Annotated in this window: 105 protein-coding genes and 3 pseudogenes (1 of these 108 only partly in view); 54 read left to right on the top strand and 54 right to left on the bottom strand. The window is 42.5% G+C overall.

What is annotated here, in order from left to right; all coding sequences use genetic code 11:
• The 3 genes in view from EXT47_RS22860 to EXT47_RS22850 are tightly spaced (at most 33 nt apart) and all read left to right on the top strand, a layout consistent with a single transcriptional unit that may run on beyond the window.
• Positions 1–2571 carry the 3' portion of a hypothetical protein gene (locus tag EXT47_RS22860; RefSeq protein ID WP_130127673.1) on the top strand. Its footprint begins 1338 nt before the window's first position, so the window shows 2571 of its 3909 coding nt (coding positions 1339–3909); the start codon falls outside the window, past its left edge; it ends in the stop codon at positions 2569–2571.
• A 13-nt stretch (positions 2572–2584) separates the two neighbouring features.
• The gene (locus EXT47_RS22855) at positions 2585–3526 is read left to right on the top strand and encodes a hypothetical protein (RefSeq protein ID WP_039496614.1); all 942 of its coding nucleotides are present in this window, start codon (positions 2585–2587) and stop codon (positions 3524–3526) included.
• Between the two features lie 33 nt (positions 3527–3559).
• The gene (locus EXT47_RS22850; protein ID WP_130127672.1) at positions 3560–4162 is read left to right on the top strand and encodes a hypothetical protein; all 603 of its coding nucleotides are present in this window, start codon (positions 3560–3562) and stop codon (positions 4160–4162) included.
• Positions 4163–4238: 76 nt separating this feature from the next.
• Here the strand turns inward: EXT47_RS22850 and EXT47_RS22845 are convergent, their stop codons facing one another.
• The 3 genes from EXT47_RS22845 to EXT47_RS22835 form a co-directional block, all read right to left on the bottom strand.
• The gene (locus EXT47_RS22845; RefSeq protein WP_130127671.1) at positions 4239–5645 is read right to left on the bottom strand and encodes a hypothetical protein; all 1407 of its coding nucleotides are present in this window, start codon (positions 5643–5645) and stop codon (positions 4239–4241) included.
• 139 nt (positions 5646–5784) lie between these two features.
• Entirely contained in the window at positions 5785–7044 is a 1260-nt protein-coding gene (locus EXT47_RS22840; protein WP_130127670.1) for a metallophosphoesterase, read from the bottom strand.
• Positions 7045–7208: 164 nt separating this feature from the next.
• Positions 7209–9998, bottom strand: a complete 2790-nt coding sequence (locus EXT47_RS22835; protein ID WP_130127669.1) for a TonB-dependent receptor — start codon at positions 9996–9998, stop codon at positions 7209–7211.
• Positions 9999–10347: 349 nt separating this feature from the next.
• On the opposite strand from EXT47_RS22835, the gene EXT47_RS22830 reads away from it, so the two are divergent.
• Positions 10348–11256 (top strand): GGDEF domain-containing protein, encoded by a 909-nt coding sequence (locus EXT47_RS22830; protein ID WP_039496606.1) that lies wholly within the window; start codon positions 10348–10350, stop codon positions 11254–11256.
• A complete protein-coding gene (locus EXT47_RS22825; RefSeq protein ID WP_039496603.1) occupies positions 11256–12248 on the top strand; it encodes an AraC family transcriptional regulator in 993 nt (330 codons plus the stop codon). Before EXT47_RS22830 ends, EXT47_RS22825 begins: the two co-directional genes overlap by 1 nt.
• A 21-nt stretch (positions 12249–12269) precedes the next feature.
• Here the strand turns inward: EXT47_RS22825 and EXT47_RS24155 are convergent.
• Positions 12270–12485 (bottom strand): annotated as a pseudogene (locus EXT47_RS24155) (hypothetical protein).
• A 159-nt stretch (positions 12486–12644) separates the two neighbouring features.
• Here EXT47_RS24155 and EXT47_RS22815 point away from each other — a divergent pair.
• The 15 genes from EXT47_RS22815 (at position 12645) to EXT47_RS22750 (ending at position 25540) form a co-directional block, all read left to right on the top strand.
• A complete protein-coding gene (locus EXT47_RS22815) occupies positions 12645–13094 on the top strand; it encodes a hypothetical protein (protein WP_130127668.1) in 450 nt (149 codons plus the stop codon).
• Between the two features lie 85 nt (positions 13095–13179).
• Complete coding sequence (locus EXT47_RS22810; RefSeq protein WP_039496600.1) at positions 13180–14010, top strand: DUF692 domain-containing protein; 831 nt, start codon at positions 13180–13182, stop codon at positions 14008–14010.
• Positions 14003–14788, top strand: coding sequence for a DNA-binding domain-containing protein (locus EXT47_RS22805; protein WP_039496599.1), 786 nt, complete (start codon positions 14003–14005; stop codon positions 14786–14788). The genes EXT47_RS22810 and EXT47_RS22805 overlap by 8 nt, the downstream gene beginning before the upstream one ends.
• Complete coding sequence (locus EXT47_RS22800) at positions 14766–14948, top strand: hypothetical protein (RefSeq protein ID WP_130127667.1); 183 nt, start codon at positions 14766–14768, stop codon at positions 14946–14948. Before EXT47_RS22805 ends, EXT47_RS22800 begins: the two co-directional genes overlap by 23 nt.
• 409 nt (positions 14949–15357) lie before the next feature.
• On the top strand, positions 15358–17223 hold the full coding sequence (locus tag EXT47_RS22795; protein ID WP_130127666.1) for a S8 family serine peptidase: 1866 nt from the start codon (positions 15358–15360) through the stop codon (positions 17221–17223).
• A 93-nt stretch (positions 17224–17316) separates the two neighbouring features.
• On the top strand, positions 17317–18159 hold the full coding sequence (locus EXT47_RS22790) for a helix-turn-helix transcriptional regulator (RefSeq protein ID WP_039496593.1): 843 nt from the start codon (positions 17317–17319) through the stop codon (positions 18157–18159).
• 65 nt (positions 18160–18224) lie between these two features.
• Positions 18225–20330, top strand: coding sequence for a TonB-dependent siderophore receptor (locus EXT47_RS22785; protein WP_130127665.1), 2106 nt, complete (start codon positions 18225–18227; stop codon positions 20328–20330).
• A gap of 161 nt (positions 20331–20491) precedes the next feature.
• On the top strand, positions 20492–21625 hold the full coding sequence (locus EXT47_RS22780; RefSeq protein WP_130127664.1) for a PepSY domain-containing protein: 1134 nt from the start codon (positions 20492–20494) through the stop codon (positions 21623–21625).
• A 63-nt stretch (positions 21626–21688) separates the two neighbouring features.
• Positions 21689–22405 carry an aspartate/glutamate racemase family protein gene (locus tag EXT47_RS22775; protein WP_039496589.1) on the top strand — a complete coding sequence of 239 codons (717 nt, stop codon included), beginning with the start codon at positions 21689–21691 and terminating at the stop codon, positions 22403–22405.
• Positions 22406–22515: 110 nt separating this feature from the next.
• The gene (locus tag EXT47_RS22770) at positions 22516–22740 is read left to right on the top strand and encodes a DUF4177 domain-containing protein (protein ID WP_010369821.1); all 225 of its coding nucleotides are present in this window, start codon (positions 22516–22518) and stop codon (positions 22738–22740) included.
• A complete protein-coding gene (yidD, locus tag EXT47_RS22765) occupies positions 22733–22957 on the top strand; it encodes a membrane protein insertion efficiency factor YidD (protein WP_083229856.1) in 225 nt (74 codons plus the stop codon). Before EXT47_RS22770 ends, yidD begins: the two co-directional genes overlap by 8 nt.
• A 19-nt stretch (positions 22958–22976) precedes the next feature.
• The gene (locus tag EXT47_RS22760) at positions 22977–23363 is read left to right on the top strand and encodes a TM2 domain-containing protein (protein ID WP_130127663.1); all 387 of its coding nucleotides are present in this window, start codon (positions 22977–22979) and stop codon (positions 23361–23363) included.
• On the top strand, positions 23326–24099 hold the full coding sequence (locus tag EXT47_RS22755) for a M48 family metallopeptidase (RefSeq protein ID WP_039496587.1): 774 nt from the start codon (positions 23326–23328) through the stop codon (positions 24097–24099). Before EXT47_RS22760 ends, EXT47_RS22755 begins: the two co-directional genes overlap by 38 nt.
• A gap of 391 nt (positions 24100–24490) precedes the next feature.
• Positions 24491–24709 (top strand): hypothetical protein, encoded by a 219-nt coding sequence (locus EXT47_RS24150; RefSeq protein ID WP_052258334.1) that lies wholly within the window; start codon positions 24491–24493, stop codon positions 24707–24709.
• 9 nt (positions 24710–24718) lie between these two features.
• Entirely contained in the window at positions 24719–25540 is an 822-nt protein-coding gene (locus EXT47_RS22750; protein ID WP_276319749.1) for an IS110 family transposase, read from the top strand.
• Between the two features lie 635 nt (positions 25541–26175).
• Here the strand turns inward: EXT47_RS22750 and EXT47_RS22745 are convergent.
• The 4 genes from EXT47_RS22745 to EXT47_RS22730 form a co-directional block, all read right to left on the bottom strand.
• Positions 26176–28164 carry a spermidine synthase gene (locus tag EXT47_RS22745; RefSeq protein WP_052258330.1) on the bottom strand — a complete coding sequence of 663 codons (1989 nt, stop codon included), beginning with the start codon at positions 28162–28164 and terminating at the stop codon, positions 26176–26178.
• Positions 28165–28379: 215 nt separating this feature from the next.
• On the bottom strand, positions 28380–28844 hold the full coding sequence (locus tag EXT47_RS22740; RefSeq protein ID WP_130127662.1) for a hypothetical protein: 465 nt from the start codon (positions 28842–28844) through the stop codon (positions 28380–28382).
• A gap of 237 nt (positions 28845–29081) precedes the next feature.
• Complete coding sequence (locus EXT47_RS22735) at positions 29082–29402, bottom strand: hypothetical protein (protein ID WP_130127661.1); 321 nt, start codon at positions 29400–29402, stop codon at positions 29082–29084.
• A 9-nt stretch (positions 29403–29411) separates the two neighbouring features.
• Positions 29412–29633, bottom strand: a complete 222-nt coding sequence (locus EXT47_RS22730) for a hypothetical protein (protein ID WP_130127660.1) — start codon at positions 29631–29633, stop codon at positions 29412–29414.
• 411 nt (positions 29634–30044) lie between these two features.
• Here EXT47_RS22730 and EXT47_RS22725 point away from each other — a divergent pair, with 411 nt between their 5' ends.
• Positions 30045–30776 carry a thioesterase II family protein gene (locus EXT47_RS22725; RefSeq protein ID WP_130127659.1) on the top strand — a complete coding sequence of 244 codons (732 nt, stop codon included), beginning with the start codon at positions 30045–30047 and terminating at the stop codon, positions 30774–30776.
• A gap of 152 nt (positions 30777–30928) precedes the next feature.
• Here EXT47_RS22725 and EXT47_RS24145 read toward each other — a convergent pair.
• Positions 30929–31080, bottom strand: a pseudogene (locus tag EXT47_RS24145) (IS5/IS1182 family transposase); the annotation flags it as partial.
• 902 nt (positions 31081–31982) lie between these two features.
• Here EXT47_RS24145 and EXT47_RS22715 point away from each other — a divergent pair.
• The gene (locus tag EXT47_RS22715) at positions 31983–32738 is read left to right on the top strand and encodes a hypothetical protein (protein WP_130127658.1); all 756 of its coding nucleotides are present in this window, start codon (positions 31983–31985) and stop codon (positions 32736–32738) included.
• 157 nt (positions 32739–32895) lie between these two features.
• On the opposite strand, the gene rsgA is transcribed toward EXT47_RS22715, so the two are convergent.
• The 3 genes from rsgA to EXT47_RS22700 all read right to left on the bottom strand — a co-directional run bounded on the left by rsgA (position 32896) and on the right by EXT47_RS22700 (position 36359).
• Positions 32896–33939, bottom strand: coding sequence for a ribosome small subunit-dependent GTPase A (gene rsgA, locus EXT47_RS22710; protein WP_130127657.1), 1044 nt, complete (start codon positions 33937–33939; stop codon positions 32896–32898).
• Between the two features lie 391 nt (positions 33940–34330).
• Positions 34331–35485, bottom strand: coding sequence for an iron-containing alcohol dehydrogenase (locus EXT47_RS22705; RefSeq protein ID WP_069020363.1), 1155 nt, complete (start codon positions 35483–35485; stop codon positions 34331–34333).
• 10 nt (positions 35486–35495) lie between these two features.
• Positions 35496–36359, bottom strand: coding sequence for a type 1 glutamine amidotransferase domain-containing protein (locus EXT47_RS22700; protein ID WP_130127656.1), 864 nt, complete (start codon positions 36357–36359; stop codon positions 35496–35498).
• Between the two features lie 110 nt (positions 36360–36469).
• Here EXT47_RS22700 and EXT47_RS22695 point away from each other — a divergent pair, with 110 nt between their 5' ends.
• Both EXT47_RS22695 and EXT47_RS22690 read left to right on the top strand, forming a co-directional pair.
• On the top strand, positions 36470–37369 hold the full coding sequence (locus EXT47_RS22695; RefSeq protein ID WP_010369842.1) for a LysR family transcriptional regulator: 900 nt from the start codon (positions 36470–36472) through the stop codon (positions 37367–37369).
• An 88-nt stretch (positions 37370–37457) separates the two neighbouring features.
• Positions 37458–37691 (top strand): hypothetical protein, encoded by a 234-nt coding sequence (locus EXT47_RS22690; protein WP_010369844.1) that lies wholly within the window; start codon positions 37458–37460, stop codon positions 37689–37691.
• A 165-nt stretch (positions 37692–37856) separates the two neighbouring features.
• Here the strand turns inward: EXT47_RS22690 and EXT47_RS22685 are convergent, their stop codons facing one another.
• Positions 37857–38348 (bottom strand): hypothetical protein, encoded by a 492-nt coding sequence (locus tag EXT47_RS22685; protein ID WP_130127655.1) that lies wholly within the window; start codon positions 38346–38348, stop codon positions 37857–37859.
• A 231-nt stretch (positions 38349–38579) separates the two neighbouring features.
• Here EXT47_RS22685 and EXT47_RS23910 point away from each other — a divergent pair, with 231 nt between their 5' ends.
• Both EXT47_RS23910 and EXT47_RS24140 read left to right on the top strand, forming a co-directional pair.
• Complete coding sequence (locus EXT47_RS23910) at positions 38580–38735, top strand: hypothetical protein (RefSeq protein WP_017217632.1); 156 nt, start codon at positions 38580–38582, stop codon at positions 38733–38735.
• A gap of 167 nt (positions 38736–38902) precedes the next feature.
• Entirely contained in the window at positions 38903–39310 is a 408-nt protein-coding gene (locus tag EXT47_RS24140) for a Fic family protein (RefSeq protein ID WP_306419084.1), read from the top strand.
• Positions 39311–39381: 71 nt separating this feature from the next.
• Here EXT47_RS24140 and EXT47_RS22675 read toward each other — a convergent pair whose 3' ends face one another.
• The 8 genes and pseudogenes from EXT47_RS22675 to EXT47_RS22645 form a co-directional block, all read right to left on the bottom strand.
• Positions 39382–40260 (bottom strand): helix-turn-helix domain-containing protein, encoded by an 879-nt coding sequence (locus tag EXT47_RS22675; protein WP_130127654.1) that lies wholly within the window; start codon positions 40258–40260, stop codon positions 39382–39384.
• Between the two features lie 44 nt (positions 40261–40304).
• Positions 40305–41168 (bottom strand): helix-turn-helix domain-containing protein, encoded by an 864-nt coding sequence (locus tag EXT47_RS22670; RefSeq protein ID WP_130127653.1) that lies wholly within the window; start codon positions 41166–41168, stop codon positions 40305–40307.
• A gap of 40 nt (positions 41169–41208) precedes the next feature.
• The gene (locus EXT47_RS22665) at positions 41209–42072 is read right to left on the bottom strand and encodes a helix-turn-helix domain-containing protein (RefSeq protein ID WP_130127652.1); all 864 of its coding nucleotides are present in this window, start codon (positions 42070–42072) and stop codon (positions 41209–41211) included.
• 46 nt (positions 42073–42118) lie between these two features.
• Complete coding sequence (locus EXT47_RS22660) at positions 42119–42982, bottom strand: helix-turn-helix domain-containing protein (protein ID WP_130127651.1); 864 nt, start codon at positions 42980–42982, stop codon at positions 42119–42121.
• A 257-nt stretch (positions 42983–43239) separates the two neighbouring features.
• On the bottom strand, positions 43240–43866 hold the full coding sequence (locus tag EXT47_RS22655; protein ID WP_130127650.1) for a hypothetical protein: 627 nt from the start codon (positions 43864–43866) through the stop codon (positions 43240–43242).
• Positions 43863–44030: a hypothetical protein gene (locus tag EXT47_RS23905; protein ID WP_165383836.1), complete on the bottom strand. Its 168-nt coding sequence runs from the start codon at positions 44028–44030 to the stop codon at positions 43863–43865. The genes EXT47_RS22655 and EXT47_RS23905 overlap by 4 nt, the downstream gene beginning before the upstream one ends.
• Before the next feature lie 156 nt (positions 44031–44186).
• A pseudogene (locus EXT47_RS22650) lies at positions 44187–44453 on the bottom strand (helix-turn-helix domain-containing protein); the annotation flags it as partial.
• Between the two features lie 271 nt (positions 44454–44724).
• Positions 44725–45600, bottom strand: a complete 876-nt coding sequence (locus tag EXT47_RS22645; RefSeq protein ID WP_130127648.1) for a helix-turn-helix domain-containing protein — start codon at positions 45598–45600, stop codon at positions 44725–44727.
• Positions 45601–45990: 390 nt separating this feature from the next.
• Between EXT47_RS22645 and EXT47_RS22640 the strand changes: the two genes are divergently transcribed.
• The 4 genes from EXT47_RS22640 (at position 45991) to corA (ending at position 49008) form a co-directional block, all read left to right on the top strand.
• On the top strand, positions 45991–46851 hold the full coding sequence (locus EXT47_RS22640; protein ID WP_045988333.1) for an alpha/beta fold hydrolase: 861 nt from the start codon (positions 45991–45993) through the stop codon (positions 46849–46851).
• A gap of 3 nt (positions 46852–46854) precedes the next feature.
• Positions 46855–47478: a TetR/AcrR family transcriptional regulator gene (locus tag EXT47_RS22635; RefSeq protein ID WP_029215706.1), complete on the top strand. Its 624-nt coding sequence runs from the start codon at positions 46855–46857 to the stop codon at positions 47476–47478.
• Positions 47475–47966 carry a GNAT family N-acetyltransferase gene (locus tag EXT47_RS22630; RefSeq protein ID WP_130127647.1) on the top strand — a complete coding sequence of 164 codons (492 nt, stop codon included), beginning with the start codon at positions 47475–47477 and terminating at the stop codon, positions 47964–47966. Before EXT47_RS22635 ends, EXT47_RS22630 begins: the two co-directional genes overlap by 4 nt.
• 85 nt (positions 47967–48051) lie before the next feature.
• Positions 48052–49008, top strand: a complete 957-nt coding sequence (gene corA, locus EXT47_RS22625) for a magnesium/cobalt transporter CorA (protein ID WP_045988330.1) — start codon at positions 48052–48054, stop codon at positions 49006–49008.
• A 12-nt stretch (positions 49009–49020) separates the two neighbouring features.
• Here corA and EXT47_RS22620 read toward each other — a convergent pair whose 3' ends face one another.
• Complete coding sequence (locus EXT47_RS22620) at positions 49021–49473, bottom strand: GNAT family N-acetyltransferase (protein ID WP_130127646.1); 453 nt, start codon at positions 49471–49473, stop codon at positions 49021–49023.
• Positions 49474–49570: 97 nt separating this feature from the next.
• Positions 49571–50923, bottom strand: coding sequence for a hypothetical protein (locus EXT47_RS22615; RefSeq protein WP_130127645.1), 1353 nt, complete (start codon positions 50921–50923; stop codon positions 49571–49573).
• 248 nt (positions 50924–51171) lie between these two features.
• Between EXT47_RS22615 and EXT47_RS22610 the strand changes: the two genes are divergently transcribed.
• Positions 51172–51366, top strand: coding sequence for a hypothetical protein (locus EXT47_RS22610; protein WP_223193647.1), 195 nt, complete (start codon positions 51172–51174; stop codon positions 51364–51366).
• A gap of 45 nt (positions 51367–51411) precedes the next feature.
• Here the strand turns inward: EXT47_RS22610 and EXT47_RS22605 are convergent, their stop codons facing one another.
• Positions 51412–51570 carry a YqaE/Pmp3 family membrane protein gene (locus EXT47_RS22605; protein WP_010369885.1) on the bottom strand — a complete coding sequence of 53 codons (159 nt, stop codon included), beginning with the start codon at positions 51568–51570 and terminating at the stop codon, positions 51412–51414.
• Between the two features lie 102 nt (positions 51571–51672).
• Here EXT47_RS22605 and EXT47_RS22600 point away from each other — a divergent pair, with 102 nt between their 5' ends.
• A complete protein-coding gene (locus EXT47_RS22600; protein ID WP_010369887.1) occupies positions 51673–52113 on the top strand; it encodes an MgtC/SapB family protein in 441 nt (146 codons plus the stop codon).
• Positions 52114–52115: 2 nt separating this feature from the next.
• Here EXT47_RS22600 and EXT47_RS22595 read toward each other — a convergent pair whose 3' ends face one another.
• The 3 genes from EXT47_RS22595 to EXT47_RS22585 form a co-directional block, all read right to left on the bottom strand.
• Positions 52116–52352: a hypothetical protein gene (locus EXT47_RS22595; protein WP_039496542.1), complete on the bottom strand. Its 237-nt coding sequence runs from the start codon at positions 52350–52352 to the stop codon at positions 52116–52118.
• Positions 52353–52504: 152 nt separating this feature from the next.
• Complete coding sequence (locus tag EXT47_RS22590; RefSeq protein WP_039496541.1) at positions 52505–54211, bottom strand: alkaline phosphatase D family protein; 1707 nt, start codon at positions 54209–54211, stop codon at positions 52505–52507.
• Between the two features lie 168 nt (positions 54212–54379).
• The gene (locus EXT47_RS22585; RefSeq protein WP_039496539.1) at positions 54380–55282 is read right to left on the bottom strand and encodes a LysR substrate-binding domain-containing protein; all 903 of its coding nucleotides are present in this window, start codon (positions 55280–55282) and stop codon (positions 54380–54382) included.
• Between the two features lie 486 nt (positions 55283–55768).
• Here EXT47_RS22585 and EXT47_RS22575 point away from each other — a divergent pair, with 486 nt between their 5' ends.
• A complete protein-coding gene (locus EXT47_RS22575; RefSeq protein ID WP_039496535.1) occupies positions 55769–58357 on the top strand; it encodes a M1 family metallopeptidase in 2589 nt (862 codons plus the stop codon).
• 63 nt (positions 58358–58420) lie between these two features.
• Positions 58421–59167, top strand: coding sequence for an alpha/beta hydrolase (locus EXT47_RS22570; RefSeq protein WP_039496534.1), 747 nt, complete (start codon positions 58421–58423; stop codon positions 59165–59167).
• A 73-nt stretch (positions 59168–59240) separates the two neighbouring features.
• On the opposite strand, the gene EXT47_RS22565 is transcribed toward EXT47_RS22570, so the two are convergent.
• The 3 genes from EXT47_RS22565 to EXT47_RS22550 form a co-directional block, all read right to left on the bottom strand.
• Positions 59241–59723, bottom strand: coding sequence for a hypothetical protein (locus tag EXT47_RS22565; protein WP_039496532.1), 483 nt, complete (start codon positions 59721–59723; stop codon positions 59241–59243).
• Between the two features lie 63 nt (positions 59724–59786).
• Positions 59787–59984: a hypothetical protein gene (locus EXT47_RS24265; RefSeq protein WP_010369908.1), complete on the bottom strand. Its 198-nt coding sequence runs from the start codon at positions 59982–59984 to the stop codon at positions 59787–59789.
• 178 nt (positions 59985–60162) lie between these two features.
• Positions 60163–62928, bottom strand: a complete 2766-nt coding sequence (locus EXT47_RS22550; protein ID WP_130127643.1) for a methyl-accepting chemotaxis protein — start codon at positions 62926–62928, stop codon at positions 60163–60165.
• 229 nt (positions 62929–63157) lie between these two features.
• Here EXT47_RS22550 and EXT47_RS22545 point away from each other — a divergent pair, with 229 nt between their 5' ends.
• From EXT47_RS22545 to EXT47_RS22530, 4 genes are all read left to right on the top strand, one after another.
• Positions 63158–64270: a sensor histidine kinase gene (locus EXT47_RS22545; RefSeq protein WP_039496529.1), complete on the top strand. Its 1113-nt coding sequence runs from the start codon at positions 63158–63160 to the stop codon at positions 64268–64270.
• Positions 64263–64889 carry a response regulator transcription factor gene (locus tag EXT47_RS22540; protein WP_039496527.1) on the top strand — a complete coding sequence of 209 codons (627 nt, stop codon included), beginning with the start codon at positions 64263–64265 and terminating at the stop codon, positions 64887–64889. Before EXT47_RS22545 ends, EXT47_RS22540 begins: the two co-directional genes overlap by 8 nt.
• A gap of 39 nt (positions 64890–64928) precedes the next feature.
• Positions 64929–65834: a histone deacetylase gene (locus EXT47_RS22535; protein ID WP_130127642.1), complete on the top strand. Its 906-nt coding sequence runs from the start codon at positions 64929–64931 to the stop codon at positions 65832–65834.
• Positions 65835–66070: 236 nt separating this feature from the next.
• Positions 66071–66652 carry a hypothetical protein gene (locus EXT47_RS22530; protein WP_130127641.1) on the top strand — a complete coding sequence of 194 codons (582 nt, stop codon included), beginning with the start codon at positions 66071–66073 and terminating at the stop codon, positions 66650–66652.
• A 51-nt stretch (positions 66653–66703) separates the two neighbouring features.
• Here EXT47_RS22530 and EXT47_RS22525 read toward each other — a convergent pair whose 3' ends face one another.
• Positions 66704–67429 carry an ABC transporter substrate-binding protein gene (locus tag EXT47_RS22525; protein ID WP_130127640.1) on the bottom strand — a complete coding sequence of 242 codons (726 nt, stop codon included), beginning with the start codon at positions 67427–67429 and terminating at the stop codon, positions 66704–66706.
• A gap of 89 nt (positions 67430–67518) precedes the next feature.
• On the opposite strand from EXT47_RS22525, the gene EXT47_RS22520 reads away from it, so the two are divergent.
• Positions 67519–68397 (top strand): tetratricopeptide repeat protein, encoded by an 879-nt coding sequence (locus EXT47_RS22520; RefSeq protein WP_010369934.1) that lies wholly within the window; start codon positions 67519–67521, stop codon positions 68395–68397.
• Here the strand turns inward: EXT47_RS22520 and EXT47_RS22515 are convergent.
• The 5 genes from EXT47_RS22515 to EXT47_RS22495 all read right to left on the bottom strand — a co-directional run bounded on the left by EXT47_RS22515 (position 68375) and on the right by EXT47_RS22495 (position 73174).
• Positions 68375–69337, bottom strand: a complete 963-nt coding sequence (locus tag EXT47_RS22515; RefSeq protein ID WP_240701658.1) for a hypothetical protein — start codon at positions 69335–69337, stop codon at positions 68375–68377. The genes EXT47_RS22520 and EXT47_RS22515 overlap by 23 nt on opposite strands.
• Positions 69282–70022 carry a ferredoxin--NADP reductase gene (locus EXT47_RS22510; RefSeq protein WP_039496519.1) on the bottom strand — a complete coding sequence of 247 codons (741 nt, stop codon included), beginning with the start codon at positions 70020–70022 and terminating at the stop codon, positions 69282–69284. The genes EXT47_RS22515 and EXT47_RS22510 overlap by 56 nt, the downstream gene beginning before the upstream one ends.
• Before the next feature lie 69 nt (positions 70023–70091).
• Entirely contained in the window at positions 70092–71057 is a 966-nt protein-coding gene (locus EXT47_RS22505; protein WP_130127639.1) for a hypothetical protein, read from the bottom strand.
• 189 nt (positions 71058–71246) lie between these two features.
• Positions 71247–71948, bottom strand: a complete 702-nt coding sequence (gene deoD / locus EXT47_RS22500) for a purine-nucleoside phosphorylase (protein ID WP_010369942.1) — start codon at positions 71946–71948, stop codon at positions 71247–71249.
• Between the two features lie 14 nt (positions 71949–71962).
• Complete coding sequence (locus EXT47_RS22495) at positions 71963–73174, bottom strand: phosphopentomutase (protein WP_039496515.1); 1212 nt, start codon at positions 73172–73174, stop codon at positions 71963–71965.
• Positions 73175–73482: 308 nt separating this feature from the next.
• Between EXT47_RS22495 and udk the strand changes: the two genes are divergently transcribed.
• Together udk and EXT47_RS22485 are read left to right on the top strand one after the other, a co-directional pair.
• The gene (udk, locus tag EXT47_RS22490; RefSeq protein WP_010603723.1) at positions 73483–74112 is read left to right on the top strand and encodes a uridine kinase; all 630 of its coding nucleotides are present in this window, start codon (positions 73483–73485) and stop codon (positions 74110–74112) included.
• 12 nt (positions 74113–74124) lie between these two features.
• Complete coding sequence (locus EXT47_RS22485) at positions 74125–75348, top strand: NupC/NupG family nucleoside CNT transporter (RefSeq protein WP_010369948.1); 1224 nt, start codon at positions 74125–74127, stop codon at positions 75346–75348.
• 171 nt (positions 75349–75519) lie between these two features.
• On the opposite strand, the gene EXT47_RS22480 is transcribed toward EXT47_RS22485, so the two are convergent.
• Positions 75520–76404: a DMT family transporter gene (locus tag EXT47_RS22480; protein WP_130127638.1), complete on the bottom strand. Its 885-nt coding sequence runs from the start codon at positions 76402–76404 to the stop codon at positions 75520–75522.
• A 140-nt stretch (positions 76405–76544) separates the two neighbouring features.
• Here EXT47_RS22480 and EXT47_RS22475 point away from each other — a divergent pair, with 140 nt between their 5' ends.
• Together EXT47_RS22475 and EXT47_RS22470 are read left to right on the top strand one after the other, a co-directional pair.
• On the top strand, positions 76545–77534 hold the full coding sequence (locus EXT47_RS22475; RefSeq protein ID WP_130127637.1) for a WD40 repeat domain-containing protein: 990 nt from the start codon (positions 76545–76547) through the stop codon (positions 77532–77534).
• 386 nt (positions 77535–77920) lie between these two features.
• Positions 77921–78343, top strand: a complete 423-nt coding sequence (locus EXT47_RS22470; protein ID WP_226899064.1) for a hypothetical protein — start codon at positions 77921–77923, stop codon at positions 78341–78343.
• 67 nt (positions 78344–78410) lie between these two features.
• Here EXT47_RS22470 and EXT47_RS22465 read toward each other — a convergent pair whose 3' ends face one another.
• The 3 genes from EXT47_RS22465 to EXT47_RS22455 form a co-directional block, all read right to left on the bottom strand.
• On the bottom strand, positions 78411–78662 hold the full coding sequence (locus EXT47_RS22465) for a DUF2999 family protein (protein WP_039496508.1): 252 nt from the start codon (positions 78660–78662) through the stop codon (positions 78411–78413).
• An 8-nt stretch (positions 78663–78670) separates the two neighbouring features.
• A complete protein-coding gene (locus EXT47_RS22460; RefSeq protein WP_240701657.1) occupies positions 78671–79870 on the bottom strand; it encodes an RsmB/NOP family class I SAM-dependent RNA methyltransferase in 1200 nt (399 codons plus the stop codon).
• Between the two features lie 335 nt (positions 79871–80205).
• Positions 80206–81645, bottom strand: a complete 1440-nt coding sequence (locus EXT47_RS22455) for a chitinase (RefSeq protein ID WP_084204324.1) — start codon at positions 81643–81645, stop codon at positions 80206–80208.
• 214 nt (positions 81646–81859) lie between these two features.
• Here EXT47_RS22455 and EXT47_RS22450 point away from each other — a divergent pair, with 214 nt between their 5' ends.
• Together EXT47_RS22450 and EXT47_RS22445 are read left to right on the top strand one after the other, a co-directional pair.
• The gene (locus tag EXT47_RS22450; RefSeq protein WP_130127636.1) at positions 81860–82417 is read left to right on the top strand and encodes a GNAT family N-acetyltransferase; all 558 of its coding nucleotides are present in this window, start codon (positions 81860–81862) and stop codon (positions 82415–82417) included.
• A 1-nt stretch (position 82418) separates the two neighbouring features.
• Positions 82419–83753, top strand: coding sequence for an FAD-binding oxidoreductase (locus EXT47_RS22445; RefSeq protein ID WP_039496505.1), 1335 nt, complete (start codon positions 82419–82421; stop codon positions 83751–83753).
• 42 nt (positions 83754–83795) lie between these two features.
• Here EXT47_RS22445 and EXT47_RS24130 read toward each other — a convergent pair whose 3' ends face one another.
• From EXT47_RS24130 to EXT47_RS22390, 10 genes are all read right to left on the bottom strand, one after another.
• Entirely contained in the window at positions 83796–84482 is a 687-nt protein-coding gene (locus EXT47_RS24130; RefSeq protein ID WP_240701656.1) for a porin, read from the bottom strand.
• Positions 84483–84965: 483 nt separating this feature from the next.
• Positions 84966–85652 (bottom strand): porin, encoded by a 687-nt coding sequence (locus EXT47_RS22430; protein WP_130127635.1) that lies wholly within the window; start codon positions 85650–85652, stop codon positions 84966–84968.
• Between the two features lie 246 nt (positions 85653–85898).
• Positions 85899–86597 carry a hypothetical protein gene (locus EXT47_RS22425; RefSeq protein ID WP_240701655.1) on the bottom strand — a complete coding sequence of 233 codons (699 nt, stop codon included), beginning with the start codon at positions 86595–86597 and terminating at the stop codon, positions 85899–85901.
• A gap of 156 nt (positions 86598–86753) precedes the next feature.
• Positions 86754–87737 (bottom strand): HD domain-containing phosphohydrolase, encoded by a 984-nt coding sequence (locus EXT47_RS22420; RefSeq protein ID WP_045989692.1) that lies wholly within the window; start codon positions 87735–87737, stop codon positions 86754–86756.
• Positions 87737–91015 (bottom strand): MHYT domain-containing protein, encoded by a 3279-nt coding sequence (locus EXT47_RS22415; RefSeq protein ID WP_130127634.1) that lies wholly within the window; start codon positions 91013–91015, stop codon positions 87737–87739. Before EXT47_RS22415 ends, EXT47_RS22420 begins: the two co-directional genes overlap by 1 nt.
• Before the next feature lie 178 nt (positions 91016–91193).
• A complete protein-coding gene (locus EXT47_RS22410) occupies positions 91194–92261 on the bottom strand; it encodes a lipocalin-like domain-containing protein (protein ID WP_130127633.1) in 1068 nt (355 codons plus the stop codon).
• Positions 92251–94704 (bottom strand): ABC transporter permease, encoded by a 2454-nt coding sequence (locus tag EXT47_RS22405; RefSeq protein ID WP_240701654.1) that lies wholly within the window; start codon positions 94702–94704, stop codon positions 92251–92253. Before EXT47_RS22405 ends, EXT47_RS22410 begins: the two co-directional genes overlap by 11 nt.
• A 4-nt stretch (positions 94705–94708) precedes the next feature.
• Positions 94709–95365 carry an ABC transporter ATP-binding protein gene (locus EXT47_RS22400; protein WP_130127631.1) on the bottom strand — a complete coding sequence of 219 codons (657 nt, stop codon included), beginning with the start codon at positions 95363–95365 and terminating at the stop codon, positions 94709–94711.
• A gap of 108 nt (positions 95366–95473) precedes the next feature.
• Complete coding sequence (locus tag EXT47_RS22395; RefSeq protein ID WP_069021301.1) at positions 95474–96166, bottom strand: SDR family oxidoreductase; 693 nt, start codon at positions 96164–96166, stop codon at positions 95474–95476.
• Positions 96167–96308: 142 nt separating this feature from the next.
• Positions 96309–96695 carry an STAS/SEC14 domain-containing protein gene (locus EXT47_RS22390; protein WP_130127630.1) on the bottom strand — a complete coding sequence of 129 codons (387 nt, stop codon included), beginning with the start codon at positions 96693–96695 and terminating at the stop codon, positions 96309–96311.
• A gap of 170 nt (positions 96696–96865) precedes the next feature.
• On the opposite strand from EXT47_RS22390, the gene EXT47_RS22385 reads away from it, so the two are divergent.
• The 6 genes from EXT47_RS22385 (at position 96866) to EXT47_RS22360 (ending at position 107595) form a co-directional block, all read left to right on the top strand.
• Positions 96866–97669, top strand: a complete 804-nt coding sequence (locus EXT47_RS22385; protein WP_039496487.1) for a putative porin — start codon at positions 96866–96868, stop codon at positions 97667–97669.
• A gap of 144 nt (positions 97670–97813) precedes the next feature.
• On the top strand, positions 97814–101065 hold the full coding sequence (locus tag EXT47_RS22380; protein WP_205991274.1) for a S41 family peptidase: 3252 nt from the start codon (positions 97814–97816) through the stop codon (positions 101063–101065).
• Between the two features lie 298 nt (positions 101066–101363).
• On the top strand, positions 101364–103691 hold the full coding sequence (locus EXT47_RS22375; RefSeq protein ID WP_039496486.1) for a ferritin-like domain-containing protein: 2328 nt from the start codon (positions 101364–101366) through the stop codon (positions 103689–103691).
• Positions 103692–103704: 13 nt separating this feature from the next.
• Positions 103705–104655, top strand: a complete 951-nt coding sequence (locus tag EXT47_RS22370; protein ID WP_130127628.1) for a DUF692 domain-containing protein — start codon at positions 103705–103707, stop codon at positions 104653–104655.
• Positions 104655–105515, top strand: coding sequence for a DNA-binding domain-containing protein (locus EXT47_RS22365; RefSeq protein WP_130127627.1), 861 nt, complete (start codon positions 104655–104657; stop codon positions 105513–105515). Before EXT47_RS22370 ends, EXT47_RS22365 begins: the two co-directional genes overlap by 1 nt.
• A gap of 127 nt (positions 105516–105642) precedes the next feature.
• Complete coding sequence (locus EXT47_RS22360; RefSeq protein WP_130127626.1) at positions 105643–107595, top strand: winged helix-turn-helix domain-containing protein; 1953 nt, start codon at positions 105643–105645, stop codon at positions 107593–107595.
• A 51-nt stretch (positions 107596–107646) separates the two neighbouring features.
• Here EXT47_RS22360 and EXT47_RS22355 read toward each other — a convergent pair whose 3' ends face one another.
• The 4 genes from EXT47_RS22355 to EXT47_RS22340 form a co-directional block, all read right to left on the bottom strand.
• On the bottom strand, positions 107647–108756 hold the full coding sequence (locus EXT47_RS22355) for an alpha/beta hydrolase-fold protein (protein WP_039496480.1): 1110 nt from the start codon (positions 108754–108756) through the stop codon (positions 107647–107649).
• A gap of 203 nt (positions 108757–108959) precedes the next feature.
• On the bottom strand, positions 108960–109361 hold the full coding sequence (locus EXT47_RS22350) for a hypothetical protein (RefSeq protein ID WP_039496478.1): 402 nt from the start codon (positions 109359–109361) through the stop codon (positions 108960–108962).
• A 154-nt stretch (positions 109362–109515) separates the two neighbouring features.
• Positions 109516–111420 (bottom strand): S9 family peptidase, encoded by a 1905-nt coding sequence (locus tag EXT47_RS22345; protein ID WP_130127625.1) that lies wholly within the window; start codon positions 111418–111420, stop codon positions 109516–109518.
• Positions 111421–111541: 121 nt separating this feature from the next.
• Complete coding sequence (locus tag EXT47_RS22340; protein ID WP_130127624.1) at positions 111542–112333, bottom strand: AraC family transcriptional regulator; 792 nt, start codon at positions 112331–112333, stop codon at positions 111542–111544.
• Positions 112334–112431: 98 nt separating this feature from the next.
• On the opposite strand from EXT47_RS22340, the gene EXT47_RS22335 reads away from it, so the two are divergent.
• The 3 genes from EXT47_RS22335 (at position 112432) to EXT47_RS22325 (ending at position 115303) form a co-directional block, all read left to right on the top strand.
• Positions 112432–113148: a type 1 glutamine amidotransferase gene (locus EXT47_RS22335; RefSeq protein ID WP_130127623.1), complete on the top strand. Its 717-nt coding sequence runs from the start codon at positions 112432–112434 to the stop codon at positions 113146–113148.
• A 305-nt stretch (positions 113149–113453) separates the two neighbouring features.
• Positions 113454–113945, top strand: coding sequence for a hypothetical protein (locus EXT47_RS22330; protein ID WP_130127622.1), 492 nt, complete (start codon positions 113454–113456; stop codon positions 113943–113945).
• Positions 113946–114595: 650 nt separating this feature from the next.
• Entirely contained in the window at positions 114596–115303 is a 708-nt protein-coding gene (locus EXT47_RS22325) for an AraC family transcriptional regulator (RefSeq protein WP_039496473.1), read from the top strand.
• The last annotated feature ends 40 nt before the right edge of the window (positions 115304–115343 follow it).

The following is a 115343-nucleotide window of genomic DNA, read 5'->3' as shown; positions in this document are numbered from 1 at the left end:
CACCTTAATACGGACAAAGAGTTCTGGCATGAGTTAAGTTCAGGCTATCAGGGGCAAGATTTTATCCTGCAATGTCTGGGTCAACACCCAACAAAACCAGCTAAGCAAATCACCCAATTTTTGTTTCCAAAGCCTACAGGCGACAAACTACACGACTACGAAAAAGCGGAATATGATCGCTTTGCATTGCCTTTAACTAGCGCCAAAATACAAAAGATCCATGATCAAGAAGCCGTTTTGCCACAAGAAGAGAGTGAGCAAATGGGGCGCCGCCTCTCCCAAGTGATTATGGGCTTAGCAGGCAGTTTATTCGAAATTCCAGAGGCCGCTTATAATCTCTCTACACATTCGGGGACGCTTGGGGAACAAAAGGCCCAAACTCGTGAGGCAATGGATGCAACACAACATGAGATAGCGCAGTCAGAGCAAGCCCTTACCGACGCTGAAAGAGAAAAAGCAAAAGCATTTAAAGAGTTACAAGAAAAGCGTGCTGAATATGAGTATAAGAAAAGTGTGCTTGAAAACTTAACAGAGCAAGAACATGGAATGAGCAGAGCGCAGCTTGATCAACAATTAGAACTGGAGCGTGCGCGTCTAAGAGAGTTAGAGGCTAAATTTGCTAAAGCAAAAGTCGCCGTCAGTCGTTCTAGAAAACAGGTCAACTCTTTTGTGAAGGTAAACAATGCTTGGAAGAAATATCCGTTTGCAAAACTCATTGATGCAAAAGCAGACGTGTTGCAACCTTTGATGCGCTTGGTCGATATCTCGGCACCTGGGTACCTAGTTGAAGTGGAAATGAGAGTGCAAGATTACCTCAACGGGAATTTTCCTGAAGGGTATATGCCACTTGATCCTCAGTCTCGAAAATTGGCTGCAGAAAAGCAAATTAAAGAACTCAACCAAATTATTCGCGGCAGTAATAAACGCAAAATAGACGTTGGATATAGAGGCTCTAAGCTCAAACTATCGTTAGAAGACGTACTAAATTTAAACAAACGACTTGAATTTCTAACCCAGTCTCTCAATCAAGCGGAAACCATCACAACGATTGAAAGCAAAAACAAATCCATTGCATATTTGATAAAAATTACTGGTGCTGATGTCTCAGCCAAGTCAGCAGAATCAACAGCCCAAGCGATATACGATGCGGCAGTAGAAGAGGCAAAACAGTATGCAACAGAGCTAGATAATCAACATTCAGCACTTAAGAAGTTGTCTGATAGGCTCGCAAACCTACAAAAATGGCAAAATGCGGCAGTTACAGAGTCTGTATCAGGGCAGTCATTAAAGGGAGGAATGGCGGGTATACTCGGTATTGTATATATCTTTGAAATTGCTAATTTTCGACAAGCATTTTTGAATTGGGATATGAGTGGAGATAGAAAACTCGTTGACTTCATGGGTAGTATTGCCGATTTGGCAGCGATTCATTTCTCTACTCTCTCAATGATCACAGAGATGAAAGTTGGATTACCTAGCTTGCGCCAATATCAAGAATTTCAACAGTACAAAATGACAAAAGGAAATCTTGATGCTATCCGTAAATTCGGCCCTGAGTTTGCAAAAAAAGCAAACATCATGGCATGGACAGCTAGATTAAACCTCCTAGCATCTGCATATAGTGCCGGATTGTCGGGCTTTGATGCCTATTACGCGTTTAAGCGCGGCGATTCTGGTGGCGCTGCGGGCCTCAGCATTGCTACCGCAGGTTTTGTTGCGCTAGCAGTTGAAACCGCGCCAACCATACTTGCCACGATCACCAGAGGCATTATTTTAAACCCCATGAGTAAACTGGGCTATGTAGGACTCATTCTGGTGTTACTTGGATATGGTATTTATTATCTATTACGCGACGAACCGCTGGAAGCTTGGGTTAAAGCTTGTCCTTGGGGCAGTGATGCATATGGTGGTGGCGAGCGTGATTGGATTGGTGACAACCCCTATTACTGCTGGAAGACAAATCCCGAATATGCACTTCATAGTCTCTATGATCAGTTATTTTCTCCAAAAATAATTAGTGATGTATCAGTTGTACAATTACACACACCTTCTCGGATATATGACAAAGTAACATCCAAAGGCAAGTTCCAAGTCGCAAAGTTCAATGTGCAAATACCAGGTCATATTCCAGAGTCAGAGCTTGGTTATTTAGACATTCAACTGGACATTCGCCCACTATTAGCGGGAAAACCTTGGAGCTCGTTAATTGCTGTCGCACCCACGGGGCAAGCTCAAACAGCATTAGATTATTTTTGGCAAAATGCCAATATTATCATTAATCCTAGTTTAACGGGTTTAATTATTGAGTTTGAAGAAAGTGCACTTTATCCCTATTTTGATAAATTTAATCATTCTAAAATTCAAATCAGAATGCGGTGTCGAAAATATCCTAGAGGCAAAGGAGCAACAATATACTCAGGTTCATCTCAAGAGTTAAGGTTACCTGCGTCAGAAAGAGACGAAGAAGGAAAGATAGAAAAGCCAGATCTTTGGGCTGAGCAAGTCATTAACGTCGAAATCGAAGATTATGGCATGAGCCCTGCTGGCGTGTTGCAGCGACTCCTAAATTAACTAAAGGCTACCCATGAGAGACAAGTTAAAATCCAATCAATCAGTTCTTACTTTTATAGCAATTTTGGTAAAAAAAATTGTTGAAAAGGTGATGGAAACTGAGGGTAAAAAGGAGACGCAAACGTTAACACCTTCGGTGCCTGTAGATAAAGTAGTGCATGATCGACCAATAGAAGAAACACCGCTGCTAAAAATAGAGGACTCGATACCACGAGACTTTAACATTAGTAAAGGCATGCAAAAAGTGGCTGTAAATAGTAAAGCAGACTTTGTCTTGCAAGATAATGACTTGCTCTCATCGAACCAACGTATCGCATTAGGCGGAGCTGACTTTGCGCGAGTAGGGAAACTTGCGAATGTCGTTTTTGCTTATATGGCCTCAATATTTGCGCTTGTTTGTCTCCCCGTATACTTGAAAGAATCTGAGCCTCATATCCTTTACCTTATGATTGGGTTAGTGGTGTTTGCAAGCTTCGTTTTTTACCGAGTTCATAGAATTAAACACCATACATCTGAAGTGCTACGGGTCGACTTCTTCCGAAATACCGGCCTTGTCACATTTCCCATTGGCAATAATGAAGGGAGCTTCTCGTTAACACTTGATGAAGTTGAACTGTATATTGTAAAGGTCTCCTCGGGTAAAGGCGTGAGGCATAACTTGGCGTTTTTAGCCCCACTGCGATACCCAAAAACACTTAAGCGCCAAACACTTTATTCAACCGATTGGGAGCCAAAGGATATGGACAGCAGCGTGCAGCTATGGAGTGAAATCCACCGTTTTATGGATACCACTCAGCCCATACCAAGTTCGTTTTATAAAGGTTGGCAAGAAACGATAGAAAGCCCCTATCTTGACCACCAAGACCATATTCAAATATTAGGTGAAGATTTAATAAAACAAGCCCCCTTTTATGACCTAAAAAATAACCGTCCGTTAGATAAAGTGTTTTGGTAATACTCGAATTAATCTCTATAACAAGGAGTTTTTGTGACAATAAAAAAGTTATTTAAGAAATGCGTTGAGCATATTCTAGATGAAGGAACGCCTACTCGTGCAATCAGTGATGTGAGTGTGCAAAATCAACAACCCAAATATGGTCAAGCTCATCAACAACAGCCGCAACAAGTAATACGGAATGGTCAGCAAGTTACGATGACAAGATCTCAAGTTTCAACAAAGCGAGAGCCCAACCCAGTCGCTGAATTTTTGATTAAAGCCATTGTTATTTTGATAGGCATCTTTGCAGTTGGTGCTTTATGTTTCGATGCATATTATTTAAATAAACGAGGCGACAATGCAGCTGTCGGCTTAATGATGGCAGCCGTTGGTGTGATGTATGGGTATCACTTTATTATGGCAAAGCTTAGCGATTACACTCAGCTTATAAAGACATCCCGTTTTGTAGGATGGGGCTTAAATGTAGCAGGTACGTTTTATAGCCTATTTATCTTTGCTGATTTGCTGTCTGACTTTCGCGGGCACTCAGAGGATCAAGTAGCCCTTATCATGGCGTTCATCAATATCGTTTTTATAGGACTTTTGTTCTTTCTAATGCAAAAGATAAAGCAACCCATAAAGCAAATTGATTAAACTCCTTGAAGTAATAAGCCACCGCTAAAATCGGTGGCTTACTATTTTGAGCCTTTGCGTACTCAGGAAACCTGATTTACTGACTCTTTTGCATTAATTTCAAATAGTTATTGTAAATATGGCTTACTTGCATCGTTGATTTACCTGCACTTATACCATGGCAGCTGAAACAGTTAGCTGGTTTAATTTGTGGCTCGCTGCCAGTGACATCGCTGAAAGTTTGGGTATAAGTTTCCATAGTAATATTGGCAACCGCCAATGAGCCGCGTAACGCCTCGTTGGCTCCCTTACCCACGATATTGCCACTAATGCCATTTGCAAAATCGTAATCTTGCGTGCTCAGCCAGATTGATCCGGCGTAAAAGTAGTTACTCCAAACTGGATTCTTTTGTTCCAGTTTTACATTCACTAAGCTATTTAGTTCAGTAATATTATTGAAGTTAGTTTCATCTTGGGCTTGTTGTGTCTGACTCCCCACCAGCTCAGGATTATTACCTGCTATATATGGATTGCCGTTTGGCACGCCGTACTGATATAAACGAAACGTGTTGGTCGTCGTTTCAGAAGCTGGATACGTTAAATGTGCATTTTGCACCTCAGTTCCGCCCTGATAAAATAGCAGATCGTGACTATTACTCACTACTTTATCTTGCTGTAAGTAAGCCGTGCTTTTCTTAAACTTTCCCTCAGAGCTGTAGTAATCTGGTGCACTCAATTTATGCTCGAACGTCGCCCAAATAAACTCTGGGTGATTTTCAACCACACCGACAACATGCATGCCAACGAGTGCTACTTCTCCCGTACCGCTATATTTATTGTCTTTTTGGTAAACCGCTTTACGAATATAAAAATGCTCAGCTAAATCAAGCTTTGGATAGACTTGCTGCAGCGCTTTGACATCCATCCAAGCAACCTTTAACTCAACCGACCCCACAGCAAATTCAGCTTTGCTATCTGCTTTAGGGTGGGAGGTTGCTGACTTCATATAAGTATCGTTAACGTGGATCGAATAATGTACGGGCGTCCCACCAAACTTGCTGTAAATAACACCATCTGATCCTGCTTGATTTATATCTTCAAGGATCAACACATTTGCGGGGCGAAGTCCGGTTGGATTTAATAAATCATTCCAAGGGGCAAAATAAGGTTTTAGCGCATTATCAACCTGCCAAAACCCAGAACCAAACATCAACAAGCCACCAGGAGCACGCTTGTCAGGCTGCGTTAAATAAAGAAACTTATTCCACGACCACTGATGAAAATCGCAGTTTGTCGAGAGATCTTTACCATCTTTAAATGCAAACGGACTATTTGCACCTTCAGGAGGGTTTGGCACAGGGCTGCCAAACCAATCGTTATTCGGTTTACAAGAAGTATCGTTCGAGTAAGCAAGCGCACTTGGCGCAGCCAGTGTACTTGTAGCAAGCAATAATGACATTCCAAGTAGTTGGAGTTTAGTGCGTGTAATTGATGACGGTAGCATGATGCTTTCCTTAAGATGTAAAACTCCTGTTAAATCTAGTTCATCAAAACGGAAGTTATCAATTACACAGCATTACATTTAATTTGTATTTCACCCTTTTTAAATACTTAAAACCGCATGTTTATCGCCTGCTGATCCGTTACTTACTGCGGTGAGCGAAGCTAAAGCTTTGCTCTGGCACCAGCTGACCGCTTAAATCGTTTGGTGTTGAGTAAAACGACACATTGAGCATGTCTTTTTGGTTGTCTAATTCGATATGCGCAAAGCCCCAAGTAAAAGCTTTATTCCAGACTAGGTCGTACTCTGGATAACGCTTTTCTTGATAGTTAGCAAGCGGTGTATGCGTGCCACGCATTTTTGATGCGGCGCCGCTGATAATAAGTGGTAACTTAGGCTTTGTGTTTCCGGGGAGTACACGCGAACAGTCGTCCGTTAACAGTTCCAAATCATGCTCATGGCCTGCGATATATGCATCTGCATATTCACATAGTTCGGGTAAGATTAAGCGGCGTAGCACATGAGCTTCATCGTACTTGGTGCCACCAATCGACCAAAGTACATGGTGTCCATATACAATTTTCCATTTTGCGGTTGAGTTTTTAAGCCCATTTGCAAGCCAAGCCAATTGCCTGTGATCTTCCCCATTGACAGGTTGCTCATGTTTTTCAATGTCTTCAACTTCGGCTTGACCACTGGCCAGTGCACTTGCCAGTCCCTGTTCACTACCATCCGATTTTAGTGGAATTTCGTAATAATGCTGGCCAGAGAGTAGCATATTGGTATCAAGCACAAAAAACTCAACATTATTGTCTTTCTCACCAAAGGTGTAGCTGTAATAACCTTTGCCATCCATATGAAAATTAGCTTGCTTAGCCATCCACTCGGTCTGTAATTTCACACCGCGACGAGACGTCTTCCAATCGTGGTTGCCTAACGCTGAATACACAACCAACTCTGGGTTTTGAATAAGGAGTGGCTTTAGCGGTCCTAAAATCAAGTCATCCATACGCTTTTGGTCGTCTTTGCCATCGTTAGCCGCCGCACCGTCAGGATAGATATTATCACCAAGCTGAATAGCAAAGTCGCATGGCTTTTTCTCACACAAAGAGGCCATTGCCTGCCCGACTACTAATGCGCCGGTTTCTTCCGTTGCGGTTTCGGTCCCCGGATAAACATAAATAGGCGCGTGATTAAACTCCTCAATTGGACGATGCTCTTCTAACCAATCCGCCTTTTCAGCAGCAATAAACTCGGCCTTATTTTTAGGCGATTTAATGTGCTTTGTTTTTGGATAATCTGGGTGATAGCCGCCATCACCAAAGGCCAGAAAGTTAATATTTTCCGCGGCCTGCGCTGCGCCACTAAGCGTGAATAGTAAAGCTATTGATGTTATTTTCATTGTTACTGACACAATGTTACCACTGCATCCTCCTACATATAAATAAGATGGGTGTCCTGCTAATACCTAAGACCCTAGCTCGATACGGTGGGTGTCCTTTTAATACATCCTTCCTTTCAATACATCTTTTTGCTTTTACAAGGACACCCACCTCTACTTCTCTCTTAGAAAGACGTTACCGTTACTCCAAGCTCAAATGAACGCCCATAGGTTTCGTATTGGTAGTTGTAACGAGTGTCGCCTTGATAAATGCTCATCGGCTCATCGGTTAAATTGATCGCGTTGAAATACAGCTGAGTTTGCTCGGTATAAAAGTACTTCATGCTTAAATCGAGTTGCAGATGGTCGTCTTGGAAAACGCGCTGCTTGTTCTCTTCAAACAAAAAGCTTTTGCTCTTGTACGACGCACTCAACCTTGCGCTTATTTGGCTATTTTCATAACCAAACATTAGGTTGCCCACGGTGTCGGATTGGTTTGGTAGATTGTCATCAGCATCAATAAATGTACCATTAGCTGAGAGCATCAAACCATTTTTAAAGTTCTTCGTGTACGCAAGTTCTACCCCTGTTAGTTCAGCGGCGCCGCCATTAACACTTTGAATAACTTCTTTATAGCCTTGCCACTGACCGTTATCTTGCACCTCGGCTTTGGCAATAAAATTATCGACGTTTTTGTGAAAAACGCCTGCGGATAACACGCCAATTGCGCCGGGGTAATATTCTACCGAGAAGTCATAGTTTGTTGACTTGTATGGGTCTAAGTCTGGGTTTCCAACTTCGGCTTTACGCTCAATTTCAACTTCGCCATCATCTTCTGTGGTCTCTGTTTCTATGATTTGAAATGCTGCTGCATCTTCAAAGCTTGGACGCGCAAGAGTTTGTGTATAGGCAAAACGAGTGATCAGTTTATCGCTGATTTCATAGCGTAATGTTAAGTTTGGTAATAAATGGTCGTAGCTATCTTCAACTTGCCATTGGTTGATCTCGACGCGTTCAACGTCATTCACTTCATCATTAATGAGTTCAACACGATTACCACTCGTTGCATAATCTGTGTCTTCGTATCTAAAGCCCGCAATAACATTGAGTTTATCAATGTCGACCGTCAGCATGGCATAGAGCGCGGTGACGGTTTCTTCACTGGTGTATGAGCGACCTTGTGTTTCAATGTCAGTTTCAAGCTGGTTTAGCTCAAGGGCACTGCGATTACTGTAGAAGTAGTCGCGGATCTGGCCGCGACTTAAACCCGGACCAAAGGCCCCAAGCTCATACTCAGGCTCATTGGCGGCAAAGTCTTTCGCCGTTAGGTCATCAAAGCCGCCGTCATATAGCTTGGCATCAACGCGGTTAAACTTTTCACGGTCGGCATATTTACCACCAAATTTAATTTGCGCATTGTGACCAAGTAAAGTGAAGTCTTTAGTTAAGTCCAGTCTAAAGCTGGTATTTTCATCTTCACTTAGGTTGTTCTCCCAGACAATTTCATCGATTTCAAAATTGCTAAGCTGCTGGGAAGCTTCATCCGCTGCAAGCGTGGGTGTCTTACCATCCAGTACATACCCTAGCGCAAAATCTTCTCCAGCAAATGAGGTATCCAATCGATTTGGCTCGCTTTCATCTGATTTCGAGTAGCCAATGCTGTATTCAATAAACCAATCCTGCACTAAGTTTTCGCCGCCCAAAACCACAGATAAAATGCTTTGCTCTTCATATCTGTCTTTGGTATCTCTATCCATTTCTGCACCTGAGAAATAGGCCGCATTTTGGCTTAGCTCATCGGCAAATACATCGCCTTTGTCAAACTTGTACTCATTGCGTTGACGAAATTCATCGTCAGAAAACTTGCTGTAGAGCGTGCGTAAGTAGTATTTGTTAAACCCTTTGTGATGGACATCAAGATTCAGTGCCGCCCCTAAACGCTCTCGCGTAATACGATAGTGGCGCTGCTCCATTTCCTCAGCACCAAAGAAGCTCACTTCTTCTCCTGAGTTCACATCGTCCATTTCTAGTTCCATCCAGCCGCCATCGGTTTCCATATTATGAGAACCAAACTCACGCTCAAACCAAGATACCGCCGTTGCAACCCCAACTTCCACCTCTTTGCCTGCGGCATAAATATCGGTGAAGCTAAACGACGCTTTTGGGCTGGTCTCGCTCACCTGTTCATTGTGTGACGCTTGTAACGTCACGCTGTAGCTCTGCCCTTCTCGGTCAAAAGCACTGAGGCTTTTTACTTCGATGCTACCGCCCACCGCTGATGCGTCCATATCCGGTGTGACCGTTTTGCTCACCTCTAGGCTTTGCACTAACTCACTTGGGATGACATCCATCGCCACCGAGCGCACGCCGGCTTCAGGAGAAGGTACATTTGCACCATTGATGGTGACGTTGTTTAGATTTGGGTCGATCCCACGAATTGCCACAAAACGGCCTTCACCTTGATCTCGTTGAATAGAAAGTCCAGGCAGACGTTGCAGTGCTTCTGCTGCGTTTTGATCCGGCAACTGACCGATGGAATCCGCGCTGACGATAGACTTAAGTGACAGGGCATTTTTTTGTCGGTTTAGTGCACCTGCTTGTCCGGCTCTTTGCCCTACAACAATAATATCGTCCATTTGGCCCGAGTGAGAACCAAGCTGTACTTGAACATCGGTGACTTGGTTATCAATAATTGTGATGCTTTTAGTCACTGTTTCAGCGCCAAGATAACTTATCTCAAGCGTATAATTACCCGCAGGGAGGTTGATTGCGGTAAAGCGGCCATCGCGCTCAGAGATAAGGGTTCTGTCTAGTTCTTTGATCACCACTTTAGCCCCTTGAAAGTGGCTCTTTTGTGATACGGAACTAACTTGCCCTGATAGGGTGTTAGCATTTGCAGCTGAGCTTAACGTCAGTCCAGCACAGATCATCGCAACGGCAGAAAGCGTAAAGCTTGTCGGTAGATTTTTTTTCATTATTTGCTCGCACAGGTTGAGTAGAATTTTAGCGCCCCGCTAAAACGTCGCGGCTACCCTAGTGCGAAAACGTGACGCTTTTATTTCACTAGAGTGCGCTGCTGCCTTTAACAAGGCGTTTATGCCGGCCGAACTCGTGAATTTGAGCCGATATGACCCCCAGCCCTTAGGATTTTGGCAACGATATTTAACCTGAACTCTGAATACCAATCGGTTTGCTAGCTGCTGTTACGCAAAAATGTTGCGGTTTTTGTCATAAAAACATCGCCTTTACTGAGCTAAATTGACCCTATCAGCACCAAGCGCAAATTTTTACTATATCGCTCTACATTTTGACTAGACAACAAACATGAAACTTCAGCCTTTTTTACTTCATCAATCGCGGTGGTTGCTACTAGTGCTACTCACACTAGTTGCCATTACCATCACGGCCTATACCTCAATACTGCGACCACTGTCGGACATCAATTGGCTCGATAGCCTTGGTGAAGGTGGCCTCACGCTGATGACACTGATTTGGATTGCGGTGACCTTGCTCACTCGACCAAAAGGGCTCGTCACTAACCTACTGTTTGCAGGGTTGAGTGCCATGTATGTTTCTATGCTGTGGGATTTTTTGGATGAGATGGTGGTATTCACGCCCCATTATTTAACCAGTTTTGAGGCGATCCCAGCTTGCTTTGGCATGGTGCTGATGAGTATTTCAGCCTATTACTGGTATAAAGAACAAAGCATATTCAATCAAACCCTAATGAAAAAAGAGCGTTTTTATCGTGACCACAGCATGACCGACTTTGTCACCGGCCTCTACAGCGTAGAGTATATGCAAAATCAAGTTCGCCACGAACAATCTCGCCTTGCCAATGGCAATAGCCCATTTTGCTTAACGCTATTCGATATATGTGATTTTGCCGCTTATTCTCGCCAGCATGGTATGCAAAAAAGTAATCAGTTACTGCGCGATATTGCCGATATGCTCTCTTTGAGCATGCGAGAGAGTGATCTGCTATGTCGTTTTGCGGCAGATAAATTTGTGGTCGTTCACCCACAAACCAACCATGTTCAAGCCCAAGCTTTTGCTAACCGTGCGGCCGAATTTATCGCCCGCCATGCCAACTATGATGACGGTGAAAACCAGCCGCAATATAGTGCTGTGAGATGGAGCTGTATCGAAGTTGATGACAAACACTGTGAATTTGAACCTCTGATAGCAGCGCTTGTGAACGAGCTGAATCAGACCAAGGTAGCTGCGGCTTAATGTCCTACTTTGAGTGCCAAACAAAACAACTTGCGAGTCGCTATTTTGCACTTCCTATAGTGGAGTTAGCTTCCCAGCGCGGTGTACATGCAGACGTCATTTTGAAAGGCAGTAAATTGTTTTATACCGATCTGCACGCTAATCCAACCCGCATTAGTTATGAGCAGTTTGAAACAATAGTAAGCAACCTTATCAGTCAGACAAGCTGTCAGGAAGTCAGTTTTATTTACGGCCAATACCTACTTAATACGCTGATCAGTCACCATGCCGAGCTGCTATTTAATTGCCACAACATACAGCAATTACTCAAAGTTCTACTGCTTAAAGGTTTGGATATATTGCCTTTTTACCACATTAGAAAACTCCAGACAGAAACAAGCTGCCATTTACTGTTTTCACCCGCCATTGCAGAAGGTAAGCCTGCGGTCACGCGATTTTTATGCGAAGCAATGGCAAGTCTTTGTTGTGGCTACCTTAAGTGGCGCAGCCCAGAAACCACATTAACATTGCAGTTTCCGTATACAAAGCCAAAACAAGTCGCGCAATACCTGAGCCATATACACCTAGCTTACAGCTTTGATCACAGTGATTTTGCCGTTGTAATGAGTAACCAAGCTTTAGCTCAGCAGCAAATTGGCACTTTTCCTTATTTAGTGGCTCGGCAGTTAAAGGCCTTACCCCCACCACAGCGTGGATTTCTCGCCCAATTGCATCGCTTACAATTAAAATATCCTAAATATCATAGTGAGCAAATCGCCGAAATAATGGGCATGAGCGCTGCAACTTTTAAACGCAAACTCAAGCTACATCAGACTACTTTTATTAACGAAAAAGACAGACTGCATCGTCAACAAGCCATGTTTTACGTGGCTGAGCAAGGCTATTCCAATGAACAAGTTGCAACCGCTTTACAGTTTAGCGACATCACTAATTTTCGCCGTGCATTTAAACGCTGGACGGGATTAACGCCTTCCTATTTTCGTAAGATTTAACTTTATCCCCCATTTTTTCTTCTACACTGAAATGGATCTTGCGGTTACTAGGTCTTTTATAACGTGACTGCGTTTCGATAATCCCAGGGGCTGCTTACCTTTGCTGTTTGATTTTCGTTCTCCTGAGTGAGTTTTGATCGCGGCGCTCGACTTGCCGCATAGTGGGCTAAGCTAAAGTTGAGCAACAAAGAACGAAGCACACTCAGGTGAACCCGAAGGGCAGCGCTTGATTGGCATTTCTACTGTGTTATCGCCAGACTTACATAGAACAACTATGCTACGCTGGCTCTGCCTTGTATAAATGGCAATCAAACTGCTGCAAAAACAAACTTGAAAGATAAGCAGCCCCTTGGCCGAAGCTAAGCACGTTAATAGATAACAAAGAGGATTAAAAACATGAAAGCATTAACGGGCGCTGCAATGGCGATGATGGTAGCGGGTTTGGTCGGTTGTAATAGCACAGAGAACAATTCTACAAGCGTACAAGCTGCGACAGCTGAAACAGATTTAGTGCATTGTTATGATGTCAATGTTTGTGGTGGACATAACGATTGTAAAACAGCGAGTAATGCCTGCTCAGGACAAGCTTCTTGCAAAGGCACTGGCTTTGTTGCCATTCCGAGCAAAGCGTGTAGTGATGTCGGTGGCAATCAAAAAGACGCTTGGGTTGGCAGTGTCGCAAAGGCCGACCTTGTGCACTGCCACGATGTCAACGTTTGCGGAGGCCATAACGATTGTAAAACCGCCAGTAATGCTTGTGCGGGACACGCTTCTTGCAAAGGGACTGGATTTGTCAGCATGCCAGCAAAGGCCTGTGCTGACATTGGTGGCAAAGCAGAAAGCTAATAAGCTTTAACCTCGGCGCGTGTTTATCTATCAAGCTTATTATTGCAATAGACAAACACGCACAATGCATTAAAAGAGCGCAATTATGTCAGTACCCTTTCTGGGCTTTGGTCTTGGCCTACGCACGTGTTATTTTGACGCTATTATCGACACTCAGCCACAAGTAGATTGGTTTGAGATTATCTCTGAGAATTACTTTGTCGACGGCGGCAAGCCTTGGTATTACCTCTCGCAGATTAAAGAGCACTACCCCATTGTGATGCACGGAGTATCGATGTCAATAGGCAGTACTTCGCCCCTAGATATGAATTACCTTGCGCAGCTTAAACGCACCATCGCACGGGTTGAACCCGAATGGGTGTCAGATCACCTCTGCTTTAGCAGCTTAGGCGAATTTAATAGCCATGATTTATTGCCACTTCCCTACACTGAAGAAGCGCTGATACATCTCACCGCAAGAATCAATCAAGTACAAGATTACCTTGAGCGTCCAATGATCTTTGAAAATGTCTCAAGTTATTTAAACTACAAACAATCTGAGCTGACAGAGTGGGCGTTTTTGAGCGAATTACACCAGCGTACCGGATGCCAGTTATTGCTCGACATCAACAATGTATATGTAAGCTCGCGCAATCACCAATTCGATCCAATAACTTACCTAAACGCCATACCAACACAAGCAGTCGCGCAAATCCACCTGGCCGGCCATAGCGATTTTGGGACCCATATTGTTGATACGCACGACCAACCAATTTGCGAAGAGGTATGGAGTTTATATCGACAATATACTCAAAACAGATCCCCCATTAACACCATGATTGAGCGTGATGATAACTTTCCTGAGCTCGCGGGATTGTTACAAGAGCTGAACTTGGCCAAAGGAATAGCCCCTAGCAGTTGGAGAACATATGGCTGATCTCGCCGCGCTGCAGCACGCCTTTATTGCAATGCTAAAAGGCGATAACAGCCAATTAATGGCTGAAATTGAATATCAAAGTGGCCTGAATGTCGCGCAACGTGCGCAAATATACACTAACGCTTATCACATCAGATTAAAAAAAGTGTTAGAACAAGATCACGAAATGCTTGGCTTTTATTTGGGTGATGCCCTGTTTGATGAGATGTTTTCGGGCTATCTAGAGCACTTTCCTTCACGTTCGACCTCATTGCGCCAGTTTGGCGACGCGCTTCCTGAATATTTAAGTCAATTTGAGCCATTTAAGCTCTACCCTATTCTCACTGAAATCGCACAATTTGAACGTACATTACTCAGTGCATTTGACGCAGAAGATGCGCCTCAATTGGGACTTGTGCACCTACAAAAAATTGCAGCAGCACAATTTCCAAACTTGCAGTTTACTTTTCACCCCAGCGTTCACTTATTGGGATTTACACATAATGCGGTTGACTGCTGGCAAGCGTTAAAGAACAGTACAGCGGTCCCTGAAGTATCCACAAAACCAAACTACTGGATACTCGCCAGAGAGCGCGATATGCGCACTGGGTATCACTCGTTAACGGAAGCCGAATTTGCTTGTCTACAAAGCATGAAGAACGCACTGCCGTTTAGTTTTGTCTGTGAATACGCGGCCGAGCAAAGTGATGATTTAGCACAAGGCACAGCAATGGTGATGCAGTTACTGCAAAAAGGGCTTAACTTGGGATGGTTTAGTGGCTTTAAAGTTGCTATATAACCGCGATATTCAACAAAGCGGCATAGAAAATGAGGATCAAAGAGAAGTTAAAGCTGTATCAACCAAGTTTAATAATAAGCATGGTTTTCACTTTGATTGGCTTTGCCCTTGTTTAGAATTTAAAAGTCAAAAACCAAGCTTAAACGTAAAGATAAATTAACAAAAATCACATACCTTATACTCATTTGGAATTTTTCCAGCCTATTTATTCCTCTTACCCTGTCGCGTTACCCCTCTCTAAAATCAAAATTAACCAACTGTATTTATTGATAATATATAAAGAACAAGCATAAACTTCTCGCTTATTTGGTCAGCTAACCTATGCATTAAAAAACACATTGTAAATTTTTTTTGTATTTTTTGTTTATTTTTTAAGCTTTACTTCTATCCTAGTGTAACCAGTCGAAATTATGTGCAATTTTTATTTAGCTGGCGTTGTTCATTATCTCAAAACAAACGCAATCAAGCGTTGAACTTTGGTGAATAACGCGTCTACAGCAGCTAGATAAGTTCATAACCTTGAGATTGGTAAACACAATTAAACAAAACAACATGCAAGGAACAACAAAATGCGTAAATTAAGTGCTATTAGTTTTGCAGTATTAGCGGGTTTGACTTCAGTCAACGCACAAGCCGCTAAAATACTTAGCGTAGAGTCAAACAAAGCAATCGATGATCAGTATATTGTGGTGTTCACAACACCTTCTGTTTTAAATGTCAAAGACAGTAAAGCGGTTGCAGCCTTCGCTAATAAGCAAGCTAAAGCGTTACAGAATAAACATAACGTAAGCATTACAAAAGAGTTTGGTGGTGTGCTAAACGGTGTGGTGATTAATGCATCGGCAAAACAACTAAAAGGTCTGCTTAACAACCCAAATATTGACTATATCGAACAAGACCAAGTGGTTACAGTGACCCCTGCTATCACAGCAAGCGGCGACCAAGCTAATCCAACTTGGGGTCTAGATCGCGTCGATCAACGTAATCTACCACTAAACTCAAACTACCATTATGATTTTGATGGTACTGGTGTAACGGCCTATGTTATCGATACGGGTGTTCGCATTAGTCACAATGAATTTGGTAACCGTGCATCACATGGTTATGACTTTGTTGATAATGACAATGATGCAACAGACTGTAACGGTCATGGTACCCATGTTGCAGGCACAATTGGTGGCGGTGAATATGGGGTAGCGAAAAACGTCAATATCGTTGGCGTAAGAGTATTGGGTTGTAACGGCTCGGGTTCATATTCAGGCGTTATCTCTGGTATCGATTGGGTTAAAAACAATGCATCAGGCCCATCCGTTGCTAACATGAGTTTGGGTGGTGGCGTTTCTCAAGCGGTTGATGACGCAGTAAATAACGCAGTTGCCTCAGGCGTTAGCTTTGTTGTCGCGGCGGGTAATGACAATAGCAATGCCTGTAATTACTCACCTGCACGTGCAGCCGATGCAATCACTGTGGGTTCAACTACAAGCAGCGATGCCCGTTCTAGTTTCTCAAACTATGGTAACTGTCTAGACATTTATGCGCCAGGTTCAAGTATTACTTCTGCTTGGTATAACTCAGATACATCAACCAATACCATCAGCGGTACTTCGATGGCCGCACCGCACGTTGCGGGTGCTGTTGCGCTATATTTGGATGAAAACCCAAGTCTAAGCCCGTCACAAATTGATAGCTTGCTGAGCCAACGCTCATCAAAAGGTAAAGTCTCTAACCCACAAAGCGGTTCACCTAACGAGCTACTTTATACACTAGCTGATGGCACTGATCCGGACCCAGATCCAGATCCAATCACAGAGCTGGTTAATGGCCAAAGCGTCAGTGCATCTGGTGCATCTGGTCAGCAAACCTTCTATAAGTTGGTTGTTCCAGCAGGCGCTAGCGCGCTGAACTTCTCACTTGCTGGTGGTACTGGCGATGCCGACCTGTATGTACAGCAAGGCACTCAACCAACGCTAAATAGTTACGCTTGTCGCCCGTATCTGGATGGTAACAATGAATCATGCGATTTCACCAATCCGACTGCAGGTGATTGGTATGTGATGCTAAATGGTTACGCTGCGTATGCAAATGCGACCCTCACAGGTACTTACTCATCTGATCCAGGTGGCTGTGGTAGCAACTGCCTAGAAAACGGCATCCCAGTAAGTGGTCTAGCTGGTGCATCTGGCCAAGAGTTGCAATACACCATTGATGTTCCAGCGAATGTAACCTTGACAGTTGCAAGCTCTGGCGGCTCTGGCGATGCAGACTTGTATGTTCGTAAAGGTGCGGCACCTACGACATCAACCTATGACTGTCGTCCGTTCTTAAATGGTAATAATGAATCTTGTAGTTTAAGTTCAGGCCAAGGTGCAACCTATTACATCAAGTTACGTGGCTACTCTAGCTTCTCAGGTGTAACACTTGTTGCAAGCTACTAATTAGCTTTATTACAAATAAATCTCATTTCGTTTGGGATTTATTGAAAAAACAAGTACAGTGGTGGTTCGTTTGAGCCGCCATTTTTGTTTTTAATGAGTATTGTATTAGATCTCTACAGCCAATTATTACATCAAGGGTTTTATGACCATGTGTCTGACGGTGAACTACACACCGAAGTGCCGCTCATCTGTAGTAGTATCTCGCAAGTAAAGCTCGATGGTATTATTTACCATCGTACTGCGCAAACTGCGGCGATGATGCCTGAAAACTATGGCAGTTTGATCCTTATCACTGAAGGAAATGGTTGGTGGCTGACTGAGCAATCCTTGCAGCGTGCTGATCTAACACAGTTAATTTATCTTGAGGCAAATCAAAAACATGTGTTTCACCTTCCGACACAATACCACGCCGTTAGCTTCAACTTTCCAATCAATTGGCTAGCATCTCGAACCGGCAAGCGGCTTTTGCATGGACAAGCACTGACAATTCCCTCTGGTCTATCAACATTATTCAAAAGCGCCTTAACCGCCACAACGCTAAATTTAACAGCGGCAAAATGGCTTGAAGATGAAATTGTACTGCATCTAAGTACTTGCAAGCCGGCCCAATTGCCAACGTCGCCACTGGCGGAGTTAAAACGGCTCATCTCTACACATGCAAGTGATGAAGCATTTTGTATCGACATGCTATGTGAGCACTCTGGCTGGTCAAAACGTTATATTCACAAACTCTTTGCCGCATCTGATCTGAGTGCCAGTGAATATCTGATCCGCACTAGGCTCACTCACGCTTATTTTGAGTTACTCAATAGTTCCGCATCCTTAAATCAAATTGCTATTGATAGCGGATTTAAAAATCAGGCGCACTTCAGCCGTCGTTTTAAACATTTATTTTCTCTTTCTCCCAAACAAATTTCACAACGAGTGCACTCTTAGACAAAACTGAACCGTGCAAAATATATATAATAAGAATCACTCTCATTATCCATAGTAGTAGAACAATGAAAATTAACACGCTCTATGCTGCAGTGTGCCTCTCACTGCTTTCTCAAACCACCAGTGCCAATGAAAACCAAAAAGATGAGTTAGAAAGAATAGAAGTTCAGGGCAGCCAATATAAAAGTACCGGAACAAAGTCGTCTTTGGCACCTATCAACGCGCCCTTTTCTATTTCTCATATAGATCAAGATACCCTGCAACTACGCCAAGCTGACTCGGTCAATGCTGCGTTACGCTATGTTTCTGGTATCACACCAGAAAGCCGCAGCACGGTCACCATTTTTGATCAATACACTATTCGCGGTTTTGAATCTTATCGAAACTATTACGATGGCCTAGAACTACAATCCAATAACCTTTGGAATTTATATCCTCAAGTTGATGCCTTTGCCACCGACACCATTGAGGTGCTAAAAGGCCCAGCGTCAGTACTTTACGGCTCAGCCCCGCCAGGTGGCATGGTGAATCAAATCGCAAAGCTTGCCAATGGCACTGAGCAAACACAGGTTCGCCTGAGAGTCGGTAGCAGAGCGCTCAAAGAAATCGGCGTTGATCATGGAGGTGTGATCACCGATGAGCTGAGCTATCGTGCCATTGCGCTATCAAGAACAAGTGATGGCCAGCAAAAAACAACTGAAGAAGAACGCACTGTATTTGCACCATCACTGCGCTGGCAACCGAGCCATGATACGGCTTTAACTGCACAGCTTTATTACCAAGACGATCCCAAAGCTATACCGTCCACTCCCTTACATAGCGTTGGTACGCTTACGCGCGCAAGTTACGGTTATCTAGATGCCGATGCATTTGCAGGCGATATCAATTGGTCTAATTTTGATAGAACAACGCTAATGGCAGGGCTAAAGTTGGAACACAATTTGTCCGACAATTGGGCTTTGTTTGCCAACTGGCGTTACACCGATGCAGAAGGCCTGCAGCAAAATACCTATAACCAAAACTTAATTGCAGATAGCGATACCATACTTGCCCGTTCAGCATATAAAACCGATGAAACGCAACATGGCTATGTTTTAGACAATCAATTGTCTACTCACTTTACAGTTGGCGACTCATCACATCACTTGCTCTTAGGTTTTGAATACAAAAGCTTAAGCTCAACCGTAGGGTATTGGGATACACTCGGGACAGGCACACCAAACATCAACCTAGCAGCGCCCAATTATGCAGCATTTGATGTCAGCGCTTTGCCACTTAACTTCTATACCGAAGCGCACGATATTGAACAAAGTAACCGTGCGTTTTACATCCAAGACGAAGTGACAATATCAGCATTGACCCTCTTGGCAGGTCTTAGATACGACAGTTTCACCAGTGATGTTACTGCTGATAAAAACTACGCTGGCACCGAGTGGCAAACGGAATCAAATATTGATGACACCCAACTCACCGGGAGGATTGCCGCACTTTATCAGCTGGATTCTGGTTGGCGACCTTACGTGAGCTATAGTCAGTCATTTGAACCCGTTGCAGGAGAAGATAGCATAACTCAACAAGCCTTCAAGCCAACTGAAGCAGAACAATGGGAACTTGGCGTTAAATATCAATCTCGCGATACACAGCTAACATTTGCGCTCTTCGATCTCACCAAGCAGAACGAAATCATTAACAGCAAAGACTTTGTCACGAAAACTCAAGCCGGTGAAATCCAGTCCAAAGGTATTGAGCTTGAGGCTTCTCACACCTTTAATGAACAAGTTGATGTGCAGTTCAATGCCACGCATCTAGACCAGAAAGTCACTAAAAATGAATTAGACCAAGATTTGGTGGGGAAACGCTTAGTGTGGGTTGCAGATAACACCGCATCGCTTTGGTTGAACTATTATCCAAGCCTGCTAGACGCACTTAAAGTAAGTGTTGGCGCTCGGTATGTTGGCGAGAGTTATGTTGGCAAATACAACTCAGATACCGTGCCATCCTATACCTTATTCGACATCGCCTTTGATTATGAACTCAGCGAGCAAGCCAGGATCACCTTTAGCATTAGTAACCTCAGTGACAAGCGATACGTTGGTGCATGCTATGACGAAAGTAACTGCTGGATGGGGGCTGAGCGCAAAGCCGATGTTGGTCTTCACTATCGCTTTTAGTCATTCATCTTGGAGAGCTTACGGAAGGACATAGACTGAAAGATTTAAACGGACACCCACCTTAGCGCGCCTGCAAGCATTAAGGTGGGTGTCCTTGTTAATTCAGCCTGTAAATTCATCCATTTATTCATTCTCATTTAGCTTTAACTCAAAGGAAAACAATGCGTAAAACACTATTTAAATGGCACAGTGCAATGGCATTAATCGCGATACTGCCACTCGCCGTTATGTCAGTCACAGGTAGCATGTTGGTGTTTAAATTCGAGATAGATAGCCTATTACTTCCAAAGCAAGCGACATTGACTTACCAGAGCCAAGACGTCCAACGTCAGCCCATGAAGGTGCTCGTTAATTATGTCGCAGACACCCATCCAAATTATGAAATTGGTAGCTGGGAAATATTCGATGACGGCTACGAAGCTGATAGAGTCTATTTATTAAAGCATGGCACAGACACGTGGTTTAAAACGTATCTAGATCCTTACGCAGGCAAAATGCTAAGCGAGCCTGTGGGTATTCACAGCGACTTTACCGATTTTATTCTTCACCTACATTACACCTTACTACTTGATGATGTGAGCAAAACCTTTCCACACATGGGTGTCGTTATCGGTTTAGTTGTTGCCATACTTTTTACTTTGCTTGGTGTGTCCGGCTTAGTGATATATCGGCGCTTTTGGCGACGATTCTTTAGCTTTAGACGACAAGCTCCTCGACTCGTCATGATGAGCGACCTGCATAAGGTAATTGGTATTTGGAGTGCGCCGGTATTACTCGCGCTAGGCATTACTGGCGTTTACTTTAATGCAGTGGAGTATTACCACGAGGCTTTTGAGCATCAAGAAGATGAGCACCATATTGTCAGCCACGCAATGTTTAATCACTCATTAGATTTTGATGCCATGATGACCCAAAGCCATCGTGCGGTTGACGGACTTAAACCGACCTACTGGCTATTTCCATTTGAGCCAGAGCAAACCAGCATTACCATTTTTGGCAGCGTGGCCGATGCCAACCCGTTCATTAGTAACTATGCAGCAACGGTTAGCTTTGACGCGCAATCTGGTAAACAAACCTTTGCCTACGATATTCGAACGGCGTCTACTGTAGACCGGGTAATCGACAGTTTTAGAAAGCTTCACTTTGGCCACTTTGCAGGGCTTACCAGTAAAATAATTTGGTGTATTATGGGACTCGCCCCCGTATTACTTGGCTTGACTGGGTTATATTTATGGTGGCAAAGAAAGCGTAAGAAACTCAAGAGTAAGAAAAACCGTCAACTCGCCTTAAGCTGACGGTTCAAGTTTCAACCCAGATCCGTTATTGTCGTTATTATCAGCAAATAACGAGCAATCACTATGAAACAACTTGGGCTAATTGGTGGTATGAGTTGGGAGTCAACACAAAGCTACTACCAGCTTATCAATCAAACCGTTAAAGCAAAGCTTGGCGGACTACACAGTGCTAAGCTTTGCTTGTATAGCGTCGACTTTGCCGAAATTGCTGAGCTTCAAGCAGCTGGTGATTGGCAGAAAATGACCACCATTTTGGCAGGTGCGGCAACTTCGTTGAAACGTGCAGGCTCAGATGCCATTGTGATCTGTACCAACACCATGCATAAAATTTCAGATGAAATTAGCGCAGCGTCAGGCTTACCGGTACTGCATATTGCCGACGCAACCGCGAAGCGACTTAAAGATGACAGCGTAAAACGCATCGCGCTGTTAGGTACGAGATTTACGATGCAGCAAGACTTTTATAAAGCACGATTGCAAGACCTTCACGGCATTGAGGTCATAACACCTAATTGCGACCAACAAACTTTAGTTCACCACATAATTTATGACGAACTATGTCGCGGTGAAGTCAACGCAAGCTCAAGACAAACTTATCTAGACATCATCGATGCACTCTATCAACAAGGGGCTGAAGGGGTAATTTTAGGTTGCACAGAAATAGGTTTGCTCGTTCAACAAGTGCATACTCAAGTCCCTCTTTATGACACAACTAAACTTCATGCTGAAGCCGTTGTAGAGTGGTCACTTGGGGTAACATCTTGCTTTATTCATGAGTAATATCAAACTTTGTTGTAATTAAAAAAATAACAACAAAATCGCTATTGTCGCGATCACTTGGCTACTATAGAATTAAATCTCACTTATTCTAATTAAATCAGGGATGTATTATGACCCAATACGACGAATATAAAGTTATCCATGTAGTTGAAGGTGGCTGCGGCACACTGTTACTTGGCTCAAGTGGATTACCGTTAAAAAAGCTTGAAGCAACTTTAAATATGGAAGCGCAAGATGGCTGGCAACTTGTTTTCCAAGTTATCGAAAACAAACGTTTTATGCTATTTTGGAGCCGCGAAGCCGTGATCTTAACACTTGGTCGTAAACGTGCTTAAACGCTTTGCTCTGTCTGCCATTCGCCGCTATCAAGCGAATGGTGGAGCAAAAGCCCACTTTAATATAAGTTGTAACTTTACGCCGTCATGTTCTGAATATACCTATCAAGCAATCGAAAAATACGGCTTCTTTAAAGGCGTGCGTATCGGTTTTTGTCGGATCAGGCGCTGCAATGATCCAGATTGTATTGAAGTAAAATCAGATCCCCTACCATAACCTAATCCTAGGAGTTTGCATGGACGAAATAGCATTAAGAGAACAAGAAGAAGCGTTGAGAAATCAAGTTACTCAACTAAGTCCAGAAGCGCGCAAGCAGTACTACCAACTAGAAGAACAGCTAGTAAAAGATCCTGATACTTACGCCGTACTCAATTACTTCTTTGCCGCAGGTTTACATCACTTTTATCTGGGTAAAACTGCACGTGGTGCTATTAATCTAACCTTGATGCTAATAGGGCTTGCGCTTATTCTCTTTTATGGCTGGATACTGCTAATTTTAGTGTGCTTAATTGAGCTACCTCAGTTATTTAATAGCCAAAAAATAGTGAGAAAATACAACATCGATGTGATGCGAGAAGTGCTAGATGAGCTCAAAGATACACAGCAGAATCAAACAATCTAAAGAAACGCAGTGGCTTTGGATTATAGCGGCCACGGTAGTGGTCGTTTTATTTAGTGGTTATCAGTTTTATACCAAAGGCGTGCCTTACTTCGCTGAAGAGATCTCAGCCTCACTGCCCAAACAAATCTACCAAATCATCGACGAAGGAAGCCTAAATGAGCTAGATAATTCGGAATTCTCGGAGTCAAAGCTAAGTGAAATCAAACAGCAAGAGACTCGAGCTTTATTTGTCTCGTTGCTTGGCGCCAATGCATCGAGTGAACGTGAATTTAAACTTGAATTTAGGCAGTGGAAAGATAAAGCCAACGCCATGGCACTGGCCAATGGTAGCATTGTGATCACCGATAACATGGTCGAACTGGCATCGACTCAGCAAGAACTTAGCGCAGTGTTACTCCACGAAATTGGCCATGTGGAGCATAATCACGTCATGGAATCCCTTGTGAGCTCGTCTATCGTATTTGTCAGTTTGAGTGTCGTATTGGGTGACATCTCTGCGCTCTCAGATCTTATGATGCAGGGCGCAATGTTAGGTATCAACCAAAATTACTCTCAACAAGCTGAGCTTGAGGCTGATTTGTACGCGCACAACAAGCTAATGACGCTGTATGGTAATAATGATGCGATGATCTCTATATTCGAAAAACTCGCCAAGGAAAGCGACGAACAGCATAGTTGGTTAAGCACACACCCAAGCTTTGAGCAACGGATAGAGCGAATAAAGCAAAGTCTCTAACATTGACTGTGTTTATTCTCTCTGGCTCTGGCTGCAATGAACGTGCACTCGCTTTGCCCACGTGTTTAGCTACAGAAAAACGGAGTTTTTCGCCCCCTAATTAAGACTCCTCACAATGTATCTCGCCACAGAGCTGTTGCAGCACTAATAAGTTAGCCAAAGGCTAACATTGCCAATATGACGCCTCTATGTATAAAACAGCTCAAATGTCTTGTTGCGAATATCAGCTTCTACCCCAACTCTATTATCCACAATCGCAATTTAAAAATACGCTGTATATTCATGAGCATACAGCGTGAATGGTAAATGCTGTTTTAGGCTTAGCATGCTGTATTACGTTACTAAGTAACCTGATGTAATGGTCTCCTCCCACACTCGGCATCGGTGCGCCATGATTGAATTGCAAACAATCAAAATGGGAGAAGACCAAATGCAAATTACAACAATCAGTATCGATATCGCAAAAAATATTTTTCATTTTATTGGATGTAACCTATCCAATAAGATTGTAGTAAAGAAAGCTATTAAACGTCGTCAACTACTGACTTATTTGGCAAAAATGCCAAATTGTAAATTAGTCATGGAAGCGTGTGGAACCTCTAATTATTAAGGGCGTGAAATTAGCCAATTAGGTTTTCAAGTTGAACTCATACCACCACAACACGTGAAGCCATTTTTGACGGAGAATAAAAATGATTACAACGATGCGTATGCAAATTTAATTGCATCACAGCAGGCACATATTCACTCAGTTCCAGTGAAAACATTAGAGCAGCAAGATAGTCAAACAATCCATAAAGTGAGAGAGCTTGCAATTGGTCAACGAACAGCACTGAGTAATCAAATTCGAGGTTTGCTACTTGAGTACGGCATTGCCATTACTAAAGGTATCGAAAATGTTCGCAAAGAAGTGGCTGCTTTGTTAGGTGAGGAGCGAGTATTGACCGCGAGCTTTAAACAAGTGCTTAGCCAACTCTATAAACTCCTACAAGTGCTTGATGAAAGTATTGAAACGTACAATCAACAGATAAAAGAGCAAGTTAAAAACAATGAGATATGCGTCAATTTACAGAGTATTCCGGGCATAGGGCCAATAGTTGCAAGTCGTTACTTTAACGAAGTGGGTAATGGTAGTGGTTATACAAAAGGGCGAGATGTTTCAGCCTCATTAGGGCTCGTGCCCAAGCAACGTAGTACGGGTGGAAAATCAGTTTTGCTCGGGATAAGTAAGCGTGGTAATCGATATTTGAGGTGTTTACTTATTCAAGGGGCGAAATCGGTTGTATCGAGAGCAAAGTATAAAACAGACCAACTGAGTCTTTGGATAAATCGACTTGTACAAACGCGAGGGCATAATAAAGCCTGTGTCGCTTATGCGAATAAAATGGCTAGAGTGGCCTGGGCAATTACAGTATCAAAAGAGGCATATCAAGCAAGATAAGTAGATTTCTTTCACCGAATTGCGAAAGTGACTGAAGTAGACGACATAACAGGTCAAACCGGCATATTGAAAACCTGTCGAGCTCAGGGGTAGCTAAATACCGATAACCTGATTAGGACAATATGCGCGATTTACATCTAGGTCAGAGTTTCAAATAGAACTCATTAACAGACCGTATATATGACAGCAATCCTGTCCCTGTTATTTACTAAAGAAACCTTGCAATAAGGGAGGAGACCATATTTGAGCTCAATTTCTTTGCCGCTATCAAACTTAAACGTAGTGAAAATATAGGCCAATGCGATACCGAGCATAATCAGCAGCAGAAGCACAAACCTTTTTAAAACAGACCCCATAAATTCCCCTGAGAAAAATAACTCTCCCGAACTTCACCTGCATTCTCCCCTAATTATTGCTAGGACAAGGCTTACCAGGTATCGTTTTGGCGTTGGCATCACGATAGTGTATGCGACTTGTTGAACATAAGTCAGATACAACCAGCGTTTACCTACTAGTACTACATTTAAGGACAGCTTAGAGCTGCGCCAGACATGGCCAGTTCCAAACTGCACAAATATCCGATTAAAAAAACCTCTCTGTTTCAGGCGCCACCCTTTTATGATGGCGCCCCGCTTTCATAGCTTGATCACCGAAAGGAGGCTGGAATGGTTATCGCTCCATTGGATCACATTCTGACTCACTTCCCGCAGCGGCACACTCCTACTCACCACTTGAGGATCAGCCAAATAGCGCATATTACTAGTGAATATCACCCACTCAGCTTGATCTGTATCGGTCGCGGAGTCTGATGTTTTAAAGTACCGAGACTGCAAGCCACTTTGCGCTTCGATACCAGACATAATCGCTCTCAGATCTAGGTAACTGTTGGAAATGTGGAACACCAGCACCCCATCAGCCGCCAAGTGCTGCTCATACAAGGCGAGCGCTTCTCTGGTTAACAAGTGCTGAGGAATAGAGTCACTTGAAAACGCATCCACAATCAACATGTCAAACCCTTGAGCACCATTTTGCTGGTAATCATTAGCTAAGCTCACCCGCGCATCACCGGAGCGCACATCTATAGTTGCCGCCGAGGTTGTCAGGTAGTTAAAGTATCTTTTAGCAACATACTCAACATCCGGATTGATCTCATAAAATACAAACTCATCCTGTGCTTGCCCATAGTATGCTAATGCCCCCACACCCAGACCGATAATGCCCACTTTATTACCTGAGCCATTATTAGCCATCAGGTTGAGCATAATACCTACCCCTGTTTCCGGGCGATAGTAACTTAATGGCATAGGCTTACCTTGATGAGCCAATGCTTGTGCCCCATGCGACGTGTAGCCATCGATTAGCCTGCGTTGTGGATTATCGATATTCACAATATCCTTCACCTGTATAATACCGAAAAAATTACGAGATTCGTAAACATTATATTTATTAAACTGACTTTGCATCAGGTAAAACAAACTGACAAACACCAAGCAACCTACAACATTTAGGTAGACCAATTTGCGCTCTACTTTCCCTTGCTGTTTTTGCCATTCCATTGCAATGGACAACACAAAGACCAAGCATATACCAACAATGTACTCATAGTACTGAGTAAACAATTCAGTGGCTAGAATGGACGCAAATACACTACCTGCACATCCGCCAGCAGCCAGTATCAGGTAAAACAGGGTCATGTCTTCGTTGCCTGGTTTAGATTTGGCTATTTCACCATGGCAGATAATACAAGCAACAAACAACACAACGAGATACAGGCAGATTTGTTCAGTGATCGCAAACTGCGAGCCAATAGAGAATAAAAACAGTGCCACCAAGGATACAACAGAAAACATAAGGTTCCAGTACCACTTAAGATACACTCTCTCATCGAAGAAACACAATATATATGTCAGTAAATATAACGCCAGCGGTAAAGTCCATAAGAAAGGGATCGGTGGGACATTGATCGTCAGGTTGTTGGTCGTCGATACAAGCAGAATAACACCTGTCGCAGAGAGTAAAAACCACTTAATACATCTGGTGATATTTACCCCTGATGCCAGCTTAGATTGCGCTGTTTGAACTGGCTGAGTGGCTTTCTTGTCCGTATTGCGATAGACCTGATAAAGGCAGTAAAAATTGAACAAAGAAAATGCGATATATAAACCTGACCACATCCAGACCTGCATAGACAGCGCCAAGTTATATTCGATGATCAATGGATAGCAAAACAGTGCCATCATGGCTGCAACGTTCGAAACTGAATACAGCCGATAGACCTGGACGCTTTTTACCGAATGACTAAGCCAATACTGAAGCAGTGGCGAAGTGGCCGACAGCACAAAATACGGCGCACCTATTCCCAGCAACAGTAAAGTGAAGATATCAAAAAACGGCTGTGTTGAAATTTCCGTCGTCGCAATTGACTCCAGACTAAGCGGCATCAGTGCCATTCCGACAACCAGCAACACACTGTGCACCGCGAGCTGCTGATAGACAGTTTTCAGCTTACTAATACAAAATGAATAAAGATAACCAACCAATAATAAGCTCTGATAAAAAAGCATACAGGCAGTCCACACCGCACTCCCCCCACCAAAATACGGTAATATGATTTTTGCGACCATGGGCTGGATCCCAAATAGCAAAAATGAGCTTAAAAATATTGTTGTTATAAAAAAATACTTCATGCCTTAAACTATTGATTGTTAAATTTTATTTATAATACTATAGATGGCATGCTTTAACACTGCATATTCCAGCTCATAATTCAGACACATCAAGTACCTAGCAAAACGCATGCTAATGTCAATTTAGATGCATCTTTATATCTGAACGTTTGTTATTCTAATTTCAGGCTTACTGCGTCACTAAAATTAGCCAAGGGAGATAATACAAACCGATCCCCAACAGCCGCACCGCCTTTAATCTCGATAAGGCTGTCTGACTGCATACCAAACCGGAGCTTTTGCCAATGCCCGGTGTCATCGACCACTTTGAGCAAATCTTGTTCCGAGTTTGCCCTAACACTTTCAGGTAACTCAATGTAGAGGGCATTTTTGATTGTATCAATTTCAATATTACCATCGACCGTGAGTTCAGGCCTTAGCCCAGGAACATACTGGCCGACCAAGGCCATTTCAATGTTCACTTTGCCATCAATGACCGTCGGATCGCTCCGCTGTACCACAGTGCCTACCTTGCCCGCCAAGGTCTGGATATGACCAGGTGTACCTAAATTGATTCTATCCGCATTAAATTGAGGAACCTGTAACCTTACGACCAGATCGCTGTCAGACCCCATCAAGGCTATTTTTTTCCCCGGCAGATACGCTGCTGCCGATATCCACCGTCAGTTCCTGGAGAATACCCGCAATGCCCGCGGTCACTTGCATTCTATCCAGCATTTGTTTAGCCGTATCATAATTAAGCTGGAATTGCTCTTCAATTTTTTGTTGTAGCTCAATTTGTTTTGCATGAAGATTTTTTAAAAACGCTAGACGGCCGATACTGGTTTCAAGTTGCTTCTCAAGATCGGACAGCTTTAACGTTGTACGCTCAAAATCAATGTCTGAAACAATATTTTTCTTATGTAACTCAAGCTGTGCGTCAGATTGAGTTTTTCCAGCTGAATTTGGTTACGCAAGTTGTGAATCGTCTGCTCTTGCTCGAGTAGCGTGTATTGATCCTGAAGCTTTTTTTCTTCCATGCTCGCTTTATGCTTAACTAGTTCAAACCTCGCTTGATCTACCTTGCGCACCAATTCCGGGTTGTTCATTGCTACGATCACGGTATTGGCTTCAACACGATCACCGGGATAGTAAAATACTTTTTCAACAATCGCTTTGTCATCGCTGCTAATCACGTGCAAATCTCAGGAGCGCAATTTGCCATAACCTGCGACTTCAATTTTCAGCTCTCCTTGCTTTACACTGGAGATCCTCAGTTCTTCTTTCTTGATAACTGGTACAGTTGGAAAGAACATATAGCCAAGCAGTGGTAAGCAAATAACCGCACACAGTAATAAACGCTTTACCTGAATCCCGGATGTGGAACGCTTGTGTCTTTCAATGTTGTCCTTAATATTCAGTTCCATGTAAACCTCACTACGCATTTATACCTAACCGTGTCGTCTGTCCTACAGGCTGCTTTGTACTGATAATGCTGGCGTTCGCCTGTATTACCTTAGCCTAATATCAGTACAAGCTAGTTTGATAAACAAACTCATAAACTTACAGTAGATACTTGCTCTAACATTTTTCGGGCAATTAAAAGTAACACAGCAATTTTTGTTGCAGCAAGTCAACTGAGCTGCGGTAAACAATAAACACGTCTTTTATTTAATCTGTGCTCACTCAGATCAGCAATGAATGAATTTCTTGTCACAGGAGTTGAATCCTCGCGATATTTTTTACATTGGATAAGCAGTTCATAATGAGTGTCAGGCATTGCCTCAATGTATGATTATCAATAAGTCAGCTCTATAAGTTGATTTAAAAATGAATAAATGGATTATAAGACCAGTAAAAAACCCGCAGCCAAAGTTAAGCTGATATGTTTTCCCTATGCAGGCGGAGGTACACACGTATTTATCCCATGGCAGCAGCTGCTGCACCCTCATATAGAACTGTGTATTGTTCAACCTCCAGGCCGAGGATCAAACTTCGAGCTTGCACCGTTCGCAGAGATGACGCAACTGGTTGACGCACTGAAGCCTGAATTAAGCTCTGATTTGAATGGTAATTACGCGGTATTTGACCATAGCTTAGGCAGCAGAGTCGCGCTTGAGGTTGTGCGCCGAGCAATTCACTTAGGTTATCGTAAACCTCAGCACTTTGTTGCACCTGGCAGTCCCGGGGCCAAATTACCTTGCCTAGATAAAGACTCTACCAGCCTGAATAATGCGCCATTCATTCAGGTGATAAAGGAGCTCAATGGTACACCGCCAGAAGTATTGGGTAACATGGAGCTACTCGAGCTTTTCCTGCCGACACTGAGGAGCGATTTTTACCTCGCAGAGCAGCATAAATGCGAACAAAGCAGCCTAATTGCAGAGCACATGACAATACTTTCAGGTAAAAAAGATACTATCACCTCAGCTCAGTTGGACTCATGGCATCAGTTTGCTGTCCACAGTGAGATAGTTCTGTGTGAAGGCGTTCATTTTTTCATCCATTCGCACTCAGAGCAAACGGTACAAGTGATCAACCTAAAGCTACAAAATACAGGTGTGTTATAGCCATGCTAGGATAATCAGAAACTCACGCGTGAGTGAGTTAGTAAGTGGTCGATCCTGAATATTGAGGTTTTGATGCTCAGACTGGCTGAACTATATCAGTAATCAATCCAGACTGAGCATTATCTTTATCGACAGTTCATTGCATGAGCGCAAACCACAAACTGCTCTTTCAATGTTGTCGCGACACTCACTTTAACACCAAACTCATACGGCTTCGCACTTTTTCCCTTAGAGATACATTCAACATCCGGTTCGTGTAGGCTATAGAGTTTGTTTTTACTCGTTTTGTTTGCTTTAACAGCCGATCTGCTTGGCGTAACTTTTTAATAAACTTTGCACTCGGTTGCTCTGTGATTTTTCTCAGAATATCTTTCATGACTCGCCTTAAATAATTCTTCTGCGTTTTGAGTTCCTTTTTCATTCAGGGTGAGAGCATACTTCGTTAACAACCATTAACCGAAGATAAGCTCTGCCCTGTTAACAGCTAAGCCCTAATCACCTTATCTAAATATTCAGTGTCCAACGCGGCGTTGCTTTCATCGTACACTGGTTTTTAAGGCAGTCTCTCTTTTTAATTGATTCAGTTCTACATGATTGAATATTTTGGAATTTCCTATAGTATGGCCCCAATTTATTGCGCAGTTACCTCTCTGAATGAGACGCTAATAACCCAGTGCAATTGATTCTCACCGGCACAATGGCTACACACATGCTTGGCTAACTATTTGCTGATCAATCAGGCCTGAAGTTATAGTGGATGTCGATAAGCTTTGCCATTTTCTGCGCAGCAGTACATAGCTTTCTCTATAATTTCGAATTATGGCTAATTATCCATAAACAGGAGAGATTTAGCTTGAAGAACTTTATACCTACAATATTCAGTACAACCACGTTGCTGTACCAAATAGCTATGTTCGCTACATATTCATTCTGACTATCTTATTCTAACTTCTCTGGTGTTTGAAACACCCTGACAGATGGGGAAGTTACTCAACTCACTACCTTGCAAAACTTGCACGAACGAAGGTTTTTTTTGGTTTCTGCCATAGTCAGAGAACCCTTGTAAATTGAGCTCTGAAGTGTGACTCATAATTCGACTGGGTGCCACTTTGTTTCTTTTTTTCGTACAATTCCATTACATTTTTTAACTTGCAATCTCTGTTTCTAAATTGGAGAATCTGTTTTTAAATGAATCACGGGTAAAAAATGAAACCATCTAAACTTTATCTACTACCTATAACAGTAGCCAGTATCAGCACATTGCTCACGGCCTGCACATCTGAAACAGAATCTGATCTTTTGAAAACAAACGCAATTAGTGCGGATATATCAATAAATTCAAATGGAGAAAGAGCCCGAATCGTGGCCGAGTTAAATGTTGGGGACTCGTTCGGCTCTAATGTAAACTTAAGCGAAGGCGATACACTAAGAGCGATCGTAAATGGTCAGACGATCCAACTGATTAAAGATACTGACATTCTAGATATTGATTACGAGGGCAGATCCTCAGTTGTAACTGGTAACAGCCTATATACTATCCAGTTAAATCGGAAGAAGGAAGAAAATGCTTCTGCGTCAGTTGAGCTTCCTTTAGGCTTTCTGATACTTACCCCCGAAGCAGAGAAAACTTTTCGATATGATGAAGATATTGAAATTCATATTGATGGAATAGACTTAGCGAGTGAGACATCCCTTATCGTTAACTATGCATGCCCGAATAATACGGGCGGGTTAGTGACAGGCTCTTTCTCAACACAATTTGGAAACTCGACAAGCAATACATTCAATGCAAAAAGCGCTAGCCTCATAGATCTAGAGCAGATTGCAACTTCAAAACCATGTGAATTTGACATGGAAGTTCAGAGAGCTAGAACTGGCCGCTTTTCTGGTGCACTTAAAGACAATAGTTTAATTAGAGGTATCCAATCAAGGGTTATTAAAGATCTAGAGTTTACTTTTTAGTTTACATAGCTTTTGAGTAGTCACAGCGTTAAATGCCTCACCCTGTTTCTTCTAAATTTAAATGGTGTCTCTTTAGCCGTACTTTAGCGTAGAAAAACGAAACCAAAGTGGAGCGAGTCCACTTTGGTTTAAGATAAAACAGAACTAGCTAGACTGCTCAGTAGCCCTTTTTTAGTCTTCTAGTATCGCTTTGTACAAAACGATACTTCTTTGCAAGTGCTCTTTCCTTGTCTCTCTTATCTTTTAGGCTGACGTTGTTTCTTTGATGTTCACTTCTTAGTTTTATGAAGTTGTTGAAGCGCCTAACTTCAAGTTCTCCACTCTCTATCGCTTGCTGAACAGCACATCCGGGCTCATTTTGATGCGAGCAATCACTGAAACGACAGGCGCTTTCTAACACTTCAATTTCCGCAAATGTTTTACTGATCCCTTGTTGGCAATCGGCTAGTTGGATCTCCCTCATTCCTGGCGTATCGAGCAGCACTGAGCCATTGTCCATAAAATGCAACGAGCGAGCAGTTGTTGTGTGCCGCCCTTTTGCATCATCTTCACGGATTGAACCGGTGAGCTGCTCTTTACACCCTAACAGCGTGTTCACCAAGCTGGACTTACCCACACCTGATGAACCTACAAATGACAACGTTTTTCCCGTGCTACACCAAGCTTTTAGACACTCAACGGAGCTCGGCTCCAACGCATTTATCGCTTCGACTGTCAAAAATGGGTCCAACTCCTGAACGAGTTGTACTTGCTGTTGCCAACCGTCAACCAAATCCTTCTTAGTCAAAACAACAATTGGCTCCACTTGCGCTTCATTAGCCAGTGCTAAGTAACGTTCGATCCGGTTTAGATTAAAATCCTGATTTAGCGAGCAAACAATAAACAGGCTATCGATATTTGCGGCTATCAATTGCTCCGCGACTTTACTGCCAGCAGCTTTCCTTGAAATAACCGATTTGCGGGATAATAGCCTAATAAATTGATAATTTTCATCCAACAAAACCCAATCACCAACCGTCATACTAGGCAGTGATACATGAGTAGCTAAAGAAATTTGCCGTGATTGCAACTGAATTAAATAATTACTTCTGTGGTGCGCTATCACGCGGCCAAGATTTGATGATTCCAGTTCTGTTAGTGTCAGTTGCTGTTGAAAAAATGCTTGCCAACCAAGCTGTGTTGGCGAATAAGATGTATTCATTATAAAATCTCAAAAATGCAGAAAGACTGCAAAAATCAAGCAGGGTTAATGAATATCATTGACCCCGGAGAAGCCCGTTAGGCATCACACCGGGTAAAAGGAGTAAAAATTTAGAAGAGACGAAAGTTAGCGTCTACTAATCACACCTAGCTACAACTTTTACCGGGTGGCTCAATAAAACAATCATCAAATTCTCCTTAAACTTTTTTGAATACTGCCGTAGATTAGCACTGAAGATAGGCGAGGTAAACCAAGTATTTCACGCAACCAATTTCAATAATAGATTAAAGTTTTGTGTTTAAAGCGATATCAATCACGCAATTTTTGTATGTTATCTGGGCTAAAATAAGAGCAGACGCTGATCCGCCTGCTCTTGTGATTTTAATAAGCTTTACAACGCCAACATCAAAATCTCTTTCGCCTTCGCTAAATCAATATCGCCGTGCTCACCTAGCGCCGTCATGCCGTTCTTTTCTAGATTAGCGATAACTTCTTGTACTGCTTTTTCGTCTAATTGATAATCAGCTAAACGGGTTTGCACCGCCATCGACTCAAAAAAGTCTTGAACTGCTTTTATCGTTTGGTCAATTTGCTGTGCTTCGTCTGCGACTGTAATACCAAATACACGCTCACCAAGTTGCTTGATTTTCTCGGCTTTTTTGTCTCGTTGCACATACATCACCGCAGGTAATACAATCGCAAGCGTTTGCGCGTGGTCAAGGTTATACAATGCCGTTAGCTCATGACCAATCATATGCGTTGACCAATCCTGTGGCACGCCTTGACCAATAAGGCCATTTAGCGCCATAGTTGCAGACCACATAACGTTTGCTCTTACATCATAGTTGTTAGGCTCGCTTAACGCCTTTGGCCCTTCGCTGATAAGCGTTTGTAAAATACCTTCTGCAAATCTGTCTTGCAGTGGCGCATTTACTGGATACGTTAAATACTGCTCAATCACGTGAACAAACGCATCCACTACTCCATTACTCACTTGGCGAGGCGGCAGTGAATAGGTGTATTCTGGGTCGAGTACCGCAAACTGCGGCTGTACCGTCGGTGACGAAAACGCACGCTTTTGCGAAGTTGCCTTTTTAGTAACTACTGAATTGCCGTTACTCTCAGAGCCAGTCGCAGGTAAAGTAAGTACAGCACCAATCGGCAATGGGTTGCTAAAGCTTGCGCCTTTTACCAAAATATCCCAAGGCTCACCGTCAAAATTAAAAGCTGCCGCCACAAACTTTGCGCCGTCAATAACACTGCCGCCGCCAACCGCAAGAATAAAGTTCACATCGTTTTGCTTTGCTGTCGCGACCGCTTGCATTAGTGTTTCATATGTTGGGTTTGGCTCCACACCACCAAATTCCACAACCTCAACACCTGTCAGCGCACTCATTGCTTGGTCGTATACCCCATTGTTTTTAATCGAGCCGCCACCGTACAGTAGCAGCACCTTTGCAGCCTCAGGTAATCGTGAGGTGATTTCACGCATTTGGCCTTTACCAAAAAGAATTTCGGTTTGATTTTTAAATACAAAATTAAGCATGCTCAATTCCTTACTGTTTAATATTCGGTTCTTTCGCTAACATTTCTAGCAGCTTTTCCGCTAGTAGTGTGTCTGAAAACGGGTTTTGTCCTGTAATTAGCTCTCTATCAACAACCACTTTTGGCTGCCATGCATTTGCAAACTGCATTTTTCCTCCAGCCTGAGACATAGCGGCGGCTGGGTAAAAGTTGAGCTTTTCGCCATTTAACGTGCTTTCAAATACTTGTTCTTCTGGGTTCGAAAATATCGTCATTTGATATCCGTCATAAATCCAGTTTTTCGCTTGAACAGGTGACTGTGTTGATAAACTCTTATAATACGCTTTTGGTTCACTTTGTGCCGACAGCAACGTAATTGGGCCGTGGCAAATCGCGGCTGTTGGTTTATTCTCGCGGTTAAAATGGCGCAAAATTTCACCCACCTGCGGATTGTTCGCCAAATCAATTAATGGTGCGTGTCCGCCTGGAATAAATACCGCATCAAACTCGTCTAACCCCGCAGCAAGGATCTCGCTAAAACTTGCGGTATCATTAATATCTGGCAGGTTAGCAATAAATTTTTTGATGCTTTGTAATTTAGTCTCATCACCGCCAAAGTAATCAACCGTCACTGATTTTTGATCAACAGCAGGGGCATTGCCTTTTGGTGTTGCTAATACTAGTTTATATCCAGCATCCACCAACGCCTTTGCTGGGATCCCAAACTCATTGAGATAATAACCTGTTTCTATTGTCTCGCCACTGGCAAGTTCCATCGAGGTTTCGCTCGAAAGTAACACTAACACCTCACCTTCACTTGCATGAGCGCTAAGCGCAAGTGCTGCACCCAATAACGATGACACCCAGCCCAACGCATTCACTATACCCTTTTTCATCCCGGCTCCTCATACCAGTTCAATATCGACGAGTTTAGGCGATTTGCGGACACAGGAGAATTCGGATAAATTGGTAGGAGCAATCAGAATATTTATGGCTCAAGTAATTTATGTCTCATCTCACCCAACTAAAAACCTTTGTGGAAGTATACCGCTGCAAAAATATCACCAAAGCAGCGGCCAACTTGGGGATGTCGCAGCCAGCTGTCACGGCACATATTCAAACCATGGAAGCGGTAGTAGGAAAAGCCCTGTTTGAACGCCAAGCAAGAGGCGTGAAGCCGACGCCAACGGCACATGACTTAGCGCTGCAGGTATCTGGTCATATCGATATTTTAGAGCAGAAGATCACCTCAATTCGAGCACGCTCCAATGCGGTGTTTGGCACACTAAATATTGCCGGCCCCGCGGAGTATTTAAGCTTTGTCTCTGGTCCACAAATCGCCAACTTATTGCAAGCGGGCAACATTAATGTGGTACTTCATATTGGTAATAAAATTAACATTTTCGACGCACTAATAAACGACACCGCCGACATCGCCATTGCCGCCTCTGCGCCAGATCCCACAACCTTTGACTATCTCGTTCTAGACAAAGAGCAATTGTGGCTAGTGATGAACCGTTTAGAGGGCCGAGAAATTCAAGACAGCGATATTACCGCCGACTTACTCTCAAGCTATAACGTCGTCACGTACGATCAAGACTTACCTTTGGTTAGACAATACTTTGACCGTGTATTTAATGCGAGCTGCAACTCTAATGTGATCGCCATTTGTCCAGACATTAGAGCAATTGCTAACATTATTCGCTCTGGAATAGGTTACTCCGTCCTCCCCGATTATCTCTGCCGAGATCTCATAAAAGCAGGTGAACTGATCCAACTTGGCCCCGTAGGCCCCGAAAACAACATCTATTTGGTATGGAAAAAGGGCGCGTTAAAACACCCTCGCATTGCCTTTGCAAAGGATGTGATCTCCGCCTTTGCTAATATTAATTATCTTTCGAATTAAAAAGTTGTAAAAAAATTATTTTCCGCAGATTTCTGCTGAGAATTCCTGTTACTTTGCTGTAAATTAAAAGAGACGGGTTGGAACAACAATGGACTATCAAAGCCAATATCGTGACTTAACTATTTATTACGACGCACTAAAAAAAGCAACAAAGCAAAGTGAAGCGGTACCAGACACCACAGAAAAATGGCTGGCACTCGTAGAAACGACCTTATTTGAACTACAAGAGCTTGCCCATATGGAAAAGGCCTATATGCAAAAATCAAGAACGATGAATAACCTAATTGAGTTGGTATATTCCAGCGCCCCAAGCATGGACTAGCAACTAAAGGTTATTGCTGTTGAGTTTTGCATTGACAAGAGTGCTACTATTAGCACTCTTTTTTTCGCTAGAAATAGAGTTAAACAGATTTAAAGTTTGAAAATAAATTAGCTGCGCATACTTTACGATGCAGATAACCTGCGAAAACTCAGAATGTTATGTGTGCTACTGGTACGCTTTCAATGTAGCAAAGATCTCCTCAGACAGTTCAGCAAACACACCATGGATCCGCTCTGATAGCACTTTTACATTGTCGAAATCAGGGTCAGCAAGTATTAAAATTTCAAAGATTGACCACTCAGGCATAACCTCTTGATTCACCCATTTGATACCCTGTAACTTTGTCCAATAATCAATCTGAACATCCTTTGTTTGTCCCAGGAGCCAAAGTTCGAATTGCACCTCTTGATGGTTCAACACCACTGCCAATTTGAGTTTGTGTTTTTTAAGGTAATCGTTTTGCAGATAAAAGTATGTAAAGTCAATATACCCGTGTAACACGTTTGCGACTGTAAACTGGCCTTTATACTGCCTACTGAATTCAGCTCTGAGACTTTGAACAATAGAGACGAGATCCTTATAGGTTCCCTGCAGTTCGCCACTTGCAAATACCATTTTATAGGCTGGAATTCGAGCACTAAGACTTTTATTAGACATGTTGTCCTCTGAGTTTTTTAGGCACATAGACAAAGTGACCCACACACGAAGCTAGCTTTGCAAAGAGCCTAAGTCATCATTAATTGTCAAATATCATATCAAACTATCAAAGTCGAATGGTGCTTCATATACGCCAAGCTATGGTGTAAGTAAAAGAAGCGGGCTGTTTTGAACTATTGGCCTAACTATAGTGCTAAGTTATACTTAAGAAGTCAGACAAGAGGTGTATTTATGGCTGTTACTTCGGTGAAAAAAGCAAAAAATGTTCAAACATTTATACCTAAAATGAGCAACTTTGAAATAAGCGCTAAATACGAAGGTCTAAGTTTTAAAAAAGAGAGCGTGAGCAAATCAATTGCTGATTTAAAAGCAAAATATGCGAGATAAATACGGCGTTGCTCAGGATAGCTATTGTTATCCAAAATCTGACGTACTAGTTAATAAACTTAATATTACAGATGCAGATGAGTTAGCGGAAGCTGAGCTAGCGTTTACCGCCTTTAGATATAGTAAATACTCTTCTACAATCAAATCCCTCCACGAATTTAGTTTAAATCATTTACGACATCTCCACTGATTTATTTCAAGATGTATATGATTGGGCTGGCGAGATTAGAACTGTTGACATTTCCAAAGGGGAAACTCGGTTTTGTACTTGTTCACGAATCAATGTTGAAGTACAAAAGCAGTTCCAGCAAATTGAAACATTGGATATAAACGCAGCTAAACCAGAAATCTTAGCCCAGCTTGCGGATATCTACTGTGAATTAAATATTATTCATCCCTTTAGAGAGGGTAATGGTAGAACTCAACGTTTTTTCTTTGAGGAGCTACTATTTTTCTTAGGCTTTTCTGTCAATTGGCCAGACATATCAAAAGATGAATGGGTTCAAGCAAATATAGATGGCTATTACGGTAATTTAAATCCACTAAACACCATCCTAACACTCGCGACGAGATAGCTTACCCCATACGTTTAATGCCTGAATTGTAGCGAGTGCTAATCCACATACAGCACGATATGTTAACAGCCCTATTTTGGTGCTGACTCAAGGTACCCAACTTGTAGCGGAGCATTTCTTCGAGCTATAAACCCGATATAAAGTACTGCGACACACAGCAACATAGGCACTGACTTTAAGTAAGCAAAATAGTCATAAAAGAAGGTTACTTCCCAGAATACCTTTGCGGTTTCTTCGTTTATACCCATTCTATCTAGGTTACGGAGAAAGTTTTCCATCAATGCCAGAAAGTCTACGAAAGCTAAAATAATTGCTAGGAAATATAATGGCCCTTCAGCATAGTTTTTCTCAAAGACAGAAGCCGACTTTCCCCGAGTTAAAATAATAGCTATCTCGATACGATGCTTGAGTAAAAAGAGCAACAGTAGGCTGAGAGAAAACTGAATTGAAAACGCAAATATATTTTCTATAAAGTAGCTTTCCACAACAGGGAAAATCGCGATGCGAAGCATGTATATCGCTACAATTGCAAGAAAGTAAGGCACTGCAAAACATAACGTCAGTAGCTGACTATTTTTGTCTTTGTAAGCGTAAAAGAACAAAACTAACAATAAGATAAATAAAGTAGATTCAAAAATAATTACGCCAAAAGCCGATCCCAAGATAAGCGTAAGAATACTGCCTTTGTTCTTCATATTGTCTGGGTATAGTCGTGAGAGCGCTTCGGTATCATCTAAAATATCAGCGAGTTTAACTCTGCAGAGATCGGCAAACTTCATTAACGTACCAAGCTTGAAGGAGCTAACGCCATTAAGGTAGTTGTCTAGCGTTCGCATGCCAATCCCGAGGTGGCGGCATATATCTTCTCGTGACATCCCGCGTTTATGCTTGAGGCCCTTTATCAATAGCCCTATGCGCTGGCTTACTTCGTACTCTTCTGGCGTTTGCATCGCCCGCCATCTCCTTATTCCGTGATTTACTTATCGACTTATTATTATGCGCTTTGGGGCTGCTGCGTATTTCTTTTCCGTGCGAGTATTCCTGCATAGAGGAGTACTAAACTGAGTAATAATGGTACGGCCTTAAGATACCTAAAGTAATCGTAAAAAAAGGTTAACTCCCAGAATATTTTAGCTTTCTCCTCGTCGATTCCTAATCGTTCCAGATTACGAATAAAGTTCTCCATTAACGCCAAAAAGTCTATAGCAACTAGCAGCGTAGCCAAAAAGTAGAGAGGAGTTTCAATAAGGCTTTTTTCGAAAACAGCTGCCGATTTTCCGCGAGTAACCAATACCGAGAACATCAACCTGTACTTGAGCAGAAAGAATAGTAACAGACTTAATGATAGGTGTAGCGAATATGCGTATACGTTCTGCATATAATAGTTTTCAGCTGCTGGAAAAGCGACATAGTTTAGCCAGTAGCCACCAATATTAGTTAGCACGTAGACCACAACAAAAATAGCAACTATGCATTGATTATTTTTATCTTTATGTGAGTAGCAAAGCAGTAAAATTAGTAAAACTAAGAAAACGGATTCAAAGAGCATAACGGAAGCAAGAGAACCCAAAAGCAATGTTAGAATGCTGCCCTTGTCCTTCATATTGTCTGGATATAGTCGCGAGAGCGCTTCGGTATCATCTAAAATATCGGCGAGTTTAACTCTGCAGAGGTCGGCAAACTTCATTAACGTACCAAGCTTAAAAGAGCTAACACCATTGAGGTAATTGTCTAGCGTTCGCATGCCAATCCCGAGGTGGCGGCATATATCTTCTCGAGACATCCCGCGTTTATGCTTTAGACCTTTTATTAGCAGTCCTATGCGCTGGCTTACTTCATACTCTTCTGGCGTCTGCATCGACCTACCGTTTCCTGAATCTAATAATTAATTATTGTTATTAAAAGTGTGATAGCTGCTGGTGGCTCTTCTTACGTGCGAGCAATCCAATATACAACAGAGTGATGCACAATAGTGTCGGAAAAGCTTTTAGATACGCAAAGTGGTCAAAAAAGAACGTAACTTCCCAGAATATTTTAGCAGCTTCCTCATCCATACCTAGGCGCTCTAAATTACGAAGAAAGTTTTCCATCAATGCAAAGAAGTCTATAAGCACTAACGTTAAAGCTAAGAAATATAATGGCCCTTCCGCGTAATTTTTCTCGAATACCGAGGCTGATTTACCACGTGTGAAAAAAACTGAAAGTGACATTCGATACTTGAGCAGAAATAACAGCAGTAGGCTCGAGATTAACTGACCACCGTAGGCATAAATATTCTCGATGTAATAGCTTTCAACCACCGGAAAAACAATATTTTTTAAGTAAAATACCATTACTGCATCTAGTGAAAGCACAACAGCAAAGATCAAAGTTAGCGATAAGCTATTTTGATCTTCTTTACATAAATAAACTAAGACAAAAAGTAAAATACAGGTGATCGGCTCAAAAACTGTAGCACTTACTACCGTAGTCATTAGCAAGGCTAGAATACTCCCTTTGTCCTTCATATTGTCTGGATACAGTCGTGAGAGCGCTTCGGTATCATCCAAAATATCAGCGAGTTTAACTCTGCAAAGGTCAGCAAACTTCATTAACGTACCAAGCTTAAAAGAGCTAACACCATTGAGGTAGTTGTCTAGCGTTCGCATGCCAATCCCGAGGTGGCGGCATATATCTTCTCGAGACACCCCGCGTTTGTGCTTGAGGCCCTTTATCAATAGCCCTATGCGCTGGCTTACTTCGTACTCTTCTGGCGTTTGCATCGCCTCGCTATCCTTCTATTTCCATGATTTACTTATCGACTTATTACTACGCGCTTTGGGGCTGCTGCATATTTCTTTTCCGTGCAAGTACCCCTGCATAGAGAAGTGCTATACTAAGCAACATCAACGGGGCTTTAAGGTATTCATAATAATCATAGAAGAAGGTCAACTCCCAAAATATTTTTACCTTCTCTTCATCCATACCTAATCGATCTAAATTGCGAATAAAATTCTCTATTAGCGCACAAAAATCAACAACAGCTAGGATCAGAGCAAGGAAGTAAAGTGGAGCTTCAACAAGGCTCTTCTCAAATACTTCGAAAGATCTTCCTCGCGTGATAAGCACCGCAAATTTCATTCTATATTTAATTAAAAAGAGCAAAAATAAACTTAGTGCCAAGTTTATTGAAAAAGCGTATACATTTTGAATGAAGCTATTAGCAGCTGCGGGGAAAACAACGTATTTAAGCCAGTAACCAAATGCATTACTTAATGCATAAATCACTACAAAAATTGCGACCATACATTGATTGTTTTTGTCTTTGTATGAATAGCAAAGCAACATAATTAACAAAAACAAAGTGATTGACTCAAAAAGCATTGCCGTTGCAAGAGAGCCGAAAAGCAATGTAAGAATACTGCCTTTGTCCTTCATATTGTCTGGATATAGTCGTGAGAGCGCTTCGGTATCATCTAAAATATCGGCAAGCTTGACTCTACAGAGGTCAGCAAACTTCATTAACGTACCAAGCTTAAAAGAACTAACACCATTAAGGTAGTTGTCTAGCGTTCGCATGCCAATCCCGAGGTGGCGACATATATCTTCTCGCGACATCCCGCGTTTATGCTTAAGGCCCTTTATCAGTAATCCTATACGCTGGCTTACTTCGTACTCTTCTGGCGTTTGCATCGCCCCGTTTTTCCCTTTAATCAAAACACCAAATTAACCCAAACATTACATTTTGTTTAATATAAAGACAAGTAAATGTTCAGGGCTGTTTATATTTAGGCAGTTCATACCTTAGGATTGAGAGAGGCGAACAATATTGAATCGAAATTACAAACAAGAAAATTAAAATTCTTGCTCTTAAATAGTAAATTTCATCTCAGTCACAAATACTAAAACGCAGTATCCACGACAAATAGGGATACTGCGCTTGCTTGGGTTTAAGGTTGGCTTTGGATTGGTTGTCTTCTAGTCCGGACAATCAATCCAACGTATAAAAGTGCAACGCACAAGAAAATAGGTACTGCTTTCAGGTATTCAAAGTAATCATAAAAGAAAGTCCACTCCCAGAAAATCTTCGCCGTTTCCTCGTTTACGCCGATATGCTCAAGGTTACGGATAAAATTTTCTAATAAAGCCATAAGGTCTACAAACACAAGAAACAAAACCAGTAAATAAAGTGGACCTTCAGCATAATTTTTCTCAAATACAGAAGCTGATTTGCCGCGGGTGAGTAATACAGCAACTGTCATTCTATGCTTAAGTAGAAAAAGTAAAATTAAGCTCAATGATAGATTTATCAAGAAAGCATAAATGTTCTGATAAAACACATTAGGTTCTGCAGGTTTAATTACTGCATCTAATACATACATGGCAACTGAAGTTATTACAAACACGAAGGCAAAACAAAGCGTAAGCATCTGACTGTTGTGATCATTTTTAGACATAAAAACTAAAATAATCAGAGCTATGGGTACTGCAAGCTCTATTAAAGAGGTATTAACAAAAGTAATCGATAGTGCTGCTGCAATACTCGTTAACAAAGCTAAATTAAACAAACTTTTCATGCACCTACCTCACTTTTAGGTTTTTCAGTTGCCTGTGGCTTGGCACTATCCCCCTTACCGTAACCCGTGCCACCATAGATTTGCTCACAAACCGAGCGACAAAGAATTTTGTATGTGGGCTTCTTTTGACTCGTTGACAACATCAGGCTATATAAACTTTTCAAAATACACCTCAACAATTCGACTTTTCTAGTGATGAGGCTTCCCGTCGATCTCCTGGCCCCCCTCCAGTGGTCATGCCTACGCCACCAGCAACTTGCTTACACAATGAGTGACTAAGGGCTATTTTTATTAGTTTTTTCTGTGCAGCCTTCATTGTTCTTTTCCTCACTATTTTCTCCATACAAGCCAGAGAGCTTATCTGTATCTTCTAAAATATCTGATAACTTTACTTTACAGATTTCAGCAAACCGAAGCAATGTCCCAAGCTTAAAGGAACTAGAGCCATTTAAATAGTTATCAAGGGTCCTGTCACCCACACCTAAACGCCGGCTAACCTCTTCTCGGGTCATCCCTTTTTTGCGCTTTAGCCCCCGTATCAGTCGGCCGATACGTTGGCTTACCTCGTATTCTTCTGGCGTCTGCATCGCCCCACCATATCTCTCAATCACCGCAGCCAAGTTAACCAAAAGTTTACATCTAGTTAAATATAAAGACAAGTAGATGACAGTACTATTTTTAGGTGCACACTCGCAAAACAACCCAAAACAGAAACAAACTTACCATTATATTTGAATTTTTGGTATCAATTGATTTAAGTAACCCTTTCTAAACCTGCTTATTTGTTGTTTTGCAGACCATTAAAATCAATAATTAAAAACACACAGACTTCTCTATTTTTATGTGAAAATCTTCACATTATTGTGTAGGCGCAGCATTTGCTTTATTTAAAACCTGCTTACGGCGCGCTGTTATTCCTGCGTATAAAACAAACATGCAGAGCAGATAAGGCACGGCCTTTATATAAGCAAAGTAATCAAACATAAAGGTCAGTTCCCAAAATGGTTTGGCAACTTCTTCATCTATACCTAAATGCTCTAGGTTACGGATAAAGTTTTCCATCAATGCGGCAAAATCAATCAAAGCTAACGTACATGCGAGTGCATAAAGCGGCGTTTCTACTTGGTTCTTCTCAAAAATGCTGGCTGAATTTCCTTTGGTAAACCACGCACCTAAAAACATTCTGTATTTGATCATTAACGCCAGCAGTAAACTCAGTAAAAGTTGAGTCGCAAAAGCATAGATATTTTCAATGTAATAGCTTTCAATAGCTGGGATCAATACAAATTTAAGCCAGTAAACAACGGCAATTTCTAACGAAAAAGCAAATATAAAAATTGCAACAATGCTTTGGCTATTCTTGTCATTACGCGCATAAAAAAATAACAAGATCAGTAGTGCAATGAAGATAACTTCAAACACTAAAACGCTGACAATAGAGCTCATAAATAGCAAAAAGATATTGCCTTTGTCTTTAATATTCTCAGGATACAAGCGCTTCAGCGCCTCGGTATCATCCAAAATATCAGCCAGCTTTACCTTGCAAAGATCCGCAAACTTTAACAATGTCCCAAGTTTAAATGAGCTCACTCCGTTTAAGTAATTGTCTAACGTGCGCGAGCCTATACCTAAACGTTTACAGACATCTTCTCGGGTCATACCTCTGGTACGCTTTAACCCAAGTATTAACCTACCTATCCGCTGGCTTACCTCATATTCCTCTGGCGTTTGCATCTGTCCACCATTGTTTTACGTTAGCTCCCTTGAAATTAACCCAAACATTACATTTAGTTAAATATAAAGACAAGCTTCTCTCGATAAATTGCAATGAAAAAACAATAAAGCACTCAATACTTCACCAACTTTACGTAATTTGAAACATTTTCATCGTTTTTCACGTTTAACCGCTCTTTAAAGACAAACCTTATTGAGGGTATGCCCCTCATAGCCGTGAGTAATCCGCAGCCGGCGTTTTAAAAAGATCGCTGGGTAAACCAGCTCCTACGCGGGGGTGTATCGCATAGTAAACCAGCTGCAATATTAAAAGGTGATTGTTATGCTTTACAAAAAAGTACAAGTGTTCTATTTTAATAAAAGTACAAGTGTTCTTTTTTAGAGGTCAGGATGAAATTCAGCTACTTTAACGACAAAGACGGGTCGCTTATTACCAAGATAAGCCGGGGTGTCACAGGGCTTATGTGCACGCTTGCGCCACCTATTACTTCGAGGTTAGGTCAGGTATTACTGATGAGCCCGCATGGTAAGCGTCAATATCAGTTTAAAAATAAAAAACCCAATGGTGAGTTCAATATTCTGACCTCGCTTGGTCGCGTTCATGTAAACGTGTTTGGCCTTGGTCCGAAGACCGTTGTATTAAGTCATGGTTGGGCCGATAACAGCAGTTGCTTTGATACCTTGATCCCAGAACTCGTTGCGGCAGGGTTTTGCGTGGTGGCGATTGATCATGTTGGCCATGGGCAATCTCATGGTAAGCAAGCCCATTTGCTGGCTTTTGTTGAAGCGCTGGATACCCTGATTGAAAAGCTAGAAGCCGATCGCCATGATATTGTGGCTTTGGTGGGCCATTCTATGGGCGCTGTGGCGCTGATGAACTTACCGGATTATCGGCTAGAAAATCGCGTGGTTATTAATGTTGCAACTCCCGTGCAGTTTTTTGAGCTGATGTTTGAGCGCGTCGCGCGAGCGGGCATTTCTGAAAAAATGCTGCACCAAGTGTTAGGCGCTATCACCACAAGATATGGCACGCATTGGCACTTGATCCGAGATAAATTCCACGACGGTGTACTTAAGTTTAAGCCGACATTTATTCACGATACCGAGGACCGATTTGCGCCATTTGAACACGTAGAGTCGCTTATCGCAGCCGCTCCTGAGCGTTTAATCCAAACCTCAGGCCTTGGACATCGCCGCATTTTAGGCGATACTGGCGTTATTCAACGTATTACTCAAAGAATAACTGCATAAGTGATGAATAAAGGCGAGAGAACGAGACAAACCATTTTAGAGCAAGGTATGCGCTTTAGTAGCCAATATGGCTTGATAGAAGTCACTATTGGTTCTATGGCAAAGCTTTGTGGCTTGTCTCGCAGCGGGCTTATCTCGCATTTTGACAGTAAAGAAGATATGCAGTTGGCGATCCTCGATTACTGTGAAGATCAATTTATGCTGCATGTCGTCGCACCGGCACGACACCAAGATCCTCTTGTGCAACTCAAAATGCTCTTTTCTATATGGGCAGACTGGACTCGTGAACTATTTAATGAGCCACACTCAACTTGTCCGTTTATCAAAGCGTTGGTTGAGTTTAATTGCCATACAGACAGCCCTATTCATACCAAAGTTACCGAGCAACATAACCGATTATTTAGCTATATTAAGCATAAAATCGTGCAAGGGATAGAAAGCGGTATTTTTCATCCTGAGCTTGATGCACAGTGCGCGGCGTACGAGCTATACAATTTATATCTAGGCCATGCGATAGCGAAAAATACGGTACTAACAGAACATGCCAGCGAGTTGTTTAAACGTAATATTGAGCACTTACTTGAAAGTTATCAAGCTGATCCAAAAACACGGAGCGTATCTGCATGATTGAAATAATCTCTACCCCAACCCCTGATATTGTTGAGCAGCTTACTGAGCTATACATCGCGACTTTTTCAGCGCCGCCACGCAATGAGGAAATAGACCAAGCAGCCATTCGCTTGCTTATGGAAAAGGAAATCGAAGAAGGCGAAGTACGCGTTATTTTTGATGGCTCAACAAAGCAACTTATAGGCAGTTTGTCGCTAGTGCCAATCGCCCATTTTAAAGATAAGACGCGCTTTGATCTTACATCAGGCCTATATATTTCGAACTTTATGGTTGATGCAAATATTCGCGGCAAAGGAATTGGCAAGCAATTACTGCAAGACACCTTAGTCGCTACTTGCCAACCTATCCACACTCGTTGTCGAGTAGATGCCTTAGCAGTGAATCATTTATTTCAGCGCCATGGTTTTAAATTGGTTGCTAATTACACAACAATCATGAATAACTCGGTTGCGGCACGTAATATCTACACCTATCAAGCTGAATAATCTGCGGATAATCCCTGGATTGTCATTGTTGATTAATACATTCACTCTTATACTTTGCCAAAGAGTCGTCGTGTAGAGTAATGAGATGCTGAGGTTTTTTTCGATTGAACACGGTGTAATTTCCGAAATGGAACCAAGCACCGACACCCCGATTGAAATAGCAATCAAAAACGCCCATTGGATAGATACTATTAATCCCACTGAGGAGGAGCGAGTTGCCCTGGCAAACACGCTAAATATTACCCTTCCTGGTGCGGATGATGTAGAGGAAATCGAAGCCTCTTCGCGCTGTTTTATCGACAGCGAAGGTCTGCATGTACACGCTTTGTTTATGTCTCCCAATGACGGGCGTTTTAATACGGTGACCGTGGCCTGCTTATTACAAAAAAACTGCTTATTAACCATTCGTGATGACGAACTTGCGGATTTTAGGTTGCTGCGACTGCGTGCGCGTAAAGGGCAAGTGGCGTGCGATAACCCAAAACAGCTGTTAGTGACTTTGTTCGACCAAAAAGTCGAAAACCACGCGGATATGCTTGAGGATATGCACCACCAGCTTGAAAAGCTCAGTGCCTATGTGCTTGAGGAAGAAGACTCAGATCTAGAAGAAGCCGTTAGTCGTATTTCAAGGCTAGAAGATGCCAACGGTAAAGTGCGCTTATGTTTGATGGATACACAGCGTAATATCTCGTTTTTAATGCGTCATGTGGGGGTTCAATCTGAGGAGCGAGAAACGCTACGGGAAGTCACACGAGATATCGAAACGCTAATGTCGCACTGCGCCTTTCTCTTCGATAAAGTGAATTTTTTGATGGATTCTACGCAGGGTTTTATCAATATCGAACAAAACCAAATTATTAAAACCTTTTCCATTGCCTCTGTCGTATTTTTGCCGCCCACAGTGGTTGCCAGTGTGTATGGGATGAATTTTAATAATATGCCAGAGCTAAACTGGGCATGGGGCTATCCTTTTGCCATTGCTATTATGCTGCTCTCTGGTTTTGCGCCTTATTTATTCTTTAAACACAAAGGTTGGCTGTGATTTTTGGTTAATCTAGAGGTGTAGCTTCATTTCAAGTAGGCAAGGTGTAAATCCCGCTTTTTCATAAGCGCGAATTGCTGCGGCATTACTACTGTATACATCAAGGTAAAAGTCGTTGACGTTTTGGGTTTTACACCAAGCGATTAAGTGCTCCATGATCTCTTGATTCAAACCTCTACCACGATGCTCAGGTGTTACATACATAAACCCAAGATAACCATGCTGCGCGTGCTGTAGCTGCTGTTTAGACGCCCTTATCTGCACATATCCTGTTGCCACTATTTGCTCTGATACTTCTCCGACAACCAATAACGTATTTGAACAATTGAGTAATTTTTCAAGATCATAGTATTTGGCATCTTGTAACTTGATTGTTGGGTTATACGGACGCTCCGCTTCGATCACTTGCTGTTCTAGGCCTAGAAGTGTGCTTAAGTCGTTGATGGTGGCTGGTCTAATTATCATATTTTTTCCTTAAAAAAAAGCCACCTTAGCTTAACTAAGGTGGCAAAGCCACTATCTACAGTGTTAAAAATTGTCAGGGACTACATGAGGTTAAGTATTAATGGTCGTGAGATTCCTCTGCTGCAATACCAAGCCATACTAGTTTTTCTGGTACATAATCTAGCTCAAATGTGTCTACCAGTTTGGCTTCTTCTAAATCAAACTTTTTAATTTGTTTTGCAATTGGGTCGCTCACATATACTGCTTGCTCTGAATGAGAAAATGTAATTTGGAAACCGTGACCTTCTGGCATCGTAGTTAAATCAGCATCACTAACTTGTACTTCACCTGCTGCTTCAAAATGGTGCTCACCATCATGCTCATGACCGGCAAAAATGCTGAGTTTACCTGCGGTATCCATCACCACAACATGCTCACCCGCAAAGCTAAATCCAAAACTAGCAATGCGATAGTTATCACTTACTTGCCATTCAAGCTTCTCGATATGGCCATGCTCTGGGTCAACCATCAGCACATCATTACCTGCTGATGCGATAAATTGCTCTGCATCATGGTGGCCTTTAAGGGTGCCAATTCGCTGTCCTTCAGCAAAGTAATCTGGGTTAGCTAGTTTTACTGCACTAAAGCTGTCACCTTGCTGAGTGATAAGCGCAACACCATCACCACAGCCAAATGCCACGGCTTCTTCATTTTGCGCGCTGCCGTGAAGTGCAGGACAACTTACGTTAAATACTTGCTCTTGATGGAAATGGTCACCATGCGCATGATATAAACCAATTTGCGAAGGTAGAGAAGTTTCGGTTTGAGGGTCTCTGATCGTACTAATTAAAAATTCACCTCGAGCTTGCGCTGCACCGTGCATGTAAGTGTCGTAATGTAATGCAGCGACTTCGCTTTGCTCGCCGCTAATATGCGCTTCACTAAACATCGCGGCACTGGCATTTTGTTGGCTGTCTTTGTCGCCATCAGAGAATACAGCAATACCCGACTCACCGACAGTCACATGTGTTGGCTTCACTGATTCTAAATGGAATGAAGCAAGTGCAGGCGCCTCTTCATGAGTATGGTGATGGTCGCCATGCTCTTCTTCATATAAACCGCCATCAATAAATTCTACTAAACCTTTGTCACGTTGTACCAAGACAGCAAAGCGGTGATTTTCAGAGCTATATACATATTTTGGATAGTGGGTAACGCCAATCGAGTCGATAAGTGATTTATCCGCCGTTGAGTACACATTCACAACGTTACTTTCAGCGCTAGTAACTAACAGACGACCATTTGCGTCTGCGATCGTATCTCCATGATCATGATCATCATGACCATCGTCATCATTGCCATTATCTTGTGCTGGCGGGTCTACTTTTACAATTGTGTGCTCAGTACCACCACATGCAGAAAGAAGAATTGCGGAAATGGCAACTGCCAAAAGTTTACCTTTTAATACCATGAGAGAGATCCTATTTTTATTTATGTTATACCATAACTTTAAATATGTTATCTTATAACAAAACCAAAAACAACACCTCGACTAATTACCTATTTTACACACAAACTCAATAGTGAAGTATAAAATCCAATTGTCACGACCAAACAAAGACTAAACTGCAGATAAAAAAATGCCTTTGGGTAAACGCAAAAACACGGATTGTGGCAATAGGTGCTATTTCAACTTATACCTCCTCTGGCGCAGATTTTATGAGTCAAAACTTGATGATCACCATTGTCTTTCTGCTGGTGTCATTTCCTTGTGTTGGGATCTGGTTGGTGTTTGGTTCATCGCTGAAACATGTATTAAAAAATGAGCAAAGTCGTAGATGGTTTAATTTTGTGATGGCTGCATTACTTGTGCTTTCAGTAATGCCAATTGTGCTGGAGATCTTTGCAGGATAATCCCCTGCAAAGATTACCGTGTTATTGTTACTTGTTGTCCGCTTTTTACCGACGGGCAATCACCCACACTGCATGCACAATTCCTGGTATATAACCCAACAATGTAAGCAAAATATTTAACCAAAAAGCCCCGCCAAGACCGACTTGTAAGAATACACCAAGTGGTGGAAGCAGAATTGCAATGATGATCCTCAATAAATCCATTGTTCTCTCCTAAAAGTTATAGACGCTTTCATTCTGCATGGGTTATGCCAATTCAAAGGAATGCCTTTTGCTTTAACCCAATAACAGTATAGGAGATAAAAAATGCCAGATTGGATTAATCTTGATTTAGCACTCATTTGGTATCACTTTTACCAAATTATTTTTGCGTTTTTACTTACATTACCTTTGGCTATTAATAGAGAAAGTAGTTCCGATAGCGCGGGGCTTAGAACATTCCCATTAGTCGCTATTTCCTGTTGTGCTTTTATTTTAACAAGTATGGACGTCTTTGAATCACATGAAGCGCAAGCAAGAGTAATGTACGGTGTCATTACTGGAATTGGCTTTATTGGTGGCGGCTCTATTGTGAAAAATGATAATTCCACACATGGCACAGCAACCGCTGCAGGTATTTGGTTAACCGGGGCAATAGGGATCTCAAGCGCTTATCAACGATATGAAATCGCAATTGTATTAAGCGCGGTTGGTTTTTTGGTGTTTCGCTTACTAGAGCCTTATAAAAAACCTTCGAGCTCTCAATAGACTTACGTTGAACCTTTCGTTCTTTTGTTCGAGACTTGGCGCTTGAGCTCTAACTTTTCACCAAAGAAGTACTCGTAAGCTAAAATAGCGATAAAATAAAAGAATCCAAAAACGCTGATATCGATAAGCAATTTACCGAAGTCAAAGGGATCTTCGAATAAAAAATATTCAAAATCAGTAAGATAAAAAACTAATTTAGTCAAAAAAAGTGCGGGTAAAAGTGAAATAACAAATTTCAAATTAATGTCCTTTTAATTTGCCTGAAGTACTATCCGAAGTGCAGTTTACCTGCTTTCTTCCTAGATTGCACGCAATATACATTTTATTTCGATAGTTTACAAAGAGTTACTATCTTATTAGCTGAGCAATAAGCTCAGCTAATAACGAAACATCAAAACTTGATAATAGTTGAAACCGCTTCCTCGTTTGCCGTTTCAATAGACATTTTCAGTTCACGATTTTGCCAATCTATATCTATCAAGCCGTAGTTACTTCCCGATTTATTAATCAAATGGCGGTTAGATGTTGTCAACTTTGCGATGTCTTTGCTTATTGCACCAACTCGTCCGGTTGGAATACTGGCACCTGCTGGCGCACAGTTGCCCCACTCACCTTCAATTCCTTTTTGGTTATCATCCACTTGGGTATAACACCAGGGCTTATCGTTGTCTCGCGTAATACAACCTTGGTAGGTTACACCTGCATATTTGAACGGTAACTGACATGCTTTGGCAAAATTGCCATCCCCTTTGTCATCTGCGTAGATCGGTAACCTTAATGGGTTTTCGATATGATAAGGCCAGTTTTGACCAAACCCTGATGCCGTCACTTCGTAGACGTTAACTGCTTGACCATATGTGCTGCTTGCGGGAATAGTCTTTTGCAAAAGCTCTCCCCAATGTTGATCGCCAGACAAAAACACGACGGCCTTAGTCTTACCTTCGTTCACTGATTTCTGTACCAACCTAAGCAAACGCTCTCTTTGTGCTGGCATTTCAGCCCAAGACTCATAACTAGTACCTGACATATTTGTTTCTTCTAATGATGCAATGGCAGCATTAAATGTTTTGCCGTCTCCATAAGCACAGTAGTTAGTTTTACTTCTGCCTTGATGCAGCGGAGGCAGTACTTGAATGCCGCTTGCAATGAGCTTGATTTCTGATGGCTTTTGTAACTCTTGCTCAAGCCATTGCCACTGCGCCTCTCCCAATATGGTGCTACTTTCACCTTCACACGCACCGTAACTTGAAAAGGTTGGAGAGCGGAAGTAACGGGCATCCAATGTGATCACATGTGTGGTTTCGCCCGAGCCCCCCAGCATTTTGGCTTCGTAAATACCAGCTTGACCGTTTAGTCTTGGATCAGCCTTATCAACATCAAAGTGACGTAAGTATTCTTTCTGTGCGTTTACTCTCTGTGGATAATGTTTGCCTTCATTGTTCCAACCAAAATCGTGGTCATCCCAAGTCGCCATCACTGGGATCTTAGCCTCTAAAAACTTGCGATACTCACTATTGTTCTTTTTATCATCGTACTTCTGGCGCATCACTGCCATATCGGTGGTATCTGCGTAGATATTGTCCCCTAACCAAAGAAATAGGTCCGGTTGTTGACCAATCAGTTTAGCGAGCGCTTCGGGCATATCTCCTTTGGTTTTGAAACATGAGCCAAGTGCAACTCTATCTAATCGCTTACTTTGTAGGGGTTGAGTGTGAGCTAAAAGCGCTGGCGGCGCTTCTGGTTGGCACTCTTCCCAGCCGCCTTCTTCAACATAGCACCAAGGTGCGGTGTGATTTCGGGTTGTACAGCCATAAAATTTTTCACCCTGATACTCCGATGGCGTTTTACACGCTTTTCCAGTTACTGTTTTGAATTCTGGGATGGTTTCTGTTCTGACATGACCCCATGTTGCGCCTTCAATGCTTTGTTTTAAATAGCACCACTGCGAACCTGAATTATTTTTATCCGTCGTCCCTTGATACTGTGCGGCTAGATAGTTAAAAGTGGATTTACAAGACTCGTAGTGAACTTCAGGTTCGGCATTGGCGACGCTGCTCATGAGCATCAACACGGCTGGCGTGAGAGTATAAGTTTTCATCGTTTCCTCGGTATTTGAATGTTGGCATCCTTGCTAGTTTTCCTTGCGGGAACGGAGTCTAATTCGGCAATGTTAAATTTTAGTTTAATATTTATTTCAAGTTCACATTTACTTCCGCATTCATGAAATAATACGAAAGTGGCTCAATTAATGAGCCATAACTAGGCCTTATGGCAAGTGGTTAATAAGCCAATCAATAAATACTTGGATCCGAGCTCTTTTTGGTGAATAGGGATCGAATAACACATAGCGTTGCCATACCACAGGGTGAGGGATATCAAAAAGCTGCACAATAAGTCCAGCTTGTTGAAAGTCTAAAAATAGCTCTTTGGAGACGATTGCAACACCTTGGCCTTTAAGCGCCGCACTCAATGCCATGTCATTAGAAGAGACTCGAGTGTGTGGGCCTTTGGCACAAATACTTGAACCGCATATCCCCTGAGACTCAAACCACTGCTCCCAGCTTACTTTGTCATCGTCGTGGTGAATAAGGTTGCATCTTGCTAAATCACTCGGAGACTTAATTTGCAGCGCTTCTTTGTAGCTTGGTGAACAAACAGGGTAGTTACTATCTTCCCCAAGATATAACTGCTCAAGTCCGGCGGGACACGCTAACTCTTTCTTAGTAGAAAACCGGATCGCGATATCAATATGATTTAAACGAATATCTTCAAAGCGATTAGAGCCAAGCACACGAATTTGGATGTCGTCATGAGACTCGTAAAACGAAGATAAGTTAGGCATTAGCCATAAAGAGCAAAAAGACTGGGTTGACGTTATGGTCAAGCTACCAGCCAATTCTTGCGTTTGAATTTGATTTAATCCCCCAATAATGCGCTTAAACGCACTTTGAGTAGACATTAACAACACTTCGCCGGCTTCAGTTAAGTGCATATTGCGGCCTTTTCTTACAAAAAGCTTAACTGCAAGTGCAGTTTCCAGTTGCCGCATTTGTTGACTTACTGCCGCTTGCGTAATGTTCAATTCGAGCGCTGCTTGAGTGTAACTTTGGAGCCGAGCAGCACTCTCAAAACAGCGTAGTGCACTTAAGTGCCTTAACCTCTTATCCATAAGCTCAACTTATATTAATTGTAATTAACTATCGTTGGTATCCTGCCATATTTTGACCCAAGATACAGTCATAAATTACTTAACCTGAACTCAGGTTACTCACTACTACGACAGGAGCAACAATGAATTATTGCAAACCAAAGCCAAAGTCACGGTTATTACACTGGTTAAATATAATCGGAGCCTATCTGAAGTTAGAACACACAGTGAAACATAAGTAGTTTCAATATGTGGGAACATAATTAAGTACGGTGGAGCCTGTTACAATTTTTGTTACACAAAAAGTCGACTAGCCCACCGCTACAATTTATTGATATTACTTAGTATTTAAAATATTGATCGGATAGCAAACCTTTATCCACACTCTTTTTGCAACAAGTTTTGTTAAAGTAAATGGAACATCGCGCTCATTATGTGTTGTTCACACCTAATGACAACATACAGCACATTGATTACAACAATAACAAATATGGATAAAGGATTTTTATGCTATCTAAATCTCTGATATGCAGTGCTATTTTACTAGCTACTAGCGCTTCTGTTGATGCCCAATCTAATGCTGAACTTCATCGTCTAGCCACCGTAGCTAAACCGATAGAGCAAGCAGTCACATTTAACTTAGATCCATCTAAGGAGCGTTTTTCAGGACACACGACTATAAAACTTGAGGTGCTCAAAGCCACCCAATTTATTGAGCTCAACGGATTAGACTATGCGATCAACGCTGCTGAGTTAGTCGGAAAAGCGTCGTGTGAGCTCAGAGACAAAATGCTCGAAACCGGTAAAGTGAGACTAAGTTGTGAAAAAACACTGCAACCGGGTCGCTACACGCTTACTATTGACTATACCGCCCCTTACAATCGCAATAGCGTCGGTCTCTATAAAACCATAGACAATGGCGTGCCTTACTTATTTACTCAGTTTCAGATGAGTGATGCAAGAAGAGCAATACCAACGTTTGATGAACCTGAGTATAAAATTCCATTTCAACTCACTATTACCGCCCCTGACGATCAAAAAGTATTCGCCAACACGCCTGTTTTAGAGACCAAAAAGTCAAATGGCATGGCCACCCACTACTTCGACAAGACGCCGCCCCTTCCTTCTTATTTAGTTGCCTTGTCCGTTGGCCCATTCGAAGTACTTGATGTTAAAGGGATGTCGGTTCCAGGTAACATTATTACCCCACAAAAGAAATCAAATCTTGCCGCTTATTCCATCGAAAACACGCCAAAGATACTCAAAGCACTTGAAGACTATTTTGACTTACCCTATGTCTATAAAAAACTAGACCAAGTCGCAGTCCCTGAATTTCCGTTCGGAGCAATGGAGAATGCAGGCCTTGTGACTTACCGAGAAGATATATTACTTATCGATCCAGCAACGTCGACAAGACAAGCGCAAACTTCGCATGTGAACGTTATTGCTCATGAGCTCGCACACCAATGGTATGGTAATCTAGTTACGATGAAATGGTGGAATGATCTTTGGTTAAACGAAGCATTTGCCACTTGGATGGCTGCAAAGATCACATTACAGTTGTTTCCTGAGCTAGAGACAAATTTATCCTTATCTCAACACAGTGCCATGCCCTATGACGCTCAAGCAACTACCTCACCGATCCGCAAACCGGTTATTACAGAGTCTGATGTAACAGACGGCTTGGGACTTGCGTACAGCAAAGGTAGCGCGGTACTTTACATGGTTGAGCAGTGGCTTGGGGAAGCCGTATTCAAGCAAGGCATGCGCAATTATATCCGTAAATTTGCTTATAAAAATGCAGAAGCCAAAGATCTTTGGAATGAGCTGGGTAAAGTGTCTAATAAAGATGTTGCGACAGTGCTAAACTCATTTGTATCACAAGCTTCATTTCCACTTTTGACGATTAAGTTAGATGGTCAGAATGCCACCTTATCCCAACAACGTTTTGTAATAAAAGGGCAAGAAGCGGCAGCACAAACTTGGCATATCCCCATAACATTGCGCTATGGTAAAGGTGACAAAACGGCCACTAAGACAATACTTCTAGACTCCAAGACACAACAGATTAAATTAGACTTTGAGCCTGAGTGGATCTTACCAAACGACAATGCGACAGGTTATTACCGCTGGGATCTTTCTGAGTCTCAACTCGCAAGCCTAATATCACATGCCCCAAACAAGCTAAACGAGCGGGAGAGATTAGACTTACTAAGCAATGTTGACGCGCTGATGGAGTCTGGAAAAATAAATGCCAATGCGTTGATGTTAACACTCAGTGAGTTTATTAACGACACTCATCCCAAAGTAGCAAAGGCCGCTCTTACTCAATTACTATCACAACATAAACAGTATGAAGACGATTCAAATAAGTTACTTTGGAAGAAACTTTATACCACTTATGTTGAGCCTGCATTTTCTCGATATGGACTTAAGGCAAATGCAAATGAACCAGCTGCCACATCGGAAATACGTGCAGCATTGGTTAGAGCACTGGCTTTCGAGACCAAGCATCAAACCATTATTACGCATGCCAAAAAACAAGCGAGTTTATATTTAACGTCACCTGATAAAGTTGACCCCTACTTGGCGAGAAGTTTCCTGCAAATTGCCGCTTATTACGGTGATGCTGAGCTGTTGAAGTCGTACAAAAAGGTATTTGAAACTACTAATAACCCAACTCAGCGTACTAACCTATTGCTTGCCATGGGGTATTTTGGTCCTCAAGAATTGCAACAACAAGTACTAGATTATGCCCTAAGCGAACATGTAACAGCCTCAGACTTTAATTACATATTAAGCGGGAATGGTAAAAGCGATGAGCGAAAAGCGCTTTATCAAAAGTGGTTTTATCAGCACTTTGAGCGCTTAAAGGAACGCTTCCCTCCTTTTGCCAAGTCACAGCTACCTTTTTACCTTTTTTCGTACTGTGACGCAGATGCGCTAAAACAGGCGCAGCAGTTTTTTGGACCAATGCAAAACGAGATAGAAGGCTTAAGTAAATCACTTAAACAACTGGAATTGGCAACAAATACCTGCATTATGCAAAAGCAAAGAGAGCTAGTATCAGTTAACCAATTTTTGAATAACTTGTAAAAGACTCCAACCAGTTGTGGCGCTTTTGGCTTTTGCTGAGCGCCACTATTTTTTAGGATAAATATGTTACGTTCATTTTTATTATTGCTATGTCTGCCATTCACCTTGGCCGCTGAAACCGTGATTGATCCCGCTCGTGATAGAGCAATTCCTGTAGAAATTCATCAACCATCCAATACCGATAACTGCTCAACTGCAGCGCTTTGTCCCGTTGCTCTGCTAAGCGCCGGCTATGGTGTCTCACATACCGACTATCAATTCTTGGTCAAGACGCTAAACCAAGCAGGATATTTGGTTATTACTGTAGGCCATGAGCTTGCAACTGACCCTCCTCTTTCCGTCGAAGGGAACTTATACGAAACACGCGCAGAAAACTGGCAGCGTGGCGCTGATACGCTAATGTTTATTCACGATTACTTTAAGCTGAAGTTCACCACCTTTGACTTTGAGCATATCCTCTTAATTGGCCATTCTAATGGCGGTGACATTTCAGCATGGTTAATCAATCACGGCGCTAAATTTGTAAGCCAAATCATTACGCTAGACCATCGCAGAGTGCCATTACCGAGAAGCCTTGATGTAAAGGTATTGTCGATACGAGCAAGTGACTTTCCAGCAGACAAAGGAGTGTTACCAAATATTGCTGAAAAGCAAAAATATCAGGATTGTGTTGTCACGATAGCGAATGCAAAACACAACGACATGACTGACGAAGGTCCGAGCTGGCTAACAGACAAAATAGCACAAATTTTGGCGGCTCATTTAGCTGGTAAACCTTGCCTAGAGAATGAGAAAGTAAAAGGCCAATAGTCGCAAAACGCAGAGAGAGAAGTGAGGAAATCTCACTCCTCTTTCTGTTTATATGTTCTATTTGAGCTGAGCTTTATTTAATTTCAGCCACAGGCATTGATAGCGGTTTTACACACATAAAATATGCCCAAGCAATCAATATGATTTGCAGTGGTGCTCTAATTAGCAAATAAACTGGTCCCCACTGATGTCCTCCCAAGCCAACGCTGTTGAGCGCGGCATACACATTTGCGGGAAAAAACAGGATAAAAATGGCAATAGCCGCTTTTGCTGTAGATAATTGATATTTAGGTATAAATAACAGAATCGCTACGACGAGTTCGATGACACCAGTGAAATACACCAAAGGAAGCCTATACGGCACCCAACTAGGTAACATTTCTACCATTCCCTGTGCTTTTACGATATGGCCAATAAAAAAGAACATAAATGCGATACCGAGACCCCAACAGGCAAGCGTTGCTGTCTCTACCTGTACGCCTCTTACCTTTGAATAGATAATACCGAGTAATAACGGGCTGCAAAGTAACAGTATAATAATGATTGGTGTAACCATGGTTTATGCCTCATCCCTAAACATTGTTAGCGGCTAAAAAGCCACCAAGTTTATCCAATCATGTCACGTGATGTTCCTAAAAACAATAAAGTTAGCAACCGTATGTGCTAGGGCCTGTTGACCTTTGCTGTTTGATTTTTGTTCTTCTGAGTGTGTTTTGGTCGCGACGCTCGACTTGCCGCCTAGTAATCTAGGCAAAAGTTGAGCAACAATGAACAAAGCGCACTCAGATGAACCCAAAGGGCAGCGCTTGATTAGCATTTCTACTGTGTTGCCCCACAAGGATGTGGGGTAAGGTGACTTTGCAGGAGCACAAAGTCTTTATCGCCAGACTTACATAGAATGACTATGCTACGCTGGCTCTGCCTTGTATAAATACAAATCAAACTGCTGCAAAAACAAACTTGAAAGATCAACAGGCCCTAGATTTTGCTGATCTTTAGCTCACCACTTTCATCAACTCCGCTTTAGTCTTGCCGATATCAAATTGCTCAACCATCTCTCTTAATTCATTGGCTTTACTCAACAATGACAGCCCCGATGCATTCGTCATCTCTACCAAAGTATTGTTTTGTTGCGTGATACCATCAATTTGTTTAATCGCTAGATTAATTTGCTCAATACCACTTGATTGCGTATTGCAGGCCTCAGCGATAGTTTGCACTTGCGATGCAAGTCCATACACACTTTCCACGATGGTTTTTAACGTCTCACCGGATTCTGACGCCAGCTTAGATCCTTGCTTCACTTTGATGTTACTGCTTCCCAACAACTCAGAAATGTCTTTTGAGGCGCTTGCACTGCGCAGCGCTAAATTTCTCACTTCTGAGGCAACGACCGCAAAACCTTTTCCTTTTTCTCCCGCTCTTGCAGCTTCAACAGAGGCGTTCAGCGCTAATAAGTTAGTTTGAAACGCAATAGAATCAATAACCTCAATGACGGTAAGTATTTCTTTAGCACTCTTACTAATTTCGGTCATTGCCTCAATCGTTGACTCAACCACCTTTCCACCTTGCTGTGCTTGCTGGTTAACTTCTATAGCCAACTGATTAGCAGATTGCGCATTACTGGCGTTTGAGTGCACGGTTTCGGTGATTTCACCAACTGATACCCGTGTTTCTTCAATAGATGCAGCTTGAGAAGAGGATCGTTCACTTAACTCTTCGATGCCTGTGGTGATCTGCTGTACCGAAACCGTGATGGATTCCGCCATGGCGAGTAGCTTTTGCATCATATTAGCTAAGTTGCCAACACTGGTATTTACCGATTGTTTCAGCAGCGCAAAATCACCCGCATAACTTTTTTCAACTTGGCGAGTTAAATTTCCCTGAGACAGCCCATCCATCACATTCATGCACTCCTTAAGTGGCGCTTCAATCGAGTCCAGCGTTTCATTCATGGCTGTAATTATGCAGGCATATGCACCATGGTGATTGCTAGCGTCTGCTCTATGATGCAAGTCTCCTTCGCTGGCCGCTTCAGCAAGCTTTTCGGCATCGGTTAGCATCAATTTAATCGCACCAACACAAGCAAAGAGGCTTTGATAGATGCTATCAAACTCTCCTTTATAACCATCATTCGTTAAGGCGGGTAATTCTCCTTTTGCGATACTTTCTAGATATCCACTAGTAAGGGCTACGGGTTTAGAGACCGCATCAAGCGTTTCATTAACGCCACGAATGATTTTCCGAAATTCACCCTGATGTTTGGCTTCATCCGCGCGAGTAGAGAGCTCCCCTTCTCCTGCGGCGGCAACTAAACTGTAAGTATCCTCAATAAGTAACGATAGTGATGAGGTGGCGCGCTGTAAGGCCATATGTATTTGCGCAAATTCGCCCTTAAACTCACCGCTAATCTGCTCGGGAATTTCTCCTTTTGAAAGCGAAGTAAGATATTGTTTTGTTTGGCTAATGGGCTGCTCAACAGCATCAAGTAGTTTGTTAAGTCCGCTGGCTATTAATTTCATAGAGCCAACGTATCCCTCAAGGTTTATACGTTCACTCAGTTTGCCATCGGAAGCTGACTTAATGAGCTGTTCAACCTGTTGTTCTGCACGTCTTGTCTGGCTTAAATCCTTAAATTCAAATACCGTACCTAACACCCTACCATTTTGATCGGAAACTGGGTTGGCGGTTACTGCAATGATTATGTCACCTACGCACCACTCCCACTCTAGCTGACGTACTAATTGACCCGCAGCCTGGTGCAGTGCTTTAGAGCTGTGAAGTAAAGCTTCGGGAATTGGATGATTAACGACTTCAGTCGGCACACTTAACGTAGTGCGGTAACGATCAAATAAAGAATCACATTGTGCATTTACGTAGATCACTTGATTACTGTCATCACATAAAAGCACGGGCGCGGCCACGTTATTTAGCGCATAACGGATCCGTAAGTTTTCTTTTGCTTGTAGCTCTAGCTTTTGAGTCGCATCAAGTAAGCTAGTTTGCATTTGCCGTAAATTTGTCAGTAAGTTACCTATTTCATCGTTACTGTGTACAACGACTTTGTTGTCTAATCGACCACTCGCAATTGCCTTCGCCACATCAGATGCACGGCGGATTGGACGAGTGATTAAATGCTGCATATACCAAGTCAGTAATCCTAAAGTCACAAGCGCAACAATGATGAGTCCTAGGGTACTAAAAAAGATAAGTTGGTTTTTTGTCGCGACAATTTCACTCGTTCTCGTATCTACTAACGCGTTAATTTGCTTATTAATTTCAAGTAAGTAAACACTTGCTTGGCGGTCTATTCCACTTACTGAAGCATCAGCAAGGCTAATATCAAAGCCTGAACTTTTGAATAGTTCCACCGCTTCACGATATTTTTGTCCTAAGGTGAGGTGTTCTTTTTGATATTCACGCAACTTATTTTCTAGGGTGGTTGGTAACGCATAGGCTGAAACAATTGAACTGAGTTGCTTTTGTACTTCAGCTTCTTTGGTTTCAAATCTTGACCAATATTTATTTAGCTGGGCAGGATCTCTTCCTCTAATGAGTACATTTTTCCACTCTTGTACTTGGGTTTTGAAATCATCGAGCACTATGTTTATTTGCTCGCGAGCAGCCAATTCATTGTCTATCATGCTGTCATACTGCTCCGCGACGCGTTTCATCACCAAAACAGTAATCATCGCACCGATGAGCATTACCACTAAACCCGCAGTTACCGCAGAAATAAGTTTTGCCTTAACACTTTTCATTCTGAGTATCCCTAATTATGAAAAGATTGTTACATAAAGATAGAACAGGAATAGTGGTGCCACAAATCAATGCAGTATCAAGGGTGAAAAACCGTTATTGCACTTTGATTTACAATGTAAAACTTATGACATTCGTCATCATCACAGAGTCACAAATATCTGCTAGGATAGGTTCGCAAGAGAATAAAGGAATAATACCTGCGGAGCAGGTTTTTAGCGGAGTAAGTAGATGTCGGCGTTTTTTCGCTATCCGACGGCTTGGTTGGTAACAACCATTTTCACTTGGTTAGCCGTTGCAATACCAAGTTTAGTTTATGCTCAGCAAAAAGCACAATGGCTGCCTTGGGTACAGCATATCGGTGTTTTGATCCTCGTGCTTTTATGTATCAATGAATCCGAAAAATACTATGGCTACAAGGTTAGATATTCGATGCTGTTTGTATTGGCGCTTTTGATCCAGTCAATTAACCTTACCTCCCCCGCCGCAATTCATCTCATTTACAACGTAAAACTCGTTGGGATCCTTGCTTTTTATGTTCCTTTGAGCTTTGCGCTTGGGTATATCCTAGTTACCTCTTGCTTGTATGTTGCGTCGCAATACTTTTTTTGGGGACATGGCTTTGAATATCTCAACGCAGTGTTATTTGCCTGTTTTCAGTTATTTGCGTACGTGGTGTGTAAAAGAATGCAAAAGGAACAAGAAGCCAAAGAAGCGCTACAACTCGCCCACAGTCAGCTATCTGCAACGCAGTCTCTGCTAAGCCAAAGTATTGCTAAACAAGAGCGGCTTCAATTAGCAAGAGAGTTACATGACGACGTTGGACATCAAATAACCAGTCTGATTGTAAATTTAGATGTCGCAAGACGAACTGCAGCGGCACCATTGACCGAGCTATTAGATAGCTGCTATTTGCAAGCTAAAGACACCCTAAAATGTATTCGCGATTTAGTCAGCGACAAGCGTAGCAACGAGCATATCGATCTCCATGATGCTTTGCTGAGGCTTACTGAATCTATCCCTCGTCTTAACATTGAACTCGACTATGAACATCACCCATTACTCGAGAAACTAAGTTATGCCAATTGCATTCTAAAATGCTGCCAAGAGGCCATCACCAATACCTTGAAGCACGCCAAGGCGGATAAAATGCAAGTACGAGTGTATTGTCAACAAGGATTAAAAGTACAAATAAGCGATAACGGCATTACCTTAAATAGTATTCGATTTGGAAATGGTCTGGCTGGTATGCAGGAGCGGATCCAAGAACTCGGCGGCAGTCTTGATGTGTCAACTCATCAAGGCGTAACATTAACTATCCATTTTGGGACGACAAATGGCTAAAATATCAGTTTACCTAGTCGATGATCAGGCGCTTGTGCGCCAAGGTATGCAAGCACTGCTTTCGCTAAGTGGTGACATTATTTGTTCTGGAAGCTGTGGCAGCGGCAGTGAGTTCATTCAACAGGTTCAATCAAACCAAATTACAGCTGACATTGTGCTTTTAGATATGCGAATGCCTGAGCTAGATGGTGTTGATGTACTCACCGAGCTTTTGCCTTTGGCTATAAACTTTAAAGTCATTATCCTCACTACCTTCAACGATACTGCAAAGCTAAAATTAGCCCTAGAACTTGGTGCTAAAGGCTGCCTTCTTAAGGACGTGGACTTAGAAGAGTTAATTGATGCCGTTCGACAAGTCCATCAAGGTGAACTTATTATCCAAGACGAGCTTGCTGAGACCTTACTAAAACCTGACCCCACTTTAGATAAGCTCACCACACGAGAAAAGGATATTTTAAAACTAATCGCGAAAGGATATTCCAATAAGGAAATCGCCAATGCATTATATAAAGCGGAAGGTACGATCCGTAACTCGGTTTCTTGTTTGCTCGCAAAACTACAAGTACGAGACAGAACACAAGCTACACTGAAAGCTAAAGCGCTCGGCTTCGGGGATTGATATTGCTACACTGCCATATCGCCATTTCCGGAGCCGTTTTTGAACAACCCAAATTTACCACTAGTTTATCACGCTAATTACTCATTCAATTTTGACCCAAAGCACCGCTTCGTGATGAGTAAATTTGCGCGTCTTTACCAAGAAGTAGATGCATTAGGACTCATTCACAACAATGTTTATAGCCCAGAGTCAGGCAACCCATCGCCACTTGAAAGCGTGCACTGCGAGCAATATATTTGGGACTTATGGGGTAACCAACTCGACGCTAAAGTGATGCGACGTATCGGCTTGCCTTGGTCGGAGCAGCTTATGGCACGTACTTTTACTGCGCCTCTTGGAACACTAAAAACTGCAGAACTTGCGCTTAAACACGGTATTGCATGCCATTTAGCCGGAGGCACGCACCACGCACACTATGATTTTGGCTCTGGTTTTTGTATGGTGAATGATCTTGCCTTTACAGCCACACATTTGCTCGACAGCAATCAGATCACCAATGCCCTAATTTTTGATCTGGATGTTCATCAAGGCGACGGTACCGCCGCTATGCTAAAGCACAACCCGTATGTTTATACCTGCTCAATCCACTGCGAGAAAAATTTCCCCTTTCGTAAGCATGATAGCGATTTAGATATTGGCTTAGAAGTAGGAATCAGTGACACTCACTACCTCGAAATTGTTGCACATACACTTGAGTCATTATTGATTGATCTAAATCCAGATATTGTGCTGTACGACGCTGGTGTCGATGTTTGGCAAGGTGATAACTTAGGTAAATTGGACATCTCATGGCTTGGCATTGCGAAACGAGATGCACTGGTGCTGAGCTTATGTCAAAAGCATGGTGTCCCTGTCGCGACCGTGATTGGTGGTGGATACGATAAAGATCACCAAAGATTAGCAAAGCGCCACGCGATTGTGGTGCAACAAGCTGCAAAACTTTAAAAAATGATGATCTTTTTATTTTGCTCAGTCGTTTATCATTATGAAGGGTTTGATTGGTGTAACACCTTTAGTTAATTTCCCCTTCACCATGGCACTGATTAGGCGCACCGAGTGGTGCGCTTTTCCTTTTACTCTCCTGAAAAAACACTTTCATTAATATTTAAAAAACATTTAATTTACACGCGAGACTCTCCCTGTTAATGTACCCACTTCGCTAACTAAAACAAGGAATTAGTATGAAAACCAAACTTGCGATTATCGCTTCATTATTCGCTGCGAACTCAGCATACGCTACTGTGGAATTGTACTCAGGTGCAAATAACTGTGCTTTAGACAGTAAACTGGAGGCTGCTGCTTTCACTAAACATGCAAATGCGGTTGGTAACTTAGAGGCGTTAACACAAAAACACAGCGAACAAGCGGGTGCCACGGGAAATGGCTACTTTATTTTTAATCCAGCCTACTTAAGAACTGATCGTTACTTCAACTGTAGCGTGCCGCTAAATGCCAATATTGGCCAATTTACGCTAACCGTTCATGGAACAACTAAAGGATTAACTGGCACTAATGCCTTCTGTTCGATTTCAAGAATACGTAAAGTAAGTGATGGCGGTATCGATAAATGGTTCAAGTTTAAAACTGGTAAAGCTTTTTATTGGACAGATATATCTGATCCAAACGTAGCAGAAGAGCAATTTGTTAGCTACACCACAATGTTAGACAATAACTACGAAAGTGGCGCTGTTTTGGACCTCAAGTGCAGAACAACGTGGGATAAAGGCAGCGTGGCAGTTGGTCAAATTGAGCTTAGCTACTAATATTGAGTAGTGCCCTAACACTCTGGGCAATCTTTCCCTAAGGATTGCCCATTATGGTCCAACAAATTCTTGATTATGCTTTACCAGTGCACGCCTAATTCGGTCTATGAGCATAGGATCTGTATCCTTACTAAATGCCATACATCCACGTTGCTGACTTGCCTTAGTGACTTCTAGAAGCGGTGTAACTTCATCATCGTTAAGCCCAGCGGCTTTAAGTTCCTCACTCATAATGTATTCCGTTGACATTACAAGATCTATCCGCCCTTTGAAAAAGAGTTTGTAAAAGCTTTTTGAATCTGCGGCAACAACCAAGTGCTCTCCCTGAGCGAAGCCATGTTGGATTAAGAAATCATAATAGAGATTTCCCTTCACAACTGCGGACGTGTACTGCTTGGCATCTTCCAATGAAGCAACTTGAATATCTTTACGCGTTTTCAGTTTGAAGAAATACACGCCTACAGGGCGGATCAAAGGGCATGCCCATTCGTAGTCAGCTTCACGCTCGGCAGTACGATAAATCGAATAAATCATTGTATTTGGGCGCTCTTTGGCAACTTTCATCGCCCGTACCCAAGGGTAAACTTTTATCTCGTAGTCAACCTCGGCTTCTGCAAGCACCTCCCTCACCTTTTTTGTTGCTCTCCCAACAACCTCACCTCTGTCATTGGTGAAGTTGTACGGCTTCCACTCTTCGGTTACCACGAGTAGCTCTTTTGCAGAGGCACGCAAACTAGTTAAAGAGAGTATAATCAGGCTATAAATCGCTAATTTCATTACATAAGCCAATATTTCTTCTCCGCTTTTTGCAATTCCACCTTAACTCATGCACCATATTAAAAATATAAAGTTTCAAGAACATCAATATGAAAAGCATAGTACTATTTATCCTTCTCGTCGCTTGTAGTTTTACGAGCATGGCGAATGAACAGGCAACGTCAAAAAAGCCGACAGAAAACCAACAACAACAGGCTTTATCACAATTACAAGAGCCTATGTATAGGCCCTTAATTGAGCGTTATATTCTTGATGAATTAAGAGCAGTCAGAGAAGATCAAATGCGCTTAAGAGCTGATATAGAAAAGAAAATCAGCCACTCTCAGCTAGATACTGCAGATCGCGCAATTACCTACACCACGGATACCATCAATAATGTGCTCTTTTTGATCACAGCAGCTGCGTCCATCTTAGTGGTTGTTGGTTGGACTTCTTTTAGAGATATTAAGAGTAAAGTAGAAGATATCGTTAGCCTGCGCGTTGGCACGATCACCGACGAATATGAAAAGCGCCTTCAGGTAATTGAAGAGAAATTACGTGAGCGTTCTGAAGAAATCCTCAATAACCAGAAGAAAATCTCTATAACGAATGAAGTACACTCTCTGTGGATGCGGGCAAATCTTGAGAGTGACATGAATTCTAAAATTGAAATTTACGATGAGATCCTAAATCGCAAACCGGAAGATGTCGAGGCGATTGCCTACAAAGCCGATGCGTTATTAGAGCTTGGTCAAACCAACACTGCAATTGCTTTGTGTAATCAAGCATTAGAAATCGACAGTGACTATGGCTATGCCTATTGGCAGCGCGCGTGTGCTTACTCCATGCTATATAAGCATGCAGATGCGATGGCCGACATCCGTATGGCTTTGGAATATGCGCCTAACTTAAAGAACGAGTTACAACACGAGCCAGCGTTTGCAAGCCTTGCAGATAACCAGAGCTTTAACGAGCTGGTGAATAGTTAAGTTGTTTTAGCAGCTCGATTTGTAACTGCGTAATCACATCGAGCTGCTTCTTAGAGATAATTAACGGATTTTCAATTTGATGGATTGCAGCCCCTTGCAAATTAAAGTGTTTTTTCAGCTCAACCATCATATTACTGTCATAGAAAAGCGCAGCCAAAGAGCCGTCTTCAAATGCTTGTGTTAAGCCATACTCAAGGCGTTTATGCAGTTTAATATCCTCTTTGCGGACATAGAAGTACACCATTGAAGGGTAGAGTAACAGGTTCTTATCGCTATAAGTCACTTGCTTGTTATCGAACGCCTTGAGCTCAGGTACGACTTCAATGACACCTCTTGGAAAAATTTTACCGGCACTATTTGCAAGCACTCTGTAAACTGCCAACCCATCAACATATTTTTCTACCGTAAAACCCGCTTTTTCAAAAATCTGAACATCGGGCCAATCCTGCCCCAAGACGACGTTGAACTGTTGTAGCTCAGCTAATGATAAATGCACATTCAGCTTGCCGCTGTCGGCCACGTTCATTGCCAGTGCCCTTATACCAAAGCTGCCAAACGCGATGGGAATGGCCACCGGCTTTGCTTGAGTGTCTCTAGCGGCTGTTGAGACTGTCCAGAACACATCGACATTGTGCTTTAGCAATTCCTTAAATTGCCGTGACTGATTAATTGGTAAATCAATCGGTTCTATCCAATGCTCGCCATATTGCTCTCGTGACTTATCTAAAGCTAAACGCAAGACTGACAAAAAATATTGGTTCTGCGGTGTGCCATTTTCTTCCGCAGCGTCCACAACCCTAATGACCTTTGGCTCTGCAGACACAGTATTCGCGGTTACCAGCATTAATAAACACAAGAGACAAATAACACAAGCCTGCATAGGATCACCAATATTGCTCAACGGTGATATGCCCAGCCTTGGCTCGCCTATGGCGTTCATATCCCATACTTTGCAACTGGGCACTTAGCTCTTTCACCATTTCGGGGTTACCACAGAGCATAAAATGGCTACTATCAGGAAACTGCTTATAGCCTAAGTGAGTTAATAATTGCTTGTTTTCGATCAGTTCAGTGACACGGCCTTGGCAACCGTTTTCAGGCTGTTCCCGTGTAACAAGCGGCACATAAGTAAAGCCATCTCTTTGTTGTTGCAACTGCTCAAGCTCTTCACGGTAACACAAATCTGCATTTAGGCGCACACCATGAATAAGGATCACCCGCTTAACCCTCTGCCACACGTCACCTTCTCTGAGCATAGACAAAAATGGGCCAACCGCCGTACCTGTACTTATCATCCAAAGCGTATCGCAAGGTGGTAGTTCATCTAGTATAAAAAAACCGTTTGCTTGGTAAGCTACATTGAGCTCATCACCGACTTGTAGCTGATGTAAAGGCACTGAAAGGTTGCCATCGGGCACTTCAACTAACAAGACTTCATGAATTGGTTCTGACGGCGCGTTTACAAAAGAATATGCTCGCGCGATGCGCTTTTCCCCTTGTTGTAAACTCAATTTAGTATATTGACCAGCCTTAAACGGTGCGATATCCGCTTTAAATTTGATACTGAATAATGTGGGCGTCCAATGTGTGATTTCGACGATTTCTCCTTTTACCCATTGCGACATTATTTCTCCAAAACTCACAAGCCGTATTTATTTAACGATAACATAACCATGGCAAAAAAATTGGCTTTGTCAAAGTTTCGGGCACCAGGTTTTTCCTAATTCAACAGGAAGCGGATCTCTGACGATGATCTGTGAAGTGACTTTGGGCAGCGACAGATTAAACTTGTCGATATGCGCATTCACCATGGACGCATATCCTGCATTTGCAGCGCCGAGCGAATAGGCTTTCATTGTTGTCGACACGGTTACGGCTTGTTTGTTTTGCTCTAGCTGTTGTACCAGCTCCCGCAACCAACCAAGATAATGTTGATTATCTTCTATTAGGGAAGGCTCCGTCGCAATATCAGTAAGCGCCTTGTGGTAGTTTGAGAAGTCTGAGTTGAGTACATATATCCCAAGACCATTGATTGATACTTGCTTCACAGCCCTATAGTTTTCATCTTTTGCGTAATGGGTTGCCGCATCAACGTAATAGCTCAGCGCCTCATCGGCTTCGCCCATTGCAAATGTTGCATTGCCAAGCGCGGTTAACAACCCTGCTTGCATAAAGCTTGGTAACATATCTCTATCCACGCTTTTTAAGAGATTGTAGCCAATCGCGGGTTGTTCAAGGCGCGTGTACGCAATCGCGATGTTCACTTTAAGTGCGGACTTATGCTGGAAGCTGGCTGGAGTGTTCATTGCACATCGATAATGCCAGATAGCTTGTTCATTCTGGTTACGGCGACGATAACCAACACCAATATTAGTCAGAATTTTCGCCCTATCTTCGTCAGCCAAAGTCTTGAAGGGTGGCGCTTTAAGCGTATTTAGCGCTTTAATAAAAATGGCGTTATTGAACGTATTGGCACTCGCTCTAATGGCAAGGTAATGAAGTTGATATAAATCTGCAACAGCAAGATCCTCCCGAGCAATCGCGCTTTGGTATGCCTTAAGCGCTTCATCAGGCGCGTTTTTAACCAGAGACTCAAACGCATCTAAGTCAACTTCTGCATTCGCCATTAATGCTAACAAGCCCAGAACAAAAATCGCCATCGTCCAATACCAATACCTTATCATTAGAAAAACTCTACCACCTTTATGTAGTGTAAACTAGGGAATTTTGGATGGACCAAGATCAAAAAAAAAGCCGCTTCAAGCGGCTTTTTTGGGTGTGATTCGCGTTGTTTTAGGCGTGTCTCCAAAACTCTGCGATTACGTTACCAAGGAACTTTTCAAATTGTATTAAATTGACTCTAGCGCAATTTTAACCATTTCATTGAACGTGCTTTGACGCTCTTCTGGTGGCGTTGCTTCACCAGTAATAACATGGTCACTTACTGTGAATAGTGCCATCGCTTTTGCACCGTATTCAGCCGCTACGCCGTATAAACCAGCTGTTTCCATATCAACAGCCATTACGCCTAGCTTGTCTAATTCTTTATAAAATTCGCCATCGGCTTGATAGAAAGTATCTGTAGTGAAAACATTACCAACTTTTGCTTCAATACCTAAACGGCGAGCAGCGTTTACGCCATTTTCTAATAAACCAAAATCAGCAATCGCAGCGAAGTCATAGCCACGTACACGAGCACGATTCACATTTGAGTCTGTGCTTGCGCCTTGTGCAAAGATCACATCGCGGATCTTGATGTCTTGACTAATACCACCACATGTACCGATGCGGATCAGGTTCTTAACACCAAAGCTAACAATAAGCTCACGAGCGTAGATTGACATAGATGGAATACCCATGCCTGAACCCATGATGCTAACTGGCTTACCATTGTAAGTACCAGTAAAACCAAACATGTTGCGAACGTCAGTTACCTGACGAGCATCTTCCAAAAAGTTTTCTGCAATGTATTTTGCTCTTAGTGGATCGCCCGGCATTAATACCGTTTCTGCAAAATCACCTGGCTTTGCGCTAATGTGTGGAGTGCTCATATTGTTTCCTTTAGTTAGGCTTTTATCTCGGCCTTAAAGCCTTCACCGTACTGCGTTGCATCTAAATCAAACCACTGGGCAAGCGTTTGACCTATGTCAGCAAAACTTTGTCTTTCTCCTAACGGAGTATTGTTCATACCCGGTGTATATGCCAATACGGGCACGTACTCTCGCGTATGATCTGTGCCTTCTGCGGTTGGGTCGCAACCGTGGTCGGCAGTCACTAAAAGCAAGTCATCAGCTTTTAGTTTGGCAATAATTTCCGGTAAAAATGCGTCAAACTCAGCAAGTGCTTCTGCATATCCCACTGCATTTCTGCGGTGACCAAACTTTTCGTCGAAGTCGACTAAATTGGTGAAGATAAGACTATGGTCTGGCGCTGTGTCCATCACTTCGCTTGTCTTTGCTAGCAGATTCAAAAGGCCAGGCGCTTTGTGCTTTTGTGTGATCCCTTGATGCGCATAAATATCTGCAATTTTACCAATACTAATTACTTCGCCACCGTCATTGGCTAGCTTATCTAGCACAGTCGGCGAAGGCGGTAATACCGAATAGTCTCGGCGGTTACCAGTACGAATAAAGTCGGCACTTGAAGTGCCTATAAATGGCCGCGCAATCACTCGTCCTATATTCATTTCATCAAGCAGTGCCCGTGCGATTTCACATACTTGATAAAGCTTGTCAAGTCCGAACGATTGTTCATGAGCGGCTATTTGAAAGACGCTATCAACTGAGGTGTAGCAAATCGGCTTACCGCTTTGTACGTGTTCTTCACCCAGCTGTTCTAAAATCGTTGTGCCCGACGCGTAACAGTTACCCAAAATGCCAGGTATGTCTGCACGTTTGCACAATTCATCTATAAATTCTTGTGGGAAACATGGGTTAGTATTTGGGAAGTAACCCCACTCAAACAATACTGGCACCCCTGCCATTTCCCAGTGGCCAGACGGCGTGTCTTTACCACTCGATAATTCTTTTGCATATCCCCAAGCAGCACTTGGTTTTATGGTTTGCGCCACAGCGCAAGTTTCTTTACCTGCAGCTTCACATGCTGCAATAAGGCCTAGTTTAGAAAGATTAGGTAAGTCTAACGCTTGTCCTTTTTCTTCTTTATAGGCCTGCAATAAATGAGCGAGAGTATTAGCGCCTACGTCACCAAACTTTTCTGCGTCCGGTGCTGCGCCAATGCCTAGGCTATCCGCCATTAAAATGATTGCTCTTGCCATAGATACCTCTCTATACTGCTCAGGCTGTTATTTATTCTTAAATACATGGTTACCTTAAGCGTTGGTTACTTTATGTTTGGTTAAAAAAATCGTACAGGACATAAGTCCGCTGTCATAAAATAGTCACAAAATTCACGAAAAGCTGCGATCTTGCTAATTTAGCTCTGTCGCCCTTAAGCGGACATAAGTCCTGTTTTGAGTCCGCCAAACCCGTTAAATTTGCTCATTAAGCGAGGCAAAAGAGATTAATCGTGTCTTTTTTGCTATTGTGATCTTCCAACATAAACAACTGCTGGGTGTGAACTTTAGTGACACGAACTATTATAGCCATAGCTGGCGCATCTGCGTCTGGTAAGTCTCTTTTTAGTCAAACGATCTACAACGAACTAGTGAATGAGCTTGCCTCAGGCACTATCGCGGTAATCGAAGAGGACGCCTATTATAAAGATCAATCGCATTTACCTATAGAGCATCGTACTCAAACGAATTATGATCATCCTGATGCGTTTGAACACGAGTTGTTACGCGAGCATTTAACTAAGCTTCGCCTAGGTGAATCCGTAGAGGTTCCTACCTACGATTACGGACAGCATACACGTAGTGATAAAACCCGAATAGTAAACCCTGCTAAGATACTAATCGTCGAGGGTATATTACTACTGAGCGATCCTGCATTAAGTGAAGAGTTTGATATCAAGGTGTTCATTGATACACCTTTGGATATTTGTTTGCTGCGTCGCATGCAAAGAGATATAGAGCACAGAGGAAGAAGTCTGTCATCTGTGGTAGAACAATATCAGGCGACGGTAAGACCGATGTTTTATCAGTTTATCGAGCCATCCAAGCATAATGCCGACTTGGTTGTGACCCGTGGCGGTATGAATCGCGTTGCGATTGATATTATTAAAAGTAAAATAAAATATTTGCTACAAGAATAACGGGAAATTGGCATGACAACAATTATGAGCTTAGTGGGCATGATGATGCTCCTAGGCGTAGCATTTGCGTGTTCAACAAATCGCAGTGCTATTAATAAGCGTACCGTAGGCGTTGCATTTTTATTGCAAGTCCTTATTGGTGGCTTTGTACTCTTTATTGAAGCGGGTAAAAATGTATTAGCTTCAATGTCTAGCGCGGTTGCCAAAGTGATTAGCTATGCTAATGACGGTATCGGTTTCTTGTTCGGGCCATTAGCCAAACAAGACTCGCTAGGGTTTATCTTTGCGATTCAGGTATTACCAGTGATCGTGTTCTTCTCAGCGCTCGTTGCTGTGTTGTATCACCTTGGTATCATGAACTGGATCATTAAAATTTTAGGTGGTGGCTTGCAAAAGTTACTACAAACGTCACGACCAGAGTCGCTTTCAGCTACGGCAAATATTTTTGTCGGCCAAACGGAAGCCCCTTTGATCGTAAAACCGTTTATTCCAAAAATGACGCAATCAGAGTTGTTTGCAGTTATGGTGGGCGGTTTGGCGACGGTAGCAGGCTCTGTTATGGCGGGCTATGTGGCGATTGGTGTTGAACTTAAATACCTCATTGCCGCGAGCTTTATGGCTGCCCCTGGTGGTTTCTTAATGGCAAAAATGATTGTGCCAGAAACCGAGAAGCCACACGAAAACCTATCTGATGTAGATAGTGGTGATGATAAACCAGTAAACGTAATTGATGCAGCAGCATCAGGTGCATCAAGCGGTATGCACTTGGCACTAAACGTAGGTGCGATGCTACTTGCGTTTGTGGCACTAATTGCGCTACTAAACGGTTTACTAGGCAGTATTGGTGGAATTTTTGATTACCCAACACTTACGCTACAAGAAATTTTAGGCTACGTCTTTGCCCCTGTTGCTTGGCTACTTGGGGTACCTTGGTCGGAAGCCGTGACGGCAGGTAGTTTTATCGGCCAAAAATTGGTAGTTAACGAGTTTGTTGCCTACCTAGATTATATGAATTATCGCGATACGTTGAGCACACACACTCAAGCGATTGTCACATTTGCTTTATGTGGATTTGCTAACTTATCGTCGATCGCCATCTTACTAGGCGGACTTGGTGGTATGGCCCCAAGTCGTAGAAAGGATATCGCTCGCCTAGGGCTCAGAGCAGTGTTAGCAGGGTCTATGGCTAACCTCATGAGTGCAGCAATTGCAGGTTTCTTCCTCTCGCTAGCTTAGAAACTTATTGAGATAAGCCGCAGTTGCAAAACAATTGGTTGGTTGCTTTAAGGGGTTAAAGTGACCACACTAACTTGAACGATACTTCACCAAAGGGCCTTTTAGGCCCTTTTATCGTTTCTGAGAAATGCTTTTTTAACCGCCTTTCGTTAAGGGAGCAGCATCTCTCACCTACAGCTCCTTCATCGCTTTTGGTGGAAATATCTTTTCTTGTAACCCAGTTACTAAACTGACTCCAAGCAAAACTAAAATACTGCCAAGGATTGTGTTAGCACCGATTTGCTCTTGCAAAAAGATATGTCCCCATAAAATCCCAAACACTGGAATTAAAAAGGTAACAGATAAAGCAGATGCAGCGCCGAGATCTTCGACTAACTTAAAATAGAGAATATAGGCAAAGCCCGTACATAATATGCCAAGTCCAACTACCGCACTTATCACTGTAGAGTCAGGCGTTTCTCTCATTGGCATAAACCAAATAAAAGGCAATACCAATAGCGCAGATCCCCATAAGTTACCATGGGCATGATTAAATGCGCTCATTTTTGGTGCCGTTTTGGTGTAATGAGAGGCCACCGCATAGCTCAGAGTCGCACACAGGGTTGCAATAATAGGTAACCATGCACCTTCGTCCAATACGGTGCTATCCAACCCTACTAGCGTGATAACACCTGCAATCCCAAATCCACATCCTAGCCACACTGACTTTTGAGTCGGCACTTTTAGCCAAAACACACTGATTAACACCCCCCAAAATGGTGCGGTTGAATTTAAAATTGAGAGCATGGAAGCGTCAAGCGTTTGCACAGCATAAGCGAATAACATAAAAGGTAATGCTGAGTTAAACAGCCCGAGGATTAGAAAGTGCTTTTTGTACTGCCAAAAATGTAAATTACGCTTTAATACTAAGGCAACCGCGGCGAGCGTTAGCGCACCAAATAAGACTCGAAATTCAATGAGTACAGCAGGACCAAGGACACCGGCAGCCACCTTCATAAATAAAAATGAGCCACCCCAAATTGCGGCAAGTAGCACTAAACCAAGAAACCCTTTCACTCCATACTCCAAGGTTAATATTAATGGAGCTTTACCTTACGCCGATATATAAATACAGCACAAGCCATTTTTGGTACTGTCATTAAGATGTGTTTAACTTTCTTTGAGAAAGAGGGAAAGGTTAAAACTTAAGGTATAGAATGAGACTCGCTTTTTATGCAATGATAGTCGCTTTGCTTATCCTCACCGGATGTAGCAAAAGGCAAACTCTAGAGCCAACAGAGCAAATACAATTGACTCAGTTGCCGGTTAGTCTCGCCCAACTTTCTAGTGACGCGGCGCTAACCTTACTACTCATTGACGATCATTTACTACAAGTATGGGATAACCAAAGCCAACAGCTGATTAAACAAATCGAAGGAAGTAAATACCAACTTACTTTTCGTGACGCTTTAATAGCGCCGAACAAGCGCAGTATTCTGAGTATTTCGGACACCCAACTTAACATCTGGCAATTGCACTCAAACGAAGTTGTCAGTTATCCATTACCTGAGTTTGACTCATTTATTCGCGTTACCAAGGCTCTGTGGTCCAGTGACGAGCAGCTTATCGTCCTTGGCTACAATGACGGCAGCGCACTACTTTTGAGTTTAGATGAGCAAATCATCACCAGAATAAACCTTCATGAAAGCAGCATTACACATTTGATTTTTAACCGGAGTTTGACCTCGCTCTACTCGGCCTCTTTAGACGGTCACGCTAAAAGGCTTGAGTTAACTAGTAAAGAAGTCACTGTAGATTATGAGCTGCCTCATCGTATTACCAGTTTGGCATTATCACAAAATGAACATTGGCTGTTCGTATCAGACGCCCTGCAAGACCAAAAGTTCATTGATACGCGTACAGGTCAAGCAGTGTTATCTCTATCCTATCCTCAGCGCTTCAAGTTTTTTCGGAGTTCACAATTCGTCGCTGACGACAAGTTTCTGCTAACCACCTCTTCCAAGGAATATATATCGTTATGGGAATTAACGTCGGGAAAAGAAATTGTCAGTTGGCCAATAGCACAACTGAATTTGGGCAGCACAGTTTATGATGTACACATCTCTGATAGCAATATGCTCACGACGATAAGTTCAGATGGAGTACTAGAAAAGTGGGCCTTAACACCTATATTGTTTGATTATTAGAGACAAAAAAAGGTAGCATTCGTCGACAAGAAAAAATAATAAATACATCTATGGAACACTCAAATTTTGACAATCAATCGCACTGTTTAAATTGTCACACTCAACTTGTTGGCGAGTACTGCTCAGGTTGCGGACAGAAAAAAGCATCGAGACTGACCTTTAAACACTTACGCATTTTGCTTCAAAGCGCACTGCTTGAACTCGAATCCCCTTTTTTTAAATTACTTTTTGGATTATTACTTCGACCTTTTAAGACCATTCTTGGATACTTGAATGGACAGAGAAGCCGTTTTGGTAATCCCTTCAAGTTTAGTTTTATTCTACTCACCGTGATCGTGCTTGCCTCGCATCTACTTGAAATCAGCTTCATATCCAGCAGTCAACTTTTGGAATCGAAAGAGCAGCTCAAATGGCAATCTGAAATCGCACTATATGAAGCAACGCACATTTATCGCGTCTTTATTCTGGCATTCTTACTCGGATTAGCCTCTAAGCTAGTGTATCGTTCTGCGCCCTACACAATGCTGGAGTACGCTATAGGACACCTACTCATTCTAACCCTAAGCATACTGATATTCTCAATTCCACTAATGCTGGGTATCTTCAGCGAGCAGCTTTACGCAATTTTTTCGCTCTTATTTTCTGGTTTGTACAGCATAATACTTAACTATAAAATGGCGGAAAATGAGCTAATAAAGTGGAAAAATTGGGGTAAGGCAATACTTGCCTACGCGATAGGATCGACCCTATTTTCTGGTATTCTCGGATTTTTATTTGGGGTGTACGGTGGTTTTACTCACAAGATTTGATCTGCATGTGAGTTATTTAGCTATGCCCTAGACAAGGCTGAGCTTGTCTAGGGCATAGCCATTAATACTACTGTTTTAGCTGTGCTTTTGCAGCCTCAACCTTTTCAAAATCAAGGCCTAATTCGTTAACTGCTTCTTTGATTAATGCCGGATTTTGCATTACCAAAGCCATCAACTGTTGAAGCTTTTCGGGTGGAATACCTAGTTGCTGAATAGTCGCCATCGCCATCATTGGATTTTCAGTCAGTTGGGTAAATACCGCTTGGATCTGTTCATCCGAAATATTGTGCTCTTTAAGTAATGCAATGATTGGGTTCATCTTGTTTCCTAACTATTTTTTACTAATCGTGCGGCGTAAAAACCGTCAAATTCTGAATTTACTCCTGGCAGTAAACGTAGTGAGTCTTCTAACTGCCAATTGGGGTTATTTGCCAAAAAGCGTTCAACCTGCTGCTCATTTTCAGAAGGAAGAATAGAGCAAGTTGCATACACCAATTTGCCGCCCACCTTACACATTTGACTGTAGCGCGCCAGAATATCGGTTTGCAAAGCAATAAGTGTGTCTAAATTTTGCGAATTCAAGTGCCACTTTGCATCTGGATTACGCTTTAATACACCAAGACCTGAGCACGGCACATCCAGTAGCACGCGATCAAACTTCTCTTTTTGACGCTTAATGGTTTTATTGTTTTGAATAACGCGCGTTTCAGCAACATGCACACCAGCACGTTTCGCTCGTTGTTTCAGCGTTTCAAGCTTATGTTCATGGATGTCCATAGACAACAAGCGACCTTTATTCTCCATTAGCGCCGCTATATGTAAGCTCTTGCCACCAGCGCCTGCACAGGCATCAACCACTTTATGGCCAGGCTGTATTTCTAAAAAAGGCACAATTTGCTGAGAACCTGCATCTTGCATTTCAAACCAACCCGCCTGAAACGCTTGAGAGCGGAACAGATGGCTATTGGACTCAACTTTTAGCGCAACATGAGAATCAAGTGCAACCTGTGAAACCTTGATCCCTTCTTTTGCCAGAGACTCTGTTACTGTCGCAATATCGCTTTTTAGGCTATTGACTCGCAAATATTGTTGAGTACTTTGATTTAGCGCGGATGCAACCGCAGGCCACTGCTCACCCAGTTGCTCATGCGCAACCTCGTTTAACCAATCAGGTAATGATAAACGAACGGCTTGAGGCGCCTGCTCAATTAAGCTTTGCAGCTTTTCCAGATTATATCGCTCGGTATCCACCCACTCTGGAAGCGGCTGCGCTGTAACAACTTGGCAAGTTAACCAGTAGCCAAAGCCATCTAGCGGCATTTCTTCATGCTCAAGTAGGTAAGCCAGTAACCGTTTAAAGCGGAAGATATGGTAATAATTGCTCACCACATACTGCCTTTCATCAAGGTTCCACTGTGGGTTGTTCTGTAGTAATTGAGTTAATGCTTTATCAGCATGGAGAGAAGTATCTAGCACATGTTCAATGCACTCAGACAGAGTTTGGACTAACGAGCGAGTTACAGACACGATATGGTCTCGATTATTGCTAAAACACTATTTTAGCGCGCATACCATGGGGCATCAATTGGAGTTTATGATCTTTGCCAGAGAATCTTAAAAGTTGTGGGACCAATATAGTAAGCCCCACAGCTATTAGCTTATTTAACCTGAGGTTTGGATAAGAAATAAACTAACTCATTGTTTTTAAAATAATATTAAATTATTTCCTTGTCTAGCCAGAGAGTTTTAGGGGTAATTAGGCGAATTTACGCACCAATAGCTTGCTATTGGAAGTGAATTCAACGCAGTTAGCGCTAAAACTGGCTGCTAGAAAGGCATTAATTATCCGAAGCTCAGGTTATTTAGTTAACCGCTAACCAAGGACCCGAGCCATCGGCAGTTGGGATATTTCCTTTGGTCCACCACTTGGCTTCGTAGATCACACCATTGTAGCTCGCTCTATCACCTTTTAAGTAAACCTTGTCGGCATCCCAAGCAGGTACACCATCAACAGGCGGTTCAGTCGGGTTGGTTGGTAAGTCATCAACGACACGAACTTCAGGCCAGCTTGCGTGTGATTGATAAAAGTTTGTCACGCATTTCTCGTAATCTCCCGGCACAAGTGCGGAATAAGCTGTTTGATACCCCACGAGTTTGCACTCAAATGAATAACCTCCTGGGCGGTCGGCATAATAAGCCCAATCACCTTCCCAGTTGGTGTAAAGGACATCAGTCGCGCCGTCGAGGTTTAAGCTGCCGTATGGTGTTTGTTGCCAACAGGTATTTTCTTCATCAGCTTCAATGGTGATGTTGTAATAATGCGAGAGTCCTTCCCAATAACGAATGCGGTTAACGGGCTGACCTTTGTCTTTATTTTGCGCGCCGCATTCAATACCACCATTGATAATATTAATCGTGGTACCAAAGCCATAACCAATCCCCGCCTCACTTTCACGCAATGATGGCGTCCAAGTTCTATCAATAACGTGTAACATTGCAGGTTTTGGTGCTTGCGGCGTTAAGAAAAACCAAATTGCAGACGCTAAATTTAGCCAAGAGTCTGCTACTAGACCCGGATCGTTTAATAGCACCGTGGCATCACCATTAAACATGACTTCACTAAATGCGCCATAGTTGAAGTGATATGAAAGCTGCTTAGCGCCTCGGCCAAAATATCCTTGCCCTGTCCCGCATGGCCAGCGGCGATTCTGCCAGTCATTTTGTCCGCACCCTGTGGTATAGCCAGCTTGCCCTTCTGACCAACCCATTTCACGCACATGAACCAATGCTTGTTGCCACTCTTCTAACCCGAGAGGGTTATCAGAAGTGTTGTCTTTGGCAATATGCCCCCCGGTTTCTTGGGCAAAATGCGCAAATGCAGTCACAATTGAGCGTTTACAGATTACGTCGGCGTCTCGACCATCAGTATAGTCGCCACAAAATGCGGGAAACTTGCCAATAGCACGCAAAAAGCGCGTATAGGTGTATTCAGGCGCCGCCATTTGCGTAAGAAATTGCCACTGAGTTTGACCAAATACCCGCTCAGCTCTTTTTACATTATCTGGATTACTGGCAAGCCCAGGCGCAATGGCCTCTACAACCGCATTATCTCTTGTTTCCAGTGCTTTTGACCAAATCGCATACATTGGGTTATTGGTCTTCGCGCTCTGGGCATTATCCAACTCTATTCGAGAAACAATATAACCATTAGGGTTTTGTGGATCGGGTTGCGGACTCATGGCCATCACTTGACTTGCAGTTATGGCAAGCGAAACTGCGGTCGCTAATTTTAGACTGTTCATACTTTTCCTTTACATGTTGTTGTTAATAGTGGAACCCACCAATTCAACAATTATTAACAAAATGACATCGCTGTCAAATTTTGTTCACTTTTTATTCCGACAACACATGTAATAACGTTTACTCAAATCGATGAACCTTTGCGTTTTTGGTACATAATCTAACGTGATATGCTAGTCAAAATGCCTCACAGTAAATAACAACAACAGAGAGCCTATGAAAATCATTCCTTTACAACCAGAACATTTCGAGCGTGTTATCGCACTTGGTAATCTCGTTCATGGTGATAATTATCTTGATAACGCGGGCATTGAACAAATGCACCAAAAAGGCTGTAAAGATGGTATAAATGCTTCCTTTGTTGCCCTAAACGATGAAGATGAGTTACTCGGCTTCAGAACGTCATATAGTGCCGGACAATGGCCTATAGATAAGTGGAGTTCACCGTCTTTGTGGCCTGTTGATCAAAATGATATGGCATATTTTAAATGTATCGCGGTATCACCGAACGCACAGGGCCAAGGTATTGGCCCCCAATTACTAAAGCACGCAATTACAGCATTAAAACAACAAGGCGCGAGAGCTGGCGTTGCTCATCTTTGGAAACAAAGCCCAGGTAACGGAGCCGTTAAATACTTCACTAAGGCCGGTGGCAAACTGATTAAAGTCCATAATGATAAGTGGTTAGACGACTGTATCTATCACGGCTATGTTTGTACTATTTGTGGTACTGAATGCCATTGCCAAGCAGCAGAAATGGTATTGGAGTTTTAAGATGTCAGGGTTTGATCCACTCACTCAGCCACATTGCCAAGGCCAAGCTTTTGCCAACAGCTACTGGGCTGCAACCTACCCTTTAGGTGCACCCACCCCTTCGCTAGATAAACCCTTACAAGTAGATATCGCAGTGATCGGTGGTGGTTTTACGGGCTTACTTACCGCCTACCATTTGGCAACCACTCATCATCAAAGCGTTGCCCTATTTGAAGCAAATCAAGTTGGCTTTGGCGCGAGCGCGAGAAATGCAGGATTTGTGCTGCCAAGTACGGGACGGCTTGGTTATGCGCAACTGGCCAAAAAGTATGGTCTGGATGTCAGTAAAGCCATATATCAAGAGTACAACAACGCCGTTGCTTTAGTCCGTGAACATATCGACGCCAATCACATTGACTGCAACGTGCAAGCATCTGGGTATTTGAAAGTTGCACACAATCAGCAAGCATTTTCGCTACTAAAAGCGCAGTCCGAATTTCTCACTGCAACCATGGGTAGCAAGAGCCATCAATTACTGTCTCGGCAACAACTGACCGAAACCTATATGCACAACCAGCAAGGGTTTGGCGCATTGCGATTTGACAACGCGTTTGGTATTCACCCTTTGAAGCTGTTGCTAGGTTACAAGGCATTAGCTCAGCAAGCTGATGTGCAACTTTATGAAAACAGTCTGGTCACCCGCCACCAGAACCAAAATGGCAACCACCAGCTCGAAGTGAACGGCCACAAAGTCTCAGCAAATAAGGTAGTGATCGCAGCGAATGCCTATGCTCAGCGACAGTTTTCACCGTTAACTCAAGGGCGTTACTTGCCTATTTTAAGTAGTATTATCGTGACTGAACCACTCAGCGACGAGCAACTCGCAGCCAATGGCTTAATCACAGAGCAAGTCGTCATGGATACCAGACGGCTTAAATACTACTATCGTCGTCTTCCTGACAACCGTATTTTGTTTGGTGGGCGAGGCGCGGTGTTTGGGCATGATCAGGACAATGCAAAATATCAATACAACTTGCGCTCAGCACTTAACGATTGCTTTCCTAAACTCGATGTTAAAGTTGATTATTTTTGGAGTGGTTATATTGCCGCTGCACTGGATGACCTTCCTCATATCTACAGCGAAAACAATACCGGATATGTACTTGGATATTGCGGCTCAGGTGTAGCGTTTAGTGCTCAGGCAAGTATTCGACTTGCTGAAAAATTAATGGGTCTTAAAGTCCCGAATTTACCAATCTATACTAAGCCACTACCCAAGTTTCCGATGCCGCAATTAAGAAGAGTAGGCCAACTCGCGTATTACCAATATGCTCAGTTGATGGATAAATACGCTTAGCAAATTAAGAAGGTGCGCCCATCACGCACCTTTTTTCAACGACTAAAAGCTATAGCGCAGATTAAAACCAACGTTGTTGTACACATCAGCATTTCTATAGTTTAGATTTGCAGAGATATGATCAGTAAAATGGTAGCCAATCTCAGCAAGGTATACAAAACTACTTTCTCCTTCCTCACCATTGATGCGTTCAAACCCAATACCGGCCCTCGCATCAAATGAGTCTACTGAGCGCGCATAAGTCAATTCAAGATGATAAAGATCGGCATCGTTGTTAGCTGATACGTCAATTTCATTTCTATAACGGTATTCGCGGTTGATAATATATTCCACTTCCGCAGTTGCATCCATTTGCAATTTGAGCCGAGAATAACCACCATATAAATCCAGCGATGATTGCTCTGATAGTTGAAATTCATGACCCACTAGTAAAGTAAATTGTTTCCAGTCTGTATCAACTTCTGTTTCGATGATTCGAGCGCCAACGCCACTAGCGATATCATTTTGCTGACTGTTTTTATCACTCGATATTATATAGGTACCTTGTAGGTAAAATTGGTCGAAGGATTTTTTTGCGCTCAGCGCAAGCCCTGTTGGTTTTATTTCGCTCAGCTCTTTGATTGAGATTTTCCCATAACCTATCTCAACGTAATCTTTTGACTGTGCGAAGCAATTTGAGCTTACCAAAGATACTGAAAGGCAAGCAGCTAACTTAACTGTAGAATTCATGATCATCTCCTTATCTATCTACATAGTAAAGATCGGAGCATAACAAGGTTTTGTTGCACGTTTAAGTGTTTCTAGAATAAAAACACTTTTAATATTAATTTATTTAACCTGAGGTTTAGATAAGGAATGAGCTAACTAATTGTTTTTAAAAACACATTAAATTAATTCCTTATCTAGCCAGAGAGTTTGGGCACCAATAGCTAGCTATTGGTAGTGAATTCAACGCAGTTAGCGCCTGATTTACTCCTTTAAATTGAGCAAGTGTTAAGACTAATTGGTATTACATGCTGGGTGCGATGCAAAAAGCTTAATTTGATAGGAAAACTCGAAGAGATGAACACAAATGCTAGAGAAATAATAGCTTGGTGTTAACAGGTATAGTAGCAAAAGTTTGGATTAGAACATGCATTTTGTTTTAGATACGATTTCTACTGAAAGAAACCGCATCTTACCTAGAGACTGTCGACCCTAGTAACCGTGATATCAGAAACTATATCTTAGGTTTACACCAAAGTTATCATATTCGTCTGCATTTCTGTAGCTAACATTAGCCGAGATGCTGTCGGTAAATTGGTAACTAAGCTTGGCTAAGTATACAAAGTTAGTTTCGCTTTCATCATCTTGAATACGTTCAAGACCAAGACCAACACGTGCATTCAGAGCTCCGAATGAATGCTCGTAGGCAGCTTCAATATGGTAATGATCGCTCGTGTCACTCTCTTTATCAGAGAAGCTTTCTTGATAACTATAGCCATCGTTATAAGCAATATCTGCGATGCCTGAGTAATCCACTTCTAATTTGTATCTAGAATAACCACCATATACATCGACAAAGCCAGCATCTGTTATATCAAACTGATGACCAACTAAAAGGGTAAGATAGTTTAAATCTGTCTCAACTTTAACCGTTGTTTCTATATTTGCGTAATAATCGCTTTCGATTAAAGTACCTTTAAAATCATCACTTAATGCAGCATAAGTACCTTGAAGATAAAAGCCGTCAAATGCCTTGTTTACCGTAACTGCGATACCCGTAGGCTTGAATTCATCAACGCCATCAAGCGTGATTTTTCCATAACCTAGTTCAACGAAGTCTGTTGAGTTTGCTAGGCTGGCTGTTGATGCAAATAATGCAGATACTAATGCCACTTGCCTTAAAATTGAATTCACGATCCACTCCATCATTCTCGTATTTAATTCGTGGCGCATACTACGGCAATTACATATAAATACAACTAGAACCCAAAATAAATACAAAATGATTTTGTAACAAAGTTTGTTACTATTAATCAATGCGTTAACTTGTTCTGGTTCACTCAATGTCGTAAACCAGGCGGAAGAAAATTAGCTAGGCGCTTTGGAAGTGGATGCCATGCCGTTCACAATAAGATTAACGACATGACAAGGGCATTGTCGTCAGAAGCTATACCTCAAATTCAGACTAAGAGTATCGTAGACCTCAGCATTTCTATAGCTCACGTTTGCGGAAATATTATTGGTAAAACGATATCCAACCTCAGCCAGATACACTAAATTATTCTCACTTACATCATCCTGGATCCGCTCAAAGCCAACACCTACCCTAAAATTAAGGTCTACATGTGTATAGTCATAAGCAGCTTCTAAATGATAATGATCACTTGACTCATTAGCCCCTTGATCAAGAAATAATATAAGCTCTTTATTGGTGTAACCATCATAGTACGTCGTATTGACTAAGCCTGAATAAGCTATCTCCAGTCTATGCCTAGAATAACCGCCATAAATATCAATAAGGCTATGATCATTCAAATCAAACTGCTTACCGGCCAATAGGGTATAAGCTCTAGAGTCAACATCGAAATCTAATGTAGTTAATACGTCTTCTTCTGCACCATAAACTAATCCGGTAACCGCGACGTCATCAGCCATAAGAGCAGAAGAACCTTCTAGGTAAAGCCCACCAAACTCTATATTTGCTGTAATGACAAAGCCTTTAGGCTCAATCTCACTGACGTTATCGAACGCTAACCGACCAAATCCAAGCTCCATAAAATTTGTTGAACTGGCGATGCTAGGTAGTGAAGTTAACATGGCGGTAAGACTTATTGCCATAGTTGAAACTGAATTCACCATCGTATCCTTGTTGATAGTTCCTGCTTAGAACCCAATATAGATACAAATTATTCGCATGGCAAATGCTTTACAATATATGCCGCCTAAAAATGCCTTACTACTCTCTCTATGCTCACAAGAATTAATCTTCAATTAGCCAGCGAAGATAAACTCCCCTCAGTCATACTGCGCTTTAATCTTTAGGATTTCTGGTAGGTTTTCATCGAGCAATTCAACTAATTTTGGGTCAAAATGCTTACCACTTTCAGAATGGATAAAGGCCAATGCCTTTTCAATAGGCCAAGCCTCTTTATATGGGCGCTTTGACGTAAGCGCATCAAACACGTCTGCAAGTGCACAGATCCGTCCTTCAAGTGAGATTTCTTCCCCTTTTAATCCTTTTGGATAACCGCTTCCATCAAATTTCTCGTGGTGCTCCATTGCCATTAAATATGCAAGCTTGACGAGTTTTGAATCAGAATCCGCGAGTATGCTTGCACCCAGCTCAGCGTGTTGTTTCATCACCTCATACTCTTCGGCATCTAAGCGTCCGGGTTTCAGCAAAATGCTGTCGGCAATTCCGACCTTGCCAATATCGTGCATCGGGGCGGCGAGCATCAAATCTTCCGCATACGCTTCCGGTAAACCGCAAGCTTTAGCAAGCACAAAGCAGTAGCGGCTCATTCTTGCAATATGTTGGCCTGTTTCATTGTCTTTGTATTCCGCCGCCTGACCGAGCCGCTGCATCAGTTCAACGTACGCACTTTTAAGCTCAGTAGCACTGACTAAAGACAAGTGCGTCTTCACTCGCGCTCTAGTTATCGCAGGGCTGATAGGCTTTGTAATGTAATCAACACCACCTAACTCAAAGCCTCGAGCTTCGTCAAACTCTTCACTCAAGGCAGTCACAAAAATCACCGGGATCCTCGCTGTGGTAGGGTCTTCTTTTAATTTGGAGCAAACCTCAAAGCCTGTCATTTCTGGCATCATAACATCGAGTAAAATTAAGTTAGGTAGTTCCTTATCTACTAGCTCCAGCGCCAATTTTCCTGACTTTGCAAACTTCATACGATACTGATTACCCAGCGTTTGCTTTAAAATTTGGAGATTCGTTGCTTCATCGTCAACGGCTAGGATCAGAGGCTTGTGGTCATTTATCATTACACATCAGTACTCATTAATTGTGCGAGAATTTCCTCCGCACGTTCAAATTCAAAATCATCCAATGCATGTTTCAACGCCTCTACCTGGCTTCGGTACGTAAGGGGCGCACTCTCTAACAATGCGTCAAGCACATCATCCTCGACTTGCGCCTCATCTATCATCTCTTTTACTTGTGGCAAGTTTTGCTTAAACAAAAAAACGTCGCCCTCACTCAACGCGTTGGTTACAACTTCTTCATCACTCAGTCCAACCACGTCGTCTAGTTTTTCAATAATGAGCGCCATTTTAGCTCTCAAGCGCTCGTCAATTTCCTTTTTACGCTCGATTTGCTCGAGCAGACCAAATAGCGTCTCCAAAGCCAAGTTTCCAGCAACGCCTTTGATAGTATGAATACTCTGTAGTACATCATTCGTAAACTGACCTTCATGCGCAAAGAGCGCTATCACTTCTTCTCTTTTACCTTCCCAAAAACGCGCTAACTCTTTTAAAAACCGAGCCTCACTGCCCCACAAATTTATCGCTCTGGCTCTATTTATAAGCTGTTTGTTGCTGGTTTGTCTTACTCCAATCGCCGTATGAGCAATATTGATATTGAGCGTCTCAGCAATGGTGCGAGTTAAATCTTCTATCACCACCGGCTTTGAGGCAAATGCGGCCATACCAGCAGCTTTTGCAGCGGCTCTATCCTCACCTAACACACTCGCGGTGAGTGCGATTACCGGTGTCTCTTGTTGCCTATTTTCTCGTTCATATGCTTTGATAACGCGCGTCGCCTCAAGTCCATCACAACCCGGCATATGAATATCCATTAGAATAAGATCGTATTGTTGCGCTTTTGCTTTTTCAATGGCCTCAAGCCCATCTCCTGCGACTTCTATACTATGACCTTGCTTTTCAAGTAATAAGCTCAACAATTCGGTATTTTGTTGAATATCATCAGCAACCAATATATTTAATGGGGGAAGTTCAACATGAACATCTTGCGCTATTGTGAATGCCGCGATTTTCTTAAGAGGCACGGTAAAGTAGAAAGTAGACCCTTTTCCAATCTCACTGCGAGCCCATATTTTTCCACCCATTAACTCGACTAGCTGGCGACTAATGGTCGTTCCAAGGCCTGTACCACCAAAGCGGCGACTCATGCTCTCATCGGCCTGCTCAAAGGGGTTAAAAATAGAATCTAGTCTATCGTTGGCAATCCCTATACCTGTGTCCGCAATTTTAAACAGCACATAATCGTCATGAGAGGATTCAACGCTAAGCTCTACACTGCCCTGTGCAGTAAACTTAATGGCATTACCCAATAAATTAACCAATACCTGCCGTAAGCGGTCGGAAGCACCATGATAAGTTTGATGCAAACTGTGACTCATCGTGAGCTCTAGTTTTAAGCCCTTTTTCTTTGCTTGATACCAAAACGTCGATACCACGTTGTCGAGTAGCGCAGAAATACAGAAATCATTCTCAATCAGGTCGAGCTTGCCTTGGTCCAGCTTAGCGGAGTCTAAAATGTCATTAAGTAAATGCAGCAGCGCCTTTGCACTGGTAAGTATCGTATTTACATGCTTACTTTGATCGGGCTTCAGCTCAGACTCTCTCAGTACTTCACTAAATCCTAAAATGGCGTTCATCGGCGTGCGAATTTCATGACTCATGTTCGCCAAAAACGCTTGCTTGGAAGCCGCTGCGCTTTCAGCGATGCTTTTCGCGGCACGTAGTTCGTCTTCCATGTTCTTGCGCTCGCTAATATCAAGTAATACGCCCGCAATGCCCTCAACTTTACCCGCTTGATCGTATTCAAATGAACCTTTATCCAGCACCCACTTGGTATGGCCTGACTTGTGTAATATTCGATATTCCTGCGAGTAACTCGCTTTGCCGCATTGTAGTGCTTGTTCAACCACATCGTGCGTTAAGCTTTTATCGTCTTCAATAATCAAGCTAGCAAAATGAACTTGCCCAGAAATAAACTCCTCTGCTCGATAGCCTGTAAGCTGCTCGACAATGGGACTTACGAACGACATTGTCCATTCGCTATCAATCCGGCAGCGAAACGCCACGCCAGGCATATTATTTAATAGTGTTCGATAACGCGTTTCCTGCTCAATCAGCGCTTTTTCCATTTGCTTTTGGGCTGTTAGGTCAGTGATAAAACCCACATAAAACGCACTTTGATCTTTTAGCTCAACCTCTCCTATCCCCAATCGGATAGGCACTAAATGCCCTTGCTTGTGTAGCGCCTTGATGTCACGACCAACCCCTTTAAATTGCTCAAGGTAAGCGCTGTCGAATGATACATTCGTTTGCGCTTCTTTAGGTAAAAACACCGCAACATTGCGACCAACCGTTTCTCGCTCAGACCATCCTAAAATTCGTTCAACTAACTGGTTACAGCTCTTAATGATACCGTCACTATTGATGGTGATGATCCCGTCAACGGCCGTTTCTAGGATCGCCGCAAGCCTAGATTCATTAGCGGCTTTGTCTGCAGCCACCGAACGGTACTTGCTCGCAGTATGAATAAGCGCAGATAAAGCGCTAATGATCATACTGACAGCAGCAATAAACAATGCGAGTGACTGTGTGTGCTGATCTTGCATTTCTTGGCTGATTATTGGTGAGTCAGATACAAATTTCGCCGCCTGCATACCTGTGTAGTGCATTCCCGATACCGACGCCCCGAGCGCCAAAGCACCTAAGCACCTCACGACACTGATATTGTTGTCGCTGACATAATCGCGCAGCTTACTTCTCGTTTGGATTGCGATGAAAGCGAGTGACACTGCAACGATAATTGATAAGCCAAAAAGTGTAGGATCATAGCCCAACATAGGGCCAAGCTGCATGGCTTCCATACCGCTATAGTGCATGGTACCAATACCGGCCCCCAAAATGACAGCGGCAAGCCCCTTAACTGCAAGTGTGACATTTGGTCGTGTTATCAAATCAAACGAAACCCAACAGCCTAAGAAAGCGGGGAAGATAGACGCCGCAGTAAGCCAAGGATCGTAATCCACTTCTACACAGAGTGAAAACGCTAACATGCCAATGAAGTGCATACTCCAAATGCCACCAGCCATGGCCACAGCACCGCCAAATTTTGCGAGTCGATTTATACGGCTATTTTGATTTTGCTCAGCAAAGTCGATCTGGATAAGCGTAAAAAATGAGGCAATAACAGCCACAAGCACAGATAACGCCACAAGCGTAGCATCATAAGTTCCGTTGAGTAACAACTCTGGTGCGGGGTCGGTTACAAAAAACGTATTTAACATAGCAACACAGATAGTAAGATATTCTTAGAGTCTAGCTTTCTAGGACTGAGTTTGACAGAAAAAAGCGCTGTCAAAACAAGATTTCAGGATAAATTCATGTTTATTGTGGGCTAGTACTATCTCACTAGGAAATATAAAGACAATATAGGTACGAGTTAATCAGTATAGCCAATGCGGGCTATTCGTATCCGACTAGCTCAGCGTACCCTTCACCGGTATAGCCGCCGGACACTTTTACTCTTCCTTCCCAATACGGGATAGTCAGCTGGTTTCTCGCATCAGGATTGGTACTTTCGATCAGAATAACAGGATTGTGCTTTAGTCGTAGTTGCCATTTAAATGGATAGCTTACTCCATCTAACGAAACCTGCTCCAAAACACTTAATTGAATATCCTTATGCGCTATTTCTGTCGCGCTACCCTCAGCTGTAATTTCAGTGCCTCGGCAATCTTTGTAGACTTGTTGGCTATCACGAATGCAAAATACCATTAGTGCACCATTCGAACTATCTTGACCGCGAATACTAAACCAGTCCCAGCCGCGTTGTGATTTACTGATAAACGAGGAAGACCATTCTCTATCGAACCACGCGTCACCGCTGACTTGATGTGTTGCACCTTGAAAAGTAAGCTCACCCGAGACGCTTAAAAAAGGATAGCTGTAGTACATAGAGGCATGGCCGTCGGACGTTTTTTCACTGTAACCATTCTTCCCATGAAGCACTATCGGACTTTTTCTCAGTGTTAAATTAACACGGCTTTTTCCTTCCTCAGCATGGAGCGTTAACGGAAAAAATGTTTCCGTCTCACTGCGCAAATACCAATTATCTAATTGCGTGATAAATGGGTCAGCTTGAATTTTTACTTGTCCTGCTCTGCCATAACGTTCGAAGGCTTGGTGCCTTGTATTGTCTTGAATTACAAAATGCGCAAAATATAACTCACCATCCCACCATGGACTGACATATTGACCGCTGACAGCTGAGGTTCTAAATAACGTCCATTGGACACCAAATTCCTGCCCTGAGTCACTTTTTAAGTTTGCAGTAACATACCACCATTCAATGCCTTGATCAGGATGGCTGCCGTGATCAAGTGGAAAACTCAATTGGTATGACGGAGAAACGGGGTCGCCCAACTCAAGATTGAAAAAATCATTTTTTGAATTAGGGGCTTCTGATAATTCCGGTGTGCAGCCAACTCCCACAATTAGCAGTAATAAAGCGATAAAATAATTAGTCTTCATACAACAGATCCGCAGTATCGTGACGAGTCAGTTTGAGTAGAGGTAGTACACTAACTAGCAAAGCTAAACCAAAAATGAGGGTGATAAAGACCGCGATATCAAGATACGGTAATAGAAAAGGGATCGTCCAACCGAAACCAATTGGCATTACAAATTTAAGCAAGATCCAGCCGAGCATTCCCCCAAGTATCGTCGCCAGCACCAAACTCACCAGCAAGATAATGGCGCTCTGCCCTAATTTAATGGCAAACGCTTGCCAAGTGGTAACGCCTAATGTTTTTAATATGGCCAAAGGTTGAATTTGCTTAGCACCGAGTGTCAATAATGATACCCACAAACCAAATAGCGCGATAGCAACTATCATTAAATTTAACGCGTGCGTTGCGTAAAACGTATGTTCAAACAAACGTGTAGCGTATTGTTTAAAACGCTGATTTTGAACCACTTGAGAGTCGTTTAAATGAAATTGCTGTATGACCTTTTGCTTAAATGAAGCGGTATCAATATCTGGCTTTAGAACAATTGAAAAACCATATGCTTCATAGTTAAGCCCGGCGTTTTCAATTGCATCACTAACAGCGACGAACACCGCGCGCTGTTCACCATAATCGTAATAAAAGCCCGTTATCTCACAGTTAATATGCTTTTTGCCTTGCTGCAACCGAATACGCTGGCCCAACTTTACACCATACAATAATTTGCTTGGCTCGTTGGCAAGGCATCCACTCACATTTTTATTCGCATCATAGTAAAGCACTTCGTTATTAGGTGCGACTCCCGCAAGCAGCGTAAGATTGTAGTGATGTTCGCTAGAGCGACCGAAGCTTATCAAGCTCGCTGATTGAGTAGCTTGTTGATGTGAGCTCAGGCCATAACGTATCTCTGCACGCCAAAATACACCGACCTTTTCAATATCCTTTTGGCTTAAGAGCCATTGATATTGCACATCAGAGACTTCACTAGGCCTCACATATAAATCTGCGCTTAGGCGACCATCTAAATGGATCTGCAAAGCTGAACTAAAACTGCTCACCATAATTTGCAACCCTACGGAAGTGCCAACCGCAAGCAATACGGCATAAACACTGATCGCAAGTACTCTGATCTGCTCGCCACTGTCTGCTTTCATCCATTTAATTAGTGGATGTTGAGTTGGAATACCTTTAAACGCGGCTCGCAGTACCGCTGGTGTTATCATAAAAAAGAGTAACAGAAGGCAAACGCATAACCCAAGCGCATGAAATGGCGCTTCGCTACCAAGATAAAAATACCCAACGGCCACAGCCAGTAGACCTCCACTCACTATTTTACTCTGCCAAGATTTATAAAAAGTAAGAGGCTTTACTTGGCAATAGGCCACACTTGCGAGTACCAAAAGGTTTAACACAAATGCTTGCAGCACGACTAACCAACTGAAATGAACCGGTAAACGCCTATCTAATGTAAATAGGCTCTCTAACGCCGCAGAGATCTCGCTCACCAATAAGTTTGCCCCCGAGAAAGCCACACCTGCGCCCACCAATGCAGCAATCAAGCTTAAGACGAGCACCTCAATGACTACCGCTGCGACTACATTTGCTTGAATACATCCAAGTAGTGTGAGTTGCTGATGTAGTTTTTTTCTTGCGTGCAGACAAAGTTTTATGGCGTTAAAACTAAAAAAAGCACCAACCACGTAACCCAGGAATGCAAGCGCTTGCAGGTTGAAGAAAAACGCCTTCGACAACGAGTCGAACGACTGGGCTTGTGCACTTTGTAGCTGTGCTTTATCACCTAAAATCTGCCTAACTTTTGCCTCATCCAATACTGAATTTGAGATCTCTATATAACTCATTCGACCTGAAGAATTCAGTAAATGGTCAACTAATGCAATATCGGCTAATGCGACATCACCAGTCAGTTGCGATAAAACAACGAAGTGTACATCCGTATTAAGAAGCTTGAACACCTCATGCCTACTGAGCGACAACTGTCGAGCCATCGTGTCAGATACGTAAATTGTGTTAAATCCGAATCGTAATGGTGCTATTTGATTGCCTGACTTACCTCCCTGTGATTGCGCTTTAGGCACAGACAGCCATTGCAAAGTATTAACTCCTTTGATCCGGAGCCTGTTCCCGTTCGGCAGGGTAAGCACACCTTCCAAAACAGGCTCAGCAGATACGACTCCTGCGTTTCGAAGCGCCGTCCATACATCGGCAGTCAACATCTCGCGGCCTACGCTTGGCCGAACAAAGTGACTAATTGGATTGTTAATAAGTGCGCTGGTTTGCTGATAGCGATCTGTTGCTTCTTGATTTAGTCCTCGAATTGAGCCAAGCAAAGCACTACCCAAAGATAAGCCAAAAACGAATAGCAAAAACAACCAAAGATGCCTTTTGTAGAACTGGATAAAAACTGTGAGTATCAGTCTAATTTCTGATAACGCACTCAGCCGTTCCATCGTTTTAACCATAAGCACGGTTATTTTGAATGGTGATTTTTCTATCTAGGCTGTCAGCAAGGTGTTGGCTGTGCGTAACCATAAGCAAGTTAACGCCTTGCTCTTCGCACAGCTCACGCAGAAGTGATACCACTTCTTCGCTTTTCGCAGCATCTAAGTTCCCCGTCGGCTCATCGGCCAGCAATAACTTAGGCTTGTTGATCATGGCACGTGCGATACCAACTCGCTGCTGCTCACCACCTGACAATTGCTGAGGCAAGGCTGTTAATTTATGCCAAATCCCCAAGCGCTCAGCCAGCGCATTAACATCGCTTTGCTTTGGGTTCAATTGATTGAGCTGTGCTTGAAAAACGATATTGTCGTAGACGGATAGAGGTGCAAGTAATTGATAGTGTTGAAATATCATCCCCAAACCACGACGATAGAGCGCCAGCTCGGTATCATTAAATTGAGTAATATTTTGGCCATCAATAACAATGCTGCCGCTATCAGGCCTTAATAAACCACCAATAAGATGGATCAGGGTAGTTTTACCCGACCCGCTATCCCCAACAATCGCGACCTGTTCTTTAGCGGCAATACTGAGACTAAGCTCATCTAATACGGCTCGATTCAAGTCACCATCACGACGCGTGAAGACTAAATTTTGAACTTCTACCACTGTATGCACATTCCTTTACTACTATGTGGGCACTACTCAATGCATCTGTCTCGTTAAGTAGTCAGGATCTTTTATTTCTCGTGTCAGCGCAGGTTAGCTAATGTTTAACTACCAAGGAATAGCATCACCGCTATAGTCGTAAAAACCGCCGCTTTGTGCATCCACGAAATGAGATAATACGGAATAGATCCCATTTGCAGACTCGTCTGGGGTAATTAACGCGTTAGGGCCACCCATTTCCGTTTGGACCCAGCCGGGATGAATAGCAACGGTGCGGATCCCTTCACCCAGTAAATCATTTGATAGGCTTTTTACCACTGAGTTTAACGCCGCCTTCGAACTGCGATAGATATAGCCACCGCCTTTAGTATTCATGGTGTGACTGCCGACCTTGGAAGAGATGGCTGCAAAAATCTTTTCATTGCCGTTGCAAAGATGGGTGTAAAATAGCTCTGCAAGACGCATGGTGGAAAATACATTAACCTCCATCACTTCTCGCCACGCTTCTATATCGGTTTCACCAAACGCATAATCTTTCGGCCCATAAATGCCCGCATTGTTGATAACAATATCGATGGCAACAGGGGCCAGCTTCTCGCTTAATTCTTCCATCTGGTCGTAATTGGTCACATCTAGGGCAAATACTTGGAGCTCAGGAAAAGTTGGCGCAAGAGAATTTAGTTCTGAAGCAATAAGCGGGTCTCGACACGTTGCTAACACGTGCCAACCAGCCTGCAGATAGGTTTTAGTTAACGCAAGTCCAATACCGCGGTTTGCACCAGTGATCAGTATTTTTTTCACAGTTGAAGCTCCTAAGCCGTTATGACAAAAGCCAATGGTGTTAATTCACTATACTGATGATAGGTTGAATAATCCACTTTTTGCACACGTGATTAGCGCCTCAAGCCACAGCGCACAAATAATGAATTTAATTCAACTTTAATCATTCTCGTTCATTAATCCAATTCAGCGCATCTTCTTTATCATCAAAATACTTCACTTTACCAGTAACAAACCAGTTACCTATTGTTGCAGCAAGTCGATGCCAGTTTTTACCGCCATATATTGCTACTTTGGCAAATTCAGTGCTATGCTCAAAGGCGAGTCGGAAGTCATCCCAGATGGCTCTTGGCTCCCAGCCTTCAAAATCAGTCGCATCAAGAAATGCATAGATTTTAGGCGTTGTTACTGCTTTCAGTGCACTCTCGATTATTGGTGTAATAACAACATAATCTTCATGAGTGAGTTTACCTGTAGGCTTAAGTGTGAGATAAATATCATCTCCAAAGCGCTCAGTGCCTATTGATATACCATGGAATGAATTCGTCATGTTCTCTTCCTTTATGTTTATCTTATAGATAAAAAGCATAATTAAGTCTCAGCTTTTTTGCCAATATCCAAACTTTTTTCATTATTGTCAGCTTCCGTTCAGATTTCTAATACTACCATGCGCGCCGTTGAGTCGATGTAGCTCAATATATGGAAATTAAAGGGATGACTATGAAAAAACTACTATCTATCGCAGCTGTTTCACTACTTGTTTCAGCAGCAGCTCAGGCTAACACTGGTAACGTACAAAAAGAGTGGTTCAACACCGCTAGTTACACAGATTATGACTATGATGGCTCTGACAACCGCGCACTGATGCTTTCTTCTCGCTATTTCTTCGCACCTCAAGAATCAGTAGGCGTATGGGATGACTTTGGCTACCTTGATACGGACAGCAATGTAGGCGTAAGTTACTTTAACGATGATTATTCAAATGCTTTCTCTGCTGGTGGTGAAGGCTTTATCACTAAAGAATGGTTTGTAACTGCTGGCATCGCAGATCTTGGCGAAGCTGACGACCATTACTCTTTCGGTTTTGGTTACCTTTACAACGACAACCTAAAGCTAAGTATTCGCCAAGAAGAGTTTGAAAACGGTGATACTACTTGGTTCAAAGCTGAGTACAATCACGAACTAAATTCTACAGATTACATTGGTTTCACAGTTGAAACTGAAGACGAATTTGATTACCTAAACCTAAGTGCACGTTACTTCATGCACGTTGGTGGTGACAGCTACTTCACAATCGACTTAGAGCACAACCGTATTGATACTGATGGTTTTGACGACAACGTAACAAACGTGCTTGCAAACTACTACTTCACTCGCAACTTTGCGCTTGGTCTAGGTTCATATGATTCAGACTTAGCAGTAGAAGCTAAATACTTCTTCAACGACACTTACTACCTTAAAGGTAGTGTAGTTGACACTGACGGCGGTGAAACAAGCAACCTAACTTTTGTTGCTCAGTTCTAAATCAACACATGATTGAGGTACATCTGTACCTCCCCCAACTACTCAACACCTCTTCGCGACCACACTCCGCGTTGGGGTGTTTTTTCACATTTTGAAACAAGCTACTCATCTAAATTGGGTGCATTTCGCTTATCAATCGTTATTATGTATCAAAATAATAACGGAAATGCCTATATTATGATGAAGATAAAAACATTCGTGCTCGCCATTGCTGCGGCAGCCGCGCCTTTTGTTTCAGCGTATCAGACCGAAGATACCCGCCTACTCCGCTTTCCAGATATTCACAAAGATAAAGTCACTTTTGTATATGCTGGCGACATTTATATTGCCAATACCAACACAGGTAAAAGCCAACGTCTGACTGACCATATTGGGTTTGAGACTTTCCCTAAGTTCTCTCCAGATGGCAGCAAAATCGCTTTTGCCGCTGAGTATAATGGCAGCCGTCAAATCTATGTGATCAATGCTGATGGTTCAGGATTAAAGCAACTCACTTATTACAACGATGTTGGGCAAATGCCACCTCGTGGTGGGTTCGATTACCGTGTGATGGATTGGACGCCTGACGGCAAACATATCGTCTTTAGAGCAAATCGAACACCGTGGGGCAAACGTATGGGTCGCCCCTATATGGTACCAGTAGAAGGTGGACTTGAGCAGCCGATGGCCATCCCAGAAACTGGCGGTGGTATGCTTTCCCCTGATGGTAGCAAGTATGTTTACACGCCAATCGACAGAGAGTTTAGAACTTGGAAGCGCTCTCGTGGTGGTCGAGCGCAGGATGTCTGGATTTACGATCTTGAAAACAATACGTCTAAACAACTCACCACTGACAAAGCAACCGATCAGCAACCAACTTGGGTGAATGACAGTATTTACTTTGTGTCTGATCGTGACTACACGCTCAACCTTTATAAATATCGCGATGGCAAGTCACCGGTTAAAATGACTGACCACAAAGACTTTGACGTGCTGTGGCCATCAGCCGGACCAGATGCCATTGTCTACGAAAATGGCGGTTACTTATATCGCTTTGACGAAGCGACAAAGACAACTAAAAAGCTAAAAATCGATGTTGCTGGTGTGCGTCAATATGCCATGCCATATAGTAAAAACGTTAGCGACTTTATCGATTCTATGGATATATCACACGATGGTAAGCGTGCATTGTTTACTGCCCGTGGTGAGTTATTCTCAGTCCCAGTAAAACAGGGCCCTACTCGCAATCTATCTTATACGCCTGAAGGCCGTGAAATTGAAGCTAGCTGGTCACCGAATGGCCGTTATATTGCCTACATGAGCGATAAAACAGGTGAATATGAGATCTATCTCAAAGATAGAGCAAATAACAACAAAACCATCCAGTTAACCGACAATGGTACCATCTGGCGCTTTACGCCAATTTGGTCGGCTGATAACAGCAAACTGCTCTTTGCTGATAAAAACCACACGCTATGGTGGGTCGATGCGAAATCTGGTGATATGCATAAAATTGATACCGCCAAATACGACGAAGATGGTCTAACCGAATATACTTGGTCACCAAACAGTGAAGATATTGTTTTTGTTAAAAACAATGAAAACCGTTATGCCTCGCTTTGGCACTATAATACCGAAGATAAAAAGGTCACTCGACTGACTGACAACATGACCAGTGAGCGTAATCCTACTTTCTCGCCTGACGGTAACTACATTTATTTCACTTCTGAGCGTGACTATAACCTCACCTTTAGCAGCTATGAATTTGATTATATGTTTAATAATGCCACACGCATTTATAGCGTTGCGGTGAATAGTCAGATTAAGCCGCTTAATGCCTTTGAAAGTGATGAGTTAAGCATTCAATCAGACGATGAAACGAAAAAGGACAGCGAAAAACAAGCAAATCGCATTGAGGCCAACGGCTTTATGTCGCGGGTTGTATCACTCTCAGCCCCAGCGGGTAACTACGGTGCGCTTACAGGTGTTGAAGGGGGCGTACTAACCTTAACAGGCGGTGCGTTAAAGCTCCTCGGCACGGAACCAGATAGCAAGCTTGAAACCGTCGCCGAAGGCGTAAGCAGCTATAAAGTTGCCGCTGGTGGTAAGCACCTGATCGCTCGCGCTGGTAACAACTTCAGTGTAATTGCACCAAAGCCAAAGCAAGATTTAAAAGCCAGTCAGCTTGATTTGTCTAAGATGACACTGAAAATCGACCCGCAAGTTGAGTGGCAACAAATGTATGTAGAAGGCTGGCGCACCTTACGCGACTGGTTCTACGACGAGCATCACCATGGTCAAGATTGGGATGCTATCTTGGAGAAGTATCAACCACTTGCCAGCGCTGTCGCACACCGTAGTGATTTAGACTATGTACTTAGCGAAATTGCGGGTGAAATCAACGCAGGTCACATTTACGTACAATCTGGTGATGCCCCTTCAGCCGAGCGCAAAAAGCATGGTTTACTTGGTGCAGAAATAAGCGCTCATCAGTCTGGCTACGTAAAAATTGAGCGTATCTACAAAGGTGAGAACTGGCATGAAGACTACCGTTCACCACTCGATGAAACTGGTGTGAATGCCAATACGGGTGATTACATCATCTCGGTAAATGGTCGCTCGGTAAAAGACGTGGTTAACTTTTACGAGCTACTTGAAAACACCCAAGGCGAGCAAGTTGAGCTGGTATTGAGTAAATCACCAAGCGCTGATGATAGCTGGAAAACCACGGTAAAACCTGTCGCCAGCGAGCAAGGCTTACGTTACATGGCATGGGTTCAATCACGCGCAGACTACGTGGATAAACTATCAAACGGTAAGATTGGCTACGTTCACCTACCAAATACCCATTATGATGGTAACCGTTCATTATTTAAGAACTTTATGCCACAAACGAGCAAAGATGCGTTGATCATCGACGACCGTTATAACGGCGGCGGCTTTATCCCTGAGCACATGATCACTTGGCTTGCCCGTAAACCACTGAACTATTGGAAACGCCGTGGTGTTGAACCAACAAAAACACCTTCGTTTGCACACGATGGTCCAAAAGCGATGCTTATCAATGGTTATTCAAGCTCAGGCGGTGATGCTTTACCTTACTACTTTCGTCAGGCGGGCCTTGGCAAACTGATTGGTACTCGCACTTGGGGTGGTCTTATCGGTATCTCTGGCAATCCTAGTCTTGTTGACGGAGGCCAGGTTATCGCTGCAACTTTCCGAATTCTAGATAACGATGGTAATTGGATTATAGAGAACGAAGGCGTCAGCCCTGATATCGAAGTGATCGATAGACCTGAACTTGTTCATGCAGGTAAAGATCCTTCTGTCGAGCGTGCAGTGAAAGAGCTACTGAAAGAGTTAAAAGATAGCCCAAAGAAAACACTGACAGTGCCTCCTGCACCATCTAAGTTCTGAGCGCGTTACTAGCTCCTCAAAGTGGTTTAAGGCTCTGACTTTAAACCACTTCTTTTATCTCTTTCTGCTTATTCGCTTTGTGCCTCTTAAATAGGTTATGAAAAAGTTACCACCATGTAATATCTCGTAATCGACCTTATCTTTTTTTACGACTACTTTGTATAACGAGTGTTCATCGCTCACCGACATCAACTTGCTTAAATTTTGAGTTGTCTTGGATAAATATCCTATATCCTAACGTATTTTTTATTTAAGCCAGTGGTATTGCACAACGTTCACCGTCACAAAGGAGCAAACCATGAATGTGCAGAACAAAACAGGCCCATCGGTAGAAGTAGATAAAGAAATTGATGCCTCCATCTTCTTAAGCAGTGCACAAAAACAACAAATTAAAGCACGCAATAGCGAGTATAAGGCTGCTGATTTATCTTGTCTGAGAGCAATTGCACAAGCCGCTATTAACGTGGAGTTATTCACGATCCCACTTTATATGACCGGCCTCTACTCGATTCAAGGTACACACCAGATTGCGGACTCTTCAAATCTCTACCCCGGCCGTTACTGGCCTGGACTTGGTCCAACAGCGGGATATATACCAGAGCACCGCCTAAACAAAGGCTACGACGTAGAGCTTAAACCGCTTTTTAATATCGATGCTTTGGTTGGTGACAATGACGACCCAAACAACCAAAAAGACGCATTTAAACTCTCTGTGAACCAGCAAGTGTTTAACGGTGTGTATAGTGTTTTTATTGAAGAAATGCTGCACTTACAACTGGCCTCAAACATGGCTAGCAAATTGGGCCTCACACCAAGCTTTACTAGCCAAGCATTAATTGACGAGAAGTTTGGTTGGAAGTGCTATAACAATCAAAGTAGTATTCCACATATTTTGGACTTTGCTGATTGCAGTGACGATTTGTCTAAATTAAGCCCTGAAGTTCAAGCTTACTTTAAGCAAATTTTCCCAAATAAAACGTTACAAGATCTTCGTGTTAATGCCACTGAGCTCAACAAAGAGCAGACATTACTTTTTATGTTAATTGAAGAAACGGAAGAAAACGCAAAGAAAATTATCCAAGAACAATATTTAGAACCAAACAAAGACACAAAACGACCAAAATATTTTGAGCAAGCACCTTATGACTGGTGGAAACCAGATTACACTGAGAAAAACCTACCGCTGTTTGGTTCGATTGGACACATGTACCTCAGCTATTGGGATTATATTCAGATCCAATATGACGATGGCACCAGCTTGCTCGACTACGCAACCATTCAACGTGACTATTTTAATGAGCGCCCAGGTAACAAAGATTATCAGCCACAATTCCCTGGCATTAAAGGCTCACTCAACGTAAAAGAAGATCATACTGCATTAAAAGAAGCGTTAATGAATAATGTAAATGCCATTACTGATCAAGGTGAAGGTGATGGTGTAGCAGAAATGATTTGTAAACGCTGGGCAGATGAAAAATGGGCACAAAACCTCCTAGCTGCTAAAGTGGCTAAAGCGGATGATATCCACCTCAGCACCGTAGAAGAGAAGTTTCAACCTAGTGCAGAAGCATTGAAGGCGGATTATCCCGCAAGCTGCGGTGAAGGCCCAATTTCGGGTTCGGCTTGTGCGCGGATCACTAATAAATACAAAGATCACTTTCAAATATTTACCGATACCATGAAGCTCATTGTCGACTTTGAGAAGCCTTCAAGTCAATCGGACGAACGTTACATGACATGGTCAACTTGGTTTGCTGAGGGTAATAACTGGAATGAGGCGTTATTGGATCCCAACGGCGGTGATGAAGCAGCTAAGCAAAACCCAAATCTACCTTGCGTCAGCAGTGTAGTAAAAGCGCTTAACAACCTTAAACTCTCGTCCAATATTGGCAATACGCATCAATTATTCAGTCAATCTGCGGTAGGCACAATTAAAGGTCTAACTACAGCACTTGACCGTTATTGGTCGGGTAAAACCAGTGAATTTCCGGGCCCTGCAATGGGTGGCTCAGGCGATAGGATTTCGATTTGCTGGGCAACCACGGGAATTGCGCCGGATTTAGTAACGGGTATCGCCCCGCAAAATCCGAACACCCTTTATCACGCCTGCCAAGGAATGAGCTATACCAACATAGGTTCGGATGACTTACCTCCTCCTGAGGTTTATCATAGTTGTAAGGGAAGTAACGACTGTAAAGCACAAGGTGGCTGTGGTTTTGTTCATAGCACAACGCCAGGCGGTAGCTGTGGTGGTAGCGTATCAACAGGGCCAAAAAGTGCACCTGCTGATAATAAGTGTAATAACTTGGGTGGGTGTGCAGTGCCTATCTCAGCCTCTCAACTATTCCCAAAACTTTCCGATGAAGAATACGATATGCAGTTATTTAAGTTTAACCTAAAAGATAACAGCTTCTCTGCTATTGATTACATTTATCCGAAAGGCCAACAAGCTCCAACCGATCAATCTGCAGATCATGTGCTAATGCCTTATAAACAAGGGGATGCCGTATACAATATTGCTTGGCAAGCATACTGCAATGCCAATGGTTTATTGAACGAAGATGGCGAACCTAAAGAGAAGCCAAAACCTTCAGATATTCGTCTAGCTCTTCCTCCATCAACTTGATAGGAAAGATAGCATGACAAATCCAATTCGGACGCAGCAGCTTGCTGCGTCCGCTATCGAAAAACTAACCGACTTGGGGTTTGGTGTTGGCCTGAGAAGCCAGCACTATCCCTTTATTATGCCCCATTTAGATCGCGGTACATCTCTTAGCGTCGACTGGTTTGAAATCATCAGTGAAAACTATATAGATAATCACGGCTATGGCCGGCATGTCCTCGCTCAGTTAAAGGAACAATACCCGCTAGTGATGCACGGTGTGTCAATGAATATTGGTAGCAGCGACCCGCTTAACTTTGAATACTTAAGCAAGCTCAAGGAGTTAAGTGAATTCGTTAAGCCACAGCTTATTTCCGATCATTTGTGTTGGACAGGCATTGCTGGTTTGAATAGTCACGATCTCCTACCTATGCCATTGACTGACGAAAGCCTACAACACGTTATCAACCATGTTGACCAAGTTCAGGATTTTTTAGAACGGCCTTTAGTGCTTGAGAACCCATCAACATATCTTGAATTTCAACATTCAACCCTCACTGAAAGCGAGTTCTTTAGTGAGTTAGTCACCGCAACAGGCTGCGGTATGCTGTTGGATGTAAACAATGTTTTTGTTAGTAGCTTTAATCATGGTTTTGACGCCGAAGCGTTTATTCGTCAACTCCCCCATAAACACATCGTTCAAATCCATCTAGCCGGTCCTAGTGACTGCGGTGATTGTTTGATAGACACTCATGACCAGCCAGTGCCCGCCAAGGTTTGGCAGCTTTACCAACTGGCGCAGCACTTAACGGGTGGCGTGTCTACCCTACTAGAATGGGATGCCAATATTCCCAGTTTTCCAGAACTCGTTGATGAGTTAAGCAAAGCAAAACTGGTACTGACAGGGCATATTCCAAAGCAAGATACAGTTACTAACACCAACGCGCTGTCAACTCCAATCATCAAAGAGCGAGCAGAATTAACATAATGAAAACGCCAGACTTAACGCAAACTCAGCAGTGGCTTAGCACCATTTTAATGGTACGAGGCGACCTACCACAAAAGCTCAATACCGCTGCAAATCCACATGGTTTAACGCTGCATGACTGTGTAAAAAGTAACAAAACACTGGGAGCCATGAGAAGAGTAGACATCTATGCTGCAGGCTATGTGATGCGTTTAGTAGAATGTCTTCGGGGAGAGTTTGCTCTACTTTGCCAGTTTATGGGCGATGAAGTATTCGACACCTTCGCCAAAGCCTTTATTGTCACCTTACCCTCAGAGTCTTGGACACTACATCAACTAGGCTCACGCTTCGCTGATTTTTTAGCACACACTAAACCTAGCGGTGATTTTAATGCCCACCAGCAAGCTATGTTTAGCTTGCCTTCAGAGCTGGCTAAGTTTGAAAGAGCCAAAGCGCTTGCACTGTTAAAACCAGGACCGGAAACCGAGCAATCAACCGCGCTAATAAACGAGATTGAACTCCTTTGCGGCATTGCCGAAGACTTTGTCATATCGGTGCCAGAATCCGTACAACTTATTCAAACCGATTACCCTTTGCTTTCTCTTATAACCCAGCTTGAGCAAGCAAAACCGTGCACCTTGCCAACGCCTGAGCAAACGCATATTGCAATATCGCGCCAACAATATCGCATCAAAATGAATGTATTAAATGACTGGCAAGCGGATTTATTACTGCACTTGAGAGAAAAACCGCTGCGCTATCAAGAAGCAATAACCTACTGTGCTAAGCGCATTAATATGGAGACTCAAATATTGAGAGCGCAGTTAGCAGTTTGGCTGCCAAGCGCGATTAATAGGGGGCTGTTTATAATTCAAAAATGAACCAGCACCCTGCTGATCCAATTTTCTAATAAAGGTTCAGTTGCTAAAGTTAAATGACTCTTGATGGGTTATTTTTATAGCCAATACAAGATAGACTAGCTGTATCGACTGCTGTTCCCAAATAATAATGATAACAATCAATAACCGTAAGCTAGACTTAGCCACGGGTGAACTTATCTACCTTGATGAGACAATCAAATTAGAGGCAAAGGTGCTGGCAGTATTTGAAATACTGTATCAGCATCGCGGAACGCTTGTTACGCAAGAGCACCTACTTAATTCTGTATGGCAAAATACCGTCGTCGCCCCAAATGCCCTTCAACGATGTATCGCTCAGCTTAGAAAACTACTTGGGGATAGTGATAAACGTATTATCCAGACTTTTCATAAAAAGGGCTATCGTTTACAAGTTGGGGATCAGCATACTAATTTAAGCCAAAAGCTGAGAGCCTATATTCTCTATTTCGCAGCTTTCATCACCCTCTTCGGTATGTTGTTTATCTATTCAACTATGCCAAAAGCTAATTTCCAACTTTCAGAGGTTACACCTGTAAGTTACGGATTGGAGTTGGAAAGCACTGCGACAATTACCTCAGGTAGAAGGTTGTTATATGTGGCCAGAACGCCGCAAGCAGCGGAACTAAAAGTAAAGGATTTGGATTTCCAGACAACTAAGTTAGTTACCCGTGCATTGGATTTTGTTGGCAAACCTCAGCTTAACAAAGATGGTAAAAAAGCAGTACTCATTGAAACACGCAAAACAAAATCACAAGCTAAGTGTCATCAAGCTATCGTCGTGTTACCAAGGTTTGCAGCCAGAAAAGTGATCTCTCCTTGCTTTAATAGCGAAGTACAGCAAGCCTACTGGGTTGGTCATCAAGTGTTACTTATCGCCAATAACGGGTATGCCCTTTTTACTCCGCACTCAGATTCAGTCACATTTACTCCTTTACCTATAACTGCAACAATTTTAGCGTCCTCATTTAATGAGGGTCAACTTACTTTACTCACCCAAGATCCAGATAAAGAGGCTTATCTCTCTAGTTATATAATTAGCAGAGAAAACGAGCTTTCACTTCTTCAACAAGAAAAATTGTCTGGTGTAGAATTGGATCGTTCGCTGGTGCTAGTAGATGGGCCAGATACAACACATATACTTTCAACCGCATCTGCGCTCTACATTTTCCAAAACCTCCAGCTTGTACAAACCATTCCTGCAATCGGCTCAGAATCGTTTTACATCACTGAATATCTTAAAGATAACAAATATTTAGCGACACAAGTCCGAGAGCAAAAGCAGATTAATATTCAAGACAACCACTCTACAAGCCGACTTACAATCAGCCACTACGACGAGCTATCAGGGCAATTCCAACCAAGTGGAAATGCCATTGCATTTCTCTCTAATCGTACAGGTACCAGTGAAGTTTGGTTAAAGCAAGAGCAGCAAGAGATCCCACTCACCCATAACGGACATATCTCGTCTTTTATCTGGACAAAAGATGGTAAACAATTGTGGGCAGCGTCAAAACAAAGCTTACTGAAAATCAATTTAGTCACTGGCATTGAAGTTTTCCCTGCTTTATTTGAAAAGCAAATTATAATGCAATCAATTGAAATAAAAGGAAGTAACTACCTTCTCATCAATGATCTTGGCAATAAACAGTTAGTACTTTTCGACCCTGTAACCAACCATAAACAGCCACTTTATCAGGGGCAGGTTCACTGGGCACAAATACAGAAAAACGGTACTGTCTATATAGCCACACCAGATGAGCCAAACTTAAAAGTACTCGTCAACAATTCGCTCAAACCACAGCTAATAACAGACAAAATTACCTTGCATTGGCGTTTTTACCTACGTGGGAATGAGCTGATTATTCCCGACAAACAGGCGACTATCTGGCGCTATAACGTCAACACGCAAGTTTTGGACATATTGGGCAAATCTGACGAGCAGACTCGCTTGATCACAGATGTTCAACTACATCCTTTTAAGGTTTTAGCTGACTCACCAAAAACACTTAGCGCAAACCAAGTTAAAGTTAAAGTAAAAATAACAGAACCAGAAAACCACTAATATAAAGGTGGCTCACACATGTGCGCCACCTTTATATCACTCTTAATAATGCTAAAGCCGAGACAATACTTGTTCAATATACTGTTTGGCTTCTTCATTTTTTTGCTCTGTTGCTAGCAGCAAGGCACGCTTTAGCTGAAGTGTTGCTTGTGTTGTATCGCCCGCATTCAAAAGAGTCTGCCCATAACGTAAATTGTAAATAACAGAGTTAGGCATAGTCGTAAGTAGCTCATCGAACGCGTTTTTTCCAAGTATTGTATTGCCTTGCGCGAATAAATATTGCCCTAGAGCAAGCTGATTGGCCTTAATATCAATCGAGTACCCATAGCGCTGTTCTAGTTTTTGGTGATATTCTCGCAACCCATTCAGGCCTGACTTGTCAAATTGAGCATAATCTTGAAGCTTTATTGCGCCAAGAATATGTTGCAATCCATGTCTTAGCGCTAGCTGTGCGCCTACATGATAATGATGTTGACTTAAGTCTTCTAGCATCAAATGTTGGTGTCGTTTTGAAACGGCGAGCGCAGCAAAAAACGGCCTATTTTCGTCAAAGCTGCCAAGACTGATATATAGGTTATTGGTAAGTTCGCCCTTGGCGATGTTGTCACTAATATCTTCTTTTAGTTGCTTGGGAAGTTGACTCCAAACTGGCGCAGACAATATCGCGCCTTGGAAATACCCGGGCATCTTTCCTAATAAATTCAAAGCAATCGCCGCCCTGCTTGAGTACCCTTCAATGACTTTAAACGGCGAAAGATTAAATTGCCGTATCAATGTTGGTTCAACTTCACTTGCTAACACGCGAGCTAGCAAGGCAAAATACGCTTGGTCAGATAACTTGTCAGCCCCAGCAAAATTCAATTTGGGCACTCGCACAATCACAAGTTGCGGGATAGGTGAAAAACTAGTGTGACTCAACCAGTCCACTTCAGCTTTCAGTACATCAAAACGACTCTCTCCCGCAGTTGTATAAAGCGTCGAGTATGGCTCTTTTCGGTTAACATCAAAATCAAAAGGCAAATATATTTGTACATCAACAGGCCCTCCCACTAACTTTGAACTCACAGTGATATGCTGTAATTTTGAGGCTATCTGAGCGTGAGTAACTAACGCAAACAATGCACAATTTAACCACATCAAACTTTTTAAAAGTATTTTCATGCTTTTCTCCACTTTTGGCTAAGCTTATGAAATAAAAACTTTTAAAACTTGATGCATTGTTTATTTTTGATTGATGAATTGCTGATGTGGATCAATCGGAGTTTGTCAGAAGCTAAATATCAGGTGCTAACAAACATGGTTACCTAAGTCGCAACGTTTAGCACAGTGACTATGGTTGTAAAAAGTGATGCTACTAAAGCTTATTAATTTCGCGTATACACGTTAAGCAACGGAAACTTGTTCTCACCGAAAGCCAGTGTGAGTGAAAGCGTTTCACCGCCATCAAAACTTTCAGAAAGCTTCATCGGTGCGATCCTTTGACCGTTCGCCGTTAGTGCCAACAGATGTTTTTGTGTTAATGTACGGCGGCCACTCGATTGGTTTTTAATCGTGATCATTGCCCAGCGCTCACCGTTTTCGTTACTCATCAGTACCGCGTTAAGTACCTTGAAGTCACTGATATCTGGGTAAATATTGGCATCATTCGGAAAAGCCAGTTCCATATTGTTAGGCACTACACTATCAATCGTTAACGCTTCTTCAGCTGCCTGTGTATTCACAGCTAACACAAGTAACCAAAAACTACTTATTATCCTTTTAATCATTTAATTTTCCTTCTATTTTCCTTTGACTAATTTAGTATGCCGCCAATTTTTGGGCACAACAATACTTGCGCAGCACCAAGGTAACACTGCAAAACAAAAATGCCAGACTACACACTGTGCGATCTGGCATTTTCTTAACTAGTCGTGACATCAATTATAGAGTTTCTTCTAACCACTTGAAGAATTCACGCTGCCAGACTATTCCGTTTTGCGGTGTCAGTACCCAGTGGTTTTCTTCAGGGAAATAAAGGAAACGGCTCTTTAAGCCACGTAGTTTAGCGGCTTGGAAAGCTTGCATCCCTTGGCTCAGCGGTACACGGTAATCTTTACCACCATGGATCACGAACATCGGCGCATCCCACTTATCCACATAGCTGATTGGGTTAAACTGATTGTATGCCTTGCTGATGGCCGCATTGTTTTGCTCCCAGTACGCGCCACCCAATTCGTTGTTCACAAAGAACATTTCTTCGGTTGTGCCGTACATACTGCGCAAATCAAAAATGCCACAGTGCGCGATAAAAGTTTTGAAGCGGCCATCATGATTACCAGCTAAGTAAAACGCAGAGTAACCACCAAAGCTTGCGCCAACTGCCGCGATACGTTTGTTGTCAACATATGACTCTTTCGCAACATCGTCGATAGCGTCAAGGTAATCTTGCATTACCTTACCACCCCAATCTTGGCTGATATCTTTGTTCCATTTCACACCGTGCCCTGGCATACCACGGCGGTTTGGCGCAACCACAATGTAGCCTTGTGATGCCATCACTTGGAAGTTCCAGCGGAAGGAATAAAACTGTGATAACGGCGACTGTGGACCACCTTGAAGGTATAACAGCGTTGGATATTGCTTACGCTTATCAAAATTAGGTGGGTAGATAACCCAAGTTAGCATGTCTTCGCCGTCTTTTGTCTTCACCATTCGCTTTTCAACGTTTGGTAAATCCAAATCAGTATAAAACGCCTCGTTCACATTTGTCAGCGCAACAAGCTTTTTACTATTCAGATCAAAGCGGAAGATCTCTTTTGCTTGATTCATGCTATTACGAGTAACCACTAACTGACCGTCTAAAGCAGCGACAATGCTATTAACATCAAACATGCCCTTGGTTAGCTGCTGAATTTTTGGATTAGCTTTGGTTTTGGTGTTCACCGCTACTTGAAATAGCTGGATTGTCCCATCAATTGGTGCAATAAAATAAATATGCTTACCATCATGACTCCACTCAAAACTGCTTACCGTGCCGTCCCAATGCGCAGTTAAGTTGACTTCTCTGTCACCCAACTTAACGATAATGTCATTTTTATCCGCCTCGTTACCCGCTTCATCCATACGTAAGAAAGCCAGCAGCCCTGTCGATGAAAACTCAGGGCTTTTATCATAACCCAAGTTTTGCTCGGTTAGATTGGTGGTTTTCTTGCTCGCTAAGTTATAACGATAAATATCTGTGTTGGTGCTGCTCGCGTATTCTGCGCCAGTCAGCTTTTTACTGACGTAGTAGATATTTTCACCTTTAGGGCCCCAAACATAATCGCTTGAACCACCAAATGGTGACGTCGGACTATCAAAAGGCATCCCTTTCATGATGTCGACTTTTTCTTCTGTAATTAGATCCTGATAGAACACATGTTTAACACTGCCGTCTTTCCAAGTATCCCAATGGCGGTAGTTTAAATCATCAAACACATAAGCATCTGCTTGCGTAAGCGCTTTGTGTCTATCCGTGGCTAACACAGCTTCAACATTTACAGTGTCATGAAGTAGTTTTTTGCTGCCATCTGGCGAAATGTTGTCGTCTGACAATATCCCTTGATACGCGCTTAAAAGCTGAGACGCCCCACCCTTTAACGGCACTTGATAAACTTTGCTATCAAAGTCATTGTTTTCAACGCTTGGCGTTGTAACTCGATAAATTACATGGGTGTTGTCTTTAGATAACCCAAGCGCACTTACGCGCTTTACTTGCCAAAGCTTGTCAGGGGTCATTACCTCTTTGGCAACTAACCCAAAACTTGGTGCTAATCCTAAGCTAGCACATAAAAGAATTCGCAACATCGCGAAATGCCTCCAATAATCAAATCCCGCCTAGACTACATAAAGCGAGAAGAACTTAAAAGCATTCGCGATAAGATACTTTCGTCTCTAGTACAGGTAACCTGAAAGCAGCAGAAGTTGATCAAAATAAATTTACGTCGTGCTGTAAGTTGGCAATTCGGCACTTTCTCGGTGTTTGGTTGAACAATTTCTTAAACGCTTGAACAAACGCAGAGTCAGAAGCGTACCCCAACTCGATAGCAATTTCCTGTATGCTCTTTTGCGACCCTAACAATTGCAAAGATAAAACTAACCTCACATTTTGTCTCCACCGTGAAAATGATTGAGAAAACTCTCTTGAGCACAATCGCGACAAAGTGCGCTCAGAAGCGCCCACTTTTGTTGCCCACTCCTTTAACGTAAATGGTAAATCCGGTTGTTCTTTAAGCTGTAAGAAAATGGATAAAAGGCGTTTATCGGTAGGTATGAGTAGGGGTATTTCATAACGGTTTGCAATCGTGATTTGATCCCGCAATACCGTTAGCAAATGTGTGATATTGGACTCTGCTTGAGTGAGCGTCTCGTTTTCAAATAGAAGCAGTATTAATGCTTTAATAAATGGCGTTACCAGGCAGGATTTTGGTTCGTCTCCATACTGAACATATTTGTCGGGATTAAGGTAAATCGCCAAAAATTGTGTATCTGTAATCGCTATGGATTTATGCACTGTATTTGCGGGTATGTAGAGCATACCATTGTGAGGAACAATCCCGCTTTTATCGCCGATACTCGATTGTAATAGCCCCTGCAAAGGAAACACAATTTGATGCCACGAATGTGAATGGAAGTCATCAATATAGCCAGAAGCCATATTAATCGTTTTAGTTACGATTTGTTTATCAGAAGAACCTTTGATGAGATCATTAGCTTGCATCTTGGCGGCTTATCAACATTAAACGTCTGTTAGTATAAATTACGCCATCCGAATTTAATATACCATCTATGGCCTATCGTTAATTAAAAGGCAAAAAGATGCATATTCACTTTATCGTTCATGAACATTTTGAAGCGCCCGGTGCCTATGAATCGTGGGCAAATAAACGCGACCATACCATTACCTACTCGCGAGTTTATCAAGGCGAATCTCTCCCAAAAAATATCGAAGACTTAGATTTTTTGATTGTAATGGGAGGACCTCAAGATCCGGCAACAACTATTGAGCAATGCCCACACTTCGATGCAAAAGGTGAACAAGAAGTCATCTTGAACTCGATTACCGCCGGAAAAGTTGTGCTTGGCATATGCCTAGGGTCGCAACTCATTGGTGAAGCGTTAGGTGCAGCATTTGAGCCTAGCCCTGAACGTGAAATAGGAAAATATCCGATAACCTTGACGGAAGCCGGGATGACACGCCCACTATTTAGTCATTTTGGAAAAGTGTTGGATGTCGGACATTGGCATAATGATATGCCGGGGCTCACCAATGGCTCACAAGTGATTGCATATAGCGAAGGGTGCCCAAGGCAAATTGTCGCCTACAGAGATCTAGTATACGGTTTTCAGTGCCATATGGAATTTACCAAAGATATTGTCGCATCACTGATTGAAAATGACGACCTCAGTGACGCGTTACAGTATCGATTTGTAGATGAGCCAGAGGTTTTACTGAACCATAACTATGACGAAATGAACCAAAAACTGCACGACTTTTTAGACAAGTTAGAAAGCTTTTATAAATCAGATAAATGAGTGTTCATCATACTATTATACTTATAAAAATATAATTGCTTATTAAGGCTAATTTAGGTGTAATGAGCACATAATAAACGCTGAGCGATGCAGGGAAGCTTAATTAATAATAGATTAGCTGTTCAAACTAGCAAAGAGCGCTAAAACCTCCAAAAAGCCTATTTTTTCTAAGCAAGCCATAGCATAAACGACACCAGCTCTGTCACACCGAGCAGGTGGCGGCTTAGTCTAACAAGCTATTATGCAACACAAACTACATGTCGCATAAATACTAAAATGTTATACAACTACGGATAGCCCAGAGTATGCCCAATCCATTTATTCCTGAATCGTTTAAGCCTCCGACGTTTTTTGATAGTGAAAATTTTCACTTCAGAGTTCTTGGAGAAGAAGTTGCTGAGTTAGACTTTGAAGCAGTAATGTCCAGTCAAAAAAGGCTACAAGGAATATTTGGCCCTGAAACTGAGTGGCCTAAAGTTAATATGACCCTCGAAGATAATATAGAAAGCTTAAAGATTCATAAACAAGAATTTGAATCAAGGGATGCTTTTGCATATTCCATATTTAACAATTCAAAGGAAAAATGCCTAGGCTCTGTTTATATAGATCCAAGCCGTTCACTAAATTATGACTGCGAAGTCTACTTGTGGATTCGAGATGATAGTATTGCGTTAGAAAAAATACTTTATCAAACTGTCTTAAACTGGCTTCGAACAGTGTGGCCGTTCTCAAAAATAGCATTACCGGGCAAGTCGATTTCATGGAAAGATTGGACTCATGAGTCAAAAGTTGTATGACAAAACATGTCATACCATTTGCTGAACTAATCGCCCACCAACACTAAGTTTACTTATTTTTTTTGGGGATTTAGCTATACCAAGATGAAGCCATTATTTAGATTCCTAATATTGTTCGAAGTTATCCTATGTTTTGGGCCAGCTACTATTATGCTGGCTATGAGTTTCATATTCGTACCTGCAATTTTCTTCAGTCCTACTCCGTTTGAGCCTGAAGCAATGTTTTATCTATTGCCTACTATTGGCGGGTGCTTAGGGCTTATAGCACTCATATGTTTAGTTTTGCATTTGTTTAACCCTACACAAGTCTATATTGCACCAGCAAAAATGCGGCTATTTATAATGTCGGGTATTGCTGCAATAATCTTAACCTGTACCTTATTGAGCTCTAACGAATACGGCTTGATTTTCTATTTACTACCAATTTTAGCCACTGTACATGTAGTGTATCTTGGCCGAACATATGTATTCAGGTATAGCTAACAAAATAAAGAATAACACAGATACCCACCACAATTTGCATCTATGCTATAGTCGGTATCTGCCATCAATCGTTAGTGTCTACACTTGTGTAAAGGTAAGCCGACTCTTGTCGCGAGGTAAAATACCGATTAAATTGCTATGAATTATCAATTTGATTTGTAGTTGGCATGCCAAACCTATTATCCATTCGCTCTTACAGTGCAAACCCGGTTTCCCACTCGCATGAGTTCAATCAAGTTGTTTTGCCATTGCGAGGAGTCATTAACATACAAGTTGGCAATTTTAGTGGTAAGGTCTCGCCGCGAGAGTGCGTAGTTATTCGTGCCAATGAGAAGCATTTGTTTGCGGCAGAGCGCCAGGCACGGTTTATTGTTGCTGATATGCGCTGTCTACCCAACAATCTTATTTCATCGCAACAGGTTGTTTTTGAGATAAATAAGCCTCTGCTAACCTATCTACTTTTTATTGAGAGTCAATTAGAAAATCAAATTAACCCACTCATTGAGCAGTCAATGTATGAAACATTTTACGTATTGTTAGAAAGCCAGCACTTGCTCCCTAAACTGGATGCTAGAGTTAACAATGTGCTGCTTTACATTACTGAAAACATTGCCGAACCACTAAATATTACGACACTGGCTGAAGTCGCTTATTTAAGCCCTACTCAATTTAAAAAAGTATTTAAAGCGCAATTGGGCGCAACTGTGCTTGAGCATATAACACAACTTAGAATGGAAAAAGCGCAAGCATTACTGACACATACAGACTACTCACTACAGATAGTTGGCGAGAAAGTTGGTTATAAAGATTTATCGACATTTAGCCGTAAATTCAAACAGTATTTTGGCTTGTCTCCCAAAAATTTCAAAAGTTAATGTCTGCCCAAATTGATAAGCATTCCGTCCGAATAGTCAA

Source organism: Pseudoalteromonas sp. CO342X (assembly GCF_004208915.1).
Classification (GTDB): Bacteria; Pseudomonadota; Gammaproteobacteria; order Enterobacterales; family Alteromonadaceae; genus Pseudoalteromonas; species Pseudoalteromonas maricaloris.
Note: the sequence above shows the minus strand (reverse complement) of the source record. Positions and strands in the feature narration are given on the sequence as shown.

Bases quoted from the DNA above. Each gene is read 5' to 3' on its own strand.
- EXT47_RS22855 (WP_039496614.1), top strand. From the start codon at position 2,585: ATGAGAGACAAGTTAAAATCCAATCAATCAGTTCTTACTTTTATAGCA.
- EXT47_RS22845 (WP_130127671.1), bottom strand. From the start codon at position 5,645: ATGCTACCGTCATCAATTACACGCACTAAACTCCAACTACTTGGAATG.
- EXT47_RS22840 (WP_130127670.1), bottom strand. From the start codon at position 7,044: ATGAAAATAACATCAATAGCTTTACTATTCACGCTTAGTGGCGCAGCG.
- EXT47_RS22835 (WP_130127669.1), bottom strand. From the start codon at position 9,998: ATGAAAAAAAATCTACCGACAAGCTTTACGCTTTCTGCCGTTGCGATG.
- EXT47_RS22830 (WP_039496606.1), top strand. From the start codon at position 10,348: ATGAAACTTCAGCCTTTTTTACTTCATCAATCGCGGTGGTTGCTACTA.
- EXT47_RS22825 (WP_039496603.1), top strand. From the start codon at position 11,256: ATGTCCTACTTTGAGTGCCAAACAAAACAACTTGCGAGTCGCTATTTT.
- EXT47_RS22815 (WP_130127668.1), top strand. From the start codon at position 12,645: ATGAAAGCATTAACGGGCGCTGCAATGGCGATGATGGTAGCGGGTTTG.
- EXT47_RS22810 (WP_039496600.1), top strand. From the start codon at position 13,180: ATGTCAGTACCCTTTCTGGGCTTTGGTCTTGGCCTACGCACGTGTTAT.
- EXT47_RS22805 (WP_039496599.1), top strand. From the start codon at position 14,003: ATGGCTGATCTCGCCGCGCTGCAGCACGCCTTTATTGCAATGCTAAAA.
- EXT47_RS22795 (WP_130127666.1), top strand. From the start codon at position 15,358: ATGCGTAAATTAAGTGCTATTAGTTTTGCAGTATTAGCGGGTTTGACT.
- EXT47_RS22790 (WP_039496593.1), top strand. From the start codon at position 17,317: ATGAGTATTGTATTAGATCTCTACAGCCAATTATTACATCAAGGGTTT.
- EXT47_RS22785 (WP_130127665.1), top strand. From the start codon at position 18,225: ATGAAAATTAACACGCTCTATGCTGCAGTGTGCCTCTCACTGCTTTCT.
- EXT47_RS22780 (WP_130127664.1), top strand. From the start codon at position 20,492: ATGCGTAAAACACTATTTAAATGGCACAGTGCAATGGCATTAATCGCG.
- EXT47_RS22775 (WP_039496589.1), top strand. From the start codon at position 21,689: ATGAAACAACTTGGGCTAATTGGTGGTATGAGTTGGGAGTCAACACAA.
- EXT47_RS22770 (WP_010369821.1), top strand. From the start codon at position 22,516: ATGACCCAATACGACGAATATAAAGTTATCCATGTAGTTGAAGGTGGC.
- EXT47_RS22760 (WP_130127663.1), top strand. From the start codon at position 22,977: ATGGACGAAATAGCATTAAGAGAACAAGAAGAAGCGTTGAGAAATCAA.
- EXT47_RS22755 (WP_039496587.1), top strand. From the start codon at position 23,326: ATGAGCTCAAAGATACACAGCAGAATCAAACAATCTAAAGAAACGCAG.
- EXT47_RS24150 (WP_052258334.1), top strand. From the start codon at position 24,491: ATGATTGAATTGCAAACAATCAAAATGGGAGAAGACCAAATGCAAATT.
- EXT47_RS22745 (WP_052258330.1), bottom strand. From the start codon at position 28,164: ATGGTCGCAAAAATCATATTACCGTATTTTGGTGGGGGGAGTGCGGTG.
- EXT47_RS22730 (WP_130127660.1), bottom strand. From the start codon at position 29,633: ATGGAACTGAATATTAAGGACAACATTGAAAGACACAAGCGTTCCACA.
- EXT47_RS22725 (WP_130127659.1), top strand. From the start codon at position 30,045: ATGGATTATAAGACCAGTAAAAAACCCGCAGCCAAAGTTAAGCTGATA.
- EXT47_RS22715 (WP_130127658.1), top strand. From the start codon at position 31,983: ATGAAACCATCTAAACTTTATCTACTACCTATAACAGTAGCCAGTATC.
- rsgA (WP_130127657.1), bottom strand. From the start codon at position 33,939: ATGAATACATCTTATTCGCCAACACAGCTTGGTTGGCAAGCATTTTTT.
- EXT47_RS22705 (WP_069020363.1), bottom strand. From the start codon at position 35,485: ATGCTTAATTTTGTATTTAAAAATCAAACCGAAATTCTTTTTGGTAAA.
- EXT47_RS22700 (WP_130127656.1), bottom strand. From the start codon at position 36,359: ATGAAAAAGGGTATAGTGAATGCGTTGGGCTGGGTGTCATCGTTATTG.
- EXT47_RS22695 (WP_010369842.1), top strand. From the start codon at position 36,470: ATGTCTCATCTCACCCAACTAAAAACCTTTGTGGAAGTATACCGCTGC.
- EXT47_RS22690 (WP_010369844.1), top strand. From the start codon at position 37,458: ATGGACTATCAAAGCCAATATCGTGACTTAACTATTTATTACGACGCA.
- EXT47_RS22685 (WP_130127655.1), bottom strand. From the start codon at position 38,348: ATGTCTAATAAAAGTCTTAGTGCTCGAATTCCAGCCTATAAAATGGTA.
- EXT47_RS23910 (WP_017217632.1), top strand. From the start codon at position 38,580: ATGGCTGTTACTTCGGTGAAAAAAGCAAAAAATGTTCAAACATTTATA.
- EXT47_RS22675 (WP_130127654.1), bottom strand. From the start codon at position 40,260: ATGCAAACGCCAGAAGAGTACGAAGTAAGCCAGCGCATAGGGCTATTG.
- EXT47_RS22670 (WP_130127653.1), bottom strand. From the start codon at position 41,168: ATGCAGACGCCAGAAGAGTATGAAGTAAGCCAGCGCATAGGACTGCTA.
- EXT47_RS22665 (WP_130127652.1), bottom strand. From the start codon at position 42,072: ATGCAAACGCCAGAAGAGTACGAAGTAAGCCAGCGCATAGGGCTATTG.
- EXT47_RS22660 (WP_130127651.1), bottom strand. From the start codon at position 42,982: ATGCAAACGCCAGAAGAGTACGAAGTAAGCCAGCGTATAGGATTACTG.
- EXT47_RS22655 (WP_130127650.1), bottom strand. From the start codon at position 43,866: ATGAAAAGTTTGTTTAATTTAGCTTTGTTAACGAGTATTGCAGCAGCA.
- EXT47_RS22645 (WP_130127648.1), bottom strand. From the start codon at position 45,600: ATGCAAACGCCAGAGGAATATGAGGTAAGCCAGCGGATAGGTAGGTTA.
- EXT47_RS22640 (WP_045988333.1), top strand. From the start codon at position 45,991: ATGAAATTCAGCTACTTTAACGACAAAGACGGGTCGCTTATTACCAAG.
- EXT47_RS22635 (WP_029215706.1), top strand. From the start codon at position 46,855: ATGAATAAAGGCGAGAGAACGAGACAAACCATTTTAGAGCAAGGTATG.
- EXT47_RS22630 (WP_130127647.1), top strand. From the start codon at position 47,475: ATGATTGAAATAATCTCTACCCCAACCCCTGATATTGTTGAGCAGCTT.
- corA (WP_045988330.1), top strand. From the start codon at position 48,052: ATGCTGAGGTTTTTTTCGATTGAACACGGTGTAATTTCCGAAATGGAA.
- EXT47_RS22620 (WP_130127646.1), bottom strand. From the start codon at position 49,473: ATGATAATTAGACCAGCCACCATCAACGACTTAAGCACACTTCTAGGC.
- EXT47_RS22615 (WP_130127645.1), bottom strand. From the start codon at position 50,923: ATGGTATTAAAAGGTAAACTTTTGGCAGTTGCCATTTCCGCAATTCTT.
- EXT47_RS22610 (WP_223193647.1), top strand. From the start codon at position 51,172: ATGAGTCAAAACTTGATGATCACCATTGTCTTTCTGCTGGTGTCATTT.
- EXT47_RS22605 (WP_010369885.1), bottom strand. From the start codon at position 51,570: ATGGATTTATTGAGGATCATCATTGCAATTCTGCTTCCACCACTTGGT.
- EXT47_RS22600 (WP_010369887.1), top strand. From the start codon at position 51,673: ATGCCAGATTGGATTAATCTTGATTTAGCACTCATTTGGTATCACTTT.
- EXT47_RS22590 (WP_039496541.1), bottom strand. From the start codon at position 54,211: ATGAAAACTTATACTCTCACGCCAGCCGTGTTGATGCTCATGAGCAGC.
- EXT47_RS22585 (WP_039496539.1), bottom strand. From the start codon at position 55,282: ATGGATAAGAGGTTAAGGCACTTAAGTGCACTACGCTGTTTTGAGAGT.
- EXT47_RS22575 (WP_039496535.1), top strand. From the start codon at position 55,769: ATGCTATCTAAATCTCTGATATGCAGTGCTATTTTACTAGCTACTAGC.
- EXT47_RS22570 (WP_039496534.1), top strand. From the start codon at position 58,421: ATGTTACGTTCATTTTTATTATTGCTATGTCTGCCATTCACCTTGGCC.
- EXT47_RS22565 (WP_039496532.1), bottom strand. From the start codon at position 59,723: ATGGTTACACCAATCATTATTATACTGTTACTTTGCAGCCCGTTATTA.
- EXT47_RS24265 (WP_010369908.1), bottom strand. From the start codon at position 59,984: ATGCTAATCAAGCGCTGCCCTTTGGGTTCATCTGAGTGCGCTTTGTTC.
- EXT47_RS22550 (WP_130127643.1), bottom strand. From the start codon at position 62,928: ATGAAAAGTGTTAAGGCAAAACTTATTTCTGCGGTAACTGCGGGTTTA.
- EXT47_RS22545 (WP_039496529.1), top strand. From the start codon at position 63,158: ATGTCGGCGTTTTTTCGCTATCCGACGGCTTGGTTGGTAACAACCATT.
- EXT47_RS22540 (WP_039496527.1), top strand. From the start codon at position 64,263: ATGGCTAAAATATCAGTTTACCTAGTCGATGATCAGGCGCTTGTGCGC.
- EXT47_RS22530 (WP_130127641.1), top strand. From the start codon at position 66,071: ATGAAAACCAAACTTGCGATTATCGCTTCATTATTCGCTGCGAACTCA.
- EXT47_RS22525 (WP_130127640.1), bottom strand. From the start codon at position 67,429: ATGAAATTAGCGATTTATAGCCTGATTATACTCTCTTTAACTAGTTTG.
- EXT47_RS22520 (WP_010369934.1), top strand. From the start codon at position 67,519: ATGAAAAGCATAGTACTATTTATCCTTCTCGTCGCTTGTAGTTTTACG.
- EXT47_RS22515 (WP_240701658.1), bottom strand. From the start codon at position 69,337: ATGAACGCCATAGGCGAGCCAAGGCTGGGCATATCACCGTTGAGCAAT.
- EXT47_RS22510 (WP_039496519.1), bottom strand. From the start codon at position 70,022: ATGTCGCAATGGGTAAAAGGAGAAATCGTCGAAATCACACATTGGACG.
- EXT47_RS22505 (WP_130127639.1), bottom strand. From the start codon at position 71,057: ATGGCGATTTTTGTTCTGGGCTTGTTAGCATTAATGGCGAATGCAGAA.
- deoD (WP_010369942.1), bottom strand. From the start codon at position 71,948: ATGAGCACTCCACACATTAGCGCAAAGCCAGGTGATTTTGCAGAAACG.
- EXT47_RS22495 (WP_039496515.1), bottom strand. From the start codon at position 73,174: ATGGCAAGAGCAATCATTTTAATGGCGGATAGCCTAGGCATTGGCGCA.
- EXT47_RS22485 (WP_010369948.1), top strand. From the start codon at position 74,125: ATGACAACAATTATGAGCTTAGTGGGCATGATGATGCTCCTAGGCGTA.
- EXT47_RS22475 (WP_130127637.1), top strand. From the start codon at position 76,545: ATGAGACTCGCTTTTTATGCAATGATAGTCGCTTTGCTTATCCTCACC.
- EXT47_RS22465 (WP_039496508.1), bottom strand. From the start codon at position 78,662: ATGAACCCAATCATTGCATTACTTAAAGAGCACAATATTTCGGATGAA.
- EXT47_RS22455 (WP_084204324.1), bottom strand. From the start codon at position 81,645: ATGAACAGTCTAAAATTAGCGACCGCAGTTTCGCTTGCCATAACTGCA.
- EXT47_RS22450 (WP_130127636.1), top strand. From the start codon at position 81,860: ATGAAAATCATTCCTTTACAACCAGAACATTTCGAGCGTGTTATCGCA.
- EXT47_RS22445 (WP_039496505.1), top strand. From the start codon at position 82,419: ATGTCAGGGTTTGATCCACTCACTCAGCCACATTGCCAAGGCCAAGCT.
- EXT47_RS24130 (WP_240701656.1), bottom strand. From the start codon at position 84,482: ATGAATTCTACAGTTAAGTTAGCTGCTTGCCTTTCAGTATCTTTGGTA.
- EXT47_RS22425 (WP_240701655.1), bottom strand. From the start codon at position 86,597: ATGGTGAATTCAGTTTCAACTATGGCAATAAGTCTTACCGCCATGTTA.
- EXT47_RS22420 (WP_045989692.1), bottom strand. From the start codon at position 87,737: ATGATAAATGACCACAAGCCTCTGATCCTAGCCGTTGACGATGAAGCA.
- EXT47_RS22415 (WP_130127634.1), bottom strand. From the start codon at position 91,015: ATGTTAAATACGTTTTTTGTAACCGACCCCGCACCAGAGTTGTTACTC.
- EXT47_RS22410 (WP_130127633.1), bottom strand. From the start codon at position 92,261: ATGAAGACTAATTATTTTATCGCTTTATTACTGCTAATTGTGGGAGTT.
- EXT47_RS22405 (WP_240701654.1), bottom strand. From the start codon at position 94,704: ATGGAACGGCTGAGTGCGTTATCAGAAATTAGACTGATACTCACAGTT.
- EXT47_RS22390 (WP_130127630.1), bottom strand. From the start codon at position 96,695: ATGACGAATTCATTCCATGGTATATCAATAGGCACTGAGCGCTTTGGA.
- EXT47_RS22385 (WP_039496487.1), top strand. From the start codon at position 96,866: ATGAAAAAACTACTATCTATCGCAGCTGTTTCACTACTTGTTTCAGCA.
- EXT47_RS22380 (WP_205991274.1), top strand. From the start codon at position 97,814: ATGTATCAAAATAATAACGGAAATGCCTATATTATGATGAAGATAAAA.
- EXT47_RS22375 (WP_039496486.1), top strand. From the start codon at position 101,364: ATGAATGTGCAGAACAAAACAGGCCCATCGGTAGAAGTAGATAAAGAA.
- EXT47_RS22370 (WP_130127628.1), top strand. From the start codon at position 103,705: ATGACAAATCCAATTCGGACGCAGCAGCTTGCTGCGTCCGCTATCGAA.
- EXT47_RS22365 (WP_130127627.1), top strand. From the start codon at position 104,655: ATGAAAACGCCAGACTTAACGCAAACTCAGCAGTGGCTTAGCACCATT.
- EXT47_RS22360 (WP_130127626.1), top strand. From the start codon at position 105,643: ATGATAACAATCAATAACCGTAAGCTAGACTTAGCCACGGGTGAACTT.
- EXT47_RS22355 (WP_039496480.1), bottom strand. From the start codon at position 108,756: ATGAAAATACTTTTAAAAAGTTTGATGTGGTTAAATTGTGCATTGTTT.
- EXT47_RS22350 (WP_039496478.1), bottom strand. From the start codon at position 109,361: ATGATTAAAAGGATAATAAGTAGTTTTTGGTTACTTGTGTTAGCTGTG.
- EXT47_RS22345 (WP_130127625.1), bottom strand. From the start codon at position 111,420: ATGTTGCGAATTCTTTTATGTGCTAGCTTAGGATTAGCACCAAGTTTT.
- EXT47_RS22340 (WP_130127624.1), bottom strand. From the start codon at position 112,333: ATGCAAGCTAATGATCTCATCAAAGGTTCTTCTGATAAACAAATCGTA.
- EXT47_RS22335 (WP_130127623.1), top strand. From the start codon at position 112,432: ATGCATATTCACTTTATCGTTCATGAACATTTTGAAGCGCCCGGTGCC.
- EXT47_RS22330 (WP_130127622.1), top strand. From the start codon at position 113,454: ATGCCCAATCCATTTATTCCTGAATCGTTTAAGCCTCCGACGTTTTTT.
- EXT47_RS22325 (WP_039496473.1), top strand. From the start codon at position 114,596: ATGCCAAACCTATTATCCATTCGCTCTTACAGTGCAAACCCGGTTTCC.